General features: G+C 56.3%; 88 protein-coding genes and 1 pseudogene (2 of these 89 only partly in view). 63 read left to right on the top strand and 26 right to left on the bottom strand.

Annotation, left to right across the window (positions count from 1 at the left end):
• Both E8K88_RS02610 and E8K88_RS02605 read left to right on the top strand, forming a co-directional pair.
• Positions 1 to 117, top strand: partial view of a phage adaptor protein gene (locus tag E8K88_RS02610; protein ID WP_136405080.1) — the final stretch only. It extends 549 nt beyond the left edge of the window; the window shows 117 of its 666 coding nt (coding positions 550-666); its start codon lies beyond the left edge, outside the window; its stop codon occupies positions 115 to 117.
• Between the two features lie 8 nt (positions 118 to 125).
• Positions 126 to 2,387 carry a coiled-coil domain-containing protein gene (locus tag E8K88_RS02605; protein WP_136405079.1) on the top strand — a complete coding sequence of 754 codons (2,262 nt, stop codon included), beginning with the start codon at positions 126 to 128 and terminating at the stop codon, positions 2,385 to 2,387.
• A 115-nt stretch (positions 2,388 to 2,502) separates the two neighbouring features.
• On the opposite strand, the gene E8K88_RS02600 is transcribed toward E8K88_RS02605, so the two are convergent.
• Positions 2,503 to 2,913: a PIN-like domain-containing protein gene (locus E8K88_RS02600; RefSeq protein WP_136405078.1), complete on the bottom strand. Its 411-nt coding sequence runs from the start codon at positions 2,911 to 2,913 to the stop codon at positions 2,503 to 2,505.
• A complete protein-coding gene (locus E8K88_RS02595; RefSeq protein WP_136405077.1) occupies positions 2,910 to 3,626 on the bottom strand; it encodes a DUF433 domain-containing protein in 717 nt (238 codons plus the stop codon). Before E8K88_RS02595 ends, E8K88_RS02600 begins: the two co-directional genes overlap by 4 nt.
• Positions 3,627 to 3,779: 153 nt before the next feature.
• Here E8K88_RS02595 and E8K88_RS02590 point away from each other — a divergent pair, with 153 nt between their 5' ends.
• From E8K88_RS02590 to E8K88_RS02580, 3 genes and pseudogenes are all read left to right on the top strand, one after another.
• On the top strand, positions 3,780 to 4,211 hold the full coding sequence (locus E8K88_RS02590; protein ID WP_136405076.1) for a LexA family protein: 432 nt from the start codon (positions 3,780 to 3,782) through the stop codon (positions 4,209 to 4,211).
• 2 nt (positions 4,212 to 4,213) lie between these two features.
• A complete protein-coding gene (locus tag E8K88_RS02585) occupies positions 4,214 to 5,512 on the top strand; it encodes a Y-family DNA polymerase (RefSeq protein WP_136405075.1) in 1,299 nt (432 codons plus the stop codon).
• Positions 5,513 to 5,638: 126 nt separating this feature from the next.
• Positions 5,639 to 6,621: pseudogene (locus tag E8K88_RS02580) on the top strand (IS481 family transposase).
• Positions 6,622 to 6,722: 101 nt separating this feature from the next.
• On the opposite strand, the gene E8K88_RS02575 reads toward E8K88_RS02580, so the two are convergent.
• Together E8K88_RS02575 and E8K88_RS02570 are read right to left on the bottom strand one after the other, a co-directional pair.
• Positions 6,723 to 7,394 (bottom strand): hypothetical protein, encoded by a 672-nt coding sequence (locus E8K88_RS02575; protein ID WP_136405074.1) that lies wholly within the window; start codon positions 7,392 to 7,394, stop codon positions 6,723 to 6,725.
• A gap of 395 nt (positions 7,395 to 7,789) precedes the next feature.
• A complete protein-coding gene (locus E8K88_RS02570) occupies positions 7,790 to 10,309 on the bottom strand; it encodes a DEAD/DEAH box helicase (protein WP_136405073.1) in 2,520 nt (839 codons plus the stop codon).
• A gap of 530 nt (positions 10,310 to 10,839) precedes the next feature.
• Here E8K88_RS02570 and E8K88_RS02560 point away from each other — a divergent pair.
• From E8K88_RS02560 to E8K88_RS02475, 18 genes are all read left to right on the top strand, one after another.
• The gene (locus E8K88_RS02560) at positions 10,840 to 21,627 is read left to right on the top strand and encodes a PLxRFG domain-containing protein (protein WP_136405072.1); all 10,788 of its coding nucleotides are present in this window, start codon (positions 10,840 to 10,842) and stop codon (positions 21,625 to 21,627) included.
• Positions 21,628 to 21,899: 272 nt separating this feature from the next.
• Positions 21,900 to 22,340 carry a hypothetical protein gene (locus E8K88_RS02555; RefSeq protein WP_136405071.1) on the top strand — a complete coding sequence of 147 codons (441 nt, stop codon included), beginning with the start codon at positions 21,900 to 21,902 and terminating at the stop codon, positions 22,338 to 22,340.
• A gap of 53 nt (positions 22,341 to 22,393) precedes the next feature.
• A complete protein-coding gene (locus E8K88_RS02550) occupies positions 22,394 to 22,801 on the top strand; it encodes a hypothetical protein (RefSeq protein WP_136405070.1) in 408 nt (135 codons plus the stop codon).
• Positions 22,802 to 22,807: 6 nt separating this feature from the next.
• Positions 22,808 to 23,479, top strand: coding sequence for a hypothetical protein (locus E8K88_RS02545; RefSeq protein ID WP_136405069.1), 672 nt, complete (start codon positions 22,808 to 22,810; stop codon positions 23,477 to 23,479).
• Positions 23,472 to 24,407 carry a hypothetical protein gene (locus E8K88_RS02540; protein ID WP_136405068.1) on the top strand — a complete coding sequence of 312 codons (936 nt, stop codon included), beginning with the start codon at positions 23,472 to 23,474 and terminating at the stop codon, positions 24,405 to 24,407. The genes E8K88_RS02545 and E8K88_RS02540 overlap by 8 nt, the downstream gene beginning before the upstream one ends.
• On the top strand, positions 24,407 to 24,769 hold the full coding sequence (locus E8K88_RS02535; protein ID WP_136405067.1) for a hypothetical protein: 363 nt from the start codon (positions 24,407 to 24,409) through the stop codon (positions 24,767 to 24,769). The genes E8K88_RS02540 and E8K88_RS02535 overlap by 1 nt, the downstream gene beginning before the upstream one ends.
• Position 24,770: 1 nt before the next feature.
• A complete protein-coding gene (locus E8K88_RS02530) occupies positions 24,771 to 27,713 on the top strand; it encodes a hypothetical protein (RefSeq protein ID WP_136405066.1) in 2,943 nt (980 codons plus the stop codon).
• Positions 27,695 to 28,882, top strand: coding sequence for a hypothetical protein (locus E8K88_RS02525; RefSeq protein ID WP_136405065.1), 1,188 nt, complete (start codon positions 27,695 to 27,697; stop codon positions 28,880 to 28,882). The genes E8K88_RS02530 and E8K88_RS02525 overlap by 19 nt, the downstream gene beginning before the upstream one ends.
• Positions 28,883 to 28,940: 58 nt before the next feature.
• Positions 28,941 to 29,537: a hypothetical protein gene (locus E8K88_RS02520; RefSeq protein WP_136405064.1), complete on the top strand. Its 597-nt coding sequence runs from the start codon at positions 28,941 to 28,943 to the stop codon at positions 29,535 to 29,537.
• 1 nt (position 29,538) lies between these two features.
• Entirely contained in the window at positions 29,539 to 32,172 is a 2,634-nt protein-coding gene (locus E8K88_RS02515; protein ID WP_136405063.1) for a hypothetical protein, read from the top strand.
• Positions 32,165 to 33,319, top strand: coding sequence for a hypothetical protein (locus E8K88_RS02510; protein WP_136405062.1), 1,155 nt, complete (start codon positions 32,165 to 32,167; stop codon positions 33,317 to 33,319). The genes E8K88_RS02515 and E8K88_RS02510 overlap by 8 nt, the downstream gene beginning before the upstream one ends.
• Positions 33,319 to 35,187, top strand: coding sequence for a hypothetical protein (locus tag E8K88_RS02505; RefSeq protein WP_136405061.1), 1,869 nt, complete (start codon positions 33,319 to 33,321; stop codon positions 35,185 to 35,187). Before E8K88_RS02510 ends, E8K88_RS02505 begins: the two co-directional genes overlap by 1 nt.
• Before the next feature lie 48 nt (positions 35,188 to 35,235).
• Positions 35,236 to 35,574, top strand: coding sequence for a hypothetical protein (locus tag E8K88_RS02500; RefSeq protein WP_136405060.1), 339 nt, complete (start codon positions 35,236 to 35,238; stop codon positions 35,572 to 35,574).
• Positions 35,571 to 36,188 (top strand): glycoside hydrolase family 108 protein, encoded by a 618-nt coding sequence (locus E8K88_RS02495; protein ID WP_136405059.1) that lies wholly within the window; start codon positions 35,571 to 35,573, stop codon positions 36,186 to 36,188. The genes E8K88_RS02500 and E8K88_RS02495 overlap by 4 nt, the downstream gene beginning before the upstream one ends.
• A gap of 2 nt (positions 36,189 to 36,190) precedes the next feature.
• Entirely contained in the window at positions 36,191 to 36,685 is a 495-nt protein-coding gene (locus tag E8K88_RS17975) for a hypothetical protein (protein ID WP_168797227.1), read from the top strand.
• Positions 36,682 to 37,140, top strand: a complete 459-nt coding sequence (locus tag E8K88_RS02485; RefSeq protein ID WP_136405057.1) for a DUF2829 domain-containing protein — start codon at positions 36,682 to 36,684, stop codon at positions 37,138 to 37,140. The genes E8K88_RS17975 and E8K88_RS02485 overlap by 4 nt, the downstream gene beginning before the upstream one ends.
• Positions 37,141 to 37,159: 19 nt before the next feature.
• The gene (locus E8K88_RS18150; protein ID WP_205880004.1) at positions 37,160 to 37,600 is read left to right on the top strand and encodes a hypothetical protein; all 441 of its coding nucleotides are present in this window, start codon (positions 37,160 to 37,162) and stop codon (positions 37,598 to 37,600) included.
• A gap of 65 nt (positions 37,601 to 37,665) precedes the next feature.
• The gene (locus E8K88_RS02475; protein WP_136405056.1) at positions 37,666 to 37,953 is read left to right on the top strand and encodes a hypothetical protein; all 288 of its coding nucleotides are present in this window, start codon (positions 37,666 to 37,668) and stop codon (positions 37,951 to 37,953) included.
• A gap of 174 nt (positions 37,954 to 38,127) precedes the next feature.
• Here E8K88_RS02475 and E8K88_RS02470 read toward each other — a convergent pair whose 3' ends face one another.
• Complete coding sequence (locus E8K88_RS02470) at positions 38,128 to 39,405, bottom strand: tyrosine-type recombinase/integrase (RefSeq protein ID WP_136405055.1); 1,278 nt, start codon at positions 39,403 to 39,405, stop codon at positions 38,128 to 38,130.
• 816 nt (positions 39,406 to 40,221) lie between these two features.
• Between E8K88_RS02470 and E8K88_RS02465 the strand changes: the two genes are divergently transcribed.
• The 3 genes from E8K88_RS02465 to nrdR all read left to right on the top strand — a co-directional run bounded on the left by E8K88_RS02465 (position 40,222) and on the right by nrdR (position 43,350).
• The gene (locus tag E8K88_RS02465; RefSeq protein ID WP_240754281.1) at positions 40,222 to 41,139 is read left to right on the top strand and encodes a transglycosylase SLT domain-containing protein; all 918 of its coding nucleotides are present in this window, start codon (positions 40,222 to 40,224) and stop codon (positions 41,137 to 41,139) included.
• Between the two features lie 379 nt (positions 41,140 to 41,518).
• Positions 41,519 to 42,763 carry a serine hydroxymethyltransferase gene (glyA, locus tag E8K88_RS02460; protein WP_136405053.1) on the top strand — a complete coding sequence of 415 codons (1,245 nt, stop codon included), beginning with the start codon at positions 41,519 to 41,521 and terminating at the stop codon, positions 42,761 to 42,763.
• Positions 42,764 to 42,888: 125 nt separating this feature from the next.
• Positions 42,889 to 43,350, top strand: coding sequence for a transcriptional regulator NrdR (gene nrdR / locus E8K88_RS02455; protein ID WP_136405052.1), 462 nt, complete (start codon positions 42,889 to 42,891; stop codon positions 43,348 to 43,350).
• A gap of 107 nt (positions 43,351 to 43,457) precedes the next feature.
• Here nrdR and rlmD read toward each other — a convergent pair whose 3' ends face one another.
• The 3 genes from rlmD to E8K88_RS02440 all read right to left on the bottom strand — a co-directional run bounded on the left by rlmD (position 43,458) and on the right by E8K88_RS02440 (position 49,090).
• Positions 43,458 to 45,011 carry a 23S rRNA (uracil(1939)-C(5))-methyltransferase RlmD gene (gene rlmD, locus E8K88_RS02450; RefSeq protein WP_136405051.1) on the bottom strand — a complete coding sequence of 518 codons (1,554 nt, stop codon included), beginning with the start codon at positions 45,009 to 45,011 and terminating at the stop codon, positions 43,458 to 43,460.
• Between the two features lie 310 nt (positions 45,012 to 45,321).
• Positions 45,322 to 47,475 carry a methionine--tRNA ligase gene (metG, locus tag E8K88_RS02445; RefSeq protein ID WP_136405050.1) on the bottom strand — a complete coding sequence of 718 codons (2,154 nt, stop codon included), beginning with the start codon at positions 47,473 to 47,475 and terminating at the stop codon, positions 45,322 to 45,324.
• Between the two features lie 187 nt (positions 47,476 to 47,662).
• Positions 47,663 to 49,090, bottom strand: coding sequence for a short-chain fatty acyl-CoA regulator family protein (locus E8K88_RS02440; RefSeq protein ID WP_136405049.1), 1,428 nt, complete (start codon positions 49,088 to 49,090; stop codon positions 47,663 to 47,665).
• A 250-nt stretch (positions 49,091 to 49,340) separates the two neighbouring features.
• Between E8K88_RS02440 and prpC the strand changes: the two genes are divergently transcribed.
• From prpC to E8K88_RS02405, 7 genes are all read left to right on the top strand, one after another.
• Positions 49,341 to 50,516, top strand: coding sequence for a bifunctional 2-methylcitrate synthase/citrate synthase (prpC, locus tag E8K88_RS02435; protein ID WP_136405048.1), 1,176 nt, complete (start codon positions 49,341 to 49,343; stop codon positions 50,514 to 50,516).
• A gap of 152 nt (positions 50,517 to 50,668) precedes the next feature.
• Positions 50,669 to 53,281 carry a Fe/S-dependent 2-methylisocitrate dehydratase AcnD gene (acnD, locus tag E8K88_RS02430; RefSeq protein WP_136405047.1) on the top strand — a complete coding sequence of 871 codons (2,613 nt, stop codon included), beginning with the start codon at positions 50,669 to 50,671 and terminating at the stop codon, positions 53,279 to 53,281.
• A 62-nt stretch (positions 53,282 to 53,343) separates the two neighbouring features.
• Entirely contained in the window at positions 53,344 to 54,537 is a 1,194-nt protein-coding gene (gene prpF, locus E8K88_RS02425; RefSeq protein ID WP_136405046.1) for a 2-methylaconitate cis-trans isomerase PrpF, read from the top strand.
• Between the two features lie 33 nt (positions 54,538 to 54,570).
• Positions 54,571 to 55,587, top strand: a complete 1,017-nt coding sequence (locus tag E8K88_RS02420; protein ID WP_136405045.1) for a Bug family tripartite tricarboxylate transporter substrate binding protein — start codon at positions 54,571 to 54,573, stop codon at positions 55,585 to 55,587.
• Between the two features lie 98 nt (positions 55,588 to 55,685).
• The gene (locus E8K88_RS02415) at positions 55,686 to 56,546 is read left to right on the top strand and encodes an isocitrate lyase/PEP mutase family protein (RefSeq protein ID WP_136405044.1); all 861 of its coding nucleotides are present in this window, start codon (positions 55,686 to 55,688) and stop codon (positions 56,544 to 56,546) included.
• 306 nt (positions 56,547 to 56,852) lie between these two features.
• The gene (locus E8K88_RS02410) at positions 56,853 to 59,072 is read left to right on the top strand and encodes a metallophosphoesterase (protein WP_240754280.1); all 2,220 of its coding nucleotides are present in this window, start codon (positions 56,853 to 56,855) and stop codon (positions 59,070 to 59,072) included.
• Between the two features lie 558 nt (positions 59,073 to 59,630).
• Positions 59,631 to 60,728: a winged helix-turn-helix domain-containing protein gene (locus tag E8K88_RS02405; RefSeq protein ID WP_205880003.1), complete on the top strand. Its 1,098-nt coding sequence runs from the start codon at positions 59,631 to 59,633 to the stop codon at positions 60,726 to 60,728.
• Between the two features lie 12 nt (positions 60,729 to 60,740).
• On the opposite strand, the gene E8K88_RS02400 is transcribed toward E8K88_RS02405, so the two are convergent.
• From E8K88_RS02400 to E8K88_RS02355, 10 genes are all read right to left on the bottom strand, one after another.
• A complete protein-coding gene (locus tag E8K88_RS02400; RefSeq protein WP_136405042.1) occupies positions 60,741 to 61,562 on the bottom strand; it encodes an AraC family transcriptional regulator in 822 nt (273 codons plus the stop codon).
• Positions 61,563 to 61,614: 52 nt separating this feature from the next.
• Positions 61,615 to 63,390 carry an AMP-binding protein gene (locus tag E8K88_RS02395; RefSeq protein ID WP_136405041.1) on the bottom strand — a complete coding sequence of 592 codons (1,776 nt, stop codon included), beginning with the start codon at positions 63,388 to 63,390 and terminating at the stop codon, positions 61,615 to 61,617.
• Positions 63,391 to 63,443: 53 nt separating this feature from the next.
• The gene (locus E8K88_RS02390; RefSeq protein WP_136405131.1) at positions 63,444 to 64,694 is read right to left on the bottom strand and encodes a branched-chain amino acid ABC transporter substrate-binding protein; all 1,251 of its coding nucleotides are present in this window, start codon (positions 64,692 to 64,694) and stop codon (positions 63,444 to 63,446) included.
• Between the two features lie 710 nt (positions 64,695 to 65,404).
• A complete protein-coding gene (locus E8K88_RS02385) occupies positions 65,405 to 65,689 on the bottom strand; it encodes an FtsB family cell division protein (protein ID WP_136405040.1) in 285 nt (94 codons plus the stop codon).
• Positions 65,690 to 65,756: 67 nt separating this feature from the next.
• Positions 65,757 to 67,043 (bottom strand): phosphopyruvate hydratase, encoded by a 1,287-nt coding sequence (gene eno, locus E8K88_RS02380; RefSeq protein WP_136405039.1) that lies wholly within the window; start codon positions 67,041 to 67,043, stop codon positions 65,757 to 65,759.
• Positions 67,044 to 67,077: 34 nt separating this feature from the next.
• Complete coding sequence (locus E8K88_RS02375) at positions 67,078 to 67,368, bottom strand: DUF1330 domain-containing protein (protein WP_136405038.1); 291 nt, start codon at positions 67,366 to 67,368, stop codon at positions 67,078 to 67,080.
• Positions 67,369 to 67,393: 25 nt separating this feature from the next.
• Positions 67,394 to 68,215 carry a hypothetical protein gene (locus E8K88_RS02370; RefSeq protein WP_136405037.1) on the bottom strand — a complete coding sequence of 274 codons (822 nt, stop codon included), beginning with the start codon at positions 68,213 to 68,215 and terminating at the stop codon, positions 67,394 to 67,396.
• A gap of 262 nt (positions 68,216 to 68,477) precedes the next feature.
• Positions 68,478 to 69,332: a 3-deoxy-8-phosphooctulonate synthase gene (kdsA, locus tag E8K88_RS02365; RefSeq protein ID WP_136405036.1), complete on the bottom strand. Its 855-nt coding sequence runs from the start codon at positions 69,330 to 69,332 to the stop codon at positions 68,478 to 68,480.
• Positions 69,329 to 71,002, bottom strand: coding sequence for a CTP synthase (locus tag E8K88_RS02360; protein WP_136405035.1), 1,674 nt, complete (start codon positions 71,000 to 71,002; stop codon positions 69,329 to 69,331). Before E8K88_RS02360 ends, kdsA begins: the two co-directional genes overlap by 4 nt.
• A gap of 99 nt (positions 71,003 to 71,101) precedes the next feature.
• Positions 71,102 to 71,626, bottom strand: a complete 525-nt coding sequence (locus E8K88_RS02355) for a hypothetical protein (protein WP_136405034.1) — start codon at positions 71,624 to 71,626, stop codon at positions 71,102 to 71,104.
• Positions 71,627 to 71,985: 359 nt separating this feature from the next.
• Here E8K88_RS02355 and E8K88_RS02350 point away from each other — a divergent pair, with 359 nt between their 5' ends.
• From E8K88_RS02350 to hflC, 22 genes are all read left to right on the top strand, one after another.
• Positions 71,986 to 72,585: a glutathione S-transferase N-terminal domain-containing protein gene (locus E8K88_RS02350; RefSeq protein WP_136405033.1), complete on the top strand. Its 600-nt coding sequence runs from the start codon at positions 71,986 to 71,988 to the stop codon at positions 72,583 to 72,585.
• A gap of 133 nt (positions 72,586 to 72,718) precedes the next feature.
• Positions 72,719 to 73,294 (top strand): ClpXP protease specificity-enhancing factor, encoded by a 576-nt coding sequence (locus E8K88_RS02345; protein WP_205880002.1) that lies wholly within the window; start codon positions 72,719 to 72,721, stop codon positions 73,292 to 73,294.
• A gap of 177 nt (positions 73,295 to 73,471) precedes the next feature.
• The gene (locus E8K88_RS02340; protein ID WP_136405032.1) at positions 73,472 to 73,972 is read left to right on the top strand and encodes a hypothetical protein; all 501 of its coding nucleotides are present in this window, start codon (positions 73,472 to 73,474) and stop codon (positions 73,970 to 73,972) included.
• Positions 73,973 to 74,007: 35 nt separating this feature from the next.
• Complete coding sequence (gene surE, locus E8K88_RS02335; RefSeq protein ID WP_136405129.1) at positions 74,008 to 74,844, top strand: 5'/3'-nucleotidase SurE; 837 nt, start codon at positions 74,008 to 74,010, stop codon at positions 74,842 to 74,844.
• On the top strand, positions 74,841 to 75,722 hold the full coding sequence (locus E8K88_RS02330; RefSeq protein WP_136405031.1) for a protein-L-isoaspartate(D-aspartate) O-methyltransferase: 882 nt from the start codon (positions 74,841 to 74,843) through the stop codon (positions 75,720 to 75,722). Before surE ends, E8K88_RS02330 begins: the two co-directional genes overlap by 4 nt.
• A gap of 14 nt (positions 75,723 to 75,736) precedes the next feature.
• Entirely contained in the window at positions 75,737 to 76,558 is an 822-nt protein-coding gene (locus tag E8K88_RS02325; RefSeq protein WP_136405030.1) for a peptidoglycan DD-metalloendopeptidase family protein, read from the top strand.
• A 102-nt stretch (positions 76,559 to 76,660) separates the two neighbouring features.
• Positions 76,661 to 77,710 (top strand): RluA family pseudouridine synthase, encoded by a 1,050-nt coding sequence (locus tag E8K88_RS02320; RefSeq protein ID WP_136405029.1) that lies wholly within the window; start codon positions 76,661 to 76,663, stop codon positions 77,708 to 77,710.
• A gap of 11 nt (positions 77,711 to 77,721) precedes the next feature.
• The gene (gene scpB / locus E8K88_RS02315) at positions 77,722 to 78,759 is read left to right on the top strand and encodes an SMC-Scp complex subunit ScpB (protein WP_136405028.1); all 1,038 of its coding nucleotides are present in this window, start codon (positions 77,722 to 77,724) and stop codon (positions 78,757 to 78,759) included.
• Positions 78,760 to 78,871: 112 nt separating this feature from the next.
• A complete protein-coding gene (locus tag E8K88_RS02310) occupies positions 78,872 to 80,266 on the top strand; it encodes a pseudouridine synthase (RefSeq protein WP_136405027.1) in 1,395 nt (464 codons plus the stop codon).
• A 178-nt stretch (positions 80,267 to 80,444) separates the two neighbouring features.
• The gene (gene ndk, locus E8K88_RS02305; protein WP_136405026.1) at positions 80,445 to 80,870 is read left to right on the top strand and encodes a nucleoside-diphosphate kinase; all 426 of its coding nucleotides are present in this window, start codon (positions 80,445 to 80,447) and stop codon (positions 80,868 to 80,870) included.
• A gap of 218 nt (positions 80,871 to 81,088) precedes the next feature.
• Complete coding sequence (gene rlmN / locus E8K88_RS02300; protein WP_136405025.1) at positions 81,089 to 82,258, top strand: dual-specificity RNA methyltransferase RlmN; 1,170 nt, start codon at positions 81,089 to 81,091, stop codon at positions 82,256 to 82,258.
• An 18-nt stretch (positions 82,259 to 82,276) separates the two neighbouring features.
• Positions 82,277 to 83,113, top strand: coding sequence for a type IV pilus biogenesis/stability protein PilW (gene pilW / locus E8K88_RS02295; RefSeq protein ID WP_136405024.1), 837 nt, complete (start codon positions 82,277 to 82,279; stop codon positions 83,111 to 83,113).
• The gene (locus E8K88_RS02290; protein WP_168797226.1) at positions 83,106 to 84,143 is read left to right on the top strand and encodes a helix-turn-helix domain-containing protein; all 1,038 of its coding nucleotides are present in this window, start codon (positions 83,106 to 83,108) and stop codon (positions 84,141 to 84,143) included. The genes pilW and E8K88_RS02290 overlap by 8 nt, the downstream gene beginning before the upstream one ends.
• Positions 84,140 to 85,438, top strand: a complete 1,299-nt coding sequence (gene ispG / locus E8K88_RS02285) for a flavodoxin-dependent (E)-4-hydroxy-3-methylbut-2-enyl-diphosphate synthase (RefSeq protein WP_420813553.1) — start codon at positions 84,140 to 84,142, stop codon at positions 85,436 to 85,438. The genes E8K88_RS02290 and ispG overlap by 4 nt, the downstream gene beginning before the upstream one ends.
• A 150-nt stretch (positions 85,439 to 85,588) precedes the next feature.
• A complete protein-coding gene (hisS, locus tag E8K88_RS02280; RefSeq protein ID WP_205880008.1) occupies positions 85,589 to 86,869 on the top strand; it encodes a histidine--tRNA ligase in 1,281 nt (426 codons plus the stop codon).
• Between the two features lie 144 nt (positions 86,870 to 87,013).
• Positions 87,014 to 87,682 carry a YfgM family protein gene (locus E8K88_RS02275; protein ID WP_136405021.1) on the top strand — a complete coding sequence of 223 codons (669 nt, stop codon included), beginning with the start codon at positions 87,014 to 87,016 and terminating at the stop codon, positions 87,680 to 87,682.
• A 34-nt stretch (positions 87,683 to 87,716) separates the two neighbouring features.
• Positions 87,717 to 88,889, top strand: a complete 1,173-nt coding sequence (bamB, locus tag E8K88_RS02270) for an outer membrane protein assembly factor BamB (protein WP_136405020.1) — start codon at positions 87,717 to 87,719, stop codon at positions 88,887 to 88,889.
• Positions 88,890 to 89,009: 120 nt separating this feature from the next.
• On the top strand, positions 89,010 to 90,359 hold the full coding sequence (der, locus tag E8K88_RS02265) for a ribosome biogenesis GTPase Der (protein ID WP_136405019.1): 1,350 nt from the start codon (positions 89,010 to 89,012) through the stop codon (positions 90,357 to 90,359).
• Between the two features lie 173 nt (positions 90,360 to 90,532).
• On the top strand, positions 90,533 to 90,778 hold the full coding sequence (hfq, locus tag E8K88_RS02260) for an RNA chaperone Hfq (RefSeq protein ID WP_136405018.1): 246 nt from the start codon (positions 90,533 to 90,535) through the stop codon (positions 90,776 to 90,778).
• A gap of 196 nt (positions 90,779 to 90,974) precedes the next feature.
• Entirely contained in the window at positions 90,975 to 92,183 is a 1,209-nt protein-coding gene (gene hflX, locus E8K88_RS02255) for a GTPase HflX (protein WP_240754279.1), read from the top strand.
• A 138-nt stretch (positions 92,184 to 92,321) separates the two neighbouring features.
• Entirely contained in the window at positions 92,322 to 93,773 is a 1,452-nt protein-coding gene (hflK, locus tag E8K88_RS02250) for an FtsH protease activity modulator HflK (RefSeq protein ID WP_136405017.1), read from the top strand.
• 27 nt (positions 93,774 to 93,800) lie between these two features.
• Positions 93,801 to 94,754 (top strand): protease modulator HflC, encoded by a 954-nt coding sequence (gene hflC, locus E8K88_RS02245; RefSeq protein ID WP_136405016.1) that lies wholly within the window; start codon positions 93,801 to 93,803, stop codon positions 94,752 to 94,754.
• A gap of 562 nt (positions 94,755 to 95,316) precedes the next feature.
• Here the strand turns inward: hflC and E8K88_RS02240 are convergent.
• The 6 genes from E8K88_RS02240 to purH all read right to left on the bottom strand — a co-directional run bounded on the left by E8K88_RS02240 (position 95,317) and on the right by purH (position 103,526).
• Complete coding sequence (locus E8K88_RS02240) at positions 95,317 to 96,861, bottom strand: DNA recombination protein RmuC (RefSeq protein ID WP_136405015.1); 1,545 nt, start codon at positions 96,859 to 96,861, stop codon at positions 95,317 to 95,319.
• A 59-nt stretch (positions 96,862 to 96,920) separates the two neighbouring features.
• Complete coding sequence (locus E8K88_RS02235; protein ID WP_136405014.1) at positions 96,921 to 97,901, bottom strand: 2-hydroxyacid dehydrogenase; 981 nt, start codon at positions 97,899 to 97,901, stop codon at positions 96,921 to 96,923.
• Positions 97,902 to 98,147: 246 nt separating this feature from the next.
• A complete protein-coding gene (locus E8K88_RS02230) occupies positions 98,148 to 99,596 on the bottom strand; it encodes a sodium:proton antiporter (protein WP_420813552.1) in 1,449 nt (482 codons plus the stop codon).
• A gap of 150 nt (positions 99,597 to 99,746) precedes the next feature.
• Positions 99,747 to 100,223 carry an acyl-CoA thioesterase gene (locus tag E8K88_RS02225; RefSeq protein WP_136405013.1) on the bottom strand — a complete coding sequence of 159 codons (477 nt, stop codon included), beginning with the start codon at positions 100,221 to 100,223 and terminating at the stop codon, positions 99,747 to 99,749.
• Positions 100,220 to 101,689 carry an MFS transporter gene (locus E8K88_RS02220; protein ID WP_240754278.1) on the bottom strand — a complete coding sequence of 490 codons (1,470 nt, stop codon included), beginning with the start codon at positions 101,687 to 101,689 and terminating at the stop codon, positions 100,220 to 100,222. The genes E8K88_RS02225 and E8K88_RS02220 overlap by 4 nt, the downstream gene beginning before the upstream one ends.
• Before the next feature lie 232 nt (positions 101,690 to 101,921).
• Complete coding sequence (gene purH, locus E8K88_RS02215) at positions 101,922 to 103,526, bottom strand: bifunctional phosphoribosylaminoimidazolecarboxamide formyltransferase/IMP cyclohydrolase (protein ID WP_136405011.1); 1,605 nt, start codon at positions 103,524 to 103,526, stop codon at positions 101,922 to 101,924.
• Between the two features lie 278 nt (positions 103,527 to 103,804).
• Between purH and E8K88_RS02210 the strand changes: the two genes are divergently transcribed.
• From E8K88_RS02210 to E8K88_RS02180, 7 genes are all read left to right on the top strand, one after another.
• Complete coding sequence (locus E8K88_RS02210; RefSeq protein WP_338092862.1) at positions 103,805 to 104,305, top strand: sigma-70 family RNA polymerase sigma factor; 501 nt, start codon at positions 103,805 to 103,807, stop codon at positions 104,303 to 104,305.
• Positions 104,302 to 105,408 carry a FecR domain-containing protein gene (locus E8K88_RS02205; RefSeq protein WP_168797225.1) on the top strand — a complete coding sequence of 369 codons (1,107 nt, stop codon included), beginning with the start codon at positions 104,302 to 104,304 and terminating at the stop codon, positions 105,406 to 105,408. The genes E8K88_RS02210 and E8K88_RS02205 overlap by 4 nt, the downstream gene beginning before the upstream one ends.
• Positions 105,409 to 105,697: 289 nt before the next feature.
• Positions 105,698 to 108,358 carry a TonB-dependent siderophore receptor gene (locus E8K88_RS02200; RefSeq protein ID WP_136405008.1) on the top strand — a complete coding sequence of 887 codons (2,661 nt, stop codon included), beginning with the start codon at positions 105,698 to 105,700 and terminating at the stop codon, positions 108,356 to 108,358.
• Entirely contained in the window at positions 108,358 to 108,663 is a 306-nt protein-coding gene (locus E8K88_RS02195) for a DUF3649 domain-containing protein (protein ID WP_136405007.1), read from the top strand. The genes E8K88_RS02200 and E8K88_RS02195 overlap by 1 nt, the downstream gene beginning before the upstream one ends.
• Before the next feature lie 300 nt (positions 108,664 to 108,963).
• A complete protein-coding gene (locus tag E8K88_RS02190) occupies positions 108,964 to 110,613 on the top strand; it encodes a PepSY-associated TM helix domain-containing protein (RefSeq protein WP_240754277.1) in 1,650 nt (549 codons plus the stop codon).
• Complete coding sequence (locus E8K88_RS02185; RefSeq protein ID WP_240754276.1) at positions 110,610 to 110,924, top strand: DUF3325 domain-containing protein; 315 nt, start codon at positions 110,610 to 110,612, stop codon at positions 110,922 to 110,924. Before E8K88_RS02190 ends, E8K88_RS02185 begins: the two co-directional genes overlap by 4 nt.
• 62 nt (positions 110,925 to 110,986) lie before the next feature.
• Positions 110,987 to 112,156, top strand: coding sequence for a YncE family protein (locus E8K88_RS02180; protein WP_136405006.1), 1,170 nt, complete (start codon positions 110,987 to 110,989; stop codon positions 112,154 to 112,156).
• Between the two features lie 297 nt (positions 112,157 to 112,453).
• Here the strand turns inward: E8K88_RS02180 and mnmC2 are convergent, their stop codons facing one another.
• Complete coding sequence (mnmC2, locus tag E8K88_RS02175) at positions 112,454 to 114,526, bottom strand: tRNA (5-methylaminomethyl-2-thiouridine)(34)-methyltransferase MnmC2 (protein WP_136405005.1); 2,073 nt, start codon at positions 114,524 to 114,526, stop codon at positions 112,454 to 112,456.
• 148 nt (positions 114,527 to 114,674) lie between these two features.
• On the bottom strand, positions 114,675 to 114,944 hold the full coding sequence (locus E8K88_RS02170; RefSeq protein WP_136405004.1) for an oxidative damage protection protein: 270 nt from the start codon (positions 114,942 to 114,944) through the stop codon (positions 114,675 to 114,677).
• 110 nt (positions 114,945 to 115,054) lie between these two features.
• Here E8K88_RS02170 and E8K88_RS02165 point away from each other — a divergent pair, with 110 nt between their 5' ends.
• Positions 115,055 to 115,343, top strand: the beginning of a protein-coding gene (locus E8K88_RS02165) for a sulfate ABC transporter substrate-binding protein (protein WP_136405003.1). It continues 746 nt past the right edge of the window; 289 of the gene's 1,035 nt are visible here — the first part of the coding sequence; it begins with the start codon at positions 115,055 to 115,057; its stop codon lies off the right edge, out of view.

Raw genomic sequence — 115,343 nt, 5'->3', positions numbered from 1 at the left:
CGCTCGGCATTGGCTGAGCAGAAATTCACAAGCTACTTTGGCGAATTGCCAGACAGCGACATGCGGCGCATGACCCGAGAGGATGTGCCGCACCACAACAGAGCAATCCTTCCATAGGACAGAGTATGTACGGACTCAAGCCAAGACCAAAAGCAACCCCTGCAGAACAACCACGGCTTGGCCTCAAGTCTTTTCGCAATGGCGGCCCAATTCGCGGGCCAGGCACGGGCACTTCTGACAGCATCCAAACGACGATGCCAGAGGGCAGCTATGTGATGCCCGCAGACTCTTCCCTGGCGCTGGGCCATGAAAACCTCATGCAGATGGGGAATAGCCAAAGCGGTGTGCCTGTTGCCGTGAGCAACGGCGAGCATGAACTGCCGCCCGAGCAGGTGCATGCTATTGGCGTCCAGGCGCTGGACCAAATTAAAGCAGCCACTCACCAGCCAGTCGGCGGTTTGCCTGGACAACAGCCGCAAGAGCCGCAGCGTTATTTTGCCAATGGCGGGCAAGTTGGTGGCTTTGGCCTCTTGCGGCGCGCTACTGGTGGCGTTGTGTCTGAGGATGAGCGCCAAAGACAAAATACAGGTGTTGCCGGCGCACCAGGTGTGCAGCGCACGGGTAGCAGCTATTCAGATGCGCCACGGGCACCAGCTGCACAGCAGAGCACGCAGCCAGCAGCACCCCAACAAGCGCCCGCCAATAATGCTCCTCGCGGCTTTGGTATCCAACGCTCCGGTAACAGCTTCTCGGATGCGCCAAAGCCAGCAGCTGCAGAGCCCCGGCTTGGAATGCCATCATGGGAAGGGCGTCAAAGCTTTCCTGCCACGCACCAGCGCGCTGCAGCACCGGCGCCGCAAACACCGACGACAAGCCTTGCAGACCAAATTCCCAATGAAACACGATTGAAGGCACCAGTAACGCAGCCTGCTGGAGCGTCTGCGCTGGGCGCACAAGCTCAGGCAGACCGGCAGGCGGTTGGCGGAGTCGTGAATAAGGTGAAGGGGTGGGGCGCTGATGCGGGCGCAGCAGTTGCGGATGCAGCCACAATGATTCCACGCGGCCTTGCTGGCGCTTATGACTCTGCTGTGATTCGACCAATGCGCGCAGCAGGATTCAATGCAGCATATCTCAGCCCAGCGCTTACGCCCGCTGGTGCCGACGTGTCGAGCCCGACACCATTCTCAGATCTACGAAGCCAGGCAAAGCAGTCTGCAGAGCAAACCCAGGCCGTTAGTACTGCTGCACCACAAGCGCCTGCGGCAAATAGCAATGCACGTGGCCTTGGCCCTTTACGCGAACCACAGCTCGGGCTGCAGAATATAGATCAACAGGCAAATCGAGCTATTGGCTTTCCCTCAATTGAAGGATTGGGAAGTCCGGCCGCAACAGCTCGAGCTGCTCAGCAGGGCACAGAAGTGGCGCTAGGTGCGTACCGGCACGGTCGCGGCCAGTACAGCGACGATCCAAATGGCATGAACTTGCCGCGCGGACTTGGCAGTCCATCAACGACAGCCCAAGCGGCGGCTGAGGCGGGCGCATATCGTGGAAATGGCCGAGGCTTGCCGGGATATACGGCACCAGCTGGCGCGGCGGCCGCAGAACAGCCATCAGGATTTGGTTTCGGCGGCACCATGGTCGTGGATGCAGGACCTTTCTCTGCGGAGCAGCGCGCATCGCGCGAGCGGCGCATGGACATGAACCATGCACGCTGGGCGGCGCAAGACCTGCAGCGCTTTGGCCGTGGCGTGTCTGGTCGCTCTGCTGCAGGCGTGATGACAGCTGGCCTGGGAAATGTAGGAGAAGAGCGCAGGCAGAATGCGCGAATCGCAGCAGAGCAGGCCACAGGGGAAACAGAGCGCGAAGCACGCAGGCAACTGGCTGTAGCGCAAGAAGCAGGCCAGAATCAGCGTGCAGCTCTGGCGCAAGCCGGCGCCAATCAGCGCGATGCAGACGCGAATGCAGTGCAGCGCGAGCGCCTGGGGTTGGAGCGTGATGGCCAGGCCTATGAGCAGCAACGCAACCAGCCAGCACTTGAGCGTGAGCAAGCTATTGCAGGGTTGCAGCAAGAATTGCTGGCAGAGGGTACGGCAGAGAAGCGGCGCGGGCAGATTGCAGAGCGTTTGCGCACTTTGACGGGGCAGCAGGATGGCAGCGATTGGCGTGTGCAAGTGACACCTCAGACCAAGAACGCTGATGGTTCAACCACTGAGGGAAGTGTGATCCGTTACAACCAGAGGTCAGGGCAGGTTGAGAGAGTTGAGGGTGCTGAGCAGATTGCTGACGCCCCAGCAAACCCAAAGGATAGGGTGGTTGGAAGGACTTACCGTGGTGGAAACGGAACCGTTGCAACTTGGAATGGAAAGCAGTGGAGCGTCATGCCATAGTGCTTTTAAAACGCAACTTTTGATTTTTCGCCATTACTGCGACGAGTATGGGGTGCTTCAGTTCGTGAACATTGCCCAAGCGACTATTTTTTGATGAAGCCTTGGACAGAGCAATTTAAAGTTGCTGAAACTTACCTGAAAGTCGCCAAGGAACTTCCATTGCAACGCCTTCGACGTTGTTGGCCAGTTCAACAATCTTAGGCCACCAAAGAATAAATTGGGCTGTTTTTTCCCAATAAGGGTAGGAGGACCAAGACTTTTGAAGCACGAACACAGAGATGCCGCTGGCTTTCAGCGCTAAGCGCTCGCCGCCTTGTTTTTTGCGGAATTTGTCCTGGGAAATGATTGCCCAGTTTTTTTCATGGCCAAGCTGTTCAATCCAAACTAGGTCGTCAGTGCTGGCTGGGAACATTGCCCTTAGATGAGTAACAGTCTGAACATGGCCGTCACTAAACTGGTTTCGACTGCATCCAGAGACGCATTCAGCCCAGTTTGGTGGCAGGTTGTTATCCAGAAAGAACTTCAATGCCTTGTCCGCTTCAAATTTTCTTCAAAAAGGACGGCTGACTCAACAGCTTTGATGGGCACTTCATAGGTGCGCGCTGTTTGCTGAATCGCGGCAGGAGACTGGCCTTCAGCTAAGTAAGAGTCGAACAGAATCTTGGTTGGCGTGCCAGTGCTCTCAACAATTGGACTGCCAAATTGTCTCGAAGGATTGAGCACGATTGGAGAGCGTTTGCCTTCTGGGTACCACTTAGATGCAATGTCGCCAGCATATTCAATACCATCGTAGAGAGAGTTGTTGATGATTGCCTTGAAGGCAAATTGCTTCGTCTTCAGGTCCAGCAGGGCGTCTTCCTTGATCGCCCGCTCAACTTCTTCAGCAAAAATGGTTTTGCCATCCGTTTTGAAGCGGCCAGACGTAAAAGGGAACTCAAGTGAGTACAGCTCTCGAGCATGTTCCATGCAGCGGCGAACGACAACCAATGGGATGCCATGAGCAACAAAGGCATCAACAAAACGAGCTTCGAGTAGATCGTGGAACCCAATGACTGGAGAGGAAAACTCTTCACTACTTAACTGCGGCTCCCATAAAGGAGCGGAAAACGCACGCACCGATTCATCGCCATATTTTTTCGAGTAGCCATACCCGAAGAACCAGCGATTCAGCTTCTGAGCAGGCACGCCAATGAGGCGAGATGCTTCAGGAAGTGTATAGATGCCTGTGCCGTTGTACATACAGTTAAGTTTAGCACTTTGGGCTATGAATTGCGTGACCTCTTGGGCACATATCAAGGCGATTCACGCAATGAATTGGTTTGACGTTTAAAGGTCAATCAAACTGACCATTAATCGATTGTTTCACTGGTGACATGCGAGCATGATGCACGCATGCAAGCCCCAACAATCCCCCTCAAAGTATTGCCCGGTGACCCACTGCCGTTGCCGATGTTCTCAAGCGTGCCAGCGGGGTTCCCAAGCCCTGCAGACGACTTTTTGCACAAGCACATCGACATCGGTGCTGAGCTGGTGAAGCATCCGCAAGCGACGTATCTGCTGCGCATTGCGGGCACATCAATGCGTGATGCAGGTATCTTTGACGGTGACATTGTTGTCATCGACAAGGCAGTCGAGCCCAAGCACGGGCATATCGTGATTGCTGTGGTCGACGGCGAATTCACATGCAAGCAGCTGTTCCGAAAGGGTAGCCTGACAAAGCTGCTGCCCGCGAATCCTGACTATCCAGAGATCATCTTTTCTGATGGTCAGACCCTAGAAGTCTGGGGAGTCGTTACGTCGACCATTAAACAGTTCCAGGTGTAGCCATGTTTGCGCTTGTCGACGGCAATAACTTTTACTGCAGCTGCGAGCGAGTTTTTCAGCCGCGCTTGCAGGGACGGCCGATGGTCGTGCTGTCGAACAACGACGGGTGCGCTATCGCCCGTAGCGATGAATCCAAGCAACTCGGCATCAAAATGGGAGCGCCATTCTTTCAGATTAAAGACCTTGAGCGCACGGCGGGCCTGGTGGCGCTTTCGGCCAACTTCACGCTGTACGGAGACATGAGCGCCCGCATGATGTCTCTCGCAGCAGAGATGGGGCCCGAGCAAGAAATCTATTCGATTGATGAATCATTCATCGGCCTGGCCGGTGTGCGCAAGACTGAGATTACGCAGCGCGCCTGGGACACAAGGACCAAAATTCTGCAGTGGACCGGAATACCCACATGTGTCGGAATCGGTTCGACAAAGACTCTAGCCAAGCTGGCCAATTACATCGCAAAGACCACGGATCGTAAGCCGGGCAGCTACCCTGTGCGGTTAGGGAAAGTGTGTAATCTGGTCGACCTCAACGACCGTCAGCGCCGCTTGCTCTATGAAAACACTGCGATAGGTGAAGTCTGGGGCATTGGCCGGCGCATCAGCAAGCAGCTTGAAAGCTCGGGCGTTGAGACGATCTGGCAATTCATGCAGTTGGACGCCGGTACCGTGCGCAGTCGGTGGAGCGTCGTGCTCGAGCGCACGTGGCGCGAGCTTCATGGGCAGTCATGCATCAGTATCGAAGAAGCAGCTGCAAAAAAGGAGATCGCACACACGCGGAGCTTCGGCCATCCAGTGACTGAAATCACTGAGCTTGCAAGCGCAATCACTGAGTTTGCAACTCGCGCGGCGGCCAAGGCTCGCAAGCAAAACAGCAACGTCGGGCAAGTCCTCGTGTTTGCGCGCACAAGTCCATTTAGAGTTAAAGACACGCAGTATTCGCGTTCAATCGTCGTGCCTCTTTCGAGGCCTTGCGCAGACACACTGCAGATCACAAGCGCCGCGCTCGCTGGCCTGAAGCGCCTCTACAAACCAGGCATCAATTACTGCAAGGCGGGAGTGATGCTGCTGGACCTGCAAGATGCGGCCATTCACCAGAGCGAGCTGGGTCTGTTTGACATTGAGGACGCAGAGAAATCGAAGCGACTCATGAAAGCGATCGACGCCGTGACCGATCGATTTGGCCACGGTTCGATTCAGCTTGGCGCGGCATTGTTGGGCAAAAAGAAATGGGAGAAGCGGCAAGAGCGCAGGACGCCGCATTACACGACGTCGCTTGCTGAGGTTGCTATAGCAAGGGCGTAATTGTCGCATCCCTGACGATACTATTAGCATTTCCCGCTGGCCGTTATTTCGAGCAAGAGAGGTTCTGCAAGAGCTTCGCGAAGCGCTCAAAGCGGCCAAGAAGCCTGTATCGCAAGGAGCCCAGCAATGAAAATTTCTCTGCACAAGATGGCACGCACGACCCCAGCAGTGCGTGCCGAGATTGCCGCCAGTACAGAAACCGATGCAGCCTTAGCTAGGCGTTTTGGCATCACCGTAGTGACTGTGCGCAAGTGGAGAGGGCGCGATTCATTTGAGGATCGCAGCCATACTGCCCACCGACTTCAAACGGTGATGAACCATGGGCAAGAAATGATTGCAGTGCATCTGCGTAAAACCTTGCTGCTGCCACTCGATGACCTATTGGCGGTGATGCGCGAATTCGTCTGCCCAGACGTCTCTCGCTCAGGACTCGATCGCTGTTTGCGCCGCCATGGGGTTGGTAATCTGCGTGAACTGCTTCCCAAGGCACCAAAACCAGCAGCAAAGAAATTTAAGGCCTATGAGCCTGGCTTTGTCCATATCGACGTCAAATACCTGCCTCAGATGCAAGACGAGAGCAGCAGAAGCTACCTCTTTGTGGCTATTGACAGGGCCACAAGGTGGGTGTTCGTGCAGATCAAGAAGAGCAAGACCGCAGCCAATGCCAAGGCATTTCTGCAGGCACTGAACAAAGCCTGCCCGCTGCACATTCAGAAGATCCTGACTGACAACGGCAAAGAATTCACAGACAGATTGTTTTCCAGCAAGAAAGGCCAAAACGGCAGAGAGCCTACTGGCGAGCACGAGTTTGATCAGCTTTGCCAGCAGCTTGGCATTGAGCATCGCCTCACGCTGTGCGTTCACCACAAACGAACGGCATGGTCGAGCGTTTTAATGGCAGGATCAGTGAAGTGCTCAAGAGCCATCACTTTCATGACAGCGAAGATTTGGCCTCAACGCTGCAGCGTTATGTATACCTCTACAACCAGCAATTCCCGCAGTCAGCACTCGGGGCAATCACCCCCATGCAGGCGATGAAGGATTGGTACAAAAAGAAGCCTGAATTATTTAAAAACAAACCTCATGATCGTCGGGGACTTGACACGTAATTTTAAAATTTAAGAGCAACCAAAATTTATTAATCCGAGGTGAAGAATAATATGTTGGTAGTTAATTTGATGGCTGATTTTAAAATTATGATTTTTTGATTTTATTTTTTGGCAAAAAGGAATTTATAAAAAAATTCTCGTGGACAATTGATTTTCATTTCTAGAGATCCTGTGAGGAGATCATTAGTACATTTTGTAATTATATTTTCGATATCATTTTTGAATTTTTTTGTATTGATGGTTGTGATGTATTGGTTTATGTCGTCATGATAAATTCCATCCCATTCTTGTTTTGGATGGGTTATGGTGTTCGTCGTTTCTTCAGATATACGAAATATAACATTAGTTTTTTTATTGGTGCTAACGCTTAGTAGGCTTCCGTCATGATATAAGCCGTTTCGAAGTGCGTAGAGTTTTTCTATTTCATTTTCTGTATATGTTCCGAATAAATCAAGAGCAATTTTTATGCCCCCTCTATAATTTGTTGACTTTGATTTGCTGCCATATGCTCCTCCAATCTGATCTAAGACAGCGAAGCATGCGAGCAGTGGGGTGTAAATTCTGGTTCTGTTATTATTGAAGGAGGCTTGTGCAGTATTCATTAAATCATGAAGGCTAGTATAAAGAGTGCAGTTTGATAGTCGCTGGAAGCCAAGAATTCGATCTAAGTGAATGAATGCCAGATCAGAAACCTCAAGATCATGCAATGCTTTTTCTTCGAAATATCTGCTTGAGTCACACATGGCTTTGGACTTAAGATCTGTAATTGGCATAACTATTGTGCTTTCTATTCTAAGGTATATGAAAATTTGGCTCAGAAGATGGTCGATTAGGGGGACTTTTCAGGGTAGTTTGGTTCAGATTCCTTCTGTTGTAAATGCACTTCTAAGGCAGTGATCTACATCGGCTAAGGAGCATCTTGTGCCTCAGATCTTCTGAGTTGCCTGAACAGCCGTATCTATGTTTAGCGACCGAACACGATCCAGCCCGGCCATCGATTCTGGTCTCACACATCAGGTTCTGGTGAAAATGGGCAGCCATGCTGATATATGCGGCCCACACCGCATATATCATGCGGCGATCATCCGCTTTTGCATCAAATATCCGCAGTGGAATCCATCGATTTCGGCAGCCGCGTCCTAGATCGATGGGATGCTTTTTAGATTCTCTACTTCAGCTCCCTGAGCTTTTTCGAGTAAGAGGACAGGATCTCAGGCACGGACAAATTGTGAAGATCAATCAATTTCTGCGTATGTTCGTCTGAAAGATCGTTGAAGTTGAGCCCTTCGAAAGCCTTAAAGAAAGCTCGGCACGATTTCACGAGTTTTTTGAGATCATGCTCACGCATGCCCTCGACCGAATGAGTGAAGGCTGCAGCACTTTGTATCTTGCCCGCAGGGTGGATGATGATCCTCTTTGCTTCGAACCCTGGATAATGCTTGTCAAACCAGGCGCTGGCTCGGTTCATCTGCTCGGTTTCGCGCTGAGTGACCTCAGCACGGGTGACGTCGACTTCACTTTTGCATTCGATGAGGAGGTAATGCTTGTCATTGAGTGCCCAAAGATTGTCTGGGCCCTCCTTCCATTCCGCATCGGGGCGCTCTCCGGCAAATCCGAGCGCGAAGCTCAATTCGTTAAACGCATGTTCGAACTTGTCGGCATTTACGCCGAACGCGAGCCGTCCCAAAATATCCGTAACCGCGACATCTAAAGCTCCATAATTATCAAAGTTTTGGATCCATTTCTGGACTCTATTGACACGCCCTTGGCTGCGCATCGTCAGTTGGGTGACCGTCACGCCGGTCGCTGGTTTAAGAAGTAGCATATTGCTTTTATGGGCAGCTTTTTGTTGACTTTGTGAATCAGGACGCGCTGAGCTGTAGAAGTAGCGGGCTCGCTCTTGCAAATACCAACCTTTGTCATCAGCATCTAGGCTGCCGCTGTCGAGAAGGCGCTGCAGGACTGCAGTAGCTGCACCATAGTCGCCAGCTATGTAGTACTTCTCGGCCTCCAGTTCGGTCGCATAAATATTTAGAATGGCCTTATTGGCGCCAGCTGGCGCGACTCCTGCCATCTGTTCAGCATAATATGTCTTCCAATCGTCGTCGCGGGTAAGGCACTGCTTGATTAGACCGTTGAATGCGCTGGCTGGGTCCTCACCATCAGCAATTTCCTGCTTCGCCATTTTTCCAAGTTCGAGCCCTATCTCGATTTGTTTAGCGAACTGGGGCGAGAGATAAAAACGGGATGACGCATCGCGAAGGGTGCGCACAAGCTCCGTTCCGACGACGATGATTACGGAGTAGTCTTTCTCTCCACGAACGCTACGCCCCATACCCTGTTCGATCGTGCGCATCGTCTTAGTGAGCGTCGCCTTGGAGTTAGGTCGCACCCGTTCAGCATAAAGATCGATCAGGCTTTCTGAGAAAGGTTTAGAATCGAACATCAGGATACGGCATGTCGAATCGGGTAGATCAATGCCGTCATAACGATTCACAAGCACCACGGTCTGCTCGTAATTTCCTTTGCGGAGTCCGTCTATGACGACGTCGACATTGTTCTTGTCGGTAATTCTCGCGCCATGAGATTCCCAATCTTTTGAGCGTGAATGGCTAGGAATCAAACCGACACGTCCAAATTTTCGATTTTCCCCAGGCGTCGCCAGCCATTTAACGCGGCTCTCGCGATCGAGATCTTCATGAATAATCGATGGTAGAAGAATCATCTTCTCGCCAGACCAAGTTTCCTCAGTATAGGTCAGAGGGTTCGAAATGGTCTCCGGTGAAAGTTGAAGCCCCTTCACCAGAAAGGCATCGTCGGTCACCGTCGCCGACATGAAGATTCGGTGTGCCGCTTTGGCGTATGAACCAAATGCATTGAGTGGAGCCACATAGGGCTCTATCTCGATCGCCGCGCCTGAGACGATACACTGGCAATGCTTGAGCATGTCCTTCAGTAGCGGCCATGCGAATTTGATCGATTTGCGGTCAGAATTTTGGGCTAGGATGGAGGCAATCTCGCTCTCGTATGTGAGCCAGCTCCAATATGGTACCGGAAGGAAGGCGTCCCTTTTTGCCTGCTCAATCTCGGCAAACGTACCTGCACCTTGTTGTTCGAGCTCGGTATTGAACAGCGCCAGAAGCCCCGCGTAGGCGGGCTCCTCCCTAGGGATACGAATGCGGCATTGTTCACGGATTCGGTCGGCACAGGCATGTGCGTCGTCCATGAGGACGGTGTCAAGCTGAATAGACTGATGATTCAAGCCGAATTTGGTCATGCCGTTGAAAAGCTTACTCGCGGACGTGACCAAGATGCGATCGCCATTGATAAATTCTTCAGGCAGATCGGCATCGCTTGTACAAGTCCGGATGCCAAACTGTTTAGCCTGTTCGCAGGTCTGGTTTATCAGAAAATTATCCGGGCAGAGATAGACAACAGGGGATTTTCCAGCATTAAGACGTGACTGGAGCATCAGCAGACCGACCAGTGTCTTACCTTGTCCGGTGTGAAGTTTTACGATCACATCGCGTGTCTTGGACTGATTCTGGTGCCAAGCCCTTAGGACCGCTTCTTGTGCTGGACGTAAGGGGCCTTTATCATGCTCACGATCGAGCGTGCCATAAAGGGTTACGGGATCGATCGGCTTGGCCACGACCGTGCCAGCGAGGTGTTTTTTGAAATTAACCATGTGCCTATACTTGTAAGTTTCATGTAATAATTATGATTCACCCCTAGTCTCCGGTGGCGCAGCTCGTAACTTTAGGTGGATCAATATGTGACCCACCTAAAGCCTTTAGATTCCATGCAGCTACGAACAAGTTCTTGCTCTTTTGCCTCAGCTACCTTGCTAAGGCCCACGTCATACTTGCACTGAGCCAAAGCACTCTTTGTATCATCTGGCGTGACACTGGCTTTTCGCCAAGTAGGCTGTGGTGATGAACAAGCACTGACTAAAAGTGCGATGGCTAAGGGAGCAAGAATTTTCGCGTGCATTGGAGTTTTAAATGTTAATAATAAACACAATGCAACTATAAGATACATCTTGGCGTGTTTTGGCGAAAAAACTCACATTTGTGTTTTCCGAGAGAGTTAGATGTTCGAGCACAACTGGTGGCGAGCATGGCTACCCGCATAGGGTTTTGATCTTTCATCCCCGCACGCGATGCTGCGGGGATGGAACAAGACAAATCAAAACCAAAGTATCTTACCGATGCGGACATGGGAATCACGGCAGATGGCTCAACAAGCCAGTCGCCAGATAGCCCGGATAAGAAGCAGCGCTTCCTGAGTGAAGAAGATATGGGCTTTGAGCCCGAAGGTCGAAGCGTCACGGGCATGGCTCGTGACATTGCTGGCACGGTGCTTAACGCTGCTATCTCAGTTCCCGAGGCTGTTGTCGGTCTAGCCGACATTCCCACAGGCGGCCGCGTAGGCAAGTTTCTTGAAGAAAAAGTTGGTTTTAAGCCCGCCGAAGCCAAGCATCTTGTCAACGAGAACATCAAGTCTGATCAATCTCGCGAAGCGCATCGCAAGTTTGAGGAAGCCGAGGGGTTCGTCGACAAGGCCAAAACGGCGATACAGAATCCAAGCCTGATTCTTGAGGGCGTTGGCGAGTCGCTAGGTGCCATGGGTGCTGGTGGCGTGGCGGCACGAGGCCTGATGGCCGCGACACGGCTTGGCCAAGCTGGCGCAAAAGGTGCTGCGTTTGCTAGCGCGGCAGGCGAGGGTGCAGTGATGGCAGGCGCCCAAGCAGCGGCGATCAGGCAAGAGACTGAAGACGGCTTAATCACACCGGTGCAATCGCTCCTGTCAGTAGGCACAGGCGTTCTGGGTGGTGCATTTGGTGCCTTTGGCAACAGGCTTTCGCAAAAGCTCGGTGTGGGTGATGCTGACATCATGATCGCCCAAGGCGCGAAAGCGCTGCGCGATCCAGTTGCCGACCCAGCGACTGCCCAAGCAACACAAACTGCATTGCGCGCTATTCCAGCGGCAATGGTCAAAGGCGCAATTGCCGAAGGCGTGTTTGAAGAGCTGCCGCAATCGGTCACTGAGCAGATCCTGCAAAACATTGCCCTTGGCGATAACTGGACGGATGACCTTGATTCGGCGGTCGTAATGGGCGTCTTGACGGGCGGCGCTATGGGGGCTGGCGCTGCAGGCTTTAAAGGCGTGACCTCTAGAAGTGGAGCCCAGGAGCAACCAGTGCAGCCTGGTGCCGTAGAGGTGGAATCAGAAGCACCGGCGCCGACAGGCAAAGACGCGCTGCGTGCCGCATTCATCCAGCAGCTGCAAGAGCAGGCGCGCTCAGAGCAGGGCCGTGCCCCGGTTCTGGATGAAGAGCGGCTGATGCAGGCCGGCGTGAATCCGCCCACCAGGTTGGATGCTGACCGAATTGATCAGGCACTGGATTTCAGCCAGCCAGAGTTGGTCACGCCAAAGCCTTCTGAGCAAATGGGCATTGACCCAAACGCGGGGCCATTGTCTGCCGGCGCGGCGCATGCAGTTGATTCAGGCGTGAGCGATCAATTGCAGCAGCAACAAGACACAGCTGCTGCACATGCCCAGGCCAAGCCCGAGTCTACCGAATCTGAAGTCCTGCAGACGGCGGCGCAGGATGCGATCGACATGAAGGCGGCGCGCCAAAAAGTAGAGAAGGCCAGTACCACGGTAGATCCAGAGACCGGGGAAATTCTTGGCGTTCAATTGGCTGCAGAGTTTGCAGATTGGTCGGATGAACAACTAAGAAATGCCTTTAAAAGCGCTCAAGGCAAGTCGGTGCGTCAAGAGCTTGCGGTCGAGTTGCAGAGTCGTCGTGCGCGTCGCGAGCAAGAAGCTCTGCAGGCCGAACTGGATGAAGACCTGGCCGCCGGTGAAATGCCCGATGTTGCCGATGGTGCATTTGCCAGCGTGCAAGAGGATGCAGGGCCGGTTCCTGCGCGTATTGAGGTGCAAGGTGGAGGTGAATCTTCGCCCCTCGCGCCAGGATCAAAAGCTAAGGGCGCTAACTTGGCGACATTGGCCCAGCTCAATCGCAAAAAGCTGGCCGAGATGACCACGGGCGAGCTGCACCAGCTGGCCAGCCTGCTGCCAGGTGAACATGGCCGCCAGGAAAAGATTCAGAAAGCGATTCAAGCCCGCGCGACAGCCGCGCAACCAGCAACCACAGAAGGAGCAACTGCCAATGGCGCCACCGCGACTCAAAACAATGTCAGTCAAGATGGCACGACGCCAACGACGCAAGCTCAGCCGCAAGCCGTTGACCCAAAACAGCGAATTACCGATGCAGGTGCACAGTGGGCCCGCATGCCTGCCGCAGAACGATCCGCGCTGGCGGCGCGCTTGGATGGCGTAGCACCGGTCATCGCAAAAAATCTGCCAAAGTCTCAGTGGGAGAAGCTAAATAGCAAACTGCAGGGCAAGATTGCCGACGCCATAAAAGCTCAGGCAGCGCCAGTGGTAGGTGATGAAAAGGCTTTCGCGCCAGAGACGGGAACATTGGGCATCCCGCGCGCTGACATGCCCCAAGTTCCCACTGCCAACCATGGCGGCCTGGTCAAGCACTTGAATGCTCAGGGCATTGGCCATGAAACCAAGACCGTGGATGCGGCAGAGCTTAAACCTACCCAGGCCGAGTATTCGCCATCCAAGGTGGCGGCTGCCAAAACGGCAGGGGGCGATCGCGCCGTCATTGTGACTAGCGATGGTCACATTATTGATGGCCACCACCAGGCAGTAGGTGCTGCAGAGGATGGCAAGCAGGTCAAAGCCATCGTGTTGGATGCCCCGGTCGAGCAAGCATTGGCGGCAGTAAAGGCTTCGCCAAGCGCAAACCAGGTGCCAAAGACTGCGGTCAAAAAGGTAGCAAAGTCGCCTGCCGCACCTCGGGCGATGAACGACGAGGGCCGCGCCGTCGATGGTGACCCCATCATGCCGGGCGACACCTTCACCACCAGCTCAGGGCGCTCCACCAGTCCCCACCCGAAACAGAAGGGCGAGCGCTACGCCTCTCAATGGCTGATCGACAACGCGGTGGCAGAAGCTGAGAGCCGGGGCGACACATTCAATGCGCCGATCTTTAAGGCCACCACGCTGCTGAAGTCTGGCGTGCTCACGGACAGCGACCGCGAAAGCATGTTGATGTATCTGTTCGGCGAACAGCCGGCCGTGGTTCCCAGCATCTTGAAGCCGATGGCACCTTTCGCAAATTCTGCTTCAAATTTGACCGGCAACAGCGCCGATGCTGCGCCGGAAGCTACAGGGAAAGAAGCGAATACGGGTGCTAGTGCCACAAACGACCGCGACCACTTCACCCTGATGCGCGCGAACGACGGCGGGGACGTTGCCCCCGTGACGTTCGCTCGGGGCGAAACCGTCAAGATTGCCGGGACACAGAAGCCATACGGAACAGGCGTCATCACAGGGATCTCGCATGCAGAGCGCAAGTTCCGGGTGGACGGCCAGCAGCATGGCGTCGACTTCGGGTATGCCTATCCCGCCGACTACGACGAGTTCGCCAAGCCGCGTGCCGAGGTGGATAAAGGGCTCGACCGGCTAGCGCAGCGCCTGGCCGAAGAGAACGCCATAGAGGCGCAGAAGTTCATTGAAGCGGCCAAGTCCGTCATCAAGCTGCACAACCTGGGCGACTACGCAAAGGCCCGTATGGCTGAGCTGACAGCGCGCGCGGCCGAGATCAGCCAATCCGTGGTGGACAAGATGCGCGCCGCGCGTGAGCGCAAGGCAGCAGAGGACGCCGCAGCCCGCGAGACGGAGAAGGCCAAGGCGAAGCCCGAAGAGCCGGTGCGCATGACCATGGAGGAGTGGAAAGCCGCATCCAAGGACTTCAAGAGCATCGTGGACGGTCAACGCATGGTTATGCGTGAGGGTGGCATGCGTAAGGTGGTGATCGAAAAACCTAATAGCGTGTCAGCAAAGAAGCTCAGAGGTGTGGTTGCCAAAGCTGCAGAGGCAAAAATCGCCGAGATTTCGGCTGATTACCTTAATGGAGCCGTTCAAGGCGACACGATCACGGCATCAAAGGATTTTGACTATGTGAGGGGCGGAGTGCCTTTGCTGGTTGAAAGCATCTCCCCAAGAGGTGATGTGCATGTGTTTGACCCAGTCGATGGTGGGCGCACGTCCTTCAAGGCGGATATGGCGGCAGGCCGCCGCGTGACGTTCACGGTGGAGAAGGCCATCGCAGCGCCTGAGCCTATTGCTTTTCTTGCTCGTCACAACGCCATTGAGGCCGGCATCAGCGCAGGCACTCTGAACCTGGATGAGTACAAGAGCGCATTTGCCGACCTGGAGACCAACCGCGACGCAGTGGTTGCCGAGTTGGAAAAATTGACCAAGGACGAGCTTCTGCGCGCTGGCGGGACGGTCTTTGCCTATCGCAACAAGGGAGAAAAGAAAGCCGACATCGTGGCAGCGGCCTACGCTGAAATGATGAAGACTTACGCCTTGGGGCGCAGCTATGGCCCGAGCAGCCATGTCTTGAGTTCAAGCGGCATGAGCGCGCACCGCGCAAAACAAGCCGAGGCCTTGCGCGAGCTGGTAGCCAACACAACGGCTGAAGATTTGAGCAAGCGCGCGGCGGAAATCAAATCGATCCGTGACGAATTCAAGGCCGAACGAGAAGCAAAGGCAGCAGCGCTTGCCAGCCCAAAGACCTTGCAGGACTTCCGAGGATTTTTGAAGCATTGGATCGATCAGGGTGATTCGGGAACGGCCGCATTCTTGCGACTGACACCAGAGCAACGCCAGCAGTTTGACGCGTTGGAGGCAGCGCAGACCAAAGAGGCGCGCGAGGCAGCTAAACGCAAGGCGCTGACTTCTGTGCAGAGCGCAGGCAACACTACGGCTGGTGAAGTCGTCGCCACCAAGCACACCAAGAAAGGGCACGACCTATTTGTGGTGGCGCTGGCTGATCGCGTGGAGCGTGATGCCTATGACACCCTCAATGCCAGCGCCAAGCAGCTTGGTGGCAGCTACAGCAGTTATCGCGGCAATGGCGCGATTCCAGGCTTCCAGTTCCGCACCCGAGAGGCGGCCGAGGCCTTCCAGAAACTGATGGCCGGTGATACCACACAGGCGCAGGAGTTGGCGAGTCAGCGCCGCGATGCTTTTGATGATGACAAGAGCCAGAGCGCGGCCGAGCGCCTGCGCACCATGGCCGAGGCGCTGGATGAGCGCGCCGCAGATGCGCTGGGCGCTGATCGCAAGGTGAACACTGAACGCCGTGCACGATTTGCTGCTTCTGCTGAGGCAGCTGCACGCATGCAGCAAGCTTTGGCGGGCACGATGCGCAACATCGCCAAAGCTATTGACGATGGCAAGGCCCAGTTCCTGGACGGGGTGCGTCAGCGGACACAGGTCGAATACCTGATGGGCCAGCTGCGCAATGCAAAGAGCAGTCAGCTGCAGGCTAAGTACCCTGAGTACGGCGAACGCATGAAGCGCAGCGGCGAGCCGATCGATGGCGAAACGGTGGATTTCGCAGAATTTCCCCGCTTTGAAATGTTCCGCAGTGATCTGGCGAACCTGGCGCGTCAGTTGCAGGAAGTTGACGGCGGCAAGAAGATGGGCGCGCTGCTGGCCAAGGCTGCTGATGATGTGACCGATGCCTATACCAGCTGGGCCAAAGAGAACCTGCTACGCGTGAGCCACTTCGGCAACAAGGCGGATGGCGGCTTTGCAGAATTCGCCAATAAAGAAACGGCCGAGCGCGCCATCAAGCGCAGCGGACTGGTGGGCAAAGCCATTGTGCTGCCTATCAAGCGCGGCCAAAACCGCGTCATTCTTTCACCAGGCGAGGCCATGCAGCAGGGGCTGTGGCAAGGCGACGGTGACAAGCGCATGCGTCTGGGCTTGGAGTTTGTCGAGGGCTTGGTCAAGCTGGGCAAGCGCAAGGGCAGCAAAGAGCTGGCCATCCCATGGCAGTTGGAGAGCGCCTACGACAACCGCAAACGCTTGGAGCGAATGGGCATTAAGACGCCTGCAGAGTTCCGCAGTGCCTTGCGCGAGCTGGCATCGTTGCAGCAGGAAATGGGCTCGCCAGACCGGATCAAGGAGTTGGAGCGCTCCATGGTGGGCCGCGCCAATGACGGTTTGGACTTCTTCCCGACCAGCCCAGCGGTGGTGCAGAGCATGCTAGACGCTGCAGAAATCACCGAAGGCATGGCTGTGCTGGAGCCTTCAGCTGGCATGGGCCACATCGCTGATGCCATCGTTGCAGATTCTGGCGTGTGGCCTGACGTGGTGGAGCTTTCGGGCAGCCGTCGCGAGCTTCTGGAGGCCAAGGGGTTTCATTTGGCCGAGGTTGATGACTTCCTAACCCTGGAGCCGCGGCGCTTCTTCACATATGGAGACACCTTTCGTGCTCCCGATGGCGTCGAGGGAACGATGCGCGGTGTAGGAAGCATGGGGAGCCAGCGCGTGCGTTTGGAGGATGCAGACGGCAAGCGTCTTGGTCTATACGACCGTGGCGAACTGACCGGTATCGCTCAAAACGGCTCATGGTCCGGGTATGACCGCATTGTGATGAACCCGCCATTCTCCGAAGGCCGCGACATCCAGCACGTCATGCACGCCTACAGCTTGCTGCGCCCAGGTGGCCGGATTGTGTCAATCATGGGCGAGGGCGCTTTCTTTCAGTCCAACAAACGCGCAGAGGCCTTCCGCTCTTGGCTGGTTGAGCGTGGCGCCACGAATGAGAAGCTACCAGATGGCTCTTTCATGGATCCGAGCCTACCTGTGAACACTGGCGTGGCCGCGCGCATGGTGGTGATCGACAAGCCGGTGGCCGCTGTCGGCGTGCCTGATGGCGACATTGATGCCTTCGGAGCCCTTCCGCGCAAACTGACACAAAAAGGCACGCCATTTGACCGCGCCATCATGGCGATGGTCCAAGAGGGCAAGCCTGCGAGCGATGTGCTGGGCATGATCGCCAATGGTTCGCGCGATCCATTCTACAGACAGCTGGCAAAACTGATGGGCAAAGCCAAGGCTAACCCAGTGTTGGTGTTTGAAAATGAGGTAAAGGGCGGGCTTGCCTACTACAGCGCAAAGCGAGACGCCTTAGTGATGGGGCCAGAGGCCCAGAGCCGTGCCGAGCAGATATTCATGCATGAGTTCGTGCACGCGGTGACGATTCGCGCATTGCACCAAAACAGCCTGCCATCCCTGCAGATGTCCAAGCTGTACCAACACGTTAAAAAGCGCCATGGGTCGGCTGGGTACTACGGGATGAAGAACGTGCGCGAGTTTGCAGCGGAGGCCTTCACCAACCCGGACTTTCAGCGATTTCTCAAGAATATCGACGCGCCGGCTGGCAATATAGCCAAGTCAGCATGGGATGCCTTTTTGCGGGTGCTAAAAAATATTCTTGGCCTGCCCAATAACGCTACTGATGCACTTTCCAGGGCGCTGGACATCGGGGTCAATGTGATGCGTGAAGACATGCGAGTGCGCGCGGTGCTTGCACAGCGCAATACGCCTGCGGATGCACACATGGCAGAGTCTCGTACCTTAGAGCCAGTAAAGCTGGCGCTGGAAGGGTGGGATGGTAGCCAAAAGCAATTGAGAGAGCTTGCTGGCGCTTGGTACAACACTAATTTGCAAGGCAAGGCCTTTGCAAATGATGACATGGGTGTGCAGATTCAGTTTTCTTCAGAGGGACGCAATACTGCTTTTGCGACTTCTGGCAATTTGCGAGACGGTTGGCGCACGGAAATTGTGAAGGCGCTGCCGGATTTGATTAAAAACGCGGTGAAAGTGCAAGAGTCAGCACCTGATGAGCGTAAGGCGCACAAAACGCGAATGATGCACACGCTCGTGGCACCTTTAGAGGTGGGTGGCAAAGTGTATGCGGCCAAGATTACTGTGCGTGAGGCTTTGCTTGATCCGAATGGGATTCCGCACAAGTTTTACGATGTTACTGCGTTGCAAATAGAAAACGGCCCCGAAATGTTTGGAGTCGCTCCCGATGTTTCCACCGGGCCGGTGCATCCTACTGGATCGGGGCCGTCAGGGGTCAGTGTAGCTGCCTTGGCCAAAGCAAGCAAGATCGAGCCTCAAGAGGATGTTGATTTTTTTAGTACAGAGGCGATTGAGGGCATTAAAAAAAGCGCTCTGGACCAACTAAGCCACACCTTTACACATCCTGGTAAGGTGTCACTTTGGGATAAAACCGTAGGCACCATGCGCAACCTGGCGTTGCGCGCGCCTGAGTTCAAGCCGGTGTTTGAATCAGCGCAGCGTTTTATTGATGACGTGTCCATGCTGGCCAATGATGCGGCCGACGCGGCGCCGCGCCTCATGCCGCGTGTGGAAAGCCTGGGCGACCTGAAGAAAAAGCCGATCACCGCAGCTGACAACAAAGCCGTGGCCAAACCGCTGTTCGAGGGCACGCTGATGTGGGCGCGCGACATGGATGGCAAGCCAATGCTGGTAGATGAGCTGTCTAAAAAGTACAGCGACACGCCAACTGCCGAGAAAGCCGCAATGCTCATGCGCTCGGGCAAGGTGTCCGATCAGGTGCTCAAAATGTGGAGCGGCATGCCAGTCGGTCAATTTGATGCCGTTGTAAATGGGAAGTTTGAGCGAGACCTCCTCAAGCCTGGTGTGGTGTGGACTGATTCAGAGCTTAAAGACAGGTTTGGCCTGACCGAGCAGCAAGTGAGTCTGTACCGCGAGGCCCGTGGCGCCATTGACCGTAGTATCGACATGACCGCCCGCACCGACATGCTGCGCATGCTGGGTGATGAATTTGCTGATTTGCGAGAGCTGGTGCTGGAGCAACCCATGCTCAAAGATGCCTTTGACCTGGTGGTCGAGACGCTGCAGACAGAAGCCAAAGAGCGCCCAGACATGGCAGATCGCTTGCTGGCAATCAATAACTCGGTGGTGAACCGCTACGAAACGGCCAAAGGCCTGATGGATTACGGCTACGCGCCGCTGTCGCGCTTTGGTCAATACACCGTAGATGTGGTTGACCAGGCTGGCGAGCGCCAATACTTCGGTATGTTTGAGAGCAAGCGCGAGGCCAACCTGATGCGAATCAAAATGGCCACGGTATTCCCTGGTGCGACAGTCACTCAAGGCACCATGAGCCAGCAGGCATTCAAGCTGTTCCAAGGCATTACCCCTGAGAGCCTGGAGCAATTCGGCTCGATGCTGGGGCTCAAGAGCGACGGCAACGAGGCTAAAGACAAGGCATTCCAGGCGTACCTGCAGTTGGCCAAGAACAACCACAGCGCCCTCAAGCGCCTGATTCATCGCAAGGGCATTGACGGTTACAGCGAGGACGTCGGCCGCGTGCTGGCCAGTTTCGTGTATTCCAATGCCCGCTTGGGTTCGGGCGGGCTGAATGCCGGCACCATGGAAACGGCAGTCGAGGCCATCCCCAAGGAAAAGGGCGAGCTGCGCGACGCGGCTATGAGCTTGCGCAGTTACATCCAAGATCCACAGGATGAAGGCCAGGCAATTCGTGGCTTCTTGTTTGCGCAGTACCTGGGCGGTTCGGTGGCTTCAGCTGCGGTCAACATGATGCAGCCATTCCAGATCACCATGCCTTGGCTGTCGCAATACGGCGGCATGGCCAATGCGGCAAAGCAAATGACGCGGGCACTCAAGGACATGGGCACAAAGGGCTACCAATACGAGCCCGACCTGGCCAAGGCCTTGCATGAGGCGGTGGAAGACGGCACGGTGAGCCCGCAAGAGATCCACCAACTGATGGCCCAGGCGCGTGGTACCGGATCGCTGCGCGCGGGAGACGGCACCAAGTCAGGCGATGCACGCGCAGCTATGGCAAACAACTGGGAGCGCGTCAAAGTGGCGTGGGGCCAACCTTTCGCCCTGGCCGAGCAGTTCAACCGCCGCAGCACCTTCATTGCCGCGTACCGCATTGCCAAAGAGCAGGGCATGGCCAATCCCGGCCAGTTTGCCCGTGATGCGGTGCTGGAAACCCAGTTTCTTTACTCGAAGGCCAACAAACCGCGCTGGGCGCGCGGGGCTATCGGCGGGACTTTGTTTACGTTTAAAACGTACAGCGTCTCCTATCTGGAGCTGATGAACCGCATGTGGAACCCGCCGCGCCAGGCTGGTGAGGGTGATGACGCCTACGCGCCACGCCGTGCAGCAGCGCGCCGCGCCGTGGGCTGGTCGATTGCCATGCTGATGTTGACCGCTGGCGCTGGCGGCCTGCCATTTGTGGAGGATGCTGAAGACCTGATTGATGGCGCTGGCCAGCTGATGGGCTACAACATCAGTGCAAAGCAGTGGCGAAAGGAGTTCCTGCAGAGCACGATTGGCGCCGAGCTGGGCGAGTTCTTTGAGCAAGGTATGTCGGGCCTACCAGGTGCGCCAATCGATGTGTCTGGCCGTTTGGGTCTGGGCAACCTGATTCCCGGTACCGGCCTTTTCTTGAGCAAGCAAAGCCGCGAGCGTGACTTGTTGGAAGTCGTGGGGCCAGCCGGCGACTTGATATCGCGCGGCTTCACTGGCGCACGCAAGTTGCTGACTGGCGACGTTGCTGGCGCAGCACTGGAAGTGTCGCCCAACGCAGTGCGCAACGCGGCCAAGGGCGTGGATATGGCTGTCAGTGGCATGTATAAGGACACCAAAGGATACAAGGTGCTCGACACCACGTTGACCGAGGCGCTATCGAAGGCGGCGGGCTTTCAACCTAAAAGCGTTTCGGAAGTCCAGGAAACCAACAGCTTCATGCTGCGCAGTCGCAGTTTTTACACGACCACCAGCAGCGAAATCAAGGCACAGTGGGCCGCGGCGCTTTTTGAGAAAGATGAGTCGGCATTGGCCAATGTCAGATCCAGGCTTGAGGCCTGGAACCGCAACAACCCTGACCAGCGCATCATCATCAAGATGCCGGACATTTGGAAGCGCGTGCGCAACATGGAAAAGGATCGAACACAGCGCATTCAGGACACATCACCAAAAGCTATCCGCCAGCAAATGCGAGCGATGGCCGCCGAGGCGAATCAGTGAACCTGCATGGGGTTTGTTCCAGAGTTGCAAAGGTGTTTCAATCAGGCTATGAAAAATCGCAAGTACATCAATGTCAAGGCCGGCGAGTCGTTTCATATTGGGGCGGCCCGCGTGACACTGGAGCGCAAATCCGGCTCTATTGCGCGACTCTGTGTAGAGGCTGACGACTCTGTGCGAATCATAGAGCCAGGAAAACCAGGGGGCGCTACTGCCGCGTCTCTTGGTTGCGGTGACTTGCAAAAGTTCGGCACTCCAACCATGGGCAAAGCATCATGAATAAAACGGAAATGCAAGAACAGCTGCGCATCCAGACTTCATCCTTGCCAGCAGACGAAAAAGTGGCCAAGTACATCGTACTACAGGCCAAGATGCGGCGAATTGGGCCGCAGGACATGCGAAAAACGCTGTTCTTCTGGCACCAATGCGGCGATTTCTACCTGGCCGACCCGGAGGATATGCGCTGGCAGACCAGCACTGATCCGGTTCTTTTGGTGCTCAAGGATGGCAACCTGGTGGACACCACGATGCCACGCTTGCGCGAGAAGCTGCCCGCGCTGGTTCAGGACATTCGGTTGTACCGCAAAAAACTGGCTACCGATGATGCCTTACTGCAGCGCTTGCAGGATGGAATTGATGGCCGACACCAGCGAATCAAGCAGGGCGAAGCACATGGTGACCAGCATGTGATTGCTGAAAATCCAGCATTGGTTTAATTCTTTTTTTGGTGCGCAGGAGTGCGCCATTCAATCCCTAAGGAGGGGTTCTAATGGCAAATACTTTGCTCTCCAAGGCGCGGCAGCGCTTCCTCGAAGGCAACTTCAACTGGCTATCCGATGTCATCAAAGTGGTTTTGGTAGATACCGGCTCCTACGTTATTAACGTAGACACACACGAATACATTTCAGATGTTCCGCCAGCGGCGCGTGTCACCACGCCAGTCACTTTGACATCCAAAACAACGACCAATGGTGCTGCCGATGCGGCAGATTGCACATTTGTTGGTGTGTCTGGACCGAGCATAGAGGCCATCGTGATCTACAAAGACTCTGGCACTGAATCGACCAGCCCGCTAATTGCCTACATCGATACAGCAACTGGCTTGCCCATCACACCCAACGGGGGCGACATTATTTGTGTGTGGGATAACGGGGTCAACCGCATTTTCAGGGTTTAAAGGCCTATGCAATCCACTATAGAGCTGTCGCAAGTTTTGACAGAAGAACTGCGCGGCAAGGTCATAGAGTCCATCATCGTTGGCGAATTTGGTGCGTTTTCTATCAGGGCGAAGGATGGGACGGTTGCGACCCTGAATGCGTCAATGAGGCACGACATCAAGGTGTCGCATGGTGGGTTGTCAAAAGCACTCGTTAATGTCGATGCACATGATTGCGCAGACTGCATTCCTGTGGCTAATAGTGATTTGACCCCGGAGAGCTTCCGGCCAAAGCTGCCACCCATGCTCGCAGACCTGTTATTGCAGCCAGAGTTGCCTTTAAGCGACTCGATGGCTGAAAGTGAGCAGGCGCAGGAGGTCAGAGACAAGCCGCCGGCGCAAATGGTCTCAATCCCAAGCGGCATTGATGCAACAGCAGTGTTCGGGATGACGCGTCGAGCGGGCGGTATCGATTGGGAAAAGGTTGTGACACTGCCGACTTTTCAGATGTATGTTGCTGAATCCAAATTTCCAAATCCTAATGACTTGGATAGCCAGAAATTGGCTATTTCTTTTGTCCAATCAGCGATTTCTTCTGGAAAAGATGAGCAGCAGTTTTATGAGGAATACGCTTTGTGGTTCGATCAAAAAGCATGCTGGCATCATGAGAGTCCAATGGGGGTAGAAAAAAATGGCTAAAGCAACAGGAAAGCTATTTAGAAGTTTTCCGACACAATCCGTCACCCATGCCGCAATGAAAGGTATGCATGATTATTTGTTAGCGATAGGCCTGAGTTCGTTTGCGCATGCTAATAGATATGATGTTGATGGAGATGTATCTCAAGCGCCTCCAAGCAGTAGTAATCCACCTTGGGCATCTAAGTGGATGTTCTATAGCTTTACCGATTCATTGCAGTCGGAGAGTCCAATATTTGTTGGATTTAGAATCGAGAAGACATTTCAAATTTCAGCTCCGGCAACAACCTTTTATACGATTGGATGGGCTGTGTGCGACAGAATTTCAGATGCTGGAGAGCCATCTGGTAGAGCCTTATCAACAATTGCATCGACCTCATCAACTGGCTTGTCGCATTCTACTATCTACGAAGATCATGCTGGAGATTATTTGAGGTATACCGGCGATTCTTTGACGGTATCCATTGGTGCAAGCTTTATCAGGCAGACATCTGCAGCAGGACAGGTTTTTTATAAAAGCTGCAGTTTTTTTCATGTAGAACGTCAGAGGAAAAATGATGGCGCACTGAGTGATGGATTTGCAATTGTTGCTGATTTAAACGCACCTGGTGTTGCAGGAACTGATGTCACTGTTTTTGCTACGAATTCGTCTGATTATTCAACTTCGCCAACGTGGGCTTATAGGTCTGGCGGCACAGCAAAGAAAACGTCAGGACTTGTGCCCATTGTTGCGCCAATTTATTATCCAGTATCAGGCACCGGTGAAGGTGCTGTTTTTAGAAGAATTTTCACGGTGCAATTAGGACATTCGGATATTTATTCTGATGTTGTTCTTGATTTTTCTGGCGTTGATAAACTATATCTTTCATATTGGAACGCTAGAGCCTATCCGGCTAGTCCTGATTTTGGTTACTTGCTGGAGAATGAGTGATGGCGGTTTCTTATGAAAGTGTATTTATAGATGACGATCTTTTGCTCGCAATCTCTAATAAAACACCTGAGTTATTAGGTGTGGGTTATGTTGGAGTTATTTCAAATGGTCGCGGTAGCCTTTCGGGGGCGCATCCTGATGGAATTGTGACCGATGACTGGATTCCGGTTTCTGCGGAAATTATTATTAGAATTCGTTCGAAGTTGGCTTCACTGGATGGATTATTTGTTGCAAAAACCAAATCCGGGGTTGATGGAACATGGCTCATTCCAAATTTAAATCCATTGCTAAAGTATGATGTTATCGCCAGGCTTGATGGGCGAAATGATGTGATTGGCTCTGATTTGACGCCGAAAGTGTGAATTGGTAACGATCTACGACCCACCTGAAGGCGATAAAGTCGCTTTGAATTTTATAGCTGGCGATTATTTGCCACCAGCTGGGGATAGGGTCGCTTTAAATTTTGGTGATAGTGAATCGCCAATTGGAGAAGACCGTTACATTTTTCCTTTGTCTTGGGATGGCCTGAGCACTGGCGACGCTGAAGTCGTTTCAATGCGTCGCACACTACAAGCAGCAGGTTGGAGTAGTCATGTACTTGGCAAGAGTCAGATCTACAACAATGCGCGACTACTGCGGCCAAGTGGCATTTTGTCTGGCAATAGGTTTGGCTCAGCGACTGTTTCAAAGAGCCAGGATATTTGGCCGACTGGCATTCAGTCTGGGGTATTTGGCCAAACTTCGCTATCGAATTGGACGAGAGATATAGAGCATGTAGGTTCTAGCTTTCTTGCATTTGGACAGACGAGAGCCTTTAACCGAGACCAATACCTGCGCGCAGGCAACATCAACCCGAGAAACCTGTATGGCAGTGCCAGACTAAGCCATCGTGAGTTTTACCCTCGCCCTTCAGGTATTCAGTCTATGGCTTTGGGCCAGGCATGGCTCTCGCATGAGGTGCGCGGTTTCGCAGCAGTCGGCGGCGTTCAGTCGGCCAGCTATGGCAGCGCTTGGGTGAGCCACACACTTCGTGATTTTCGTGCGCGGGGCATCGATAACATGATTGCCATGGGCAACCCCCGTGTGCAAGACAAAGCGCGAGAAGTAAAACCGGATGCATGGGATTCGCAAACGTTTGGCTCGACCATTCGGCCTGTCGATCAAAGCCTATTCTTGATAGGTTGGCGCACCGGCGCGATGGGGGGCGCTTCCTATCTTCAAAACTTACGCCTGCAGATAGAGCCTATCGGCTTCCATGCAACTGAAGGTGAGCAGTACCGTTTTGGTTGGGTTGAAGCCCAAATGATGCTGCGTTACGTCAGTCAGACTCCAAGCGCTGAGACCGAAGGCGGTATTTTTGGCCACTGGACTGCTATTGAGAACATCAACCGTGCGATGGAGGTGTATGGGTTCACTGGTCTGCGGTTTGGCTACACCAACATCTACAACAATGCTCGCACAATCGACATACGGGGCATCGACAGTCTAAATTTTGGTGCGAACTTAGCTGACTTAGCTGAGCGTGTGATAGCGCCTAGTGGATGGGACTCTTATTTTTCAAGTCGGTATAACGCTGTTCACAACGACATGCGCCCCATTGGGCCCGATGGCATTGCGCCGGAGTTGGCGTTTGGAACGGCTGACGTAAAAAATACGCGACGGTACTACGAGCGCCTTGGAAATTTTGATTCGATAGTTTTTGGCCGGGCGTGGCTTTCCGAAGCGTTACGCTCAATTGCAATAGAGCCACGCTGGAGCATTGAGCCGCCTCAAGTTGATGGGCCAGTTGTGCAACTATGGACCCGGTATCTTGGCGTGCAAGGTATAGACGCTTTTCGCGCCAGCAACCATGACGTGGGTATCCGTTGGAATGAAATTCTGGCAAGGTGGAGCAAGTCATCCGACTGGTTTGGCTTTGCCACACTCAAAAATCTCACGCCCGAGTTGCAATTTGAAGGGACCGAATTACAAGCGTTTGGGAGGCCTTTTGTCAGGTTGCAGTGGCAGGACTATGATGTGCAGGGGGATTCACACCAAGTTTTCGGCAGGGCGCAGGTCGAGTATCGAACCAAGATTCGAGAGTTTCGTGGATTTGACCCGTCACGTATTCCAGCAAGCCACCTTGTCTATAACGCCTACATTCCACCACCGGAGCCACCAGACCCCAACCGTTCTATTTTTCCCAGGGGCTTCAATAGCGGGGGCGTTGGAATACCTAAATTCCCGTGGGATATGCAAAGCACCCGGCTGGTGTATGTGACTGGGTGGAAGTCGTCGAATGAACCCGCTGTGCATGAGTTTCAAACCGGGAACATTGAGAATATCAGCATCGACGTCGATGGTGAAACCGCTTTTGGTACAGCTACGCTGGGCAATAAGAACAGGGCCGTATTGGTAGCTGGGTTTCCTAATGCGATGGTATTTGATCCGCCACGTCCTGCATTCAGCCCACACGCAATTTATGCGACTGTAGAGGCTCCGCCGCAAGCTGTTCGCAACCACCCCTTTCGTTTGCTGCACTACGTTAACAGCGATGGGGGTGAAAGGGCACCAGGTGTCGTATTCGGTCGTGCATGGCTTCGCCTCAACCCGGTCCCAGATCAATCAATATACCCACGCTGGGGTCCTTTGCCGAGCGCCCAATTTGGCGATTTGGCAATAGAGAATTGGCACAGATATTTGTATCCAGAAGGACTGAATTCGCTAGAGGTGCGTTTTCATGTCATGTTGGGCGGTGATTTGGTGACTGAGCATTACGACAGCTCAGACACAATGAAGCTGGGCAATCCAATCGTGCGTTTTGCCAGCTTGGGTCCAGTGGACCCTACGCACTATGTGATGCCCTCGGGTGTTTATCGTGATCCATTTTTGGGTTCGAAGCATGAGGTGCAACATTTTCACAGGCAGATGCAGCTTTCTGGATGGGCATCTAGCAGTCTAGGCAGCTCGCGTGGTGGGCCTGTATTCATGCGGCAAAGCCTATATGCTGGCCCGCCTAGAAATCCTGAATTTCAAGGTTTTGAGATTTCTAAATATGGGACTGCTTGGCTTTCACATTGGATTCGTGAAATTAAGCCTCATGGAGTGGATGCTCTTGAAATGGACTACGCGATGTCTGAATTTGATAAGCGCATGCGTGTGACTGGAACACCAGAAGCCGGTCAATCAGCCCAAGACATTCGCTTTCTTGGCTACGACGCAATGAGAGCCGGTGTGCCGGATGTTAAAAACTTGGTGCATTTCATCACCCCAGATGGCAATGCCGATATGTCAAGGAGCCCATTAGCATGGCCGACACAAGACTGATGCCGCTGGCAGGAATCAATAATCGCGCAGAGGATGCTGCCCTAGTACGCGGCGGGGATTCGCCTGCAGTGTGGGTGCGAGAAGCCCTGAACGTGGACATTACCGAAACTGGCCGCCTGAACATGCGCGGCCAGGTGCGCGCGGTCACGCAGACGCCCTATAAGCACCTGTGGTTCAGCGCGTTGCATGGTGATCTGTTTGGCGTGCTTGGCACGCGCTGGGTCAAAATTCACCCCGATGACTGGAGTTATGAGGAACTGGCCGACCTTGGCGGCAGTTGGGCCAGCCATTGTGTGATTGACCAGCGCGTGGCTGTTGCTGGCGCTGATGGCATTTTTGTGTACGACGGAACAAAGGCAGAGCCGTTGCAGATGCACACACCCGGCATGCCTGCAGTGTCTGATCTTGATGGCAGCCTGCCGCCAGGTGATTATGGGGTGGCCGTTTCCTGGCTGCGCGGCAGTCTGGAGTCGTCGGTGTCTGAGGTGGCTTTTGGTCCAGCACAGTCCGGTGGACTGCGGGTTTCGTTCCCGTTTTCGCTCGATGATTCGGTGACTGGCGTTCGACTTTACATGACAAAGCCTGGCAGCCGTGAGCTGCAGCGTGTGGGCGATTACCTGGTATCAGCCCAGGCGGCCGATGTTGTGGCCCCGCCGGCGCTGGGTGGCTCGCCTGAGTTCCAGCACTTGGATGCCATGCCATCTGGCAGATTCATGCACCATTGGCGTGGCCGACTGCTGACATGCACGGCGCGCACCCTACATTTCTCAAAACCAATGGCAGTGCACCTGCACGACTGCAGGCACGACTTTGTGCAATTGCCCCAGCGCATTACCTTTGTGGCACCGGTGGAGGGCGGGATATGGGTTGGCCAAGTGGATCACATTGTTTTCCTCTCCGGCACGCAGCCCGATGACCTGGTGGTGCGCAGATTGGCCGGCCAGCCTCCTATCCAGGGCAGCGCCACGCTAGTGCCTGCAGAGCAGCTTGGCGAATTGGCCGGTGGCAATGCAGCTGCCTTGTGGCTTTCTGCTAATGGCTACGTGGTTGGAACCTCAGAGGGTGAAATTGTGGAGTTGCACAGAACGGTGCTTACCGGCATTGCGGCGACAGCTGGCGCGACGGTGCTGGTGGGCGAGCGCCTTCTGACCGTTCTCCAACCTGCATAGGGTTTCGTTAAAAGCTACGCCGCTGGCAGACTCATAGCATCTACACAGGAGTTTGCTCATGCTCAACGTTTCTAAGCGCCTGGCTGGCGCAATGCTCGAATCCTTGGCCGCCGATCACTATGAGGTGACACCGGAGGGCATTGTATTTCCACGCGAGTCGGTGCGTGTCTCTGGCCATTTCGTCCTGGATGCTGCGGACGGCACGCGCCATGTGTCGCGCAACCTGCGCATGAAAGAAGGTTTGTTGCATGACTTGAATGTGGCCTATGGCACTACACCAAAGCCAGCGGGTTACTTCATTGCTCTGTTTTCTGGCAATACGGCCCCCGCATTCAACTGGGCCGCTTCCAGTTTCTCCACTGTGGCATCTGAGATTGTGAGCCAAACCGAGGGCTACACACTGACAACTCGAATTCCTTGGACACCGAAGGCAAATGCAGCCGACGATACGCACATCGATAATTTCGGCAATGAAGTCGAGGTGACATTCGCCACTGAATCGGTGGTGAATGTGACAGGTGCTGCGCTGCTGACAGCTTCGGCCAAAGGCGCTACCACGGGCGTGCTGCTTTCTGCCAGCCTGTATCCAGCACCGCAGTCGTTCCAGAACGGCGGCACCTTCCGTGTCGGCTATCGCACAGAACTGACCCAGTGATATGCATGCGCCCAGACCGTATGGGCGCTTCGCAGAGGATGCCGAGCTATCGACAGAAGATGCCGCAGCAGTATCGTTTCTCGCCAAGCGCCTGAGTAACTTCAAGCAGGTATCCGAACTGGATAGCTTGCGCTGGCGCCGTGTGCTCCCAAGTGGCCGAGAGGCCATTTTGCGCGATATGGGGGGCGTCTTTAAAGTGGTGGTGCTGAGCCAGAATGAGCCGCCACCGCCAGCTGCAACCAAATTTGCCACCGATCCCACGCGTGCGCCCATGCTGTTTAGCGGGGTGCCGACTGTCACGCGGGTGAATCTGGCAGAGAACGGCAAGGTCCGAATTTCATTGACTCAGACATGCCGCAAGCGGCTTGTGCAGTACGGGCAGGGGATGGCGCCGGCCAGTGTGGAGCTTGAGCGCTTCAATGTGCCTGTGGCGTTTCAGGATCTTCGACCTTTGGGTGCGGTCAACCCTGACATGCTTTTCACGCAATACGACAAGCTCTACCCATCGTGGTACTCAGGAGCCATGCAAAAGCTGGTGCAGTGCGTGCTTGGCTATGGCCAGCAGGGCATTCCATCGGGCGTGACGGGTGATGCTGTGTACGAGGGGGCTTACCTGGCTATCCCCAAAGAGTACCAAAAGGAAATTGCCCAGGAGCTGGAGGGAATAACTCCAATCGCTTGCAGCGGCGAACCCATTGCCGATGGCCAAGTGCGCTATGACTTTCATTACTCACGCACACATGCAGTCACGATTGCTGGCGATGGTAAGCCGTGGCTTGTGCAAGTGGTAGGGCAATGGGTAGATGCCATGCCGCTGCCGGTTGTGCCCACCACAGCCACAGCTGGGTTTAAGGCGTTTGTGCGCTCGGTGGGGGATGATGAATTGCTCGAATTGCTAGATACATTTGGCGGCATGCCAACAGGCGAGCTGTTCCCAGAAGACGGATCAAGAGAGGCTTGGCGCAAGGCCGGTGCCATCGTTCGCGTGGGTGGTACCGGTGGCTTTTACCAGCACTCTGCACTGTTCGATACTTGCGGCTGGGCTTTTGCTGACCATGGGCGAGAGGGCTATAACACCTGCATCGAACGAAGAATCAACGATCCAGTGGAAGAAACCGGAATGCTGATCGCCCACGGATTCAAGATGAAAGTCAATATCGGCGCGAGCAGCTTTGATGGCAAAAGGCCTGCATGGTGGGTGCAGTTGGACCAGGAGACTGAAGGCACCTTGATGCGATATTTTCGCCGCCTGTTTGATGGGTTGGCGCAGGTTGCGCCGCAGGAGCGAGCCGCAATCGAGTTCAAAATGTGGCGCTCTGGAAGGAATACGGTGGCCAGCAGGCTCCCATTCTGGGACTCACAGGATTTCGATTTCGAGATCAATTATTGGCGCAATATGGAGCTGGCGCCTTTGGCTGTGGCCAGCGGCGGTGCAACACGGGTGGCTTCTGGCCCCTACGTCCCGCATATAGATTTCAAAGTGCCCAGCACAGCACTAGGCGGCAATATCGATTTGCGCACTGAGATGTGGCACGACCCCAATAAGCTGAGCGGCTACCCACAGCGCTGGGACACAGTTTTGTATGGCTACTACAGCGGTAATACTCTGAAAGTCGTCAAACAGCACCGCGAGGATGGCGTTTCGCATTTCTCGGATAGCCCTGCATTTCCATCGTGCATGCAGGTGGGCACATTCGAACGCACACAAGAGTCAGGCACGGCGCGCGTGGCAGGCGGAATCTACACCACGGACTATGACTACCGTGAGGAATTGCGCAGCGATACCGTGACAACAACCAAGATCGTAGGCAAGGATTTGGGTTACAGCGAGCCTTACTTCATATTCGATTATGAAGGGCTGCAGTATGGTGCGCCAGGTTTTTTGTACCGAGCCCGGTACTACCAACGGGAGCGCACTACAACAACGGTTTATGGTGGCCAATCCTTGGCTGTGGGCGCCTGCGTTCCTTTCTACAACCGCAACGCACTGATTTTTGTGCACGCGAAGTGGAACAACGGGCGTTCAGAGATTGAATACCAGCTATCCCTAGGCTGGCAGGTCGATCCAACAAGATACCCCATTCATTGGGTAGATCAGTCTGGGGGATGGGGCGCGAGTCGAATCAAAGTCACCGTAACAGGTGGTCCGAATAAATCGGTGGTGGCATGTAATTTTGCGGATGATGGCGATTGGGCTGGACTGCGAAAAGGGGATGTAATCACAAGCTACATCAGGAGCATTAATTGGCCGATCCCGCAAATTCATCCCGTGTGGGGTGGTGGGCCATGGGGGACGATTGGATCGGGATGGACGGGCGGGGGATCTTGGCCAAAAATTAAACCTACCCCGCAAACCCTTGAGGTCAAGCCTGCCGGTACGCCATACCAGGGCGATGTGGAGTGGGAGCAGCGCGGCGCGAAAACGATTCTTACTGGGGTGGATGTGCAGTGGAATTACCTAATGATGTCGCCGCCAAGAGGCGGCCAATTCGCCACATTCCAAGAAGACTCAACAAGAAACGCAATGGGCCAAGCCATGCTTGAAATGACGACCGCAGGCGCGGCAAGAAAAGGCTTTAGCCGATTGCAGGACGCGCGGCCTTTGCCACTGTTTATAGGGGTTGTGAATGAGTGATGCGCACGAATATGTCACCGAAATAACGGTATCCAACGATGTTTGGCGCACGGGTATAAGCCAACGGCAAACAGAGACGACGCGCTCTGCTGCGACCTTTACTGGCACTCCTGGCATTAGGGTGGTTGAACGCGCCATTTCATCAGGGCAATTTGCCGGTGTTGTGGCCACGCCGATGATTGAGCGGGCCGTATCGCGTGGCATTTTTGCTGGCATGCGTGACCTGTCGCTGGGCATTACGGAGCGTACCAAGTCGTCAGGGGCGTTTACTGGCACGCGTGGTTTGGCGATTGTGGAGTCTGCGAAAGCATCGGGCCAATTTAAGGGCACGCCAGTAGCGCGTATCACCGAATCAGCAAAAGCATCCAGCCAGATGCGCCTGGGCATTGGCGCGGCCACAACGGAGCGAACCCGGTCAAAAGGCACATTTGCCAGTGCTGTCACAGCGTACATCACCGAGTCAGCAAGAGCCAATGAGCATTGGCGCGGTTTGTCTGGAGTGTTGATACGCATCACGGAAAAGACGATAGCCAAAGACCACATTCAAGGTAACGCGGCAATCACCATCCGTCTGACTGAATCCGCAAAAGCACGGGATGTGATTTGGGGTGTGAGCGGCGCCACTTTGCGACTGACTGAAACAGCTTATGCGCGTGACATGTGGCGGTCTATAGGGGAAGCTCCACAAGGCTATGCATGGACCGCGCACACGACTGGCTGGGCGATGTCGCGCTACGACCGCTATCCGTTTGACTCGATTGTGGTCTGCGATGGCCAGGCTTTTGCATCCGGCGATGGTGGGGTATGGGCCTTGGCCGGTGGCGGTGAAGTCATCGATGCGCGATTGACGACCGGAAAAATGGATGTTGGGCGGGGCATGCTGGTGCACCCCACCCAAGCATTTATGGAGTACGAGTTGAGCGGTACCGCGAACATGACCGTAACCCAAACGCAGAGCGGTGCCCAAGCTCAGTCGTGGACGTACCCGCTAGCGGGCGAGCCCGCTGCACATCTGACCAATGGCCGCTTCATCTTTGGGCGCGGTCTGCGCGGGCGGCATTTCACGTTTGATCTGCGCCTGAATGGCGAGCGTGCGCATATCAATGATCTGTACGTGACCGCCGATGCAACCAAAAGGAGAATTTGATGGCATCCCAATATCCCGAACTGGCCGCCATGGGCATGGCTATGAACGTGGTTGAAGATCAGCGCGCGCTGATGAACTCCAACCTGGTTGATTGGTCCTCTGCGCTGCGTGAAGCCCTCAATGACTTGGGCGGAATTCGAGTGGGCGCTGTTCCAGCACCGGTCAAGCCTGTGTTTCCAACCCCCCCTGACATGGGTGTGGACCTGCGACCGCAACCCACTTTCACACCGCGCGCTATTGATCTGCCCAATGTGCCCCAAAGCCCCACTATCGACGGTCTTCTGTCCGACCTTGACTCCATTGCCATGGATGCAATTCCAGCGGCACCGGTTCAGCCAACGCTGACGATTCCGAACTCACCAGCCATGAACTTGCCGGTACCGCCCACAAGGCCAGTAATCGACACCGACGTGACACTGCCTGGCGCACCGGTCTATGACTTGCCGCAAATAGGCGCCCTCAAGGACATCCCAGATTTTGATTTTCCTTTGCTGGAGGACTTCAACGGCGTGGCGCCAAGTGTTGATTTTGCTGTGCCCAATGTGTTCATCAACTGGGCAGAGCCAGTCTATGAAAGCGAGCTGCTGGACGACCTACAGGCATGGGTCAAACGGCATATGCAAGGCGGTACCGGTTTGCCTGCCCACGTAGAGGATGCGCTTTTCAACCGCGCCCGCGACCGCGTGACCGCTGAGACGCGCCGCGCCGTAGACGAAGCGGTGTCTACATGGGCCTCACGCGGGTTTTCAATGCCGCCGGGCATGTTGGCCAAGCAAGTGAACGTGGTCAAAGAGCAGGGCCGTGGCCAGGCGGGCGAGCACAACCGCGACGTGCTGATTGAGGCCACCAAATGGGAGATCGACAACATCCGTTTTGCAGTCGAGCGCGGCATTGCATTGGAAACGCTGGTGCAGAACGTCTTTGAGAACACAACCAAACGGCTTTTTGAGGTGGCGAAGTTTGGTGCTGAGGCACAAATAATGGTGTTTAACGCCCAGGTCGGCTTATTCAATGCCAGGGTGCAGGCCTTCTCTGCGATGCGTGATGCATTCCGCATGCGACTAGATCGGGCGCTGGCCACACTAGAGGTTTGGAAAACGCGCGCCCAGGCCGCGCAGGCCCACAACAGCAATGAGGTGGAGATGTTCAAAGCCAAGTACATCGCCGTGCAGCAGGCCGTTGAGACATTCAAGGCCATGATGGATGGCGCCAAAGTCAAGGCCGATGTGATCCAGGCCCAATTTCAAGGCTACCGAGCTGACGTGCAGGCCTATGCCGAGCGCGTGGGTGCTGAAAAGGTGAAGTTCGATGCCTACGACTCACAAGTGAAGGGCGAGACGGCTAAAGCGGGGATGTTTGAAGCCCAATCGCGCGCCTGGGCCACTACGGTGCAGGCCATATCGAATAAGGCCGACATCAAGATCAAAGGCAAGCAGCTGCAGATGGAGGGCGCTCGTGTCCTACTGGCCGAATACCAAGCCGATGCGGAAATGTGGCGCACCAAAGTGGATGCCATGCTGCGCCAGGCCGCGTATGAGGTGCAGGCATTTGGTGCAGAAACGGAAGGGTGGCGCGCTGGCGCTGCAGTCAACGTGTCGCAGGCTGAAATGAACCAGCGACTGTATGACCTGCAGGCCCGCACAAATATTGCATTCACTGAGGCGCAAATCAGCGAGTACAACGTCAAGGCACAGCATGCAGTGCAAACAGCGCAGTTGGCCATGGAGGCGGCAAGGGCAGTGGGCCAGTTCACGGCTCAGCTGGCTGCTGGCGCATTGTCTGCAGTGAATATCTCTGCTGGCGTCTCGGGTTCTGGATCGCAGTCTGGCTCTTGGGGCCGCACCGACTCATACAGCTATGAGCGCTGACCCTGCATAGGGTTTAGATAAAAAGCCAATGGCCGCGACACTGCGGCTATGAAAAAAGTTCTAGCCGCATTCCTTGCGCTCATTGGCATCCACCAGCACCTGACTGCTGAGCAGAAGCAAGACCTTGCTAATGCCGCTTGGCAGGCAAGTCCTGCCGCTGCTGCCACTGGCGTGACCAAGGCCTGGGGGCTGCCGCTGAGCGAATGGCTGGTGCTGGCCTCAATTGCTTTTATTGCCTTGCAGGCCTTTTATCTGATTTGGAAGTGGCGCCGAGACTACGTGCGCACCCAGGAGCGCCGTGCTGATCGTGAGCGTCTGGCCGCAATGGCGCGCGCCCCTGCAGCCGTTTCGGATACCGACCTTTGCGGCCTGGAGACACGAGAATGAGCGAAAAAAACAAAAACTGGGGCAGTCTCAGCGTTTTAATCGCGGCCGTAATTGCTGGTGTGGTGGCAATTGAGGGTGGCTACTCCAACGATCCAAATGACTCAGGCGGCGAGACAAATCACGGTATTACCGTGGCGGTCGCCCGAGACCACGGTTTCACCGGAGCCATGGCGGATTTGAGTGTGGAAAAAGCACAGGAAATCTATGCCGAGTCCTACATCAAGAAACCGAAGTTTGATCTGGTGCTGGCGCTTTCACCTGCCGTGGGCACGAAGCTGACGGACATCGGTGTCAATGCCGGTCCAGCTAGGGCTGCGCGCTGGTTTCAGCAATCTCTCAATGACTTGAGCCGAGGCGGCCGCGATTACGCGCCCGTGGTGGTCGATGGCGCAATTGGCTCGCGCACCATGCTGGCCTACCAGGCCTTAGAGAAACGACGGGGACGGGTAAAGGCCTGCGAGCTGACTCTCAAGCTGCTCGATGGCTACCAGGCCGCCCACTACTCAGCACTAGCCAAAGGCGTTGCCAATTCCAGCTTCATGGTCGGCTGGGTCGATCACCGTCTGGGTAATGTGCCGTTGTCGCGCTGCAATGAATCCGTCGCTGGAGTGTAGGCGTGAGCTTATCCACCGTAACCCACATTGCCGCCGCCACTCTTGCCGGTGTGCTGGTTTGGCTCTTCCAATCTGCGCGGCTGGGGGCGGATCTGGCGGACGAGCGCCTGCAATCAAGCAAGTACCGCCACCAAGCCACCATCGAGCGAGCTGCGGCCAATGCTCGTGTGGCCAAAGCCAGCGCTGACGTGGCCGCCAATTACCAAGAGGTCCTGAACGATGCAATCGCCAAACAAGCCGCCTTGCAGGCTGACGCTACTCGCGCTCGCCGTGAGTCTTACAGCCTGCGCAAGCAACTCACCGATGCCGAGCAGCGACTTGCCGACGCTTCCGCCGCCACCCTCATTGAGTACGCCAGCACCACAAACCAGCTACTCGGAGAGTGCAGCAGCGAATACACAGCGCTGGCAGAAAAAGCTGATGGACACGCAGCTGATGCAGCAACCTGCCGCGCAGCCTGGCCAGTGATTCCCCAAACCAAGGAGAAATTTCAATGAACTTCGGTGACGCCATCAAGGAACTGAAACTAGGCAAGCGCCTGCAACGCACTGGCTGGAACGGCAAAGGCCTGTTCATCTATCTGGTGCCAGCCGCCAGCTACCCGGTGCAGACCGGCGCGGCCAAGGAACATTTTGGCGAGGGCGCGATGGTGCCCTATGCGGCCTACCTTGCCCTCAAGAACGTAGACGAGACAGTTAGCACCTGGGCGCCGAGCATCAATGACACCTTGGCCGATGACTGGCAAGTGGTCGGTTGCACAGTACCAGCCCACCAGCAGCGTGTGCTCGATGAGAAACGTGAACTCGATGAGCGCCGCGAGAAGCTGGCCGCCTTCTACTCAACGCCGATCTTCAATAGCCTGCCTGAATCCGAGCAATCTCGCTTGTTGAGTCAGGGTGTAGCCATGCGTACTTACTCGGAAATTCTTGGCGATCGCATTGCCAATTTCTAACCAAATCAAGGAGTAAAAAATGGCAATCACCGACTACAAAGTAGTGAAGGCCCCATTAGGGGATGCAGAAACCCTGATTGGACGATTGATCGCAGACGGCTGGCAGCCATTGGGGGCGCCGGTCATGCTGGAGCCAGACAACGGCACAATTTACCAGGCGGTGACCAAGGGCGTGGCCGAAGGTGGGGGCGGATCTGGCCCCGTAACAATCGTCGTTAACGACATCACCGATGCCACTGAAACAGGCAAGGCCTTGATGCTGTCCGCGAATGCTGTAGCTGCCCGCACAGCCATTGGTGCAGGCACATCGAGCCTCGCATTAGGCACATCTGGTACCACTGCCAAAGCTGGTAATTACCAACCTGCAGCCGCAAACATCAGCGACGCTGGCGCTTTTGGCCGCCAATTGCTGCAAGCTGCAGACCAGGCTGCCGCCAAAGCGCTGCTGGGAATCGAGTAACCCGTTTGCCCGCCATGGCCAGGGATTCCGCAGTGAGCCGCTGCACCACCAATTAGGAGTTCGATATGCGTACCAACCGCCTTTTCTCTATCGCAGTTGTTGCTTGCCTCGCTGGCGCTGGCGCTGTATCTGCTGGATTTGATGTGGTCGACCGTGCCCGCATTGTCGTTTCTTCGGCAATCACTGGCTGGCTGATCGATGGCTTGAAGTTATTTGCCACGCCTAAGCTGGTGCTGCATAAGTTGCCCACTCCACGTCCCGGACTTACATCACGCCAGCGGCACGACCTGGGCCAGCGCCGCGCGAAGCGTTTGGTGACACAGCCGCAATGGAGTTTGATTCCATCGACGTGACAGATCTGTTCATATGACTTCAAAAAAGCCCGCGAATTGCGGGTTTTTCTTTTTCGAAAGTGCGCAGTATTTGGTCACGATTGGCCGAATTTCAGAACTTAAAGCCCTCTGAAGATATGTCCTTTGAGCCGCGACTCGCGTGATTGATTTGACGGTAGCAATCGATCTGGTGGCTCATGCTACTAAGCGAAGGCGCGGTGTTTCTCGTTTTGGCGGCTCTGGAGTCGTTGTTCCATGCTCACAGGCATACAAAAACTCCGCCCACTTAGCCATAGCAATACGTCGCTCGGGAATCTCCGTTCTTACATCGTAGATGCCTTCCATCCCCTTCAGGGTGTGGTTCAAGGCGATTTCAGATATTTCACGACTAACCCCTATATTGCGCAAATGCCCCTTCGCTGTGGATCTTGTGTCGTGAGGCGTGAAGCGGCGAATATCAATGTCCCCCCTCTTGAACGCCCTATTAAATGCGGCCCATAGAGTAGAGCGACAGATGTTTACGTCGCCAAACTTCTTAATGCGATCAGCCCGTCGCGACGGGAGCAGCCAAACCGAGTCTCCGGAAAGTGCAATAAGCTCCTGGAACCATTCGATGACCAAGGGGGCCAGAGGCACCATAAATCCAGAGCGCGTCTTGACGTTTTCTGCAGGAACCCACCAATTTCCATTTTCTAGGTCTATGTGCTCTTTCTTGGCACTTACTAGCTCGTAGCCACGCACACATGTTGCAAGCAAAATTCTAAATGCCAGCGCGTTCTCTTTGCCCAGGTCATCGATGCCGCGCAACAACGTAGAGATCTCATCAGTTGTGAGCATCATTCTGGTGCGAGGCTTTGGGCGTGCTCCCATGATTGATGTGATCTTGATTCCTGTGCAGGGGTTCGCGGCAATGAGGGTGATGCCGCATGCGTGATCAAGCAGCATGGACATACTAGTTAATAGGCGCTTGGTTATGTTCCAAGTGCGCTTGGCATTCCTCAGCATATTCACAATGTCTATGCTTGTGACTGTGTCTACACGCCACGACCCAAATGCAGGAAGAATAACGTTTGCATAGTCGTGCTCGCGGCTTTCGATAGTCGAGGCAGAGTAGTTCCTACTATTTAGAACTTTAGCCCGGAAGTCATCAACCAGATCGCGCATCGTCCATGCTTGGGCCGCTCGCGCTTTATCTTGCTGCTTGATTGCAGCGGGATCTATGCCTCGGTCAATCTGGGCACGCTTTTCGCGGGAAAGTTCGCGTGCTGCTGCGAGTGAGATATCAGGATAGTTGCCAAGTGTAAGTTCTCGGCGCCGGCCTCCCGGCACACTGAAGCGAAGCACCCAGGCTGCAGTGCCCTTAATAGATAAAGTGAAGGTCAACCCATCGCCATCCGAGCGTGCAATAGGATCGCCTTTTGCGATCCAACGCCGTATCTGAAGGTCTGAAAGAACGTGGCTGAGTTTTGCCATAACACCTCTGTAAGCCGCGATAAAGGTAGCTAGGAGGCTTAGCTACCACCTTAGCTACCAATAGTGTGTGAGTCTTTATGAAGCATTGCGAGACAGCATGAAACGCAAATTTCAATCACATCATACACTTAGCCAAATTCTTGAGACATACTGAGTCACTATGATTCTTGAATCTATCTTCCAGCTGGCAAGGGAGATGGGCATGGTAGCTAGGATGATAAGAGGAGAAAGAAATCAATGGACGGAGCGCACTGTGCGAGGCTGGGCAAACAGTCGGTGCGCGCCACAGGCAGAAGTGGGGCAAGTATATCGAGCTGGGCATACCCATGTGATACCTTGCTGGCGGATCTTGTAGATGCCTTTTGATATAAGCAGGCATCACGATATAGCTTTTACATCTGTTGTTGCGAAGCCAATTCGGATGTCTTTTTGATGAAAATTACAAAATGATTTTTTTGTTACTTTAAGATTCTTTTGTTTGGTCGTGTTTTTGAATTGCTCTTAAAAATCAAGCAATTGGAATTTCAATTTTTGGCAGTGCATGCAAATACTGTGTTTTTCAAATGCCAAATATCATATATAGAACGCAATAAATAGTATTGACCGCTATTTGCTATTCGTTGAAACTTCTCCAAGGCCTTTTATTGTGCACTGCAACATGCAGCTAGGCCAAGGCGGATGTGAACTACACAATTTGCATCCATTCAGTCATTGCGAGCCGCTCAGCGAGCGGTCTGTTCAGCCTCCAGGGCATATTTGAACCAGCATGACGATTAGTTTGAGAGCCTGGCTCTCCCTCAAAAAATGATGACCTTGATGAAATCATCGATCGCAGCGCTGCGCGCTGTCTGCATGAACGGCTTTGCGCTAGTGGGTGCATTGGCTGTATTTTGCGCGTTGGTGGTGTTTTCTTACCCTGATCTGCGCATGCAAGGTGAGCAATGGTTGTACGGCCAGTTGTATGAGCGCAAAGTAGCGCAAGTGCAGCTGGACGTCGAGCATGAAGCCACCGAACGTGTGACTGCGGTCAATTTGTTGGACTTGTCTGAAGAGCAGGCCGCGGCCGCGTTCTGGCTGAGCAAGAAGTACCGCGTGGCACCTGAGCCAATGGGGGCCTTGGTCGCCCAGGCTTACGAGTTGGGCGAGAAACGTGGCTTAGATCCACAGCTGATCCTGTCGGTGGTGGCTATTGAATCGCGCTTTAACCCATTTGCACAAAGTGCGGTGGGGGCGCAAGGTTTGATGCAAGTCATGACCAATGTGCACGAAGACAAATACGCCAACTTTGGCGGCACGTTGGCGGCGTTCGATCCATTGAGCAATATGCAAGTCGGGTCGCTGATTTTGAAGGACTGCATTGACCGCTTCGGTGGTATTCAGCCTGGCCTGGTCTGCTATGTTGGCGCTGCTAAGCTGCCCAATGATGGCGGCTACTCCAGCAAAGTGTTGGCAGAGCAAGCCAGACTCAAAAGTGCGACCAGCACTCCAATGAATGCCATGCCTCCAGCCTTTAAACAGGCATTCGACAAGCGCAAGGAATCTCAGCAGCGTGAGCTGCTTGCTGCTGCTGAGAAGGCCGCTGCCGATGAGGCCGCGCAGACTTCCAATGCAGATGCGCAGTACCAGGCGCTGGATGCTGCACTGGAGAATGTGGCTGCGATGGTGGACTCCAAGCAAGCCACTCATGTGGTGGCACAAGCCGGCGGCGACAAGCCTGCAACCGCCACTCCTTGACTTGGAGCCAGCCGGCTCACAATCTGGGCGCGACAGCACGGAGATTTTGAACAGGCTTTAGGCGTCAATGGCGTGGTTCACCCTCGGCCTATGCGTATCTTTGTGCTGCCAGCGCCGCTCTCGCAGTGGCGATGGCAGGCAAAAGTGCATTTGTGGCCAATCTGGAGCCATGCGCAAACGTTGGCCAAGGGTTTTTCAGAGCTTCCCCGGGGATGTTCCATTACACTAATGCCCTGCGCAGCCATCCCTTGCCTGTGCAGAGAGCTTGAGGGTCGAGTTTGGTTGTCCATTTGCCTTTGTCCATGACTGGTATTGGCGTGTTGGGCCAAGCCGCCAGACAAACCCATCAATTTCCGTTTCGTTAAGGATAGCTACCACCATGTACCAACGCGATTTGCTGGTTGACCAAGTCGATCCAGAGCTGTTTAAAGCCATTCAGTCAGAAAATGTCCGTCAGGAACAGCATATTGAGCTGATTGCCAGCGAAAACTATGCTTCACCTGCTGTGATGTGGGCGCAAGGCACCCAACTGACCAACAAATACGCCGAAGGCTATCCTGGTCGCCGGTATTATGGTGGTTGCGAGTTTGTCGATATCGCTGAAGAACTGGCCCTGAGCCGTGTGAAAAAACTGTTTGGAGCAGAAGCTGCCAACGTGCAGCCACACTGCGGTGCCTCGGCCAACCAAGCCGTTTTCTTGGCGTTTTTGCAGCCAGGCGATACCGTGATGGGGCTGAGCCTTGCAGAAGGCGGTCACTTGACGCACGGTATGCCGCTGAACATGAGTGGCAAATGGTTCAACGTGATCTCGTATGGCTTGAACGAACAAGAAGAGATCGACTACGACGCGATGGAGCGTCTGGCCCATGAGCACAAGCCCAAGCTGATCATTGCTGGAGCTTCCGCTTACAGCCTGCACATCGACTTTGAGCGCTTTGCCAAAGTTGCCAAAGCTGTTGGTGCGCTCTTCATGGTCGACATGGCCCACTACGCAGGTCTGATTGCTGCGGGTTTGTATCCAAACCCTGTGCCGCACGCCGATGTGGTGACTTCGACGACGCACAAGAGCCTGCGCGGCCCACGCGGCGGCATCATTCTGTGCAAAAAAGAACACGAGAAAGCCATTAACAGCGCCGTGTTCCCTGGCTTGCAAGGCGGTCCATTGATGCATGTGATCGCAGCCAAAGCCGTGGCCTTCCTGGAAGCGTCGCAGCCAGCCTTCAAGGTGTACCAACAGCAAGTGCTCACCAACGCCAACATCATGACCAATGTGTTGGCCGAGCGTGATCTGCGCATCGTCAGCGGTCGCACACAAAGCCATTTGGCCTTGGTCGATCTGCGCGCCAAAAACATCACCGGCAAAGAAGCCGAGCGCGTGCTGGGCGAAGCCCACATGACAGTGAACAAAAACGCGATCCCGAACGACCCTGAAAAACCAATGGTCACCAGCGGTATCCGTGTTGGTACGCCAGCGATGACCACACGCGGTTTTAAAGACGAAGAAGCCTTCTTGACTGCCAACCTGATTGCCGATGTATTGGACAACCCAAGCGATCCTAAGCACATCGCTGAAGTGCGCGAGCGCGTGCATGAGTTGACCAGCCGCTTTCCTGTATATGGTTAAGCAGGCCGCTTGACTTCGGGTCACAAGCCGCTGTCATTAATCCACACCGCGCCGCCAGGGCTTGCTCTGCAGGCGCGGTTGTCATATTTGCATAGCCAACTCACCTACGCCAAAGTATTGCCAACATGAAATGCCCTTTTTGTGGTCACGAGGACTCCCAGGTCGTGGAAACACGGCTCTCGGAAGACAACACCAGCATCAGGCGCCGCAGGCAATGCGTAGCGTGTGAGAAGCGTTTTACGACCTATGAGCGTGCCGAGGTCAGCATGCCCACTGTGGTTAAAAGCGATGGCCGCCGAGTCGAATACCAAAAGCACAAGCTGCGTGAATCGATTAATTTGTCGCTGCGTAAGTTGCCGGTCAAGACGCAGGACGTTGACGATGCGGTTGCCCGCATTGAGGTGTACTTGCTCAGCTTGGGCGGGCGTGAGGTCGACTCGCGTGTGATTGGCGAGGCTGTGCTCAAGGAGTTGCGTGCGTTGGACAAAGTCGCCTTTATCCGTTATGGCAGTGTCTACCGCAACGTGGGGGATCTGGATGCGTTCAAGCATTTGATCGACCAGGCTGGCAACCAGCCCGAGAGCTGAAATGCACGGCTGGTAGCGCTTGCGTGGTATCACCACAAAAAAGGACGCGTTGTGCGTCCTTTGTGCTTTTTGCGGTGCCCGCCATGGCGTGTGGCGGGGCTTTGAGCTTATGGCTTGGTGTTCCAGGCGTCGGTGCGCTCAAACACCGCAATGCTCTCAACATGGGCGGTGTGCGGGAACATGTTGACCACACCGGCGGCGGTGCAGCGGTAGCCCGCATGGTGCACCAGCAAACCTGCATCGCGAGCCAGGGTGGCAGGCGCGCAGCTGACGTAAACAATGCGCTGCGGAGGCATCCAATGGGGATCGTCATGGAACGGCTCGAGCGCGCTCTCGGCATGCTGGTTCTGGGCTGTTTCGTCTGAGGCGGCTTCTGCATCGGCAACTGCCAGGTCGCTCTGACCGGGATAGCCCATGCGTTGCTGGAGGATGTGTGCCAAGGCTTTGGACAAGGCATGTGCGCCTTCGCGGGGCGGGTCAATCAACCATTTCTCGGCCACACCATCGGCTTGTAGCAACTCGGGTGTCATATTGAACAGGTTGCGGGCAACAAAAGTCGTCGGCGCCAGTGGCGGCAGTGCCAGCGCCTGTGCCTGGCGCTCGTGCTGGTTGGCTTGCCAGTTGTCGCTGGCGCGGCCGACCAAAGTGTCGCTGCCTTCAATGCCCAGTACTTCACGGCTTTGTGTCGCCAATGGCAAGCTGAAGTTGCCCAGGCCACAGAACCAGTCGATCACGCGCTCGTTGCGCTGCACTTGCAGCAATTGCAGTGCGCGCCCCACCAGCACGCGGTTGATGTGCGGATTGACCTGGGTGAAGTCGGTTGGCTTGAATGGCATGCGAATGCCAAACTCAGGCAGCGTGTAGGCCAGCTCGGCCTTATTGCCGCCGTCTTCAAGGCGGTGCACGGTATCAGGTCCTTTCGGTTGCAGCCACCACTGCACGAATGGATGCGCTTGCGCGAAAGCGCGCAAAAGGGCCAGATCGCCCGTGCTCAAGGGCTCCAGATGGCGCAAGACCAGGGCGGTTACCTCATCACCGCAGGCCACTTCGATTTGCGGGCAGGTTTCCTTGGCCTCCATGCTGGCAATCAGCGCGCGTAGCGGCAGCAGCAAGTCGTCAATATGCGGCGGCAGAATGCGGCAGACTTTCATGTCGGCGATGTAGCGGCTTTTGCGCTCATGAAAGCCCACCAGCACGGTTTCTTTTTTGCGCACATAGCGCACCGATAAGCGCGCGCGCCAGCGGTAGCCCCAGTCCGGGCCCTGGATGGGGCGCATCACGCGTTCGGTTTTGACTTTGCCCAAATGCCAGAGGTTGTCTTCCAGCACGCGCTGTTTGACGGCCAACTGGCCAGCGACGCTTAAATGCTGCATCTTGCAGCCGCCGCAGGCTTCCTGGTGCAGGCCAAAATGCGGGCAGTGCGGTGTCACACGTTGCGAGGACTCGCGCAAGATGTTGTTCAAACTGGCTTTTTCCCAGTTGTTTTTGCGTCGTGAAATGGTTGCCGTGACTACTTCGGTGGCCAGGGCACCTTCCACAAAGACCACCTTGCCACCTTCGCGGTGGGCGACGCCTTGGGCTTCCATGTCGAGCGAGTCAATGAACAAGGCATTCTCAGGATACTGAGGGCTTGCGTGGGGCGCAGTGTTTTCTGATGACATGGTGCAAACGCCGTGGGGCGAGGGGCATAGGCTTGGTTGGACTATGCGTTGTAGTGGGGTGATGCCTGTAATAGCTGCGCAAAAGCCAGCCATTGAAAGCATGCGAGAGTCGCCGTGCCCAAATACTGGGCACCAAAGGGGCGCTATTTTAGTGGAACAAGCCGCTATTGGGGCAATGGCCGAGTGATTCTTGTGTTTCAAATGGGCTGCACAGGTTTTGAGCCACCGCTGGGCTGCATTGAAAAAGCCACCTTGGCAGCTGTGTGGCACAACTGCTAAGGTGGCTTTGGACGCTCGGCTTACCTTGTGTTTAATGAATGCGCATACCTGGTTGTGCTCCCGGGAAAGGCTCGAGCACATAAATGCCTGGATGGGCTTTTTCATCGGCGTGGCTGGCGGCCAGCACCATGCCTTCGCTGAGGCCAAATTTCATCTTGCGCGGAGCCAAATTGGCCACCAGCACTGTCAGCTTGCCGACCAATTGCTCGGGCTGGTACATGCTGGAGATGCCGCTGAAGACGTTGCGCGTTTTGGCTGCGCCATGCTCGTCCTTCTCGCCGGCATCCAGCGTCAGTTGCAGCAATTTGGTCGAGCCTTCAACCGTGTTGCAGGCCAGAATCTTGGCAATGCGCAAATCAACTTTGGCAAAGTCCTCAATGCCAATCGTTGCTGCCACCGGCTCGCCCCCTGGTGCATTTGGGTCAATTGGCGCTACATCGGCTTTGGCTGGTTTGCTGCCTTTTTTCGCTGCAGGTGCCGCTGCCGCATTGGCAGCCGTTGCAGGCGGGGCAAACAAGGCTTCGAGTTGCTTGTCCTCCACGCGTTGAATCAAATGCTTGAAGCCAGCGATCTGGTGGCCTGCTCCCAGCGGCGTTTGTGCGTCCTGGAAAGTGAAGGGCGTTTGCACTTGCAGAAAGCCTTCGACTTGTGCGGCCAGTTGCGGCAAAACCGGTTTGAGGTAGATGGTCAGAATGCGGAAGGCTTCGATACAGGTGGTGCAAACATCTTGCAGACGCGCGTCTTGAGCAGGGTCCTTGGCCAGCTCCCAGGGTTTGTTGGCATCGACAAACTCGTTGACACGGTCGGCCAATTGCATGATCTCGCGCACGGCGCGTGCGGTGTCGCGTTTTTCGTAGGCGTCGGTGATTTCGTTATGGCTGGCACGCATGGTTTCCAGCAAGGCATGGCCATCGCCTGAGGGCAGGCCCAGGCGGCTGTCAAAGCGCTTGGTGATAAAGCCGACGGCGCGACTGGCGATGTTGACGTATTTACCCACCAGGTCGGAGTTGACGCGGGCCATGAAGTCTTCGGCATTGAAGTCGATGTCCTCATTGCGGCCATTGAGTTTGGCTGCCAGGTAGTAGCGCAGCCACTCTGGGTTCATGTTCAGATTGAGGTACTTCAGCGGATCCAGACCGGTGCCGCGGCTTTTACTCATTTTCTCGCCATTGTTGACGGTGAGGAAACCGTGCACGCAAATTTTTGTTGGCGTTTTGCGGCCGCTGAATTTCAGCATCGCGGGCCAGAACAAGGTGTGGAAGGTGACGATGTCTTTGCCAATGAAGTGGTATTGCTCCAGTTCCGGCTGGGCCATGTAGGCGTCGTAGTCTTCGCCACGGCGGCTCAGCAGGTTTTTCAGCGAAGCCAGGTAGCCCACTGGCGCGTCCAGCCACACATAGAAGTATTTGCCCGGTGCATCGGGGATTTCAATGCCGAAGTAGGGCGCGTCGCGGCTGATGTCCCAATCGCCCAGGCCTTCGCTGGTGCTGCCGTCCGGATTGGTGCGCACGGTGAACCACTCTTTGACCTTATTGGCCACCTCGGGCTGCACATGCTGGCCGTTTTGTGTCCACTCCTGCAGAAATTCCACGCAGCGGGGGTCCGACAATTGGAAGAAGAAGTGTTCAGACTCCTTCAGCACGGGCTTGGCGCCTGACAAGGCCGAGTACGGATTGATCAGCTCAGTTGGTGCATAGACCGAACTGCAAACTTCGCAGTTGTCGCCGTACTGGTCTTTGGCGTGGCATTTCGGGCATTCGCCCTTGATGTAGCGGTCCGGCAGGAACATGCCTTTTTCAGGGTCGAAAAACTGCTCGATCGTGCGGGTTGCAATCAAGCCGCTGGCTTTGAGGTCCTTGTAAATACTTTGCGCCAGTGCGGTGTTTTCGTCGCTGTGGGTCGAGTACCAGTTGTCGAAGCTGATGGAGAAGCCATCGAGGTATTGCTGGCGGCCCGCGGCGATGTCGGCGACAAACTGCTCAGGCGTTTTGCCGGCTTTTTCGGCTGCGATCATGATTGGCGCACCATGCGCGTCATCGGCACCGACAAAGTCCACACGGTGGCCCCGCATGCGCTGGAAACGGACCCAGGTGTCGGCTTGGATGTACTCCATGATGTGGCCGATATGGAAGGTGCCATTGGCATACGGGAGCGCGGTGGTGACAAAGATCGTGCGTTGGGTCATGTCGAAAACTACAACAGGTCGTGGGCTAAAAAACAAAGGGTTTGATGGCCGCTTGTGAAAGTCTGCGCCTGCGACCGCGAGGGACGCGTGGCGTGGGGTGCTGACAAGATGGCAAGCCGTGGCAGGCCGTGCTGTTGGCACTACTGCATTCTATGCCAGTGAGCACCTTTGCTTGGCCTGCTGCGCCTCAATCTCCGAAACCATAAGGTGTTCGGCTGCTTTCGTTCTCATCGACCATCAGGGCTTTGCCAATAAAGGGAAAGGCGCGTTGGCTGCAGGCTGGGCGTTCGCAGACTTTGCAGCCCATGCCAATCGGGATCGAGGTCATCGTGTCTTGCAGGTTCAGTCCACGGGAGTAGACCAGCCGGTGCGCATGGCGCATCTCGCAACCCAGACCGATCGAGAAGGTTTGTACTGGCGCGCCCCAGCCCTGCGGCGAGTGGGACACAGTACGGGCCATCCACAGGTAGGACTGGCCATCGGGCATGCTGGCGCGCTGCACCAGCAAATGGCCAGGTTGGCTGAACGCCTCATACACATTCCACAGCGGGCAGGTGCCGCCCGATTTGCGAAAGTGGAAGTGCGTGGCTGATTGGCGCTTGGAGATATTGCCGGCGCGGTCCACACGCACAAAAAAGAAGGGCACGCCCGGGTTGCTGGGGCGCTGCATGGTGCTGAGGCGGTGGCACACGGTCTCAAAGCCGACACCAAAACGTAAACTCAGCAGGTCCAGGTCGTAATGCAACTCTTCTGCGGCTTGCAAAAATGTCTGATACGGCAGGAGCACCGCGCCAGCAAAGTAATTGGCCAGACCGATGCGGGCCAGCTGCAATGAGGCCGGGTCATTGCGCAGGCTGGAATGCACGACCAAGCGGCTGATCGTCGCTTGCTGCTCGACCAGACCGAGCTGCGTGGCCAACTGGAAAACCTGCTGAGACGTGATCAAATCGCCCCCCAGACGCAGCGTGCGGGTGTTGGGATCGTAGCGGCGCTTGGCCTGTCGGGCGATGCCCTGGCTGAAGAGGACACGGATGCCGTGCTGGTCCAGCAAGCGCTTGGACAGCCACTCAACCAGCGCAGTACCGCTGACATTGGCCTCTGCGGCCAAGGATTCGGCGGTGCGGTCCAGGCTGTCGAAGTAGTTTTGGTTCTCAAAGAAAAATTCGCGCACCATTTCATAGGGCATGGCGCTGGCCATCTCGGGCGCGTTGCCAAAATCACTCAGTCCATTGTCCAGTCGCTCGGAGATCATCTCCAGCTGGTCTTCCAGCCGAGCATTGCGCTGGTGCAGTGCCAGCATCGCGCGGACAATGCTGGGCATTTGCGTGGCCACCTCATGCAGCTCGGTGGCGTCAACAGGCTCGGGGGTGGTGGCCAGTGCATCGCGCAGTGTGGCAATCAGACGCAGTTCCTCGTCTTCCGAGAACTGCTGGATGTCGATGCCAAACGCGCGGTTGATTTTCAGCAACACGGCGACGGTCAGCGGGCGCTGGTTTTGCTCCAGCTGGTTCAGGTAACTCGGCGACAGGCCAATGGCCTGGGCCATCGCGACCTGGGTCAAACCTTGTTCGGCACGCAGTTTGCGCAGCCGCACCCCCATGAAAGTTTTTTTCATCGTTTCTGCTTTTATATTGGTGTTACTACTGATGCCCCGAGGGCAAATTTGCATGATTTGCAAATTTGCAAAATAGCCTTCGCAAATTATCGCTTTATTAGGGGTTTAGTTATAAGCCATTTTTGCGTAAATTGCGAAGCATGGTTGCGCGTTCGCAAAAACCTGACAAGACCCTGGCACAGCCGGGCACGTATTTCTGGCTGCAATGGCCTGCCTGCTTGACCGGCTGGCCACACACATTGGAGACCCCATGACAACGACGACTACCGCCCCCACCGGCACTGAAACCCCTGCGTTCAAACCCAAAAAATCGGTTGCTCTTTCAGGTGTGACAGCAGGCAATACCGCGCTGTGCACCGTGGGCAAGACCGGCAACGACTTGCACTACCGTGGCTACGACATTTTGGACATTGCCGAGCAATGCGAATTTGAAGAAATCGCCTACCTGCTGGTGCACGGCGCACTGCCAACGCCTTCAGAGCTGAAAGCGTACAAAAACAAGCTGTTCCATCTGCGTGGCTTGCCCCAGCAAGTGCGCGTGGTGCTGGAAGCCATTCCCGCCTCAGCCCATCCAATGGATGTGATGCGCACCTATGTGTCGATGCTGGGCACTGTTCAGCCTGAAAAAGACGACCACAACCTGCCAGGCGCACGCGATATCGCTGACAAGCTGATGGCTTCGCTGGGCTCGGCATTGATGTACTGGTACCACTTTGCCAACAACGGCCGCCGCATTGAAGTGGAAACCGACGACGACTCCATTGGTGGCCACTACCTGCATTTGTTGCACGGCAAAAAACCGCCCCAGTCTTGGGTGCGTGCAATGCACATCAGCCTGATCTTGTACGCAGAGCACGAGTTCAATGCGTCCACCTTCACCAGCCGCGTCATCACTGGCACAGGCTCGGATATTTACTCGGCAATTGCCGGTGGCATTGGCGCTTTGCGCGGCCCGAAACACGGTGGTGCCAACGAAGTGGCGTTTGAAGTGCAAACCCGCTATGCAAATCCAGATGAAGCTGAGGCCGACATCCGCCGCCGCGTCGAGAGCAAGGAAGTGGTGATTGGCTTTGGCCACCCGGTCTACACCATCAGCGATCCGCGCAACGTCGTGATCAAAAAAGTGGCCAAGCAGCTCTCCGATGAGGCCGGTACCACCAAGTTGTACGATATTGCCGAGCGCCTGGAGTCGGTGATGTGGGAAGCCAAAAAAATGTTCCCGAACCTCGATTGGTTTAGCGCCGTCAGCTACCACATGATGGGTGTACCAACGGCCCAATTCACACCGCTGTTTGTGATTGCCCGCACTGCTGGCTGGAGCGCCCATGTGATCGAGCAGCGCATTGATGGCAAGATCATCAGGCCAAGCGCCAACTATACGGGCCCAGAAAATCTGGATTTTGTGTCCTTGGCAGATCGCAAGTAAAGACCCAGCAAGAGTGATCAGACCCGCATGACACCAGCCAGCCTGCATTGCCCTCTAGTGCGCAATACCGGCTGGCTGCATGGCTTTGCAAAGCGGTATATAACAACTCAAGCACCACACTGGGTGCATAACGGACCACGTCCCCCACATCGATGAATACCCTTTTTCGTAAACCCCTCCCTGGTACCGCTCTGGACTATTACGATGCCCGCGAAGCGGTCAATGCGATTGCGCCGGGCGCGTGGGCCAAGTTGCCCTATACCGCCCGTGTGCATGCGGAAAACATTGTGCGCAAGGCCGAGCCTGCGCGCATCAACGAGTACCTCACGCAGCTGATTGAGCGCAAGCGCGAGGTCGACTTCCCATGGTTTCCGGCACGCGTGGTCTGCCACGATATTCTGGGCCAGACCGCTTTGGTTGATTTGGCAGGCCTGCGCGATGCGATCGCAGACGGCGGCGGCGACCCCGCAGCAGTGAACCCGGTCGTGCCGGTGCAATTGATTGTCGACCACTCGCTGGCAGTCGAATGTGGTGGCTTTGACCCTGATGCGTTTGCGAAAAACCGCGCCATTGAAGACCGCCGCAACGAAGACCGCTTTCACTTCATCAACTGGACCAAGACCGCGTTTGACAACATCGACGTGATCCCTGCGGGCAACGGCATCATGCACCAGATCAATCTGGAGAAGATGTCGCCGGTCATCCACAACGACAATGGCCTGGCTTACCCCGATACCTGCGTGGGCACTGACAGCCACACGCCCCACGTCGATGCGCTGGGCGTGATCTCGGTGGGCGTTGGTGGCTTGGAAGCTGAGAACGTCATGCTGGGCCGCGCGTCATGGATGCGCACGCCCGAAATGGTCGGCGTAGAACTCACTGGCCAACGCCAGCCGGGCATCACCGCCACCGACGTGGTGCTGGCGCTGACAGAATTTTTGCGCCAGGCCAAAGTGGTGGGGGCGTACCTGGAGTTTTATGGCGAAGGGGTAGCTGGCCTGACAATTGGTGACCGTGCCACGATCTCGAACATGGCACCAGAATACGGCGCCACGGCTGCGATGTTTGCCATGGACGAACAAACGCTGGACTACCTGCGCCTGACTGGCCGCACCCCCGAGCAAGTGCAGCTGGTGGAAACCTACGCCAAAGAAACGGGCCTGTGGGCTGATAGCCTGCAAGAGGCCGAGTACGAGCGTGTGCTGCAGTTTGACTTGTCTTCCGTGGTGCGCAATATGGCGGGACCTTCCAACCCACACCGCCGCTTGCCCGTCTCTGCCCTGAAGGAGCGCGGCATTGCCGGCGATGAGTTGCTGTCTGTTGCCAAAGAGCAGGAAGCCAGTGGTTTGCTGCCCGATGGCGCGGTCATCATTGCCGCGATTACCTCGTGCACCAACACCAGCAACCCGCGCAATGTGATTGCCGCCGGTTTGATCGCACGCAAAGCGCGTGCCTTGGGTTTGGCGCGCAAACCTTGGGTGAAGTCCTCGCTGGCTCCTGGCTCCAAAGTGGTCGAGCTGTATTTGCAGGAAGCCGGTTTGCTCGAAGACCTGGAAGCCCTGGGTTTTGGCATCGTGGCGTTTGCCTGCACGACCTGCAACGGCATGAGCGGCGCGCTCGAGCCGGCGATTGAGCAGGAAATCATCGAGCGCGATTTGTACGCCACGGCAGTGCTGTCGGGCAACCGCAACTTTGATGGCCGTATCCACCCGTATGCGAAGCAAGCCTTTTTGGCCAGCCCGCCGCTGGTCGTCGCCTATGCGATTGCGGGCACGATCCGCTTTGACATTGAGCAAGACGTGCTGGGCGTGGTCGATGGCAAAGAGATTCGCTTGAAAGACATCTGGCCTTCTGACGAAGAGATTGATGCCTTGGTCAAAGTGGCGGTCAAACCTGAGCAGTTCAACCGTGTCTACATCCCGATGTTCGAGAAAAAAGACGCCGAACGTGCCAAGTCGCCCTTGTACGACTGGCGCCCACAGTCGACCTATATCCGCCGCCCACCCTATTGGGAAGGCGCATTGGCTGGTGAGCGCACCTTGACCGGTCTGCGCCCGCTGGCGATCTTGCCCGACAACATCACCACCGACCATTTGTCGCCATCGAATGCGATTTTGATGGACTCGGCCGCTGGTGAATACCTGCACAAAATGGGCTTGCCTGAAGAGGACTTCAACTCCTACGCGACCCACCGTGGTGACCATCTGACCGCACAGCGTGCGACCTTTGCCAACCCGCAACTGGTCAACGAAATGGCCGTGGTGGATGGCAAGGTCAAAAAAGGCTCGCTGGCCCGAGTCGAGCCAGACGGCAAGGTAATGCGCATGTGGGAGGCCATCGAAACTTATATGGACCGTGGCCAGCCGCTGATCATCATTGCCGGGGCTGATTATGGCCAGGGCTCCAGCCGTGACTGGGCCGCCAAAGGCGTGCGTTTGGCTGGGGTCGAGGCGATTGTGGCCGAAGGTTTCGAGCGCATCCACCGCACCAACCTGATTGGCATGGGCGTGTTGCCGCTGCAATTCAAAGCTGGCACGACACGTTTGACGCTGGGCCTGGATGGCACAGAAACCTACGATGTGGTGGGCGAGCGCCAACCACGTGCTGAGTTGCAACTGCACATCCACCGCCGCAACGGTGAATCCCTGCAAGTGCCAGTCACCTGCCGCCTGGACTCGGACGAAGAGGTCAGTGTGTACGAGGCCGGTGGTGTGTTGCAGCGTTTTGCACAAGACTTCCTGGAGTCCAACAAAGCTCCAGTTTAAGCGGCCAACCACCGTTGCCCCCATCGCCTATTTACCCAACCGTACGAGCGTAGAAACACACTATGTCAGCAGCAGCACAAATCAGCATCCCGGCCACCTATATGCGCGGCGGCACCAGCAAAGGCGTCTTTTTTCGACTGGAAGATTTGCCGCCGGTGGCGCAGCAGCCTGGCCAGGCGCGCGATAGTTTGTTTCTGCGCGTGATGGGCAGCCCAGACCCCTATGGCAAGCAAACCGATGGCATGGGCGGCGCGACCTCCAGCACCAGCAAGTGCGTGATCCTGTCGCCCAGCAGCCAAGCTGGCCATGATGTGGACTACCTGTACGGTCAGGTCAGCATTGATTCGGCCTTTGTCGACTGGTCGGGCAACTGTGGCAACCTGTCGACTGCCGCTGGGGCATTTGCGATCCATGCGGGCTATGTCGCCAAAGACCGTATTCCGGACAATGGCGTGTGCGTGGTGCGCATTTGGCAGGCCAATATCAACAAGACCATCATTGCGCATGTGCCCATTCACAACGGCCAGGTGCAGGAAAGTGGTGATTTTGAACTCGATGGCGTGACCTTCCCTGCGGCCGAAATTGTGCTGGAGTTTGTCGATCCGGCTGATGAAGGCGAGGGCGATGCACCAGGCTCTTTGTTCCCTACCGGGCAGGTGGTGGACCAGTTGGATGTGCCGGGTGTTGGCAGTTTCCAGGTCACGATGATCAACTCCGGCATTCCCACCATTTTCGTGAATGCCGCCGACATTGGCTACACCGGCAGCGAGCTGCAAGAAGCCATCAACAGCGATGCAGCGGCGCTGGCCAAGTTGGAGACCATTCGCGCTTACGGTGCAGTCAAAATGGGCTTGATCAAGGAGATTGCTGAGGCCGCCAAACGCCAGCACACCCCCAAGATCGCTTGGGTGGCGCCAGCTGCGGACTACACGGCATCCAGCGGCAAGCAAGTGCCTGCCAGCGCGATTGATTTGCGCGTGCGTGCCATGTCCATGGGCAAGCTGCACCACGCGATGATGGGCACGGCCTCGGTCGCGATTGCCACGGCCGCAGCGATTCCAGGTACTTTGGTGAACCTGGCTGCTGGCGGCGGCAACCGCGACGCCGTGCGTTTTGGCCATCCATCGGGCACTTTGCGCGTGGGTGCAGAGGCCCAGTCCATTGACGGCCAGTGGCAAGTCACCAAAGCCGTGATGAGCCGCAGCGCCCGCCGCTTGATGCGCGGTGAGGTGTTTGTACCTGGCGATAGTTTTTAATTGGCGCATCGACAACCATCCCTACACAGGCCTATGACCGCTTTCAACCACGTACCCAAACGCAACTTGGCTTCGCGCCGAACCGTACTGTCTTTGGCCGCATTGCTGTGCGCCAGTGCCATCGGTGCATTGCCCATGGCAGCGCAGGCGCAGGATTGGCCTAGCAAACCTATCAAACTGGTGGTGCCTTATGCGGCAGGGGGATTTGCCGATACGCGGGCCCGTTTGATTTCGGAAATCATGGCCAAGGAGCTTGGGCAGTCGGTCGTAGTAGAAAACAAAGGCGGCGCAGGCGGCGTATTGGGCACCGATGCGATTGCCAAAGCCAAGGATGGACACACTTTCGGTTTTGGCTCGCCAGCACCATTGGTGACCAACCCGATCCTGATGGCCAAAATGCCCTACGATGCGCAGCGTGACCTGGAGCCGGTGGTGCTGATCGAAGAGGCGCCACTGATTTTGAGCGTTGCACTGAACCAGCCATTCCATAGCGTTGCGGAGTTGATTGAGGCTGGCCAAAAGCAGCCCGACAGCCTGAGCTATGGTTCCTCTGGAATTGGTGGCGCGCACCATATGTCCGCTGCGTTACTGGCCAACCAAACCAACACGCAGTTTGTGCACGTTCCCTACAAGGGCGGCGCGCCAGCCGCAGCAGATCTGATGGGCGGGCATTTGGCCTTTATGTTTGAGATGGGCTACGCGGCCATGCCTGCGATCAAAGGCGGCAAAGTGCGGCCATTGGCTGTATCAGGTTTGGAGCGTTTGAAGATTCTGCCCGATGTGCCTACGTTGGATGAGGCGGGCATCAAAGGCTTTGAGTCCTATAACTGGTTGGGCTTGGTTGCCCCGGCCAATACGCCGCAACCTGTGATTGAGCGCCTGAATGCAGCCGTCAACAAAGCCTTGGCCGACCCTTCGGTACGACAAGCCTTTGAGGACACGGGCGGGGTGATTGTTGGCGGCAGCCCTGATCAATACCGGCAATTTCTTGATGCAGAGCGCCTGAAGTGGGGCACTTTGATCAAGGACGCCAATATCGCACTGGAATAAAAACCCGCACGGGCTGAGCCTGCGCTTAGCCATTGGCCCACGCGTGTGGGTCAATGTGACCGAAACCTTATCAATTTGAAAATCAGGGAGCATTACCCATGTCCACCAAAAAACAGCTCAAAGCGCTAGTCAACGCCAAACGCGGCGTGATCGTGCCTGGCGCGTTCAATGCCTTGTCTGCCCGACTCATTGCCGACCTCGGTTACGAAGCCATTTACATCACTGGTGCAGGCGTGACCAATATGTGGTTTGGTATGCCCGACCAAGGTTTTATGGGGCTGGCAGAAATTGCCGACCACACAGCCCGTATTCGCGATGCCGTCGACGTGCCGTTGCTGGTCGATGCCGATACTGGTTTTGGCAATGCCTTGAATGTCTACCACACGGTACGCACTTTGGAGCGCGCAGGCGCCGACTGTATCCAGCTCGAAGACCAGGTGGCCCCTAAGCGCTGTGGCCATTTCAGCGGCAAAGAAGTCATCTCCACCGAAGAGGCAGTGAGCAAAGTCAAAGCGGCAGTGGATGCCAGACGCGACTCTGACTTGCTGATCATGGCACGCACCGATGCGGCTGCCACGCATGGCTTTGAAGCTGCAATCGAGCGTGCCCAGTTGTTTGCCGAAGCCGGTGCTGACATTTTGTTTGTCGAAGCCGTGACCAAAGAAGACGAAGTGCGCGCCTTGCCACAGCGCTTGGCCACGCCCCAGCTGATGAACATGGTGATTGGTGGCAAAACCCCGATCTTCAATGCCACTGAATTGGGCGAGCTGGGCTACGGCGTAGTGCTGTATGCCAACGCGGCACTGCAAGGCGCAGTCGCTGGCATGCAAAAAACCTTGACCACTTTGCGCGACGAAAAACAGGTGCTGGAATCCAGCGGTTTGGTGGCCACCTTCTCTGAACGCCAGCGTTTGGTGAACAAGCCGTACTGGGACGATCTGGAGAAACAATACACCTGATGCGATAGCGCCCAAGCGCAGCTTTGGCTACTGATTCCCTCAAAAATCAGGCAACAAAAAAGGCAAGCAGCACACAGCGCAGTGTGCTGCTTGCCTTTTTGCTGCCCGGCGCCAACGCGGTCAGCGCGGAGATCGTAAACACGTTCTTATAACGTCAACTGATAGCTTTCATGGCCGGCGATAAAACCCAGTCAGTCGTAAAAAGATGGGCAGCATGGTGGTGTGTGCGGACGCACCTGGTAGTGTGTTGTGCCCGATTTGGTGGGTGTTGTAGCCATTATTCTCCATGCCTTGTCAAGCGCTGTCATGCCTTTGACACAAAAGTTCATAAAAATTGCGGCTTTTGGTTTTATTGGTGTGATGGACGTGTACGCAAACAATTTTGGAAATATCGGGCGCTACTGGAAACTGAGCTGCCTGGCTGGTGCAACTGCTGTGCTGTTGACCGCCTGTGGTGGCAGTGATCGGGACAATTCCACTGAACCCAAGCCGCAAGAGCCGGATCCGATTTCTTCCATCGCGTTCATGGCCGATGTGCATTTTCATGATGTGTATGGCGACCTGAAAAACAGCAGCTTCAAGGGCGTGCCCACTGCGGATGGCAAATTTGCGACGATCCGCACCATGTACGCGCAGCTGACGTCAACGCGCTTGTTCAATGAAAACTACTTCGCCTTCCGCGCGGCTTTGGATGATGCCTTGGCCAAAGGCGTGAAGTTCGTTGCGTTTCCAGGCGATTTTTCTGATGATGGCCAACCCATGAACGTGGGGGGCTTTCAATCCGTGCTGGCTGAGTACGAGAAAAAAGGCATGCGCTTTTTCATCGCTCCGGGCAACCATGATCCTGTGAGTCCTTACGACAACGAAGAAGCAGGTAAATCCGATTTCATGGGCCTGGGCGGCACAACCCAAAAGGTGTTCGCCAACAAATACAGCGGCTGCCTCAATGCCGAAGCCGATGTGGTGTGTACCAATGAGATGATGGAGCTGGGTTACGCCTCGCTGCTCAAGGATTTGGGCGACTACGGCCTGATGCCGAGTGTGAACGATATCCACTGGGAAACACCGTTTAGCCACTACAAAGATGGCAAGTACGACTTGGAGACCGCCAAAGCCCAGGCAGGCTTGGACCAGCGAAGCTACGAGATCTGCAAAGAGGGCGAAGGCGGCCGCTTCAAGCAAGCCGGTTATACCCAGTGCGCGACGATTGCCGATGTCAGCTACCTGGTTGAGCCATCACCTGGTCTGTGGGTGCTGTCTGTCGATGCCAACGTGTTTGTTCCTACCGACAAGTTCGATCCATCCAACCCAAGCCAGTCTGGCAGCTTTAGCGGCGCGGGCAACGCCGGCTGGAACAAGATGGTCACCCACAAGCGCACCGTGATGGCCTGGATTGCCGATGTCAGTGCACGTGCCAAGGCACAGAATAAAAAGCTGGTGGCCTTCTCACACTATCCGACCATGGACTTCTACGCCAACCAGACGGACGCGATCAAAGGCGTGTTCAAGTCCGGTGCGTTCCAGACTGCCCGCGTGCCTGAGCAAGCCACTGCAGCAGCCGTTGCGGCTACCGGCTTGCCACTGCACATTGGTGGCCACATGCACTTCAATGGCACCAACGACTATGCGGATAGCCAAGGCAACTACCTGGTGAACGTGCAATCGCCTTCGCTGGCCGTGTATGGCGCGGCTTACAAAATCGTCAACTTCGACGGTCCGCGCAAAGTCGATATTCAAACTGTGGCACTGAACAATGTGCCGCGCTTTGATGAGCTGTTCCCGCTCTACCAGATGGAATACGGCTACGTGCAAAACAGCACCAACAGCGACGACATCAAGCGCCGTTGGGACAAGGGCATTTTGAGCAGCCTGAACTATGGCGACTTCACCAGCCGCTATTTTGGCGAGCTGTCGCGCATGCGTTTCATGGACGAGTACTGGCCTTGCGAAATGAAAGACGCTGCGATGCAGTTGAACTTGGCGCAGATGCTGACGATGAGCCAATTGTCCACCTATGTGACCTACGCCCAATTGGCTGAGTTGGGCGACAGCGCACCTTTGAAACCTACTGCAAGCTGCTTGTTCAACAGCGGCACCGCTGGCACCGTTAGCGCTGCACAATTTGCTGCTGATTGGGCACAGGCAGAGGCCAAAGCCAAAACCCTGGCTGCGCAACAAGGCGTGAGCTTTGATGCCATGGCACAAGTGTCGGCCTACACCTTTTATGGCGACTTCCACCGCACGGTGTATGCCGGCGGTCTGTCACTCAACGACATGGGCAAAGAGCGTGTCGAGCAATACCGACTGCTGATGGATGCGTTCCCTGCACAAACTACTGCGCCGCTGATGGTGAATGGCAAGCTGTCAGATGCCAATTGGGTTTCTGTGCCATTCCAGCACCAGTTCAAGCAGGTGTTTTCGATTCTGCGCGGCGTGGGTTCTGGCAAACCAAGCGACCATTTCGTCGTGGATTTTGATGCCCAGTCTCTGACGCAAACCGGCTCTGCCAGCCTTAGCTTCAATTGATGCGATAGCAAAGGCGGCTGCTTATTCAGTGAGCAGCCGCCTTTTTTTACGCGTGTGGCGGCTTAGAGCCTNGCTTATTCAGTGAGCAGCCGCCTTTTTTTACGCGTGTGGCGGCTTAGAGCCTGTTCAAAGCCTCCACGCAGACCGCGTTGGAGTCCAAAAGGAGATGATGCGCGGCAAAAGCCGCAGTCGGGCTAACTGCCCGGCGAGGATTTTTAACAAGGCAGCGTGCCTTATGGGCGCCAACCCGAAGGGCAAGGCACAAAAAAGCACATTACGGCGTTGCCCGTTTTGCTCATACAGACGTATGAGCTGCAACAGGCGTCTTGTACTGCTTCTTTTTTGTGCCTTGCGCGACTGCGTCGAGACTTGGAACAGGCTCTAAGAACCATGCTTTCAAGGTCTTTGCAGTTTGATGATTTAAGCTATGCAGATTGACGAATAGACGTGCAATCGAGGAGCTAAAAATTTGGCAAGCAATAATTGATCGGCTTGAGCATGGTGCATCCTTCACAGCACGCGCATTGGCGCAACATCGCGCTAGGTCATCAAGGACTCATGGCCCCTGCTGTGTTTGGCACGGGCCTTGAAGGCACGTTGCGCGCCATTGCGCATTTGGCCTATGTGCAGATTGACACGCTGTCGGTGATCGAGCGCGCGCACCACCATGTTTTGTGGAGCAGAGTGCCCGATTACGCCACCGAGCACTTGAATCAACTGGTGGGCAGCGGCCAGATTTTTGAGTACTGGTTTCATGCTGCAGCTTACCTGCCGATGCGTGACTACCGCTTTGCATTGCCGCGCATGCTGTCGTTTCGACGTGGTGAAAGCCCGTATTTCAAAAGCGTTGACCCCCAGCTGATGCGTGAAATTCTCGCGCAAGTGCGCGGCGAAGGCGAGCTGCGCAGCCGTGACCTGAAAGACAAGCGCGCAGGCAAAAGCGCATGGTGGGATTACGGGCCAGGGCGCCGGGCGCTGGATAAACTGTTTATGCAAGGCGACTTGATGGTGTGCGAGCGCAAAGGCATGGAAAAAAGCTATGCCTTGCCCGAGCGCCTGCTGCCTGCAGGCCTGCATACCCAAGAGCCGTCGGCTGAAGAAATGGCCGCTTATTTGCTGGATAAAAACCTGCAAGCGCACGGCATTGTGACTCTCAGGCAAGTCATGCATTTACGCACCGGTCAGGCTTTGCGCAAGGCCATGCGCGAGTTATTACACACGCGAATCGAGCAGGGCGCACTGATGGCGCTCGATAACCCAGAGTGGCCCGACACCTATGTGGCAACCAGCAGTTTGCAGCGCGACTGGCATGCCGGGCACAGCGACCAGGTGCAGTTGCTCTCGCCGTTTGACAATGCCGTGATTCACCGTGAGCGCTTGCAGCAGCTGTTTGGTTTTCATTACCGGCTAGAGAGCTACACGCCGGCAGCCAAACGGGTGCATGGCTATTTTTGCCTGCCGATACTGTGGCAAGGGGCGTTTGTTGGCCGCATCGATTGCAAAGCGCATCGTGCAAAGCGTCAGCTGGAAGTGCTCAGCCTGCATTTTGAAAGCGGCTTCATACCTGCGGATGATTTTTCTGCACGATTGGATGCGGCCCTCCATCAACTGGCCCAGTTTTGCGCTTGTGACACAGTCTTGCCTGCAAAGCGATAGCTCCCAACCGCTTTACGAGGCCGCAGTCCTAAAGCTGATACGGCAACGTTTAGCCACCTCACTGGGCGGAAAGCCCAGGTACTTCATGAACGTGTTGGTCATGTGCGCTGCATCGGCAAAGCCGGATTCGCTGGCGATGTGGCTAAGGCCTGTGCCGCTCTCGAGATTTTTCAGCGCCAGTCGGTAGCGCTGCCACAGCGCATAGGAGCGCAATGGCATGCCGACTTCGGCCACAAACACATGTGAGAGTCGGCTGGTGGACAGCCCGAGCTGGCTGGCCAGGTCGGCCGCACCAGTGCGCTCGGGCAGCTTCGCGTCAACTGCTTGCAGCAGCGTTGTGGCGCGTGGGCGAGTTGGGACGCGTTGGGCTGTGGCCAGGCCCGATTGCGCCAGGATGTCGATCAGCAAGGCGTTGGTGACTGGGGTTTGGGCGGTGTCGTTGTAGCAACGTCCGAGCTGCTCAAATGCCTCGCTGCGCGGCTGCAGCTTCAACGCCTGCATGCTTTGCCCTTGGGTGGCCTGCTGCAAGGTCTGAAACAGCGCATGGCCTGGCTCAACGCTGATACTGAGCAAGGCACAATCGCGAGCCGTCACGGCCCGCAACTGCCCAGGCATGACCAAGGCCGCAGTAGTTTGCAGCACTTGTTGGGAGTTGATGTGCAGTGAAAAAGGCCGGCCATTGAGCGAGAACAGCAAGTTCATTGTCGGGCGGCAAATCGGTCCTGACACCAAATGCGGTGTGGCAATCGTGACGGTACGCGCGCCCAAACGCGCATACGAATGTGTGCATTCGGCCGTAGTGCGAGGTGCAGTCTGGTCGCTGGTGGGGATCATGCCTTATCCTAATGCGTCTGCGGTAGTGGGGTGCTAGACACAAACCCTCAACCTAGTGGCTCAACGTCCATGCAAACGCATAGCCATCGAGCTCCTCGCGCAGCTTGGTGTGTTGGGCGGGTGACAGGCCGTTGGCGCGCACGTGCACATCCAGACCGCGCTTGCCGCCTTCGCTGGCTGTGACGGTCAGCGTGTCATCCTCAAGCAAGTTGCGCAGCATCGGCTCTAGCAAACGCACTGCCGCTTCAGCTCGCAGTGCGGGCTTGAACGGTTTGCCCACGGCGGTGACCGGCAAGGCATCGAGCACATGTATTGATTTTGGCCAGGCAGGACGCTCGGCAATATGGGCTTGGGCGTGGGCCTGCAGTGCGTCGAGGTCGGTATGCGGATCATTGAGCACAATGAATACGACTGGCAGCTCACCCGCATAGCGGTCTGGCTGGCCAACGGCGGCAGCGGCGGCCACGCTGGGATGGTTGGTAAACGCCGCTTCGATCATCAGCGGATCAATGTTGTGGGCGCTGCGGATGATCAGGTCTTTGCTGCGCCCGGCAATAAACAGTTTGCCAGCCGAGTCCAGGTAGGCCAGGTCGCCGGTGTTCAGGCCATGCTCCTGGAAAACGCCGGCATTTTGGCTGGCATCGAGGTAGCCGGGCGAGACGTTGTGGCCTTGCACGAACAGTACGCCAATTTCACCCGCTGCGCAGTCATCGCCCAGCGAGCCGTCGGCCAGGCGACGACGCACGCGGATCTGGCTCTCGGGTATCGCATAGCCGACCGAGCCAGGCGTGGCCTGACCGCCGACCGGGTCAGCGGCGGTGACACCGCCCGTCTCGGTCATGCCCAGCAGCTCATGCAAGGCCTTGCCGGTGACTTCGGTAAAGCGCCGTGACACATTGGCTGGGCACAGGGCTGCGCCAGTCAGGCCATAGCGCAGGCTGCTGAGATCGCCATCTACGGGCGTTGCCAGCAGCGAGGCCATCGCCGTAGGAACTGCACCCAGCACGCTGACTTGGTAGCGTTCGACAATGCGCCAAATGTTGCGCACCATCGCTGGGTTGCGAAAACCCAGGCCAGAAAGCATCACCACATTCGCACCTGCCAGGAAGAATGCCAGGCTGGTCGCAATCGAGCCACCCACATGAAACAGCGGCATGCCATTGGTGACGCAGTCGTCCTCGCTGATTGCGAGCATGTGCATTGCACCGCGTGCGGCGGTCAGCTGGTTGCGGTGGCTGTGGCCGACCAGCTTGGGTACGCCGGTCGTGCCGCCGGTGTGAAAGTAGGCGCAGATTTGCTCGCCTTGGGCTGGCGTAAAGTGCAGTGCGTCCGCTGGTTGCTCAGCCAAGGCTTGTACAAAGTCGATGGCGGCCCCGCTCGGTCCCTGTGGCCCTACGCAGACCAGTTGCAGGCCCTCGATGCGCTGTTGTACGGCCAGACTTTTGTGCCAGACCTCAGGCGCCGCTGCGCCAACGGTGACGAGTATTTTTGCGCCTGAAGCACGCACCAGCTCTTCAATCTGCTCGGTGGTGAGAAAGGGGTTTAAGGGCACGGCGTAGCCACTGGTTTCTGCGCCCCACAGTACAAAATGGGTCTCGACCAAGGAGGGCAGCAAATAGGCTACGCCCACGCCAACACCGCCCAGTTGTGCAAACAGGTTGGCTGCCTGAGTGACCCCGGCCAGCAAGTCGGTGTAGCTGATGCAACGGGCTTGTTCATCCGCGTCGCCGGTTTGTAGATAAGTCAGGGCGGTGCGTTGGGGTTTGGTCGCTGCCGAATGCTGCAGGGCAGCGTAAATGCTGGTGGCGAAATTGGGGGGTGTGGCCATAGTCTGTGGTGTAGTGGTCAAAGGCAAAGTGCGAGTGGGGCGGCAAGGTGTGCTCACGAGTGTGGCCGGGTCATCTCGCAACTGGTGTCGCGCATGACACGATCGGCATCCAAGCGCAGGTCGGTGCGCCAGCCCAGACCAGTGCCTTCCTGCTCATATTTGACGTTCTGGCCGTTGACCTGGGTCCAGGTCGCTACATACAAGGGCTGCTGGGCCTGGTGGTCGCTGGCGCGCATCGTCACCTCGCCGTTGAGGCTGGTCACGGTGATGCCTTCAAGCGCAGCTGCAATTTGGACTGGGTCGGTCGATTGGGTGTTGGTGGCGGCTTTGGACAGCATCGCAATGCCTGCATAGGTCGCTGCGCCAATAAAGTCGTCGTTGTATTTGGCGCGGTAGGCATTGGCAATGTCTTCTCCGACAAAGCCAGCATTGTTCGGATGCCAACTGCCAACAAATTTGACGCGGTCAGCACCTGCCTGGCCAATCGCTCTTGGGCCGCCAGTGGTCGAGCCATAGATGGTGTAGAAGTCGGCCTGCAAGCCGAGATCATGGGCTGCGCGAGCAAGCAAGGCCAAGTCCGCGCCGTAATTGCCAGTGACCACCGCTTGCGCACCGGATTGGATCATCTTGGCCACATAAGGCGAGAAATCCTTGACCTGGCCGCTGGGGTGCAGGCTTTCCCCGACGATTTCAATGTCTGGGCGCTTGCGCTGCAGTGCCTCTTTGGCACCACGCGCGACTTGGTGGCCAAAGGAGAAATCCTGGTTGATCAAATAGATTTTTTTGATTTCTGGGTTGGCAGCCAGTACCTCGGTCAAGGCCTCGATCTTCATGTCCGAGTTGGCATCCAGGCGGAAATGCCAGTAATTGCATTTGCTATTGGTGAGGTCAGGGTCGTTAGAGGCGTAATTGAGAAACAGCAATTCCTGGCCCGGATTGCGTTCATTGTGTTTTTTGATCGCCTCAGTCAAGGCCACAGCGGCACTGGAGCCTACGCCTTGTGTGACGTAGCGGTAGCCCTGGTCTACCGCTGTTTTGAGCAAGGCCAGCGATTCCTGCGGGCTGCCTTTATTGTCAAAACCAGTGACCTCGAATCGGTGCTCACCAGCCCATTGTTGCGAGTTGGCCATGTCGGCAATGAACTGCCAGTGGTTGAGCATGCTTTGGCCTACTGGGGCAAATGGCCCACTCAAAGGGTCGATGTAGGCAATTTTGATGGTCTCGGCCATGCTGTGGCTTGTAGGCAGCAGCGTGCTCGCTGCGGCAGCAAGGGCCAGTAGGGTGCGTGCGCCGGGGTGGGCCATGGGCGTATCTCCTGTTGTTGTGATGGTGGTGCGTGCCTCGCTGTGCCCAGTTGCGCGCGCCAGTGAGTAGCGTCTTTGCAAGCCTGGTGTTTCAGCATTTGGAGCAGCCATCATTTCAAATAAACAGAGTGCGTTCATGTATGTTTCAGCTGCGCACAGTGTTATCCCTAGGCCTCCACAGCCCTGAATGTGTATGTGTCGATGCCTTCGATCCGGCATTCAACAGCTTTTCATCATCTGCTTTTCATCATCTCAACGCGGTCTGCATGGAGATGGTGAACAGGTGCTAAGGTGACCGCACGGAAGATGTCTGCAGCATTGTGAGATTGACTGCTCGAAGATGCTTTACACCGCGTCCGGTGGTGCGAGTTGGCACAGCCGCGCATTCAGCTGGAAGCTATAACGCCGTGCAACGAGTGATCTATCCAAAAGTCCCGTGCGGTGGAGACTTTGATGGCGATCCGAGGAATAGGATGCTGGTCTTGAAATACCAGTGTTGAGAGGGCCAAGCTGCATTGGCCTGTTCAATCGACATGGCCTGGGCTTGCGGGCTGCCGTTGAGACCAGGCGGCCCATGCAGGGCTTTGTGTGCATTCAACGCGATCGAGCAGAACCAATGGCCTGCTAAGCATGGCCTGAATGTGCCCAGAAAGGCGTCGCCACTGAGGGTGAAGTAGAAGCCGCTGCTTGAGCGGCAAGCGGTAGGGGCTTTAAGGCTTGGTGTACTGCACAAACACTTCATTGGGTTTGATCATGCCCAATTCCTGGCGTGCAATTTCTTCCATTTTTTCGCGGCCATCGCGCAGGTCGGCGATGTCGTTGGCCAGGCGCTCATTGTCCTGACGCATCAATTGGTTGGAGCTTTTTTGCTTCACAATTTCCTCACGCATCAGCTCGACAGTGGGGTAACTGCCGTGACCGGTCCAGATTTGCCACTGGAACCAAGCCAGCAATCCGAGCAAACCCAAGGTGGCTAGATAGCGAAGTCGCAACATGGTGAGGTGTGTGCCAAGCAGCAGCCCCTGCTGGGGCTGTCTGCTTTGGCCAAGTTAATGGTGAAAATTAACGCAGATTGTAGAACGCATCCTTGCCTGGGTAGACGGCCACGTCACCCAAGTCCTCTTCAATGCGCAGCAATTGGTTGTACTTGGCCATGCGGTCCGAGCGCGACAGCGAGCCGGTTTTGATTTGGCCTGCATTGGTGCCCACTGCGATATCGGCAATCGTGCTGTCTTCGGTCTCGCCCGAGCGGTGGCTGATGACGGCGGTGTAGCGCGCGCGCTTGGCCATTTCGATGGCTTCGAAAGTTTCAGACAAAGTACCGATTTGGTTGATCTTGATCAAAATTGAGTTGCCAATGCCTTTGTCGATGCCTTCGCGGAAGATTTTCGGGTTGGTGACAAACAAGTCGTCACCTACCAGCTGCACTTTTTTGCCCAGGCGTTCGGTCAGCAGTTTCCAGCCATCCCAGTCGTTTTCAGACATGCCGTCTTCCACGCTGATGATCGGGTACTTGTCACACCATGTGGCCAGTTTGTCGGTCCATTCGCCAGCCGTCAGTTTCAGGCCACCTTCACCTTCGAGGGTGTAGATGCCGTCTTTGAAGAACTCGCTGGACGCGCAATCCAGACCCAGCGCGATTTGCTCGCCTGGTTTGTAGCCAGCCGCTTCAATGGCTTGCAAAATCAGCTCAATCGCGGCTTCGTGGTTGGCCACGCTAGGGGCAAAACCGCCTTCGTCACCGACGGCGGTGCTCATGCCTTTGTCATGGATGATTTTTTTCAACGCATGGAATACTTCGGCACCCCAGCGCATCGCTTCGCGGAAGGTCGGTGCGCCGCTTGGGATGATCATCAGCTCTTGCAGATCGAGGCTGTTGTTGGCGTGTGCACCGCCGTTGATGACGTTCATCATCGGCACTGGCAGGGTCACACCGCCCATGCCACCAAAGTAGCGGTACAGCGGCAAGCCGGATTCTTCAGCGGCAGCACGGGCTACGGCCATGGATACGGCCAGCAGCGCGTTAGCGCCCAGGCGGGATTTGTTGTCTGTGCCGTCCAGATCGATCATCGTGCGGTCAAGGAATGCTTGCTCTGCAGCATCCAGGCCCAGCACGGCTTCCGAGATTTCAGTGTTGATGTGGTTGACGGCTTTCAGTACGCCTTTGCCCAGGTAGCGGGCTTTGTCGCCGTCGCGCAGCTCAATGGCTTCGCGTGCGCCGGTCGAGGCGCCAGACGGTACTGCGGCGCGGCCCATCACGCCCGATTCGAGCAGCACGTCGCATTCCACGGTGGGATTGCCACGGCTGTCCAGGACTTCACGGCCTACGATATCTACGATTGCACTCATGGTGTCTCTCTCAAAATGGTTGAATACAAAAAACTTACACGCCCTCGACCAACACCATGCGCATGGTGGCAGCGCCTTCACGTGCGTTGCGGGCCAGGGTGTATTCGGGGGAGTTGTAGAAGGTTTTGGCTTCTTCTACGCTATTGAATTTAAGCACCACGGTACGGCCTGGATTCCAATCGCCTTCAAGTACCTGGACTTGGCCACCGCGGATGCAGACCTCAGCGCCATGCGCCTGCATGGCTTGGGTGCTGAAAATTTTGTACTGCTCGTACTGCTGTGGATCGGTGACGTCGACGGAGGCAATGATGTAGGCGCTGGGCATGGTGGTTGGAGCCTTTAGTGGGAGCTTAAGAAGATGGTGTAAAGCCGGTGACCTGTTCGACCAGGCTGCCGTTGCTTTCTTTACGAATGGTCTGACCGCGATACACCCATTCGGTGATGTCTGGTTGACCAGCTGAGGTTGTTTTAAACCTGCACGCTTCTACATTTAGCGTACCAATGGACTGGTTTTCCTTGCCGAGAAAGGTGATGGTTCGGGCGTAGGAGAAGGGTTCTGAGGTTTCAACCGCCTCCTGGTTGCTGGTGGCGGGGGTGGTCCTCTTTTCCGTGCCTGACAGGTTTTGAGTGAGCGATTGATTGACTCTCAGTGTTCGGCGCTGGTCTGTGATGGCCGGATTGTAGATGGTCGTGATCGTTACTTCTGCGGGCGATGTATTGTTGTTGCGCGTGGTTTTGGAAACCGTGCCTACAGTGGTAACAATGCCCGTGCTGGGAATAGGGCGCTGTATATAGGTGTCAAGGTCTGTTTGCCAGGAATTCACTGCGTTGGCAAGAATGGAGCCACGGATGTCTTCGATCTGCAGCAAGTTGGTTTGCCCCTCAAAGCTGGCTGCATTGCCAAGGACTCGAATCATGGCCGCCGATGGCCTCAATTCTTCTGGTGTGATGGCGTAGTTCGTGTAGCCCAGCTCAATGGCTCTGCCGGCTGTGTAGTTCAGCGCATTGTCAAAGCAGGACGCGGCTGTGTCAGCGGGGGTGCCTGGGTTGTCAGGATTTGGTTTGAACGGGTCTTCGCTAGAGCCGCCCAAGCAACCTGCAAGAAGAATGCTTGATGTAAGCGCAAGAGCCAAAGGTGTGACGCGCGAGAACTGTTGTGTATGGACTTTCATGGCAGTATTCCTGGCTGTAAATTAATTAACAGTGATAACAATCTGAATTAAAAGATGCTTGAAGATTTCCCGCTTCGAATCAATCGTGGCCAAGCACGAAGCACAATGTGCTTTTGATCTGCCTGCGCGATGGTTTTCAGAAAAGCCGCTCGTTGTGTCTTTGGATGCGGAGCCATTGCGCTAGTTGGGGCATGACAGCGTTGGATTGAGCGATGCAGTGATGCATCGCTGCTCTTGCGCTTTTGCCCATTACTTTTGCCCATTAATTGAACAAGTTCTCCAAGAATGGGCGCTGCTTGGTGATTCTATCGAGGTCCACCATGATCTCCAACAGGGCTTTCATGTGTTTGAGCGGCACGGCGTTGGGCCCGTCTGACAAAGCCTTGGCCGGATCAGGGTGGGTTTCCATGAATACGCCTGCGACGCCGGTGGCAATCGCGGCACGCGCCAGCACCGGTACAAATTCGCTCTGACCGCCGCTGCTTGTGCCTTGGCCGCCTGGCAATTGCACCGAATGCGTCGCATCAAACACCACAGGCGCTTGGGTTTCGCGCATGATGGCCAGGCTGCGCATGTCGCTGACCAGGTTGTTGTAGCCAAAGCTGGCGCCGCGCTCGCAGGCCATGAAGCTGTCTTCAGGCAGGCCCACTTCTTTGGCTGCCGCACGGGCTTTGTCGATGACATTTTTCATGTCATGCGGGGCCAGAAACTGGCCTTTTTTGATGTTCACTGGCTTGCCGCTTTGGGCGACGGCACGAATGAAATCGGTCTGGCGGCACAGGAATGCCGGTGTTTGCAAGACGTCGACGACTTTGGCTACTTCGGCAATCTCTGCCTCGGTGTGCACATCGGTCAAGATCGGCACGTTCAATTCACGCTTGACTTTGGCCAGAATCTCAAGGCCTTGCTGCATGCCTGGGCCACGAAAGCTGGTGCCGGACGAGCGGTTGGCCTTGTCATAGCTGCTTTTGAAAATGAACGGAATACCCAAGGATTTGGTGATCTCCTGGAGTTGCCCGGCCACATCCATTTGCAATTGCTCGGACTCGACCACGCATGGGCCCGCAATCAAGAAGAACGGCTGGTTCAGACCAATCTCAAAGTCGCACAGTTTCATGCTGATTCCTTGCTGGTGTTGCTGGCCTTTGGCTGGTGTTTTTCAACGGCCGCTTTGATGAAGGCATTGAACAAAGGGTGACCGGCCCATGGCGTGGATTTGAATTCCGGGTGGAATTGCACGCCAATAAACCACGGGTGCACGGCTTTGGGCAGCTCGACAATTTCTGTCAGTTGCTCACGCTGGGTCAGCGCCGAGATCACCAAGCCAGCCTGGCGCAGCTTGTCCAAGTACTTGGTATTGGCTTCGTAGCGGTGGCGGTGGCGCTCAGTCACGGTGTTGCCGTAAATCTGGTGGGCCAGGGTGCCAGGCTCAACGTCCGAGGTTTGTGCGCCCAAACGCATCGTACCGCCCAGGTCGGAGTTGGCATCGCGCTTTTGGATGCTGCCATCGGCGTCTTCCCACTCGTCAATCAGGGCAATGACCGGCTCAGGGGTTTTAGGGTCGAACTCGGTGCTATTGGCTTTGGTCAGGCCCGCTTTGTGGCGTGCGTATTCAATTGTCGCCACTTGCATGCCTAAGCAAATGCCCAAATACGGCGTCAGGTGTTCGCGGGCATATTGTGCGGCGCAAATTTTGCCTTCCACACCGCGTGAGCCAAAACCACCTGGCACCAGGATGCCGTCGTAGCTGGCCAACTCGGCCACACTTGACGAATCCAGGGTTTCCGAGTCCACGTAGGTGATGTCTACTTTGACGTCGTTGACCAAGCCTGCGTGGCGCAATGCCTCGTTGACCGACTTGTAGCTGTCCGACAAATCCACGTATTTGCCGACCATGGCGATTTTGACGGCGCCTTTTGGGTGTGCGGTTTTGTAAACCAGATCGTCCCAGCGTTTGAGATTGGCCGGTGGCGTGTTCAGGCGCAGCTTGTCGCAGATCAGGCCATCCAAGCCTTGCTCGTGCAGCAGGCGCGGGACTTTATAGATCGTGTCTACATCGGGCATGGAAATCACGCCCCATTCAGCCACATTGGTGAACAAGGAGATTTTTTCGCGCTCGTCTTGCGGAATATCGCGGTCAGCGCGGCAAAGCAGGGCGTCTGGCTGGATGCCGATTTCGCGCAGCTTTTGCACGGTGTGCTGGGTCGGTTTGGTCTTGAGCTCGCCAGCCGCGCCAATCCATGGCACGTAAGTCAGGTGCACAAACGCAGTGTTGTTTGGGCCAGCTCGCAGGCTGAACTGGCGCACGGCTTCCAGGAATGGCAGCGATTCAATATCGCCCACCGTGCCGCCGACCTCGGCAATCGCGACATCAACCGCGTCAGCTGTACCAATGCCAGCGCCGCGTTTGATGTACTCTTGGATTTCATTGGTGACGTGGGGGATGACCTGTACGGTTTTGCCCAGATAGTCACCGCGGCGCTCTTTCTCCAGTACGGTCTGGTACACACGGCCCGTGGTGAAGTTGTTGGCCTGCTTCATGCGCGTTTCAATGAAGCGCTCATAGTGGCCCAAATCCAAGTCGGTTTCAGCACCGTCGTCGGTGACAAACACCTCGCCGTGCTGAAACGGGCTCATGGTGCCCGGGTCCACGTTGATGTAGGGGTCTAACTTAATCAACGTGACTTTGAGGCCGCGAGATTCTAGGAGTGCCGCCAATGATGCGGCGGCGATGCCTTTTCCTAGTGAGGAAACTACACCGCCAGTGACGAAGACAAATTTGGTCATGTCTCGAGAAGATGTGGGAAATTACGATTATAAAACCGTTTGCAGTCTTGTTCAGGCTTTACCGTTTTTTGACCTTGCTAAAGCCTTGGTCGTTTGCCACTAGCGCGTTCTGGCCGCTGGGGTGGCTTGCTCTTGGCGCTCGAAATCAAAGGGCGCTTGCACTTTGCAAACTTGCCAGACGTTCATCTCTACCGTGGCATCGCCGCGCATGCGGGTGGGGCTGAGCACAAACAGCTCGTACCTGGCGTTCAGAGGCAATGGGAAGCCTTGCACTGTGATGCCATTGGCAACCGCAATGAAATGGTTGGGGCTGCGCTGCTGCCAAGAGATGGCCGAGTCCTTGACCAGTTGGGCTGGGTGAAACGGCGTATCAAATTGCACTTGTTCGCTGCGCTGTTGTGGCAGCAACTGGGCCAGCGACTGGGCCACACCGGGCATGCAGCTGGCGCTGGACTGCATTGCACCCATTGTCCAGTTCCACAGGCCGTCCTTGGGTTGGATGGGGTTTGCTGCTGGCGCGCTTGGCGTTTGGGCGTGCAGGTTCACGCAGGCAAGCAGTACTGCAGCGCAGGCCAGGCGGCGTGTTGAAGAGGTGTTGGTGAGTGAACGTTGTGAATTAGTCATAAGTGAATGGCTGTAATGGTGCCAGCGGCAGCTTGAAGTAATTGGGAGAGGTGGTGGGGTGGCAGTTAGAACGTAAACACGTTCTTAGACATCCCCCGTTTGTTGTATAGAGCTTGTTTGTATCTGATTGATGTGCGGCAGCAAAGATCCTTTGCCAATCGTTTCGTTGATGACATTTGTATGCGTGCTATGGGCGGTGATTGGCGTTTTTTTGTGTTTTAGCGATGATTGGCAGGCATTGGCTGCGATTTATCTGCAAGCTGGGGCTTGAAATTGCCATCTGGAATTTTGTATGATGCCGCCGTACAGAGTGGTTTCATTCGCAATCCACTCTTTTATTTTTTGAGGAATTCCCCCCAATGATGGTTTTGTACTCGGGCACGACCTGCCCGTTCTCGCACCGCTGCCGCTTTGTGTTGTTTGAAAAGGGCATGGATTTTGAAATCCGTGATGTCGATCTGTTCAACAAGCCAGATGACATCAATGTGATGAATCCGTATGGTCAGGTGCCTATTTTGGTGGAGCGTGATTTGATTCTGTATGAATCAAACATCATCAACGAGTACATCGACGAGCGTTTTCCTCATCCTCAACTGATGCCTGGTGATCCGGTTGACCGCGCCCGCGTGCGTTTGTTCTTGCTGAACTTCGAGAAAGAGCTGTTTGTGCATGTCGCAACACTGGAGTCTGGCGAAGCCAAGGCCCAGGATAAGGCCCGTGCGCACATCCGCGATCGCCTGACGCAGTTGGCCCCGAACTTTATCAAAAACAAATACATGCTGGGAGAGAATTTCTCGATGCTGGATGTGGCGATTGCACCGCTGCTGTGGCGTCTGGAGCACTACGGCATTGAACTCAGCCGCAACGCTGCGCCTTTGCTCAAGTATGCAGAGCGCCTGTTTTCCCGGCCTGCGTATATTGAAGCGCTGACGCCTTCCGAAAAAGTCATGCGCCGCTAAGCAAATAAACACAATGGCCAGTTTTCTGGCCATTTTTAGTGTTAGGGTATGCTTTTTGTTTATGAGGCCTGCGGCCGCACGGTTTGTAGCGTGCGGGCAGAGGCAGGCTCTTTTTGTCGTTACCTTCCACATCATGACTTCTGAAGCATTGCCATCGACCCAACCGTATTTGCTGCGCGCTCTGCATGAGTGGTGCACGGATAACGGCTTCACGCCCTATCTGGCAGTCAAGGTAGATGGCTCGGTGCAAGTGCCGCCTGAGTTTGTTCGCAACGGCGAGATTGTGCTCAATGTCAGCTATGGCGCCACCGCCAAGCTGGAGATGGGCAATGAATACATCGAGTTCCAGGCCCGCTTTGGTGGTGTGCCACGCCACATCGTTGTGCCTATTCACCGGGTTATGGCCATTTATGCCAGTGAAAACGGCCAGGGCATGGCTTTCACTGTGGTCGATGCGGTACTTGATATGCCTGCACCGGGCCGTGGCGCTGCTGCGCTGGAGTTGGCGGGGCAGACCCAGGATACGGATGAGGCAGAGTCTGTTGAATTGCTGGATGCCAGTGCTGCGCCAGTTGCGCCCTCAAAGCCCAAATTGCAATCTTTGGAACCTACTGCACGTAAAAGTAAACCAAAGGCCAAAAGCGATGAGCCTGAGCCACCTGGCGGTGGAAAGGGCGCTAAGCGTCCCTCATTGCGGTTGGTCAAGTAGGGCTTTTATGCGCGCTATGCTGCATTGGGAGGTTTCGTGTCCGTGTTTTTTATGCAAGGTGACTGCCGTCAGGGACATGCACCGCTGCTGCGCCTTGGTATAGTGGCGCAGCGCTGGGTCGTTGCGTGTGTGGTCGCAGCGGGCTTGGTTGGGCCTGTCGCTTATGGGCAGCCAGCCATGCCTGAAGATGACTTTATTCCTTTGATGGATACGCCCATCATGCAGCAGCCTATTGAGCAAGGTGCGGCTTCGCTGTTGCCCATGCAGTCGCCCAAGCCGGCTGTGCGCGATGCAGACTGGGGTGGAGCGTTGCTCAACTCCAGTGCGCAAACGCGCAATTTATGCGAGGCGGCTGTAGCGCAATTGGCATCAGGACAAGCCAAACAGGCTTTTGATGAGCTGGCACCATATTGGCCGCTGTCCAAGGAGGAGCTCACGCGACTGGTGTCTCAAACGCAGGCCCAATTAGTCCAGTTGACGGCCAGCTATGGCCCGATTGTGGGTTACGAGTGGGTGCGCTCGCGCGATGCAGGAAAAAGCCTGGTTCAGCATTGGTATTTGGTCAAAATGCAATACCACGCCTTGCGCATAGGCTGCACTTTTTACAAGCCAGTGCAAACATGGCAGGTGCATACCGTGTTGTGGGATGACCAGATCGATGCCTTGTTTGGGCCCTGAGAAATGATGGTAAAGGCGGTGTTCGCGTGGATCAATTGAAAATTCTGTTGTGTAACGACGATGGCTATTTGGCGCCAGGCATCGTGGCTTTGGCGGAAGCCTTGGCCGTCTTGCCGCATACCCAAGTCGAGGTGGTGGCTCCTGAGCACAACAACAGCGCTAAATCCAATGCGCTGACTTTAAATGCGCCGCTGTATGTGCACAACAGCGCCCACAACGGCTTTCGTTATGTCAATGGCACACCGGCCGATTGCGTGCATGTGGCTTTGACCGGTTTGCTCGATTACCGCCCTGACTTGGTGGTCTCCGGCATCAATAACGGTGCCAATATGGGCGATGACACGATTTACTCTGGCACCGTGGGGGCGGCGATGGAAGGCTATTTGTTTGGCATTCCGTCGTTGGCTTTTTCGCTGGTCGACAAAGACTGGGACCAACTGTCTGCCGCTGCGCAGGCGGCTGCAGGGGTGGTGGCACAACTTCGCCAGCAAGACTGGATTGGCGCTGCTCCGTGGCTGCTCAATGTCAATATCCCCAACTTGCCTTTGACCTTGCTCAAGCCATTGCAGTGGTGCCGCTTGGGGCGCAGGCATGCAGCTGAGCGGGTTATTTGCCAGAAAAATCCGCGTGGTGAGACCATGTATTGGATCGGCGCATCGGGCGCAGCCTCAGATGCCAGTCCAGGAACCGATTTCCATGCGACAGCCAATGGCCATGTGGCGATCACACCCTTGCATGTCGATTTGACTGACCACCAGGGGCTGGTTGACTGGCGTGCGCGCATGCAGCTGGATTCTTTTATGGCCGGTGATTTGCTGGAGCAGATTGCGCTGACGCCTTCTGGTGCGGCACAGCAACGAGGCCAGGCATGACGCAAAAGAAGCCGCGTTTTCCCGCGCAGGTCTTGCCGCCGCCTTCGGCGCTTTCGCCTCGGCCTGTGCCGCGACCTGCAGATCGCCCGTTTGAGCGCTCCGGTGAGCGTCCGGTTGGTGGTGCTGCTGCGGTGTTTTCGCAGGCATTGGCGCCATTGCCAACCCATATGGTGCGTGGGCAAAGTGCATTTGCCACCAGCAATCTTGGAGAATTTGCCAGTGCGTCTAGCCAGCAGGCGGCGCGCGAACGCATGGCCAGGCGTTTGATGGCGATTGAGGGCATGCATCCGGCAGTGATCGAGGCCATGCGCATCGTGCCGCGCCATGCATTCATTGATTCGGCGTTGATCGGGCAGGCATACGAAGAAAATAGCCTGCCAATTGGTTATGGGCAAACCATCTCCAAGCCGACGATTGTCGCGCGCATGCTGTCATTGATCATGTACGCGTATGCAGACCATGCTGGCCGAATTCCAGGGCGTATCTTGGAGGTCGGCACCGGCTGCGGTTATCAGGCAGCCGTGATGAGCCATTTGGCCACAGAAGTGTATTCGATCGAGCGCGTGCGTGGTTTACATGAACGCGCGCGTGATAATCTGCGGCCGTTGCGTGTGAGTAATTTGCACCTGTTGTTCGGTGATGGCATGGCCGGTTTTGCCTCTGGCGGGCCATATTCGGCCATTGTTTCAGCCGCTGGCGGCGATGCAATCCCCCAGGCTTGGGTAGACCAATTGGGTATGGGGGGGCGAATTGTTGCCCCTACGTCAACCGATGGAGGTCGACAGGTGTTGATAGTGGTTGACAAAATACCTTCGGGCTTGCGGCAGCAAGCATTAGAGACAGTTCATTTTGTTCCGTTAAAATCAGGCGTTGCTTAAGAAGGATTCAAATAATGCTTTTTCAAACTCGTTGGGTAGGCCTGGGAGCTATTGTGGCCGCATGTGCCTTGGTCGCTGGGTGCTCAAGTGTGAGCCTCAATGATGCGCCTGTTGAAGACCGTGCTGGTTCAGGGCAGGTTGGCTCAGTGGCTCCAGTTGCGCCAACACCAGCTGGGTCATATACCGTCAAGCCGGGCGATACGCTGATTCGCATTGGCCTGGAGACCGGCCACAGCTGGAAAGAAATTGCGGCATGGAACCAATTGGCCAATGCCGATGTGATCGAAGTAGGTCAGGTGCTGCGTGTGACGCCGCCTGGCAGAGCGGTCGCAAGCAATACCGCATCGGCCTCTGGCAATGGTGTGCAAGTGCGCCCGATCCCTTCTTCGGGCAGCAGTGCGCCGGGCAGTGCTTCAAGCACAACCGTTGCGACCGCAACTGCAGGCACGGCCGCGACAGCCACTGTATCCGGCATCCAGTTTGCCTGGCCAGCCTCGGGCCAATTGTTGGCCGGTTTTAACGAAGCTACCAACAAGGGCTATGACATTGCTGGCAATGCCGGTGATCCGGTCTTGGCCGCAGCCGATGGCAATGTGGTGTATGCAGGCGCAGGCTTGCGCGGCTATGGCAACCTGATCATTCTTAAGCACAACGATGAGTTTTTGACTGCATATGCACACAACCGTGCGTTGCTGGTCAAAGAGGACCAGCGTGTCACACGTGGTCAAAAAATTGCTGAAATGGGCAGCACCGATGCCGATCGCGTGAAGTTGCATTTTGAAATTCGCCGCCAAGGCAAGCCGGTCAATCCGGCCATGTATCTGCCCAAGCGCTGATAAAAATCCCAGTCCATGGCGGTATTGCGGTGCCGTTGTGCATTCAAAGGATCGGTGTGTTGTGCACCCGATCCTTTTGTTCTTTGAATAGTTGATGTGTGCATGAATAAGTATGGTCCTGAAGCAGAGCCAGTAGAGCCGGCGATCGAGTCGGCGCTGGAAGATGTCTCAGCCGGCGAGGTCGAGTCGGCCACCGAAGAGCGCAGCTTGGAGATGGGCGCCGCATTGCATGGTCAGCGTGTTGACAAAGCCTTGTTGACTTTGGCGCCTGAGTTTTCTCGCAACCATTTGCAGCAACTGATCAAGGACGGTTGGGTCAGCCTGGACGGCGTGGTGGTAGCCAAGCCCGCCAATAAAGTGTCAGCTGGCCAGCTGCTGACCGTGCAGCTGCAGCCTACAGCGCAAAGCCAGGCATTCTTGCCTGAAACCATGGCGCTGGATATCGTCTACGAAGACGAGTATCTGCTGGTGGTAAACAAGCCTGCTGGCTTGGTGGTGCATCCTGCTGCGGGTAACTGGAGCGGCACACTGCTCAATGGTTTGCTCGGTTACAAAGAGGTGTTTGCGACGCTGCCGCGCGCAGGGATCGTGCACCGACTGGACAAAGACACCAGTGGCTTGATGGTGGTGGCCAAGTCCAAACCGATGGTGGCTGCCTTGGTTGATATGATCGCCAGGCGCGATGTGTCGCGCCAGTATTTGGCGCTGGCCAAGCGCGCGCCCAATGCGCGCATGCCCTGGCAAGGCGAGGGCGATGCGCTGGAGGTTGATGCGGCGGTTGGGCGTGACACCTCAAACCGCTTGCGCATGGCGGTGGTGGATTTGAATACCCAATCGGGCAGGACTGCACAAACCCAGATGACGCTGTGGGGGGTGACCCGCCAAGAAGGTGACTACGCCTTGCTGCATTGCCGTTTGCGCACCGGCCGCACACACCAGATTCGCGTCCATGCCAAGCACCTGGGCTGGCCCTTGGTGGGCGATGCCATTTATGGGGGCGCAGCCCATCCGGCGATAGCTCGCCAGGCCTTGCACGCTTGGCGATTGGGCTTTGTGCATCCGGTCACACAAGAGGCGATGCAGTGGCAGGCGCCACTGCCGCAGGATTTGCAGCAAGCCCTTGATGGCTTGGATTTGCAGCCTTGGCAATGAGAGGGGATTGAATGCTTGATGACACCCAGGCCGCCACTGTTGGCGCACCGGGCACTGTAGATCCGATCTCCGTGCTGGAGGCGGCGCTGCTGTGCGCCAAAGCGGCGATGCCCATGGATGCCATGCTGGCGCTGTTTGACGAGGCCGTCGACGAGCTGCAAATCAAGGCCTGGTTGGAGCAGCTGCAAATCGATTGGGCGCGGCGAGGTTTGGAGCTGGTATGCGTGAGCTCTGGCTGGCGTTTCCAAAGCCGCGCTGCTGTGCTGCCGTATTTGGGGCGCATGGAGCCCGAGCGTGCGCCGCGTTACTCGCGCGCGGCGATGGAAATCCTGGCTGTGATTGCTTACCGCCAACCGGTCACACGTGGCGACATCGAAGACATTCGCGGTGTGGCTGTGAACAGCCAGATCATCAAGCAATTGGAGGAGCGCGGCTGGATTGAGGTCATCGGCCACCGCGAAAGCGTGGGCCGGCCCGCGTTGTTTGCGACGACTGCGCAGTTTTTGGATGATTTGGGCTTGCAGTCATTGCGTGATTTGCCTGAAATTGATGCCATCAGTGATGCGACTTTGCAGCAGCTGGGCCTGACTTCGGCGTCTGCGGCGACGGCTGCAACGCCTGAGCCGGCGCAGGCTCCAGTTGCCGCGGAGTCGGTCACAGACGAGCAGGTCATGCACGCGCAGGCTGCAGAGGCGCAAGTGGTTGTGGGTGCCGTTGGCACTGAGTTGGAGTGCGCCGAACAGGCAGGAGCTGATGGCTCGGATGGGCCGTTGGAGCCGGGTGAGCTGCAGCCAGAAGCTGCGCCATCGGAGCTGGCTGCCGAGCTGACACCAAGCCTTGTCACAGAGGAAGAACCCCATGTGCATGCGGTTGTGCAAGCGCAAGAGGTGGCTTTTGAGACGCAGCTGAGCGACAATGCGCATATTGCCAGTGCTGCAGACGGCGATAGCGGTGCCGATGAGGCCGGTATTGTTGCGCATGCCACTGCGCAGCATGCGGAGTCTGAACCGCCGCAGCTTACACGGCCGCCCGCACTGGGCGACGCTTGAGCACAGGCTGCTATTTTTTATGTCAGGTTGCACCGATCCTGGTGGATGCGGTGAGCCGTTGTAGATACTTTGTATCGAAGCCTTCCATCATGAAGAAGGTTGAATGGGTCTAATGGAAAAAAAACAACTCCCACCAGAGTCGGCTGATCGCACTGCGAAGGCCCGTCCTGCCAAAGCCTCGACGCGTCGCTCTGCCAATGCCGCTGGCGACGCTGAGTCGCGCCAACGCCGCGGCCCTGCTGCAAGGCGTGATGCGCAAGTGCGCAATAAGCCGGCCAAAGACGTTGCGAAACAGGCCGCTAAACGAGACGGTATCGCACCGCCATCGGCAGCAACAAAAGCGCGGTCTGCACGGCCGCAGCGTGAGCCGGCGCCTGTAGAGCAGGATCTTGAGGCCTTGCAGGAGTCTGCATTGGATGCAATCGAAGACCACGAAGGCTTGGCTTTTGAGGATGTGGTTGCAGGTATTTTGGATGACGATGAAACCAGTGCTGAAGAAGCGCTGGAGTCAGAGGCCAAAACAGTCCATAAACGCGTATTGCAGCCCGATGCCGAGCAGCCCAAGCTGCACAAGGTCTTGGCGCAGGCCGGTGTTGGCTCGCGTCTGGAGATGGAGGCGCTCATCCAGCAAGGCCGGGTCTTGGTCAATGACCATCCAGCCCACGTAGGCCAGCGCGTGCAATTTGGCGATCAAATCAAGATCAATGGCAAGCCGGTGCGCATTCGCATTGCGCCGCCTGCGCCGCGGGTGCTGGCCTACCACAAGGTGGCAGGCGAGATGGTCACGCGCGATGATCCGCTGAACAGGCCAACGATTTTTCGACGCCTGCCAAGCTTGCCACAAGGCAAGTGGCAGACCGTGGGCCGCTTGGACTTGAATACCGAGGGCTTGCTGCTGGTTACCAACTCAGGTGATTTGGCCAACCGGTTGATGCACCCACGCTTTGGACTGGAGCGTGAATATGCGGTGCGTATTTTGGGCGCCTTGTCCGATGAGGAGCGCGAGCGCCTGCTCACCGGCATCACACTCGAAGACGGTGAAGCCGCATTTGGCAGCATTGAAAATGGTGGGGGCGAAGGTGTCAACCAGTGGTATCGGGTGACGATTTCTGAAGGCCGTAACCGTGAAGTACGCCGGATGATGGAGGCCGTTGGCCATGCGGTCAGCCGTTTGATCCGGATTCGTTACGGCAGTGTGATGCTGATGCGCGGCTTGCGCCGTGGTATGTGGTTTGAGCTGTCTGAGCGGGATGTGGCGCGTTTGACTGGTGAGGTTGACATGCCAAGGCAGGCACCGGTTGAGCGCGTGACCTCCAGCGGCAGACGCACGAGCAAGCATGCGGGGCCAAGGCCTTCGTCAGCTGGTTCTACGCCGGTGGCTAAGCCCCAGCAGGCATTGTGGCGCACAGCCGGTGCTGCGGCCAAGCCACAAGGCTATATTGGCGAGAATGGCATCCGCCCACCGCAGCGCGGTGGTAAGAAACCAGGTCGCGGCCGCAGCCGTTAACAACGCGGCGCCAGCAGCCTGTCGTGGTAACTGGCGTCTGATTGATACAGATGCGGTTCGCATGGCCGGCGCTGGTTTGCCAAGCGACCTTGCGCATTTGGGGCTTTTACCTATCTGCATTGCAGAAAAAAGTTAGAATGGCTGGCTTTTTTGTTTAACGAAGAAAACACGATTTATTATGGCAATCGAACGCACACTCTCCATCATCAAGCCCGACGCAGTTGCAAAAAACGTGATCGGTCAAATCTACGCACGTTTTGAAAACGCTGGTTTGAAAATCGCTGCTGCACGTCTGGTGCAACTGTCGCGCCAAGAGGCCGAGCAGTTCTACGGCGTGCACAAAGAGCGTCCTTTCTTCAAAGACCTGGTTGAATTCATGATCTCCGGCCCGGTGATGATCCAGGTGCTGGAAGGCGAAGGCGCAATTTTGAAAAACCGCGAACTGATGGGCGCTACTGATCCGAAGAAAGCCGACGCAGGCACAATCCGTGCTGACTTTGCTGACAGCATCGACGCCAACGCAGTGCACGGCTCTGACGCCGCTGAAACAGCTGCCGTCGAAATTGCGTTCTTCTTCCCAGGCCTGAACGTTTACTCACGTTAATGGCCAGCGCCCATTCGGGTGCGAATCACACAAAGCCTTGTTCGGGCTGGCAGTAACAGCCCGATGAGAATAGTTTGTGTATCCAGAGGCGATCTTGCGGGCGTTAAAATGCCTGCGATCGCCTTTGCTTTTTTGTCTATTGATTCAAGCTCCGTCATCGTGTGAGCTTATTTTGTGTACTGCGCAGCCTTCGGCTGTCGTTGTACCACCCTTGCCACATGGAACAACTCAACCACCCCACGACTGAAACCGCTGTGCAGAAAGTGAATTTGCTAGGCCTTGATTTAGAGGCTTTGGTCGATTTCTGCGCCCAATTGGGGGAGAAGCGTTTTCGCGCCACGCAGCTGTACCGATGGATCCACCAACGTGGTGTGGCCGACTTTGATGCGATGTCCGACCTCGCCAAGTCGCTGCGCACCAAACTCAAGGAATGCGCCGAAGTGGTGGCGCTGCCGGTGCTGACTGAGCAGGTCTCGCGCGATGGCACAATCAAGTGGCTGTTTGATGTGGGCGGTGGCGATGCGGTTGAGGCTGTTTATATTCCCGAGCGTGACCGCGCCACGCTGTGTATTTCCTCGCAGGCCGGTTGTGCGATTGGCTGCCGCTTTTGCTCTACGGGTCACCAAGGCTTTAGCCGCAACCTCAAGACCTGGGAGATTGTCGCCCAGCTGTGGTATGCCGAGCACGAGCTGCGCCGGCGCTTTGAATCGCCAGAGCGCAAGGTTTCCAACGTCGTGATGATGGGCATGGGCGAGCCGCTGCAAAATTTCAACCAGCTGGTGCCAGCCCTCAAGACCATGCTCGATGACAATGCCTTTGGCTTGTCACGCAGACGCGTGACCGTCTCGACTTCAGGCATTGTGCCGATGATGGACCGCTTGTCGCAAAGCGCACCGGTGGCTTTGGCCGTGTCTTTGCATGCGCCCACCGATCCACTGCGTGACCATTTGGTGCCGCTGAATAAGAAATACCCGATTGAAGAATTATTGGCTGCGTGCCATCGGTATCTGGAATATGCACCGCGTGACTTCATCACTTTTGAGTATTGCATGCTGGCCGGTATGAATGACTCGGTTGAGAATGCCCGCACGCTGGTCGAGATCTTGTCGGGCAATGGCCAGGGAACTGGCTGGTTCAAATTGAACCTGATCCCATTCAATCCATTTCCTGAGTCGGGCTTGCTGTGCTCTTCGCCGCAAGCGGTGCAGGCGTTTGCCAAGGTACTGCTTGATGCTGGCGTGGTCACGACGGTGCGTAAAACACGCGGCGATGACATTGATGCGGCCTGTGGTCAGTTGGCCGGTGAGGTCAAGGACCGCACGCAGGCCGTGGTGAGGATGCAAAAGAAGCGCAATGGAGAGAGCGTCGAAGCCCTGAGAGTTGGTTAACACAAGGAGAGCTGTTGTATGCGCCGTGTTTTTTCGAGAGTCAGCCACTACGCCGGCGCCAGACAAGGTCTGGCTGTTACGGGTGTAGCGCTGTTGTTGATGGCTTTGAGTGGGTGTGTCACCTCGACAACCACGACTTCCACCGCGTTTGGAGGTGGGGCGACAACCAATCCGTCAACTGATCGCGAACAAGCCGCGCAAACCCGCTTGGAGCTGGCCGCTGAATACATGCGCATTGGCAATATTCCCGTGGCGCTCGAAGAAGTCAATACGGCCTTGAATCTCAACCCAGGTATGATCGAGGCGTTTGTGGTGCGCGGCATGATTTATTCGCAGCAAGGCGATTACGCCAGTGCTGAGGCTGATTACGCCAAAGTCATGCGCCAGCGCGGCAGCGACCCGGATGTGCTGCACAATTACGGCTGGATTTTGTGCCAGCAAGGCCGCCACAGCGAAGGCGTTGCTTATTTTGACAAGGTTTTGGCCACACCGGGCTATACCTCCTCGGCACGCACCTGGATGACCAAGGGCCTGTGCTTGCAAGCGGCAGGCGATGTGCGTGAGGCCAAAGCGGCATTGACCAAGGCAGTTGAGTACGATCCTCAAAACCCGATAGCATCTTATAACTTGGCCAACATGCTCTACAAAGGCGGACAGGTGGCTGATGCGCAGCTTTATGTACGCAGGCTGAATAATTCCCCATACCACAATGCGGAAACTTTGTGGCTGGGCATCAAAATTGAAAATGCCATGGGCAACCAGCTCGGCGTGCGTGAGCTCGGTGAAGTATTGGTCAGAAGATTTCCCCAATCGCGAGAATTGGTTCTATACGAACGCAAGGCGTTTTATGAGTGATAAAGAGATTCACAACAACAATCAAGACCTTGAGGATGCAGAGCAAATGGTTGCAGGCTTGTCCAAACCCTCGATTGAGGCGATTGATACGCCAGGCGCTTTGCTGCGGCACTATCGGCAAGAGCGCCAAGTCTCAGTGCAAGAGTTGGCAGCTGTACTCAAGGTCAGTCCCGAGAAGCTGGATGCCCTTGAGAATGACCGTTATGAAGCACTGCCAGACATCGTCTTTACGCGTGCGTTGGCAATGAGCATCTGCCGTTTGTTGGCAGTGGACTCCGCAGCCGTGATGGCTAAATTTCCCAGTATCAACTCACCCAAATTGGGGCGCGACTCCGATGGCTTGAACTGCACTTTCAAAGATGGAGAGCAGCCTGCTTTAGGTTCATCGAGCATGCGTGAGAGCTCTTTTGCACCCAAAGCGATGTTATTGGTTGCAGGTTTGCTGGTGGCTGCTGCGGCCGTGTATTTCTGGCCGCAAATTCACCAGATCATCAGTCCGCAAGACAGCAGCAGTGTGCAGGCGCAAGCAGGTGCGAATGCTGTAGGCTCAGGCCAGACAGGCTCCTTGGGCGGGCAGAGCTTGCAAGTGCCCGGTCTGATGGCTTTGCAAAGCTCAAGCCAAGGCAATAGCACTGAGTTGGCCAATAACGAGCCCTATTCAGCCCAGTTGCCATCAGGTCCAACAGAGGAGGACGGCGAGGCAGCAGCCAATGGCGCCTCTGATGAGGTCGGCAGTGACGTGACGGCTGCATCTGCGGATGCGGCATCGCCTACTCCGCAGGCCGAAGTGGTTGATACGATTCACATTGTGGCTCAGGAGCCAGTGTGGGTACAAATCCGCGATGGTGCCAATGCCATTGTGCATCAAAGCACTTTGCCCAAAGGACGCGAGTTGTCGATCGCCAACAACCCACCATTGCGGGTTGAGATAGGCCGAGCAGATGCGGTGCAAGTGATGGTCAAAGGCCAGGCATTTGATTTGACGCCCCATGCGCGCAAAAACGTTGCGCGTTTTGAGGTGTTGCCGTGACTGAGCGTGTTGTGATCAGCCAGGCAGACGCTGCGCAGCCGATTGCCCTATCGGTGCCGAAGGCGCATACCTCGCTGCAAGCCAAGGTCAGTTGGGGCCAGCGTGTTGTCACGATTGGTGGTGGTGCGCCGGTGCGCATCCAGTCGATGACCAATACCGATACAGAGTCGGTGATTGAGACGGCCATTCAAATCAAGGAGCTGGCACTGGCCGGCTCGGAGATGGTGCGTCTGACGGTGAACACCAACAAAGCGGCTGAAGCCGTGCCGCATATTCGCGACCAACTCGACCGTATGGGCGTTGATGTGCCTTTGGTGGGGGACTTTCACTTCAATGGCCACAAGCTGCTCACCGAGGTACCCGCTTGTGCAGAGGCGCTGTCCAAATACCGCATCAACCCTGGCAACGTAGGCAAAGGCGCGCGCCATGATGTGCAATTTGGCCAAATGATTGATGCAGCCATGCGCTGGAACAAGACCGTGCGCATTGGTGTGAACTGGGGCAGTCTGGACCAAGATCTGTTGGCCAAGCTGATGGATGAGAATCTGCAGCGTGCAGTCCCCTGGGATGCCCGGCAGGTCATGTATGAAGCCTTGATTTCCTCGGCGATTGGCTCGGCGCAAAAAGCCGTGCAAATGGGCATGGCTGCATCGCAGGTCATTCTCTCGTGTAAAGTCAGTGCGGTGCAGGACTTGGTGGCGGTTTACCGCGAGTTGGCCAGGCGCTGCAACTACCCCTTGCACCTTGGCTTGACCGAGGCGGGCATGGGGGCCAAAGGCACGGTCGCTTCCGCTGCTGCGCTGTCGATTTTGTTGCAAGAAGGCATTGGTGACACGATTCGCGTGTCACTCACGCCGCAGCCCGGCGAAGCGCGCACGCAAGAGGTGCTGGTTGCTTCTGAAATTTTGCAGGCGTTGGGTTTGCGCGTGTTTGTGCCCAGCGTGGTGGCTTGTCCAGGCTGCGGTCGCACCACCAGCACCACGTTCCAAGAATTGGCCAAAGACATTGACGATTTCTTGCGCGGCCAAATGCCGCTGTGGCGCAGCCGCTATCCTGGCGTTGAGAACATGAAAGTTGCCGTGATGGGCTGCATTGTCAACGGCCCAGGAGAGAGCAAGCATGCTGATATTGGTATCAGCCTGCCGGGCAATGGCGAGTCGCCATCGGCGCCCGTTTTTATCGATGGCGAACGCACGATGTTGCTCAAAGGCGATGACATTGCCCAGCAATTCCATCGCATAGTGACCGATTACGTCGAGCGCCGCTATGGCGACTCTGTATCCAAAGAGGCATAAGGCGCGCCCGCTCAGGTAGCGGGGCATTGTGCTAGGGTTGTGTTATTTCAAAAAGAATTCTCCGTGAGCGATATCCAAACTTCTGCCCCAGCGGCTGCGACAGTGTCCAAAAACAAATCTGCATTCAAGCCTGTGCATGCGATTCGCGGCATGAATGACATTCTTCCACCGGAGTCTGCATTGTGGGAGTGGCTCGAGGAGAAGGTCCGCACGGTGATGCAGCAATGGTCTTACCGCAATGTGCGCACACCGGTACTGGAACATACGGGCTTGTTTGTACGCGGTCTTGGCGAGGTGACGGACATTGTTGAGAAAGAGATGTACTCTTTTCAGGATCGCGCTGACAAACAGGGCGATGCCGATCACCTGAGTCTGCGTCCAGAAGGCACGGCTGGTGTGGTGCGTGCGGTCTCCGAGCACTCGTATTTGTACGATGGTGGCAAGCGCCTGTACTACATTGCCCCGATGTTTCGCCGTGAGCGTCCGCAGCGCGGCCGCTATCGCCAATTTCACCAGGTGGGCGCAGAGGCGCTGGGTTTTGCGGGGCCAGAGGTAGATGCAGAGATGATTTTGTTGGCCCATGAGTTGTGGCAGCAAATCGGTCTGAAGGACGTCAGTCTGCAAATCAATAGCCTGGGCCAGCCGAGCGAGCGCCAGCGCCATCGTGAGGCTTTGGTGGCTTATTTTGAAGCGCACCAAGACCAGCTCGACGAAGATGCCAAGCGCCGTCTGCACAGCAACCCTTTACGCATACTGGATACGAAAAATCCGGCTATGCAGGAGTTGGCTGCGCAAGCGCCCAAGTTGATGGATTACCTGGGAGAAGAATCGCTCAAGCATTTTGAGCAAGTGCAAGCGATCTTGCGTGCCCAAGGCGTGACGTGGCAGATCAACCCACGCTTGGTGCGCGGACTCGATTATTACAACCTGACTGTGTTCGAGTTTGTCTCTGAAGCCCTTGGCTCGCAAGGCACGATTTGTGGTGGTGGTCGCTATGACTATTTGATCGAGCAAATCGGCGGCAAGGCCGCGCCAGCTGTGGGTTGGGCCTTTGGGGTAGAACGCGTGCTGGAATTGATCAAAGAGCAAGACTTGGTGCCTGCTGCACCTGTGCCCGATGTTTACGCTATCGTGCCAGAGGCGACAGCCTTGCCCCAGGCAATGGCCTTGCTGACGGCTTTGCGTCGCCAAGGCATCAAGGCCCAGCTGCATACCAGCGCTGATTCAGCGCAGGGCATGGGCAGCTTCAAGTCCCAGTTCAAACGCGCCGATGCCAGTGGCGCGACATGGGCGCTGGTGTTTGGTGGCGATGAATTGGACCGAGGTGAGGTCGCCGTGAAAGCGCTGCGCCACACGCAAGCGCAAACCAGCTTTGCATTGGCAAATGTCGATGCTTTGCTGGCGCATCTCCAAGCACCTGAGGCACAATAAGCTGTTTAAAAAAAAGCGGCAAATGTCGCAGAAGCACGTGCGCTCTTGCTATAGTGCGAAATGCGCTACTTCCCCAGACAGTGCAGGATCGATCAAAATAGGTTCTTTGGCTGAGGCCAGAACAACACACTTATCAATGGTTTTATGGCTACACATTTTGATTTGCAAGAACAAGAACAATTGGCAACGCTCAAGCATTTCTGGAGTCGTTGGGGAACACTGATCTCTGTAGCTGTTTTTGTCGTTGTGGCTGCGGTCGCTGGCTACAAAGGGTATGCCTACTGGCAAACCAGCCAGGCCATCAAAGCTGCCGAATTGTTTGACCAGGTGCGTGTGGCCACCGAGCAAAATCAAGCCGATGCACTGAATCAGCGTCTGGGTGTGCTGCAAGACTCGTTTGGCAAAACCACCCAGGCCAGCCAGGCTTCTTTGGTGGCAGGACACTACTGGGTCCAACAAAAAAATTGGCCAGCAGCGCAGACCGCGTTTGAATGGGTGTCAAAAAATGCCAAAGATGAAGGCTTTAAGGCGCTGGGTGCTTTGCACCTGTCTTCGGTGCAAATGCAGCAAGAGAATTGGGACGGTGCGCTGGCTACCTTGAACGGCTTTGCATTTCCTTACGAATTCCGTGCGCTGCGCGATGACCGCAAAGGCGACGTATTGCAAAAGCAGGGTAAAACGCAGGATGCGATTGCCGCTTACAACGCGGCATTCGAATTGCTCGAGCCCACTGCGAGCTACCGCGCAGTGGTGCAAAGCAAACTCAATGCTTTAGGCCAGACACCGGCCGCTTTGCGTGCCACTGGCGCTTGAATAGTGGTGGATGTCTTTTCCCCCAGGAATACAGATGATTCAATCTCAGTTACGCCAGTCATCAAGCTGCGCTCCTAAGCGTGCGCTTCGTTGGGCCTTGCTCTCGGTGGTCGCGGCGCAGTTGGTGGCATGTTCGATGTTCTCCAGCAGCAAAAAGCCAGAGCCAAAACCGCTGGAGGCCAATGTGGCGCTGTTTGCCGCTTCGCAGGTTTGGACCGCCAATGTCGGCTCATTGGGCAATATCCAGCTGACGCCGGTCGTGAATGGTGATGCTGTAACACTGGCAACAGCAGCTGGCAACGTGGTCAGCTTGCAGGCCAGTACCGGCACTGAATTGTGGCGCCTGAAGCTGGACGCCAATATACTTGCTGGTGTTGGTGGCGATGGCACGACATTTGCCGTCATCAGCAATCAAAATGAAGTGATTGCGATCCGCGAGGGCAAAGAGCTGTGGCGCTATGCTTTACCTGCACGTTCATTCACGCCGCCTTTTGTCGCTGGTGAGCGTGTGTTTGTCATCACGGCCGACCGTGCGCTGCTGGCTTTGGATGCGGACAATGGCGCGCTGATTTGGGACCGTCCAGGCTCTGACGGTGAAAGCTTGTCCTTGCGCGAGTCGCTGCTGCTGACTTCGGTTGGCAATACCCTGGTTGCAGGCTTCTCTGGCCGAGTTGTTGGCATCAATCCCGATACCGGCTCCTTGCGTTGGGAGTCGTCGGTTGCGATTGCACGCGGGATCAACGACATCGAGCGTCTGGTCGACATCGTGGGCCATTACAGCCGCGTTGGCAATAACATCTGTGTGCAGGCATTCCAGTCTGCGATCGGTTGCGTCAACGCCTCACTGGGTGAGACCACCTGGACTCAGCGGGTCAATGGTGCAGTCGGTGTCGGCGGTGACGAGAATTTTGTCTACAGCGTGGACGTGACCGGGCGTATGCAGGCTTGGGACCGCATCAGTGGTATCCAGCAGTGGCTCAGCGACCGCTTGCAATACCGAGACCTCACTGCGCCTTTGCAAATTGGCCGTGCTGTGGCCGTGGGTGATGCCGGTGGCTTGTTGCACTTGATCGAGCGCTCCGATGGTACGCCTTTGAACCGCTTTCAAACCAATAGCTCAGGCATCCGCGTAGCGCCGATCTATGCGGGCAATACGCTGATAGCTGTGGCTAATAACGGCGCTGTATTCGGTTATCGTCCGGATTAAATGGCTGTGTGAATTGTTGTGTCTGAGAACTTTCTCAGGCTAGTTGAGCGTGATGATGGCTACTGCCTTTGGTCAGTGGCCATCACGCCTTTTGATGTGCTGAAAATGTGAGGGCTAGACATGCTCCCAGTGATTGCTTTGGTGGGCCGGCCCAATGTCGGCAAGTCCACTTTATTTAACCGTTTAACGCGCACGCGTGACGCGATTGTGGCGGATTTCGCCGGTTTGACGCGCGACCGCCATTACGGCACAGCGTTGTTGGACAAACGCCAGTACATCGTGATTGACACCGGTGGCCTGGAAGACAGCTCGGAAGGTCCTATTTTCGAGAAAATGGCCAGCCAAACCTGGCAGGCGATTGCCGAGGCCGACCTGGTGATCTTCCTGGTCGACGGCCGCGCCGGTTTGACTGGGCAAGACCAGGAAATTGGCCGCGAGCTGCGCAAGATTAACAAACCCACCTTGCTGGTGGCGAACAAGGCCGAAGGCATGAAAGACAGTGCCCAGTTGGCCGAGTTCTACGAACTGGGCCTGGGCGATGTGTACGCGGTCTCAGCCGCGCATGGCCAGGGCGTGCGAGACATGCTGCAGATGGCCGTGGACAAGCTCCCGCCAGAATTTGATCCTGTGGATGGAGATGAGGCTGAGGTCGATCCCGAAGACACGACGATACGCATCGCCGTCGCTGGTCGCCCTAACGCCGGTAAATCCACGCTGATCAATGCCTGGTTGGGAGAAGAGCGTCTGGTCGCATTTGATATGCCAGGCACGACACGCGATGCGATTCGTGTGCCATTTCAGCGTGGCGAACAGCGCTATGAGCTGATTGACACGGCAGGTCTGCGGCGCAAAGGCCAGGTGTTTGAGGCCATTGAAAAGTTCTCGGTCGTCAAAACCCTGCAAGCGATTGAAGGCGCGCAAGTGGTGGTGTTGGTGATCGATGCCACGCAAGGCGTGACCGACCAGGATGCACATATCGCGGGCTTTATTTTGGAAGCTGGGCGTGCTGTTGTGATCGCTGTCAACAAGTGGGACTCACTGGATCGCTACCAGCGTGAGCAACTGGAGCGCTCGATTGAGCTGCGCCTGAGCTTTATGAAGTTTGCCGCGCTCAAGCATATCTCGGCACTCAAACGCCAGGGCCTGGGCCCGTTGTGGACTGCGATAGATGCCGCGTACGCTGCGGCCACGCGCAAAATGCCAACAGCAAAACTGACACGCTTGCTGCAAGAGGCTGTGCAGTACCAGGCGCCACGCAAAGCGGGCATGTACCGCCCCAAGCCGCGTTATGCCCACCAAGGCGGCATGAATCCACCAATTATTGTGATTCACGGGAACTCTTTGGACCATTTGAGTCAATCCTACCAACGCTTTCTTGAAACCTGGTTCCGCAAGGCGTTCAAGCTCGAAGGCACACCTTTGCGCATTGAGTTGAGAACCTCCGACAACCCATACGTAGACAAGAAATGAAACCTGCGCACGGCCATCTGTACCAGGTTTGCCGCAGAGCGCTTCGCTTGAGCTTGGTGATGCGCCATTGTGTGTTTTTTCCACCTTGCACAGACTGTGGTTTCTCCTGATATGGCCATGCTGTGTTAAGGTGTGCTTTCTTTTAACAACAATAGCCAACACGGAGTTATATCGTGAGCAACAAAGGCCAACTTTTGCAGGATCCTTTTTTAAACGCCCTGCGTCGTGAACATGTTCCCGTCTCGATTTATCTGGTCAACGGCATCAAGCTGCAAGGCCAAATCGAGTCGTTTGACCAGTATGTGGTGTTGCTGCGCAATACAGTGACACAAATGGTCTACAAGCATGCAATTTCCACTATTGTCCCAGCAAGGCCTGTGAGCTTTGCAAGTCCGGCTGCTGAGCAAACTGGCGAGTGATTTTCGCCTCAGAGCCTGCTCTTCATACATGGTTTGAGCTGGCTCTGTGGCCCGTCGGTCAGCTTTGATGCGCAGGCAGCAGGCATGCTGCCCTTGAAATAGCCAGCTTGAAACGCATTGATCGTGTTCGCAAGCTGGCTACTTCTGTTGCAGAAGCAGTGCAGTTGTTTGGGATATATACAATCCATACATCCATTTGAGTAAAAACGAATTTGCAGTCACCCCTATTGAAGTGCCGCCAGCGTTGCTGGTGGGGGTAGACTTTGGTGAGAAGCACTTTGACCGTGAACTTGAAGAGCTCGGCTTATTGGTGCAAACAGCTGGTCTGGAGGTCTGTGACAGAATCGTTGTCAAACGCAAGTTTCCAGACTCGGCTTTTTTTATTGGCACTGGCAAGGTCGAAGAGATCAAAGCCCTGGCACTGGGGCATGGTGCAGGTGAGATCATTTTTGACCAGGCACTCAGCCCTGCCCAGCAGCGCAATCTGGAGCGCGAAATTGGCTTGCCGGTTTATGACCGCACGTTCCTGATTTTAGAGATTTTTGCCCAGCGCGCACGCAGCCATGAAGGCAAGTTGCAGGTGGAGCTGGCTCGACTGCAATACCTCAGCACCCGCTTGGTGCGCCGCTGGTCGCACTTGGAGCGCCAACGCGGCGGTATTGGTGGGCGTGGTGGCCCAGGCGAGACGCAGATTGAGCTCGATCGCCGCATGATCAATGAATCCGTCAAGCGTGTGCGCGAGCGTTTGAGCAAACTGAAAAAACAACGCAGCACCCAACGCCGGCAACGCCAGCGTAACGAGGTATTCAATATCTCATTGGTGGGATACACCAACGCGGGCAAATCTTCGCTGTTCAATGCGATGGTCAAAGCGCGGGCGTATGCCGCAGACCAGTTGTTTGCCACGCTGGACACAACGACACGGCAGCTGTATTTGCAACAGGCTCAGGCGCATGTGTCTTTATCTGATACGGTGGGGTTTATCCGTGATTTGCCGCATGGCTTGGTGGAAGCTTTCCAGGCGACTTTGCAAGAAGCGGTGGATGCCGATCTGCTGTTGCATGTGGTGGATGCCTCCAACCCCCATTTTCCAGAGCAAATCCAGGAAGTGACCAGGGTGTTGGCAGAAATTGGTGCCAGTGATGTGCCGATGCTCTTGGTATTCAACAAACTCGACCGCATTGCGGCTGAGCAGCTACCGCTGAGTTTGCAGGACACGATGGAGATAGACGGGCGTCAGATTCCGCGCGTCTTCATCAGTGCCCACAGTGGCCAGGGTATTGATACTTTGCGAGACGTGCTGGCGCAATGGTGGCTTGCACGCCGCAGTTCGGATGACGCGTATGCAGACGGACAAGATGCAGCTGATTGTGAGCAGGAGCAAGGCTTGGATGGGCAGGTATAACCTGACAAAAAACCCTTGAAATCCCCTAATCTACTTGGATTTAGGCACAATCACTTCTTTCGCGCCTGATTGGCGTTGGTATGGCGGCCAGCGATGGCTGCCATATCCCCCATTTCTAGAACCAATGAGACTGAGTGAATGACTGCAACATCACGCGGCCAAGGCTTGTCGCGCTTTCTGGACAGATTGCGCGCGCTGTTTAATTTGAATGATCCCGGTTGGGGTAGAAGCTCGGGCAATGGCTCGGACAACTCCAATGGCAATAGTGATAATGCGGGCTCTAACAAGCCTTCAGATGCGCCATTACCTCCTCCATCCCCTCAGCCTGAGCAGCGGCCTAACAATGGCCAACCATCGCCTCAGCGTCCCCAATCCCCCCAAGACTCGCAGCAACCGCCTGATTTAGGTGAGTTACTCGGCGACCTCAACCGCAAACTGGGCAATTTGTTTGGCGGCGGTGGTAATAACAACCGCAACTCGGGAGGTGGCAACCGCAAAGGCGGCGGCTTCCCAACGGGGATCAAACCACCGGCCATTTCTGGTGGTTTGGTTGGCGTGATCGCCGTAGTCGTGCTTGGTTTGTGGCTTGCATCAGGCTTTTTTGTCGTGCAAGAGGGCCATCGCGCCGTTATCACGACATTTGGCAAATACCAGCGCACTGTCTCAGCCGGTCTGAATTACCGTTTGCCGGCCCCGATTGGCGCCGCAGAAATGGTTGATATGCGTATCAAGACCATGGACATTGGCAGTGGCCGAACCCTGCCTGAGACCGGTTTGAATGAATACGCGATGCTGACGCAAGATGAAAACATCATCGAGATTTTGTTCACGGTCCAGTACCGCATCAACAATGCCGAAGACTGGCTGTTCAATACCTCCAACCAGCTTGGCGCAATTGCAGCTTCTGCAGAATCGGCTGTGCGTGAAGTCGTCGGCAAAATGTCGATGGATGAAGCTTTGGCAGGTCGCCGGGAAGACATCGCACCGACCTTGCGTACGTTGATGCAGGCTATTTTGGACCGTTACGAGGTGGGTGTTGAGATTGTTGCTATCAACATGCAACCAAGCGGTGTGCGTCCGCCTGAAATGGTGCGCGCTGCGTTTGAAGACGTGTTGCGTGCTGACCAAGAGCGCGAGCGTGTCAAAAACGAAGCGGAGACCTATGCCAACCAAGTGATCCCACGCGCTGTGGGTGAAGCTTCACGCATGACCGAAGAGGCCGAAGGCTACCGTGAGCGTATCACTGCCCAGGCGGAAGGTGATGCTGCACGTTTTGTCGCGATTCTCAATGCCTATAACCAGGCCCCTGGCGTGACGCGTGAGCGCATGTACCTTGAGACCATGGAAGAGGTTTATCGCAACAGCAACAAGGTGCTTGTGGATCCCAATAACTCCAGCAGCCTGATGTATTTGCCTTTGGACAAATTGATGGAGCAGGGCGCTGCCAAATCCTCGGCCGGCCCTGTGCAGCCCAGCCCAGTAGCGCCAGCGCCTGCTAGCACGGCACCTACAAACCAAGCCCCATCCATGGGCTCTTCATCCAGCTCGACGCAGTCAGGTCTCCGCAGACCGACCCGTGAAGTGCGTTAATGGTTTGAGAGCAAAGAGGAATTTGTCATGAATCGAATTGGCTTTTGGCTTGTGTCTCTGCTGGTAGTGCTGGCAGTAGCAAGCTCCCTGTTGTTTGTGGTGAACGAGCGCCAGTACGGCGTGGTTTACCAACTGAGTGAAATCCGCCGTGTGGTCAAGGAACCCGGCTTGCATGTCAAATGGCTGCCTGCGCCGTTCCAGACCGTGGATTATTTGGACAAGCGTTTGCTCACGCTGGAGAGCAACTCCACCGAGCCTTCTTTGACCGCTGAGAAGCAGTGGGTGGTGATTGACTGGTATGTGCGCTGGCGCATTGCCGACCCTGAAGCCTATATCCGCAACGTTGGTCGCTCTGAAGCCGATGGTGCAGCCCAGTTGAGCCGTGTGGTGCGCAGCGCCTTCCAGGAAGAGGTTAACCGCAGAACGGTGCGCCAATTGCTCTCCGAGCAGCGCCAGGAGCTGATGGATGCAGTGCTCAAGCAAGTTTCGCAAAGCGTAGGTGGCTCCACCCGCATTCAAGAGTCACCTGAAGGCGAAGTGGTCAGCCAAGTCGTTGGCTCATCTTGGGGTATTGAAATTGCTGACGTGCGTATCACGCGTGTCGACTATTCCAAAGACATCACCGAGTCGGTTTTCAACCGCATGAAAGCCGAGCGCGCCCGTGAAGCAGAGCGTCTGCGTGCTGAAGGTTTGGCTGAAGGCGAGCAAATTCGCGCCAATGCCGAACGCCAAGCGACGATGACCCGTGCTGAAGCGTATAAAAAAGCACAGGAAACCCGTGCGATTGGTGACAGCGCAGCGACCAAGACTTTTGCTGAAGCTTATGGCAAGAACCCTGAGTTTGCGCAGTTCTACCGTAGCCTGCAAGCCTATCGCAACAGCTTTGGTCAGCCGGGCGATGTGATGGTTCTGAATCCTTCGGATTCGGACTTCTTCAAAGCCATGCGCTCGGACAAATTGAGCAGTCCTGCTGCAAACTGATCTTCAAGGGGCGCTCTCAAGTGAATAAGACGCTGAGTTAAATAGGCTCCTATAGCCATTGTTTAAAAAACCAAGTGCGAGCCATGCTTCACTTGGTTTTTTTTGTCTTGGTATCGCGCCGACTGCGCGCGCGTTCAAGCAACCAGCGAAATGACCATTATGAAAGAGGCACGCACTCTTTGGCGGTGGGTAGCAATAGATAGTCGGGACCCTAAGAGCGTGGTTACGATTTTTTTTATAGACTGCGTTGGAGCCGAAAAGGATATGGCACAAAAAAGCGCATTGCGGCGTTGCCCGTTTTGTCCATACATGACGAATGAGTGCTAACAAGCGCCATGCACTGCCTCTTTTTTGTGCCTTGCGCGGCTGTGTCGGGATTATGAACAGGCCCTCAGAAACCTGTAGGTCTGCCTGGCGATATGGCGCATACCGTCTTGCAAAGCAAGCGATGTTATTGCACAGCCGCATCCACATCTTTTGGCCTACAGAACAGTGTGCTAAAGCTCGCTGCTGTTCAAGATGGGGAGCACATCTTGTCGAACAATCTTCGTGTTGGGAGTGTCTACAAGCCAACTTGGCTTTGCTGCGTCAGTGACTCCGGCAGCGTCTTGGTAGGCTGCACACCCAGCTCACGCAATTGCTCGGCTTCGCGAATCACATTGCCTTTTTGCACTGCCAGGCGGTGCATCGCCTGTGTGTAGGATTGCTGGGCGGCATTGAGCTGGCTGCCCAATTTTTCCATCTCGGCGACAAAAGCGACCAAACGGTCGTAGAGCTGTGCACCTTTGCGGGCGATTTCCTGGGCGTTGCGCGCTTGCGCTTCCTGGCGCCATAAATGGGCGACGGTGCGCAGCACAAACAGCAAGGTCGAGGGCGAGGCCAGCAGCACATTGCGCTCCCATGCTTCCTGGTTGAGGCGTTCATCCTCGCCAATAGCCAGCATCAAGGCTGGCTCAATCGGCACAAACAGGATCACAAAATCCAGTGCTTGTAGGCCGTGGATATGTTGGTAGCGCCGCTCTGACAGTTGTTTGATGTGCGTGCGCACCGAGTCGATATGCTGGCGCAGCGCCTGTCGCACTTGTTGACTCAAGGCTGTTTCAGCTGCGCGGGCGGGCTGCGAATCGCCAGGCTGCTGCTCGGCTTGCCCGACTTGGGCCTGCAAGCTGCTCCATTTCTCGTAGGCGATCAGCGAAACTTTGGCATCGACCACCAGATGCCGCTGGCCGGGCAGGTTGATCACCACGTCCGGTTGTGCGCGGCGGCCATCATCCCAGGTGTGGCTGACTTGCAATTCGTAATCCTGGCCCAGGCGCAGGCCGGCTTGCTCCAGAATGCGCTCGAGCAGGGCTTCGCCCCAATTGCCCTGGGTTTTGCTTGAGCCTTTGAGGGCTTTGACCAGATTGTGCGCTTCGTCGGATAGGCGGCGGTTCAGACCCATCAAGTCCTGCACTTGTTGCGACAGCGCAGCGCGCTGCTTGCCTTCGGCGTCATAGAACAGCTCGATGCGGCCTTGAAAGTCGTGCAACCGGTGGCGCAAGGGCTCCAGCAGCTGGCCAAGGCCTTGTTGGTTTTGCTCCAAAAAGCGCTGGCTTTTTTCTTCCAAGATCGCCTGGGCCATTTGCTGGAATTGGTGGGTCAGGCTTTCACGTGCACGCTCTAAAAACTCCAGGCGTTCGGCCGCCTGGATGCCTTGCTCTTCATGCACTGCGCCTAATGCTGCATGGTCGCTTTGCAGTCTGCCCAGCGCTTCCTGCGCTTCTTCGGTGAGCCTGCGCTGCTGCGCCAGCTGCGCTTGCAGCTCGGCGGTTTGCTGGGCGCGCTCTTGCCATTGCGTGCGTTCATCGCGCGCTGTGTCCAAGGCTTCGCGCCAACTCAGCGCCTGCTGCTGTAGACTGCGGTATTCTTGGCGCTGGTGCTCGAGTTGTGTTTGCCACAGCGTTTGCTCACGCTCCAATTGGGCTTGCCAATCCTGCTGGCGCATCGCCTGCAGTGCTTGGCTGTGCCAGTTGGCACGCCAGTGGCCTAGCCACCAGCCAATCACTACGCCCAGCCCAATGCAGGCACAGGCCAAGGCCCAGAAGGGGATGCTTGAAAAATCAGGCATGAGGATGGCTTTCCCGCACGGTCAAATCGTTCCGAAGCTGGCCTTGTGCCACGGGCGCTTTAGCGCTGCTGGGTCACTGGTGTGAGTGGCTTGCCTTCTTTGAAAAAGGCAATCAGGTTGTCAGCGGCCAAATGGGCCATTTGCAAACGGGTTTGCAAGGTGGCGCTGGCAATGTGCGGTGTTAGCACCACGTTGCTGCATTCCAGCAATTCTTTGGCCACCGTGGGTTCGCCTTCAAACACATCCAGACCGGCGGCGGCAATGGTTTTGGCTTGCAACGCTTTGGCCAAGGCGACGTCGTCGACAATGCCGCCACGGGCGATATTGACCAGCGTGGCAGTCGGTTTCATCAGCGCAATTTGTGCTGCGCCAATCAGGTGGTGGGCTGCAGGTGTGTAGGGCAAGACCAGCACGACGTGGTCGGCCTTTTCCAGCACTTCTTCCTTGGTTGGTGCGTAATGGGCTTTGAGTTCCGCTTCGGTTGCGGCATCGAGTTGTGAGCGGTTGTGGTAGATCAGGTTCATGCCAAAACCATGCACGCCACGGCGGGCAATGCCCTGGCCAATGCGGCCCATGCCAATAATGCCCAAAGTGCTGCCGTGGATTTCGCTGCCCAGCAGCAGGTCATAACTCCACTTGCCCCACAGACCGGCGCGCAAGTAGTGCTCGGCCTCGGTCACGCGGCGAGCGGTGGCCATCAACAGAGCAAAGCCAAAGTCGGCGGTGGTCTCGGTCAGTACATCGGGGGTATTGGTGCCAACCACGCCAGCAGCTTCTAAGGCCGCCACATCCAGGTTATTGAAGCCAACGGCCATATTGGCGACAATTTTGAGTTCAGGCGCTTGCGCCAACACCTCGGCATTGACGGTTTGTGCTCCGGTTAGGAATGCACCAGATTTGCCAGGCAGGCGCGAGGTGAATGCTTGGCCTTTCCAGACATCATCGCCTTCATTGGCCTCGACTTCAAAATGCGCGCGCAGTTTGGCAATGACTTCAGGAAAAGTCGGGCTGGCAACCAGGATGTGTGGGCGTTCGGACATGCATTCTCCATTTCAAAACGATAAAAGCAGCGGGGCGAGTGCCGCGCAAAGCGCAGGCAGATCATCCGTTGATGGCGGTGGGTAGGCAATACCACTGCACAACTCACAGCTTGGCTGCGTTGGCAGTGGCTTAGAGGCAAGGCCGCTGCGGTGAAGGACAACAGCCTTTGATGCCTGAATGGGCCGCAGCAAGCGCAAGCAAGCGCAACCATGCGCAGTTGCAGCGCCCAGCACTAGGGCCTTATCTTACAGATACCAGATCCAGGTCACGAGCAAATACAAGGGAACCAGGATGGCGAAGGACCAGACTATGTAGCCAAAGAAACTCGGCATGGCCACGCCGCGGTCTTCGGCAATGGCTTTGACCATCAGATTGGGTGCATTGCCTATGTAGCTGAGCGCGCCCATAAACACCGATCCCGCAGAAATGGCGGTCAGGGTCGCGGCCATCGAGGTCATCAGCACAGCCGCATCGCCGCCTGCGGTATTGAAGAACACCAGATAGGTCGGCGCATTGTCGAGGAAGCCACTGAGTATGCCAGTAGCCCAGAAGTACATGGCTGGAATCGGCTGGCCGTCGCTATCGGTCACGGCTTGCACAATGCTGGCAAATGCACCGCTAGTGCCTGCTTGCAGCATGGCAATGACGGGGATGATGGTGATGAAAATACCAGCAAACAGTTTGGCCACTTCCTGCATTGGGCCCCAGCTGAACTGGTTGGCCTGGTAAATGTTTTTGGCCGTGAATTGCAGCGACAAGACCGTGATCACGATAAAGCCGATGTCGCGCACTGCGCTTTGCAAGCCGACGACCGTGCCCATCAACTCGAACTGGGTAGTGGGCTTCCAGATGCCACTCATCAACACCAGCGCGACAATTGCAGCCAACCAGACAAAGTTCATGCCGCCTTCAATGCGCAGCATGCTGCTGTCGGTGGGTGAGGCATTAAAGCGCGAACGTGGCTCGTTGCGGTAAAACCAGCTGTCCAGAGCATAGAACAACGCCAGCAAAACCACGACCAAAAACAGGGTTTCAGGCCAGATATGCTGTGCAGTCCAGAAGAAGCCCACACCTTTGAGAAAGCCCAGAAACAGCGGCGGATCGCCCAGCGGTGTCAGCGAGCCGCCAATATTCGAGACCAGAAAGATAAAGAAAATTACCACATGGGCGCGGTGCTTGCGGTCGTCATTGGCGCGCAGCAAAGGTCGAATCAGCAGCATTGATGCACCGGTCGTCCCCATGAAACTGGCCAACACCGTGCCAACGGCCAGAATGCTGGTGTTCAGCAGTGGCGTGCCGCGTAAATTGCCTTTGAGGTAGATGCCGCCTGAGACCGTGTAGAGCGCAGTCAGCAGCAATACAAACGGGATGTATTCGGCCAACAGGGCATGCACGACGGTGCTGGCTGCCAGCTCGGCCCCATAGATGGCGGTGAAAGGCAATAAAAATGCCAAGGCCCAAGCGGCCGTGATCTTGCCGTAGTGGTGGTGCCAGACATGCCCTGCCAGCAATGGGAACAAGGCAATTGACAGCAGTACGCCGGCAAATGGAATGCCCCACCACAATTCCAGTGATGCGCCATCCAGTGCGGCAGCCTGCGATGCAGAGGCCGAGAGGCCCAGTGTGAGTAAAAGAAACAACTTGGCGGCTGATGCGGGGATCAGCATGGGGCGCTTGGCGCGAGCTTCAGACATGCGGCGGCATTAGGGTAGTGAGCAGGGAACAGCTCGACACGGCGTTGGCGTGGGGCGAGCGAGAGAATGTGAGGGGTATTGTAGATGAGCAGGTTTGCTGCCTGCCCCGTGTTGTGAACACGTTTTAAGAACGGTCTCTTGGTGCGCGTTTTACAGGCACAGACTTTGCAGGTGGTGGCGCAAGTCTTCAGGCAAGGCCACAGGCTTTCTGCTGAGCTTGTCCACGTAGACGTGGATGAAGTGCCCGCGCGCGGCGCAAAGCTGCTCGCCAGCGGCAAAAATGCCCACTTCGTAGCGCACGCTGGAGCGGCCCAACTGCGCGACGCGAATGCCCACGTCAATGGCCTGAGGAAAAGCCAGCGGTGCAAAGTAGTTGCACTGCGTCTCGATCACCAGCCCAATCACCGAGCCGGTATGGATGTCCAGCACACCGTGGCCAATCAAATGCTGATTCACACCGGTGTCAAACCAACTGTAGTAGACGACGTTGTTGACATGTCCGTAGATGTCGTTGTCGCTCCAGCGCGTGGTAATGCGTTCAAAAGCCGCATAGGCTTGGCGTGATTCGGGTTGTGGGCGAGCAACTGGGGCGTTGTTATTGGGGGAAGCTGAGGCGGGCTGGTTCATGTCTTGATTGTGCCCTGATCGGCCGCGGCTGGCACTGCCGGTTTGCGCAAAATACTGGAAATCCCTGCCATCAAAGCGCAAACAGCCGCGACGGCAAATGCCCATTGCGGTCCATGGGTTGCAGCAGGTGGCGGGTAGAAAGCAAAAAGGCCTGCAGCCAATGCCGCGCCCAATGATTGGCCGGTCAGGCGCGCAGTGCCCAGCATGCCACCAGCGGCGCCACTGCGGTGTTTAGGGCCGACGGTCAGAATGATGTGGTTGTTAGGCGCTTGAAACAAGCCAAAACCAATCCCGCACAACAACAAGGCCAGAATGCGCCAGTGCATCTCAGCGTAGAGTGGCATCGCAGCCATTGCGCCAAGGCCCACGGCCAGTGTCACCATGCCAAACAGCCCCAAGCTGGCGCCTGGAACGCGGCCAATCAGTCGGCCTGCAAACGGCGCAGTCATCGCAATCGCAATGGGCCAAACGCTGACCAAAATCCCGGTCTCAAAAGGGCTTTGCTGCAAAATGCTCAAGCTCAAAAATGGCAGGGCAATAAAGGCCAGCATTTGGCTGCTGAACGCGCAAATCGACGCGCCCATTGACAGGCTGAAAGCCGGAATGCGCAACAAATCCAGCGGCAGCAAGGGCGTTGCCAACTTGCGCTGTCTGCGCACATACCAGATCCAGAGCACCAGGCTGGCGGCCAAAGCGGCGGCACTGATTTGACCCGAGTCAGTCAGTTGCCCATTGGCAAAGCCATGGGTGATCAGGCCGTCGAACGCCCAGAAAATCAAACCAAAGGCGGCAATATTGAGCACCCAGTCCAGCGAAGAAAAACGCTGGTGCTGCGTCGGCATGCTGACTGGCAAGTGGTGCCGGCCCAGCACAATGGTCACAATGGCCAGCGGCACATTGATTGCAAACAGCCACGGCCAATCGGCAACAGACAGAATCAAAGCGGCCAAAGAGGGACCCGCCACCGAGGCAATGGCCACCGTGACGGCATTCAAGGCGATACCCCGACCCAGCAGATGGCTGGGATAGGTTTGGCGCACCAGCGCTGCATTCACGCCCATTACCGCTGCACCTGCAAGGCCTTGCGCTACCCGGCACAAGACCAGATGCCAGAAGGCTTGGCTGACAAAGCACAGGGCAGATGCCACTGCAAACAGGGCCATGCCACCTAAATACACCTGGCGGTAGCCAAAGCGCTCACCCAAAGATGCCATTGGCAGCAACAGGCCCAAAACCGCCAGCTGGTAGCTGGTGATGATCCACACCGAGGTGGAGGCAGCCACGCCAAAAGCGCTGGCAATGCTGGGCAGAGCCAAGGTGACGATGGTGCCATCGAGCACCACCAATGTGATGCCGAGCAAAATCACAAAAATGGCTTTGCGCCGCTGTGGTAGCGGCAAACCATCGGCTGGCACGTTGCTGGTAGTAGAGGGCGAAGAAGTTGGTGTGGGGTCAGAGCGAAGCACGAGCAATGTAGTGGGCCATGGGCCGCGCAGAGCCAACGCACAAGGCTTGCAGCTCAGCAGCGTGAACAGGCAAGCAATGGCCATGGCGTGTGAAAGTCAATGGATTATGTACCTAACCCGTGCCTTCGTGTGCTGCGATGGCGCATGGGCAATTGGTTCAAGATCTGTGCAAGCGGGCGTAAAAAAGGCTGCCCTAAGGCAGCCTTGGCACAATCCATCGCGATGCAAGGGATCAATGCAGGAAATGGCGCACGCCGGAGAACACCATCACCACGCCACGCTCGTTGGCCGCATCAATGACTTCTTGGTCGCGCATCGAGCCGCCGGGCTGGATCACGCAGCTGGCGCCATGGTCGATCACCACATCCAAGCCGTCGCGGAAGGGGAAGAATGCGTCACTGGCGACAGCGGTGCCTTGCAAGCTCAGTTTGGCGTGCTCCGCTTTGATGCTGGCAATGCGGGCTGAATCCAGGCGGCTCATCTGGCCTGCGCCTACGCCCATGGTCATGCCGTCTTTGCAGAACACTATCGCATTGCTCTTGACGAATTTGGCGACTTTCCACGCAAACAGCAGGTCTTCGATTTGTTCAGGCGTTGGCTGCTTGGTGGTGACCACTTTCAGGTCGGCTGCGGCCAGCACGTGGTTGTCCGAGCTTTGAACCAGAATGCCTGAGCCAATGCGCTTGACTTCCTGTGCATTGCGGCCATTGTCCCAAGGCGTTGCGCCGCCTTGGGGCAGGGCGATTTTCAACACGCGCACATTGGCCTTGGCTTTGAAAATCGCCAAGGCCTCTGGGCTGAAGTCCGGTGCCATCAGCACTTCGACGAATTGTTTGGACACGGCCTCAGCGGCTGCTGCATCGACTGGGCGGTTGAAGGCGATGATGCCGCCAAACGCGCTGGTCGGATCAGTTTGGAAGGCTTTCGAGTAGGCCTCGAATGGATTGGCACCCACTGCCACACCGCAAGGGTTGGCGTGCTTGATGATCACACAGGCAGGCGCGCTAAAGCTTTTGACGCATTCCCAAGCGGCATCGGCATCAGCGATGTTGTTGTAGGACAGTTCTTTGCCTTGCAGCTGCTCGGCCGTCACCAAAGAGCCTGGCGCTGGGTACAGGTCGCGGTAGAACGCGGCGTTTTGGTGCGGGTTCTCGCCGTAGCGCAAGTCTTGCAGCTTGATGAAGCTGCTGTTGAGTTGGCCTGGGAACTCGCCACGTGCAGGTGTGTAGGTTTCGCTGCCGGCTTGCGCGTCATCCAATTGCACTGAAGACAGAAAGTTGCTGATCGCAGCGTCGTACTGGGCAATGCGGTTGAAGGCTGCCACGGACAGTTGGAAGCGCAAGGCGTCGCTCAGTTGGCCGGCTTTCAATTGCTCCAGCACTTGTGGGTATTGGCTGGCGTCAGTCAACACGGCCACGTCTTTCCAGTTTTTGGCGGCACTGCGCACCATCGCTGGGCCGCCGATGTCGATGTTTTCAATCGCATCAGCCAAGGTCACGCCAGGTTTGGCCACAGTGGCTTCAAATGGGTACAGATTCACCACCAGCAGGTCAATGGTGTCAATGCCATGCTCTTTCAGTGCCGCCATATGGGCAGGCACGTCACGGCGTGCCAGCAGGCCGCCGTGGATTTTCGGGTGCAGTGTTTTGACACGGCCATCGAGCATTTCTGGAAATTCAGTGACTTCCGCGACCTCGGTCACAGCAAGCCCTTTTTCCGCCAGCAGCTTGGCAGTTCCGCCGGTAGACAGCAGGCGAACGCCCAGTTGGCTGAGGGATTGGGCAAATTCGACAATGCCGGTTTTATCGGATACGGAAATCAGCGCGGTAAGTGACATGGTGACAAGTGGAGGCAGAAAACAAAGCCGCTATTGTAAGGCGCTCACCCTGATTCATGTGCATTGATGCGCATTGCGTGTGATTGGCTCGGCCGATGGGGCGCGACGGCGCGTTTTTTTGTGCTTGCGCAAGACGGATGACTGCGCCAATCAAGCTCTTTTGTTCGTGTGGATGAATGTTTGATTAATTGTCATGTTTATAATAATACTGAGAATTATTTTGATTTGCAGATGCGAGGCTATGGCTGGCGCATTGTAACTGGTCGACTATGTGCAGCATGGAGCTACTTCACCCCCGTGTCGAATCGATTTACCGAGACCACCATGCCTGGCTGCAGGCATGGTTGCTGCGGCGTTTGTACAACCGCAACGATGCCGAGGACCTGGCACATGACACCTTTGAGCGCTTGTTTACCCGCCAGGATGTGACAGCGGTGCGTGAGCCGCGCGCTATGCTCACCACAATTGCCAAAGGCATCGTGGTGAATTTTTTGCGACGTGGGGCCTTGGAGGCAACTTATTACGAGTTGCTGATGCAATTGCCGCAGGACTATGCGCTCAGCCCGGAAGAGCAGGCGCTGGTGCTCGAGGATTTGGTAGAGGTAGACCGCCGCTTGAGTGGTTTGCCAAGCCTGGTCAGACAGGCTTTCTTGCTGGCGCAACTCGATGGCATGCGCCAGGCAGAGATTGCTGCTGAACTCAATCTCTCACGCGCCACCGTGCAGCGCTATATCGCCCAAGGTTTGCACGCCTGTTGTTTTGAATGGACAGAAGCATGAGCGGCGTAGTCCATGGTGGCGCGATGGCCGCAGCCAACACAACGGAGTCCTTGTTTGCGCCACCAGCGTACGCTTTCGCGCGCGAAGTATCGCAGCAGGCAACCCATTGGATGGTCGTACTCGACGATGAGCCGCCCGCCAGTGCTGCGTGGCATGACTTTAGGCAGTGGCACGACGCGCACCCCGAACACGCGGCTGCATGGGCGCATTTGCAACGTTTTCAAGCCCGTTTGCGCAGCGGTGATTCGCGTGGCATGGCATCGGCGCAAGCAGCTTTGCTATGCCAGGCGCTCAAAGCCCAGGCCCACAAGGACGGAGCACTGCAGTCTGAGGCTGGCGTGCGCAAACGCCGCCAGGCCTTGAAGTTGTTCGGTGCACTGGTTTTTACAGGTACGGCCTCATGGCAAGTGCTGCAACGCAGTGGCCAGTGGCAGCTGTGGGTGGCCGATTACAGCACGGCAACGGGTGAGCAGCGGCACATCGAACTGGCCGATGGCTCGGTGGTGGTGTTGAATACCGCCACCGCTTTGAATGTGCGCTTCAGTGCCACGCAGCGGCTGCTTGTGCTGGAGCAGGGCGAAATCCACATCACTACCGCCCACGAGCGCCAGGCTGGCTGGGCCAAGCCAGACGAGCGGCCCTTATGGGTGCAGACGCAGCAAGGCCGCATGCAGGCTTTGGGCACGCGTTTTACGGTTCGGCAAGACGATGGCCGCACGCACTTGGGTGTTCTGAGCGGGGCAGTGCAAGCCCTAGACCGCACAGGCATAAATACCCAAATAGTGCAAGCCGGTTACCAGCTGCGCTTGACGCAGACTGCGCTGGAGGCCTTGACCCCTTACAGCGAATCCGACGCCGCATGGACGCAGGGCAGCATCATCGCCCGTGATATGCCACTGCCTCAATTCATTGCGCAACTGGCCCGTTACCGGCGTGGCCGTTTGGTCTGTGATGACAGCGCAGCCCATCTGCGGGTATCAGGCATTTTTCCTGTGGCTGATACGAACAAGTTGCTGCAGGCCCTGGCGATGAATTTGCCAATCGCCGTGCACAAACGCACTGAATGGTGGGTCACGGTGACTGCTCGAAGCTCAGCCAGTTAGGGGCGCTCTGCAAAATCCCTGCGGAGGGGGAGATGGTGAACACGTTCTTGGCCTTGGATGAAAAATATTTTCAAAAAAGTGCATTTGGCTGAGGCTTTTTGGGATCTCGATTGGCATGAGAAGTAGAAGCCAGTGATTAGGCGTCTGCATATGCACCCCATCGTCCGTGTCATGAGGTGCTGAGCAGCCCTGTGCATGTTCTTATGGAGGAGCGTGTCTGGATGGTGCCGCAGCCAACTGCGCGTGCCTCCTGCATTGGCATTGACTTGGTCATTTCTCTGGTATTTGTATGCAATCGACACCTCTTTGCACTGCGGCCACAAGCACCACTGCAGCGCGCGCCACTACCCCCAATTCTTGCTTTGCAGCAGCTCAGAAGAGCGCCGCTGCAGTGCCGGTGTTTCATCGCCACAGCATCGCCAAGGCTTTGACGCAGGCACTGCTGATGGCTGGTGTGGGCATGGCGGTTGTGCACCATGATGCGGTCATGGCCCAAGCCCAGGAAGTGGCGCAAACGCAGCAATACGCGATTGCAGCAGGTTCCTTGCAGCAAGTCCTTGAGCGTTTGGGTAGCCATGCTGGCTTGATCATTCAGTACGATGCGGCTTCGCTGCAAGGCCTCAGCAGCCCCGGCGTGCAAGGTCTGCTGTCGCCTGCCGCCGCGTTGAAACAAGCGCTGCAAGGCAGCGGTCTTGAAGCCGTGGGCCAAGGTGAGGGTGTATTTAGCGTGCGTGAGCCACTCGAGGCGGCGGTGCAAGGCGCTGCAGCAACAGTCGGTGCCAAAGGCGATGCACTGCAGGAAGTAGTGGTCAGCGCAGAGATCTCGCCCACCGATGCCTCCAGCGAATATACCGGCATGTACGCACCTGTTGGGCAAACCGACACAGCCACCCGTATGGGCTTGCGCTTGCAGGAAACACCGCAGTCGGTCAGCGTGATCACGCACCAGCAAATCGATGAGCTGGGCCTGCAAACCGTGGATGATGTGCTGCTGCACACCACCGGCGTGACCGCAAGCACGGCCGCGCCAGGCGGCGGCTACCAATTCACCTCGCGCGGCTTTGACATCACGAATATGCAAGTCGATGGTTTGCAGGGCAGCTACCGCGCCACCGGCCGGGGCCCATTCAATGCCAGTATTTTGGATTCCTCGCTGTACGATCGCGTTGAGGTTGTGCGTGGTGCGACCGGTTTGGTCACCGGGGCAGGTGATCCGTCGGCGGTAGTCAATATGATGCGCAAGCGCCCTGGCAAAACCTTTGCGGCCAGCGCTTCGGTGGCTGTGGGTACCTGGAGCCACCGCCGTGTGACGGGAGACTTTGGCGGTCCCTTGACTGAAGATGGCCGTGTGCGGGGCCGCATCATTGCGGCGCACCGCCAGACCGACTCGTTCGTCAATTTCAGAAGCGAAGATGACTCGCTGCTGTCTGGTACTTTCGAGGTCGATCTGGCGCCGCGTACATTGCTGACCTTTGGCCACGACTACCAGGCCACGAACATGGATGGCGAATCCAACACCGGTATTCCGCTGTATGACAGCACTGGCGCGCGCATTGATTTGCCGCGCTCGATCACGGTTGCGCCGACCTGGACCTACTGGAATAAGCGCTACAACAACAGCTTTGTCTATCTGGACCATGCGTTTGACAATGGCTGGAAAACCAAACTGGCGTACAGCCACAACAAGAACAGTGGCGATGCGCTGCTCTCGGGCAATGGCTCAACCATTCCCAGGCTGGTGACTGTGATCAACCCAGACGGATCGGGCTGGAGCGTGCGCCCGAACATGGCCGCCAACGGCTACCGCTACCAGGACAATGCCGAGGTCAATGCGAATGGCCCATTCAGCCTGTTTGGTCGCACCCACCAGCTGTCGGTTGGCATCAGTGGCACGCGCAGCGCCGATACCGCACACACACTGGACTTTGATTCACCACAAGACTACAACGTGCCCAATATCTACAACTGGGACGGCTCAATGCCCGCGCCCAAGGTGGTGTGGACCGGTGCCAAAACCCGCACGGTGACGCAGCAGTTTGGTTACTTTGGCAGTGCACGTTTTCATGTGGCTGATCCGCTGCACGTGATCGTCGGCGGGCGCTTGTCGAACTACAAAACCTACCGCGAGAACTACAACACCAGCGGTGTGCTGGCATCGACCAATGGCCGCTTGGACTATTCGAGCCAGCTCATCCCATTTGTGGGTGTGACTTATGCGATTAACCCGGATTACACCGCTTACGCCAGTTACAGCGAAATCTTCAAGCCGCAAAACTACCGCGACAAAAACAACAACTTCCTTGACCCCATTACTGGTAAAAACATCGAGCTTGGTCTGAAAGCCGAGCTACTGGACAAGCGCCTGAACTTCAACGTGGCGGTGTTTGAGGCCAAACAAGACAATTTGGCCGTGCTCGATGACAGCGTGCCACTCAATTCCTTGCCCGATGGTGGCCAGGCCTACAAGTCCACAGGCAAAGGCAATCGCTCGCGCGGCGTTGAGTTGGAAACCACAGGGTTCCTGTCGCGCAACTGGCAGGTGTTTGCCGCTTACAGCAATACCAGAACCACGAATGGCGCAGGCGAGGCGATCAACACGCACATCCCGCGCCAAATGTTCAAGCTCGGCACCAGTTACCAATTCAGCGGCGCACTCAGCGGCCTGAGTGCAGCCAGCACCGTGCACTGGCATGACAAACGCGAGATGTGGACTGTGGGCGCTGGTAGCGCAGGCCTGTCCTTGCCAGGCGTAGGTGCGTTGGACACCCCGCCGCACGGCAGCTACACCACGGTTGGCGTGCATTTGGGTTACCGCTTCAACAGCTACTGGCAGGCCACGCTCAATATCAACAACCTGTTTGACAAGCAGTACTACGACAACTACGTGCCATTCCGCGCCAAATACGGCCCACCGCGCAATGCCCAATTGGCGCTGCGCTACCAGTGGTGATGACAGGGGAGGCTTGGCCGCCACTGCATGCGGGCCGCGCATGGCTGAGCCGCTACGGCCCATTGTTGTCGCGCGTAGTCGCGGCGGTGTTGGGCGGCTATGGGCTGGCGGTGCTGACGACGCTTGCCGCCTTGGCTTTGCCCACCTCACGCCCTGAAGCGGCTTTGGCCGGTTTGCTTGCGAGCTTTTTGGTTTACGCCGCAGCCATTATTTGGGTGTTTGCTGTGCGCAGTGCCATGCGGGCATGGCTAGGCCTGTGCGTGGCTGCTGCTGTGCTGCTGCCGTTCGCATGGGTGGCGCGCTAGTGCAGATGCGCTGCGCATTGTTTCAGGCCTGGACTGCCAGTGTGCTGTACCAGGTTTGGATTGCTTGTTGGCGGCAGTGGCAGCGCGCTGTGATGGCGCTGTGCATGGTCCTTGTTGTTCATTCTCTTTGTATGGTTTGCAATGTCTGCGCCCCATAGTGCTTCTTCGCCGGTGACTGCTGCAATGGCTGAGAGTCCGCCTGTGCCTCAGGAACCTCAAGTTCCTCAAATCCTTCAAGCTCCGCTAGTGGCTAAAAGCGCTGGGGCCAAACATGCCAAGGCCCCTGGTTTGCGGCAAACCATGTCTGACTTGCATATTTGGACTGGCTTGCTGGCCGGCTGGATTTTGTATGCGGTGTTTTTGACCGGCACACTGGCTTTTTTTCGCGACGAGACTTCGCTGTACATGCGGCCAGAGTTGCCAGCCGTGCACGCACCACAGGCGCAGGATACGGCTGCAGTGGTGCAGCGCTATGTCGACAAAACGTTGGGCTTGGCGCCAGATGTGTCGCAGCTGAGCATCACACCGCCCAGCGCACGCAACCCCTTGGTTGCCGTCAGCTATCGCAGCGAAAGCCTGGCGGCGCAAGCAGCAGCCTCGCCATCTGCCGAGCCACGCCGGCGATTGCCTGGCATGCGCGGCGTGGTCAATGCCAGTTACGACCCGTCAACCGGTGAGCCAGTGCAGGCCCGCGCAACGCGGGGCGGAGATTTTTTCTATATCTTCCACTTCAATCTGCACTACATGCCCGCGATGTGGGCGCGCTGGATTGTGGGCGTGTGCGCGATGTTCATGCTGGTGGCCATCATCAGCGGCGTGATCACGCACAAGAAGATCTTCGCCGACTTTTTCACCTTCCGCTGGGGCAAAGGACAGCGCAGCTGGCTTGATGCACACAACGCTTTGTCGGTGCTGGGTTTGCCGTTTCACTTCATGATCACCTGGAGTGGCCTGGTGACTTTGATGTTGCTGTATTTGCCGTGGTCGGTCGATGTGGCCTTTCCGACGGCGCCAGAGCGCCAGCAATTCCAGGCGCACATGCGCGGTGGCCAGGCTGTGAATAGCCGCCCAAGTGGCGAGGTTGCACCTCTGGCGTCGGTGGCTGAGATGGTCTTGCAGGCCCAGCAGATGTGGCAGTCGCCCCATATCGGCTCGGTGAGCGTGCAGCATCCGGGTGACGCCAAGGCCCAGGTAGTGATCACGCAGGGCGAGCAAGGCAAGCTCAGCACCACCCAGCGCGCCTTGGTGTTTGATGGAACGAATGGCAAGTTGCTGGCGCGTCAAGACGGTGGCGGCATTGCGGCAGAAACGCGTGGCGTGCTTTATGGCCTGCATCTGGGGCGCTTCGCGGATAGTGTCACGCGTTGGCTGTACTTCATCGTCAGTTTGGCAGGCACGGCCATGGTGGGCACGGGCTTGGTGCTGTGGACCGTCAAGCGCCGAGCACGGCTGCCCGACCCCGCGCAGCCGCACTTTGGTTTTCGTCTGGTCGAGCGGCTCAACATCGCCACGATTGCGGGCTTGTCGGTCGCCATTGCGGCATATTTCTGGCTCAACCGCCTTTTGCCTTTGGATCTTGCCAATCGCGCCGCTGCTGAAATCAATGGCTTTTTCATCGTCTGGTTAGGTGCGCTGGCTTGGGCCTTGCTGCGACCGGCCAAACGCGCCTGGGTCGAGTTGCTGCTGGTTGCTGCCGTGCTATTGGCGGCTTTGCCTGTGGTCAACACGTTTTTCACCGAACGGGGCCTGCTGCGCAGCGTGTGGCTGGGCGATTGGGTATTTGCTGGCTTTGATTTGAGCCTGTGGGTTTTTGCTGCAGCCCATGCTTGGCTGGCTTATCGCACGCTCAAGCACCAGCCCAGGCTCAAACCAAAAGCCAAGGCAAGGGCACAACCGCACACCAAGGCCGATGCTAATGCAGTCGCCCAGCAACAAGAGGTCTCTGTATGAACACTCTGGCATCTTGGGCCCATGCGCTGATGGGGCTGAGCGCATGGGCCGGTTTTTTCTGCCTGGCATTGGCGATGGAGCGCCACCAAAACGATCTGTGGGCACGCAGCTTCTCGCAGGGTGCCAACTGGCTGCTGCGCGCCATCGGCTGGGGGCTGTTGGTGCTGGGTTTGGTGGTGGCCGTGCAGGCTAAAGGCTGGGGGTTTGGCCTGGCCTTATTCAGTGGCCATACCAGTGCGGCGGCCGGCCTGGTCGTCGTTGCTTTGCTGTTGATCAACCGCTACCACGAGCGTGCGCGCCAGAAGGCCTGAGGGTTCCAAGACGCGCCTTTTTCAATCCATTGTTTTTCAATCCATTGTTTCTTCAGAGGTTTATGATGCAAAAGACTTTCCTGCGTTTCAGCCTGGGCCTGGTGGCAGCCGCCACTTTGGCCGCTTGTCAACACACTCCACCAACTGCTATGGATACCGCTTCGACTTCTCAACACGCGGCGGTGGGCGAGCAAGTCACTCGCCAGGCGTTGGCGCCTGCTTTGTATGAAATCGCCTACTCGGCCAAGCACAACGCGGTGTTTGTGGCTTCGGCCGGTGGCCGAGAGGCCGATGCACCCAAGCCCCGCATTTACAGGCTCGACCCAAACACTTTGGCCGTGCAGGCTGAAATCATGCTCGAGCGCCCAGGCTTGGGACTGACTCTGGATGATGAGAGCAACCGCTTGTATGTGGGCAATGCGTTCCATGCCTCGGTCACGGTGATTGACACCGCCAGCAATGGCATCGTGGGCGTAGCCCAACTGGCCGAGCAGATTGAAGCACCTGACCACACAGGCAAAATCGTGCAGCGCTATCCATTCAATTTGCGTGAGCTGGTGTTGGACAAAGCCAATCACCGCCTATACGCCCCCGGCCTGTGGTTCAGCGATGGCGTCTTGTATGTGATGGATACCGACACGCTGCAATTAGAAAAAGTCATTCCCGGTTTTGGTTTTGGTGCCGCAGGCATTGCGCTGGATGCCAAAGCAGGCAAGGTGTATGTGAGCAATATGCAAGGCCAGTTGCTGACCGTGGATACAAGCAGCCTGGAGCTGCTACACACCCATGAGATTGCCGCCGACCAATTGCTCAATCTGGCAGTGGACCGCAGCACCGGCCAGGTGTTGGCAACTGACCATGGCTCAGACAATCCCAATACCGTGCGTGAAAAAATCGCCAAGTTGGACTACCACATTCGCGGTGATGGCAATCGAGTCGCGGTGATTGATCCAGCGACGGGCCAGGTGCAAAGCAGTATTGCGACCGGCCAACGCCCTGTGGCCTTGCTGATTGATGAGCCGCGCCAGCGCTTGTATGTGACGAACCGTGATTCGGCTTCGGTTACTGTATACGACAGCCGCACACACGCGTTGCTCAAGACTTTTGCATTGCCATCGCACCCCAATAGCTTGGCCTTGGATGCGCAGTCAGGTGCGGTGTTTGTCACGATTAAAAACAGTGACAAGGACCCGCAGGGCAGCGCCGAAAGTGTGGCCCGCATCCAGTGGTAGGCCATGTTGGAGCACAGCAGCGGTAGCGCCTTTGGATGTCGAGCAGCGGGCTTATCGCCTGCTTGCACCGGGTGGGACTCAAACCCACCTTTGCCAGGCTGACGGTGCTGCAGTTGCCTTTGAATGCGCAGGCACCGGTGCGTTTTGCCGATAGGCGGCGCCATGTCCGCGAGACAAACCAGGGCTTGTCGACGCATCCAGCGCAGAGCTGATGAGCAGCCTCTCAAACGCCTGCATTTGGCAGGCCTTGAAGCAGCAGCCAGTCCATCGCGGTGCGAGGCTGAAATTGGTGGGCCGCTAGATGCGGCTGGTACTCAATAGTTTGGCCAGCGATTGCTCGATCGGCAGTGGCTCTTCATGCAGCGCACAGACCAAGGCTTCGGCGCACAGCAAAGACAGGGTCAGGCCGCGCGAACCCAGTCCTGTGGCCAATAGCAGATTGGGCTGCTGCGTGCTGATCGCACCATACAACGGCGTGCGGTCAGCCACCGTGCAGCGCACGCCACTCCAGGTACGCAGCGATGGCGCTGCGGCGTCAAACAACTGCTCGGCCAAGTGCGCGCCTATTGCAGGCATCAAAATCCCCAGGCGTTGGCGGTTGGTTGCCAGTGCCGTGGCAATGTCAGCCGAATTGGGGGCGGCCAAAGCGTGCTCGCGCTCAAAAGTCCCTGCGCTGATCCAAAAGTGCGCACCAGCGGTTTGGTTCGGCGTGTCCTGGGGCACACGAATCAGGCTGCCTTTGCCATTGATTGGCCAGGCAGGCCAGGTGGCTTTGGTGTCTGTGGCATCGCCCCAGGCCACTTGGCCGCGCACAGCGTTGAGCGGCCAAGTGGTACTGCTCAGGGGCGCTAGCAAGTCTTTGCTCTGGTGGGCGGCGGCGATGATGACACAGTCCGCCTGTATGGCTTCTGCCGCTGGCTTGGCGGCCTGTGCTTGCGTGGCAGCCAGCCGAACACTCCAGGTCGACCAAGGCGCTGTTGGCGATGCTTCAGAAGGCGTCTGCGACTGTGCAATAGGCGGGGTAATAAGAGGGGTAGCCGGCGTAATGGCCAAGACTGTGGTGTGCGTGTGCACTTCAATCAAAGGATGGTCCAGCAAAGCTGCCACCAATTGGGCCGGCTTGATCCAGCCTGCATACGCGTGCCAAATGGCTGGGTGGGATCCGGGGCTTGGGGAGTCGCCCTGTGCATCAATGCCTGCTTGCAGGCGCTGCTCGGCGCTGGCATTGATCGACGCCTGGCTGGCGATGCCATCTGTTGCAGGATTTAGCGGTAAGCCCTTGTGCTTGTCCACACGGTGCTCAATCACACCGCTGGCTTGCCAGTCCAGCGCCTCTCGCAGCAGGCGCTTGGCGGTTTTACGCGTGGCGCGCAGGCCTGCGCGCGTCAGGCGTGACAGCGGCGCATCGTCGGGCGTGATGTGCGGCGCAAACAGGCCTGCAGGCAAGGCCGATGCACCTTGCGCGATGCCGCCTGCGCGCTCTACCACGGTGACATGCCAGCCCCGCTCAGCCATTGCGCGTGCGGTGCTGGCGCCCGCAATCCCCGCACCGATGACAACGCAGCGCCGTGTGCTGGCAGTGCGCAAGGCCACAGGCAAGGGGGGCGTCAGAGCCGTGTCCAGGCTGCGCTTTTTGAGCGGCCATGCCGGTGCGTAGAGCGCTTGCACGTTGTGTTTTTTCGGTGCAATGCCAGCAACGCGCTCGACCTGAAACCCTACTTGCGACAATGCATCGCGCACGTGCCGTGCGGCGCACCAGGTCGCCAACCGGGTCTGGCCGGCTTTGCAGCAACGCGCCACCGCTTTGAGGGTGTCCAAGCTCCAGATGTCGGGGTTTTTGGCTGGGCTGAAACCATCGAGGTACACGCTGTCGGCTTGCCACGACTGGCTGCGCAGCCATTGCTGGGCATCGCCAATTGCCAGCGTCAAATGCACACGGTTGTTGTCCAGGCTGATGCGGTGGATGCCGCTGTGCATATCCCAGTATTGCTGCACCAATGCTTGCGCGAGTTCCAGCAGCTGTGGGTAGCGCTGCTGGGCGGCCGCTAGGATTTCTGCGGCGCTGACGGGCCAGGCCTCGGTCGAGACAAAATGCAGTTGCTGCGGGCGCTCTGGGTCATCGCGCCAGGCTTGCCATGTGACCAAAAAATTCAGGCCCAGACCAAAGCCTGTCTCCAGCACACACCAGCTATTGTGCTTCGCCCAGGCAGAGGGCAAATGGCAGCCATGCAAAAAACTGCCGACAGACTGGAGGAGGCCGCCGTCGCGGCGGCTGTGGTAGCGGTCATTAAACCGCGTCGAAAAAGGCGAACCATCTTCGAGCCAGTCAATGGCTTGGGGTGACGATTCGGGTTCGCTGGCGTGGTTCATGGGGTCAAGCACAAGGTAAAAGCCCAGTCACAAGGACTGGGCACAAGCCATCTATCAGTAGAAGTAGGCGCTGCTCGCTTGAGCAGCCCTGTGGGCTGGCGCAGCACGCCAGTGCCAGAGGCTCTAATGGGCAGAGAGACCGTCCAGCTTATTGTTGCGGGACGTAGCCTTGGGCCGCATCGGCGCCAGCACCAAAAAAGTGCTGCTCCATTTGACGTGCCAGGTATTGGCGCGCGCGGGCATCGGCCAGGTTCAGGCGGTTTTCATTGACCAGCATGGTCTGGTGCTTCATCCAGTCTGCCCAGGCTGCTTTGCTGACGCTTTCGTAAATGCGCTTGCCCAGCTCGCCTGGATACGGTGGGAAATCCAAACCTTCTGCTTCGGTACCTAATTTGATGCATTGAACCATGTGGGCCATATATATCTCTTCGTAATTTAGTAGTGAGAAATAAGTAGTTCTGGTGTTAAGACGAAATCCGCACAATCGTGGTCATTCGAAAACACTACTTATTTCTCAAAGGCAACAAGATGACAATTCGCCGCTACTTTATCAAGAAAAGCTTGACCGCAGCAGCTCTGGGGGTGTCTGCACTGCTGCTGGGCAGTTTGGCGACAGTGCAGGCGCAAGAGACGGTCAAACTTTTGAACGTGTCCTACGACCCCACGCGCGAATTGTATGCACAGTTCAATCAGGCATTTGCCAAGCACTGGAAAGAGACCAAAGGCCAGGACGTGAGCATCCAGCAGTCACACGGTGGCTCAGGCAAGCAGGCGCGCTCGGTGATTGACGGTTTGGAGGCAGATGTTGTGACCTTGG

Origin of the sequence: Lampropedia aestuarii (assembly GCF_004803635.1) — a bacterium.
Taxonomy (GTDB): Bacteria; Pseudomonadota; Gammaproteobacteria; order Burkholderiales; family Burkholderiaceae_C; genus Lampropedia; species Lampropedia aestuarii.
The sequence above is the reverse complement of the archived record's forward strand: the minus strand, read 5'-3'. Positions and strand labels throughout refer to the sequence as shown.

Coding starts and splice junctions, on each gene's coding strand:
- E8K88_RS02370 (WP_136405037.1), bottom strand. CDS start 68,215: ATGAAAGTCCATACACAACAGTTCTCGCGCGTCACACCTTTGGCTCTT.
- E8K88_RS02505 (WP_136405061.1), top strand. CDS start 33,319: ATGGCATCCCAATATCCCGAACTGGCCGCCATGGGCATGGCTATGAAC.
- E8K88_RS02410 (WP_240754280.1), top strand. CDS start 56,853: ATGCCTTTGACACAAAAGTTCATAAAAATTGCGGCTTTTGGTTTTATT.
- E8K88_RS02475 (WP_136405056.1), top strand. CDS start 37,666: ATGCGTACCAACCGCCTTTTCTCTATCGCAGTTGTTGCTTGCCTCGCT.
- E8K88_RS02440 (WP_136405049.1), bottom strand. CDS start 49,090: ATGAAAAAAACTTTCATGGGGGTGCGGCTGCGCAAACTGCGTGCCGAA.
- E8K88_RS02185 (WP_240754276.1), top strand. CDS start 110,610: ATGAACACTCTGGCATCTTGGGCCCATGCGCTGATGGGGCTGAGCGCA.
- E8K88_RS02205 (WP_168797225.1), top strand. CDS start 104,302: ATGAGCGGCGTAGTCCATGGTGGCGCGATGGCCGCAGCCAACACAACG.
- pilW (WP_136405024.1), top strand. CDS start 82,277: ATGCGCCGTGTTTTTTCGAGAGTCAGCCACTACGCCGGCGCCAGACAA.
- E8K88_RS02485 (WP_136405057.1), top strand. CDS start 36,682: ATGAACTTCGGTGACGCCATCAAGGAACTGAAACTAGGCAAGCGCCTG.
- E8K88_RS02420 (WP_136405045.1), top strand. CDS start 54,571: ATGACCGCTTTCAACCACGTACCCAAACGCAACTTGGCTTCGCGCCGA.
- E8K88_RS02495 (WP_136405059.1), top strand. CDS start 35,571: ATGAGCGAAAAAAACAAAAACTGGGGCAGTCTCAGCGTTTTAATCGCG.
- prpF (WP_136405046.1), top strand. CDS start 53,344: ATGTCAGCAGCAGCACAAATCAGCATCCCGGCCACCTATATGCGCGGC.
- hisS (WP_205880008.1), top strand. CDS start 85,589: ATGAATGACATTCTTCCACCGGAGTCTGCATTGTGGGAGTGGCTCGAG.
- E8K88_RS02375 (WP_136405038.1), bottom strand. CDS start 67,368: ATGCCCAGCGCCTACATCATTGCCTCCGTCGACGTCACCGATCCACAG.
- E8K88_RS02355 (WP_136405034.1), bottom strand. CDS start 71,626: ATGACTAATTCACAACGTTCACTCACCAACACCTCTTCAACACGCCGC.
- bamB (WP_136405020.1), top strand. CDS start 87,717: ATGATTCAATCTCAGTTACGCCAGTCATCAAGCTGCGCTCCTAAGCGT.
- E8K88_RS02360 (WP_136405035.1), bottom strand. CDS start 71,002: ATGACCAAATTTGTCTTCGTCACTGGCGGTGTAGTTTCCTCACTAGGA.
- E8K88_RS02535 (WP_136405067.1), top strand. CDS start 24,407: ATGGCGGTTTCTTATGAAAGTGTATTTATAGATGACGATCTTTTGCTC.
- E8K88_RS02235 (WP_136405014.1), bottom strand. CDS start 97,901: ATGTCCGAACGCCCACACATCCTGGTTGCCAGCCCGACTTTTCCTGAA.
- prpC (WP_136405048.1), top strand. CDS start 49,341: ATGACAACGACGACTACCGCCCCCACCGGCACTGAAACCCCTGCGTTC.
- glyA (WP_136405053.1), top strand. CDS start 41,519: ATGTACCAACGCGATTTGCTGGTTGACCAAGTCGATCCAGAGCTGTTT.
- E8K88_RS02190 (WP_240754277.1), top strand. CDS start 108,964: ATGTCTGACTTGCATATTTGGACTGGCTTGCTGGCCGGCTGGATTTTG.
- E8K88_RS02230 (WP_420813552.1), bottom strand. CDS start 99,596: ATGTCTGAAGCTCGCGCCAAGCGCCCCATGCTGATCCCCGCATCAGCC.
- nrdR (WP_136405052.1), top strand. CDS start 42,889: ATGAAATGCCCTTTTTGTGGTCACGAGGACTCCCAGGTCGTGGAAACA.
- rlmN (WP_136405025.1), top strand. CDS start 81,089: ATGGAACAACTCAACCACCCCACGACTGAAACCGCTGTGCAGAAAGTG.
- hflC (WP_136405016.1), top strand. CDS start 93,801: ATGAATCGAATTGGCTTTTGGCTTGTGTCTCTGCTGGTAGTGCTGGCA.
- E8K88_RS02275 (WP_136405021.1), top strand. CDS start 87,014: ATGGCTACACATTTTGATTTGCAAGAACAAGAACAATTGGCAACGCTC.
- E8K88_RS02170 (WP_136405004.1), bottom strand. CDS start 114,944: ATGGCCCACATGGTTCAATGCATCAAATTAGGTACCGAAGCAGAAGGT.
- E8K88_RS02400 (WP_136405042.1), bottom strand. CDS start 61,562: ATGATCCCCACCAGCGACCAGACTGCACCTCGCACTACGGCCGAATGC.
- der (WP_136405019.1), top strand. CDS start 89,010: ATGCTCCCAGTGATTGCTTTGGTGGGCCGGCCCAATGTCGGCAAGTCC.
- E8K88_RS02415 (WP_136405044.1), top strand. CDS start 55,686: ATGTCCACCAAAAAACAGCTCAAAGCGCTAGTCAACGCCAAACGCGGC.
- E8K88_RS02585 (WP_136405075.1), top strand. CDS start 4,214: ATGTTTGCGCTTGTCGACGGCAATAACTTTTACTGCAGCTGCGAGCGA.
- E8K88_RS02340 (WP_136405032.1), top strand. CDS start 73,472: ATGCCTGAAGATGACTTTATTCCTTTGATGGATACGCCCATCATGCAG.
- E8K88_RS02240 (WP_136405015.1), bottom strand. CDS start 96,861: ATGCCTGATTTTTCAAGCATCCCCTTCTGGGCCTTGGCCTGTGCCTGC.
- E8K88_RS02470 (WP_136405055.1), bottom strand. CDS start 39,405: ATGGCAAAACTCAGCCACGTTCTTTCAGACCTTCAGATACGGCGTTGG.
- eno (WP_136405039.1), bottom strand. CDS start 67,043: ATGAGTGCAATCGTAGATATCGTAGGCCGTGAAGTCCTGGACAGCCGT.
- E8K88_RS02545 (WP_136405069.1), top strand. CDS start 22,808: ATGCAATCCACTATAGAGCTGTCGCAAGTTTTGACAGAAGAACTGCGC.
- E8K88_RS02210 (WP_338092862.1), top strand. CDS start 103,805: ATGGAGCTACTTCACCCCCGTGTCGAATCGATTTACCGAGACCACCAT.
- E8K88_RS02570 (WP_136405073.1), bottom strand. CDS start 10,309: ATGGTTAATTTCAAAAAACACCTCGCTGGCACGGTCGTGGCCAAGCCG.
- E8K88_RS02520 (WP_136405064.1), top strand. CDS start 28,941: ATGCTCAACGTTTCTAAGCGCCTGGCTGGCGCAATGCTCGAATCCTTG.
- E8K88_RS02310 (WP_136405027.1), top strand. CDS start 78,872: ATGGAAAAAAAACAACTCCCACCAGAGTCGGCTGATCGCACTGCGAAG.
- hflK (WP_136405017.1), top strand. CDS start 92,322: ATGACTGCAACATCACGCGGCCAAGGCTTGTCGCGCTTTCTGGACAGA.
- E8K88_RS02325 (WP_136405030.1), top strand. CDS start 75,737: ATGCTTTTTCAAACTCGTTGGGTAGGCCTGGGAGCTATTGTGGCCGCA.
- E8K88_RS02525 (WP_136405065.1), top strand. CDS start 27,695: ATGGCCGACACAAGACTGATGCCGCTGGCAGGAATCAATAATCGCGCA.
- metG (WP_136405050.1), bottom strand. CDS start 47,475: ATGACCCAACGCACGATCTTTGTCACCACCGCGCTCCCGTATGCCAAT.
- E8K88_RS18150 (WP_205880004.1), top strand. CDS start 37,160: ATGGCAATCACCGACTACAAAGTAGTGAAGGCCCCATTAGGGGATGCA.
- E8K88_RS02330 (WP_136405031.1), top strand. CDS start 74,841: ATGACGCAAAAGAAGCCGCGTTTTCCCGCGCAGGTCTTGCCGCCGCCT.
- E8K88_RS02510 (WP_136405062.1), top strand. CDS start 32,165: ATGAGTGATGCGCACGAATATGTCACCGAAATAACGGTATCCAACGAT.
- scpB (WP_136405028.1), top strand. CDS start 77,722: ATGCTTGATGACACCCAGGCCGCCACTGTTGGCGCACCGGGCACTGTA.
- E8K88_RS02560 (WP_136405072.1), top strand. CDS start 10,840: ATGGGAATCACGGCAGATGGCTCAACAAGCCAGTCGCCAGATAGCCCG.
- E8K88_RS02200 (WP_136405008.1), top strand. CDS start 105,698: ATGCAATCGACACCTCTTTGCACTGCGGCCACAAGCACCACTGCAGCG.
- ndk (WP_136405026.1), top strand. CDS start 80,445: ATGGCAATCGAACGCACACTCTCCATCATCAAGCCCGACGCAGTTGCA.
- E8K88_RS02590 (WP_136405076.1), top strand. CDS start 3,780: ATGCAAGCCCCAACAATCCCCCTCAAAGTATTGCCCGGTGACCCACTG.
- purH (WP_136405011.1), bottom strand. CDS start 103,526: ATGTCACTTACCGCGCTGATTTCCGTATCCGATAAAACCGGCATTGTC.
- E8K88_RS02320 (WP_136405029.1), top strand. CDS start 76,661: ATGAATAAGTATGGTCCTGAAGCAGAGCCAGTAGAGCCGGCGATCGAG.
- E8K88_RS02405 (WP_205880003.1), top strand. CDS start 59,631: ATGGCCCCTGCTGTGTTTGGCACGGGCCTTGAAGGCACGTTGCGCGCC.
- E8K88_RS02180 (WP_136405006.1), top strand. CDS start 110,987: ATGATGCAAAAGACTTTCCTGCGTTTCAGCCTGGGCCTGGTGGCAGCC.
- E8K88_RS02195 (WP_136405007.1), top strand. CDS start 108,358: ATGACAGGGGAGGCTTGGCCGCCACTGCATGCGGGCCGCGCATGGCTG.
- E8K88_RS02390 (WP_136405131.1), bottom strand. CDS start 64,694: ATGGCCCACCCCGGCGCACGCACCCTACTGGCCCTTGCTGCCGCAGCG.
- E8K88_RS02290 (WP_168797226.1), top strand. CDS start 83,106: ATGAGTGATAAAGAGATTCACAACAACAATCAAGACCTTGAGGATGCA.
- kdsA (WP_136405036.1), bottom strand. CDS start 69,332: ATGAAACTGTGCGACTTTGAGATTGGTCTGAACCAGCCGTTCTTCTTG.
- acnD (WP_136405047.1), top strand. CDS start 50,669: ATGAATACCCTTTTTCGTAAACCCCTCCCTGGTACCGCTCTGGACTAT.
- E8K88_RS02575 (WP_136405074.1), bottom strand. CDS start 7,394: ATGCCAATTACAGATCTTAAGTCCAAAGCCATGTGTGACTCAAGCAGA.
- E8K88_RS02395 (WP_136405041.1), bottom strand. CDS start 63,390: ATGGCCACACCCCCCAATTTCGCCACCAGCATTTACGCTGCCCTGCAG.
- E8K88_RS02350 (WP_136405033.1), top strand. CDS start 71,986: ATGATGGTTTTGTACTCGGGCACGACCTGCCCGTTCTCGCACCGCTGC.
- E8K88_RS02550 (WP_136405070.1), top strand. CDS start 22,394: ATGGCAAATACTTTGCTCTCCAAGGCGCGGCAGCGCTTCCTCGAAGGC.
- E8K88_RS02595 (WP_136405077.1), bottom strand. CDS start 3,626: ATGTACAACGGCACAGGCATCTATACACTTCCTGAAGCATCTCGCCTC.
- E8K88_RS02555 (WP_136405071.1), top strand. CDS start 21,900: ATGAATAAAACGGAAATGCAAGAACAGCTGCGCATCCAGACTTCATCC.
- E8K88_RS02540 (WP_136405068.1), top strand. CDS start 23,472: ATGGCTAAAGCAACAGGAAAGCTATTTAGAAGTTTTCCGACACAATCC.
- E8K88_RS02225 (WP_136405013.1), bottom strand. CDS start 100,223: ATGAACCAGCCCGCCTCAGCTTCCCCCAATAACAACGCCCCAGTTGCT.
- E8K88_RS02605 (WP_136405079.1), top strand. CDS start 126: ATGTACGGACTCAAGCCAAGACCAAAAGCAACCCCTGCAGAACAACCA.
- rlmD (WP_136405051.1), bottom strand. CDS start 45,011: ATGTCATCAGAAAACACTGCGCCCCACGCAAGCCCTCAGTATCCTGAG.
- E8K88_RS02385 (WP_136405040.1), bottom strand. CDS start 65,689: ATGTTGCGACTTCGCTATCTAGCCACCTTGGGTTTGCTCGGATTGCTG.
- E8K88_RS02465 (WP_240754281.1), top strand. CDS start 40,222: ATGAAATCATCGATCGCAGCGCTGCGCGCTGTCTGCATGAACGGCTTT.
- mnmC2 (WP_136405005.1), bottom strand. CDS start 114,526: ATGAACCACGCCAGCGAACCCGAATCGTCACCCCAAGCCATTGACTGG.
- E8K88_RS02345 (WP_205880002.1), top strand. CDS start 72,719: ATGACTTCTGAAGCATTGCCATCGACCCAACCGTATTTGCTGCGCGCT.
- E8K88_RS02500 (WP_136405060.1), top strand. CDS start 35,236: ATGAAAAAAGTTCTAGCCGCATTCCTTGCGCTCATTGGCATCCACCAG.
- E8K88_RS02515 (WP_136405063.1), top strand. CDS start 29,539: ATGCATGCGCCCAGACCGTATGGGCGCTTCGCAGAGGATGCCGAGCTA.